Below are 114361 nucleotides of genomic sequence, written 5' to 3'. Positions count from 1 at the left end.
ACGAGATCAACCGCTCCCCGGGGCGCTTACGCATTGCGATCCACACTCAGTCGTGGTCCGGAGACCCGGTGAACATCGAGGTCGCGAATGCCGTGTCCTCTGTCGGCACGGTCCTCGAGGGGCTCGGGCATCACGTCATTCCCGACACGCCGGTCTTCGACTGGGATCATTTCGTCGAAGCCAACCTGCCTGTCTGGAGTGTCTCTCTTGCCGAAGGCGTCGATGCACTTGCCGGAGCTTTCGGCGTGACCCCCGGACCCGAGAACCTCGAGGCGACAACCTTGGCCTGCGTGGAGTACGGACGCCGAGTCACGGCCATTCAACTCGCCGGAGCGCTCGCCGTCTTCAACCAGGTATCCCGTACGGTCGGAACCTTCTTCACGAATTACGATCTGTTGCTCACCCCGACGCTCGGTGAGCCACCCCAACTGTTGGGCGAACTCGATTCCAATGACGCATCACTCTCCCCTAGCGAATGGACTCGCAAGTTGTTCGGCATCTGTTCGTTCACTCCACTTTTCAATGTGACGGGCGGACCCGCAATCAGCCTGCCGCTCGGTTCCACGCGCTCGGGGTTGCCTATCGGCGTTCAACTGGCCGCACCGATGTGTGAGGAGGGCACCCTGATAGCGGTTGCATCCCAATTGGAGAAGGTCGTGCCGTGGGCGCACCGCATACCGAAAGTGAACGCCGGTGAATGCTGACACGGCCGCAACTCCCATCGCCCCCTATACGGCGATTGGTCTCTCGACAGTGGTGCGCAACATCGAACACCGATCGCAGATCAAGGCGAACCTCGACACAATCGAGGAAGCGATTCACGCTGCGGTGTCGACAGTTTCGATCAACATGCCTGTCAAACTGATTGCATTGGCAGAAGGCGCCTTGACCGGATTCGGGGACGAAGCCTTCGACATACCTCACGTGAAGGCCGCGCGCGAGATGTTCATCGACATCCCCGGCCCCGAGACAGACCGACTCGGCGGACTTGCCAAGCAATACGGGGTTTACATCATCGCTCAATGCAAGGCGCGGTGGCCCGAAGTCATGGCCGATCGCTTCTTCAACTCCATGGTGGTGATCTCCCCGGCAGGCGAGGTGATACATCGCGCCACGAAGAATCACGTCTGGTGCCGAGAGCGTTCCTGCACGCCTCACGATGTCTACGACCGCTGGACCGAACTGTTCGGCGACGGCATCGACGCATTCTATCCCGTCCTGCATACTTCGGACATCGGTTCGATCGGTACGATCTGCTGCAGCGACGGAGAGTATCCGGAAGCATTACGCGCCTTGGCTTTTCAAGGTGCCGAGGTCGTTTACCGTCCGAGCGAGGCGGTTCCGATGACGCAATCAGGACCTGACTCCGGGGGAACGTGGCTACTCCAGAACCGTGCGCACGCGCATTTCAACAGCCTGTACATGATCTGCCCGAACACCGGACCGGTCTATCCGACTCAGTCGGCGACACAGTCATTCGACATCGCCGGAGGAAATTCACACGTCGTGGACTACAACGGAGCGGTACTCGGCCACACCGTCTCCGGACACAATTCATTCGTGTCGGGCGTGATCGACATCGAAGCATTGCGCCAGTTCCGCGTCATGAACTTGAACTCCAATTGGCTCAAAGACCTCCGTACCGAACTCTTCCGTCGTATGTACGACGAACCGATTCATCCTGCAAACCTGTGGCTCGAGAGTAATCCCGTTCTCCATGCCGACGCCGACAAGATATACCGGGCCAACATCGCCCGATTGCTCGCCCGCGGGGCGTACCGGGAACCTGCATACGACTTCCGCCGCACCGACAACCGGACACTTTGACCTGCGCTTCGTCGGTGTTTGCTAGCTCTTTCGTGGCATACCCGCGAGCGGCTTGTCGGACGTGCAAGGCGACGGGCGATGTGCCCTCCCCCTCACCCGCCTTCGCGGGTGTATAGAGACTCCTCGGCACATGCAGGGCTGGCGTCTCCTAGCCGATGACATCGACGAGCCATCTGCCGTCGAGCCATGGTGGTGATGGTCTGTGAAAGCTTTGCAGACGGGCACACAGCGACGACCCTGTTCAGTCGATGATTGATCCGCATCGAGACCGCCGACAATCGATCCGAATACACGCGGAGAATGCATTCTGTGACATGACTTTCTGTTCAATCCGCAGGGCTCACCAATCGATATGTACGTTCACTTCACTTAGTGCACAAAACTTTTCGCTCAACCGCATCGTGACAGCCTCGTCGCGGAATGACCGCTCCGGTGTTGGGCTGTCCAGTTAATCCCTCAACGCCATCGTGCGGCTGGCGGTTTCGTCAACAGTAGACACCGCATCCTCGATCACCTGCGCGACCCTCTCCGTGATCTTCATCGGCGTCGGCATCATCGACGCGACCGAGCCCACGCCGTGGCCGTGCACAGCCAACTGTGCGATTGACGCTGGTAGATCCGTGCGCTCTCAATTCCCGCCCAGTTGGTACCTCGACAATCACTACCGGATCGATCTTTCCCGACCAAGGCCTTTCGTGACCACACAAGTCGAAACCCCAACAGGTGGCTGCTGGCCAGACATCGCAATCAGCCAGTCGAATCGATCGACACTACCCGATCTGAACTCCTGCTCCAGACAGCGAAGCAGGTTCGCACCAACTCCGTCGTTGTTCCACCCCTGAGCGCGCCGCACCGCCGTCGAATCGCGTGACATTCATTCGGACAGCTCGGAGGCGTCCGATGCCGTGCCCGTCACAGTGACTACGTCGTTCTTGAACTTTCCCGGAACGATTACGGCATAATTGCCTTTACTCTCATTCGGTGGCACATGTCGTCGACTCACATCGGAGAAGGCGAGCGTGCTTCACCTCAGCGTGCGCCCCTACGACACCAGCCTCACAGCGACTTGGTCACCTACTTCAGCCGGCGTTCACGGGGTTCAGTCATACAATAGGTATGCAACGAGACGTGTCGGCAGCGTGCGCCAGCGCTCTCGTTCGAGGTTGTGGGTCGCGTCTCGTTCATGCCCTCATTATCGACTTCCGGCTCCGATCCGTCAGCTCTTTGTGAGCGGACATCTGCTACGGGTCGTGTTCGTCGACAATTCGACGTCGATGGTGCGCGACGCGAACCCGAGTCGCGCACCGAGTCGAACAGAATCGTTGCGGTGTTCGACGCCCGGCATCGACGAAGAAGCGTTCGCAGTCGGCAGCAGCGCAAGATCCCCACGCAGCCGAACCTCGCTCGCCGAGCCAAAGGCCCAGTGCAAATGCTGCTGTTGCGCAAAGCCATTCGGATCTTTCGAAATGCTCGGGTGTGTCGAGGTGCATGGACCATGCACGCCCCGGAAGTTTCACCAGGCGGGGGCGGGCCGGGTGCAACTCGAGTAGGCCGTTGAGGCGCCCCGCTGCCTCGTCGACATCCTCGGACCTCAGCACGTCGACGACAGCTCGGGTCGCGTCGCGGATCTGTGGGAGGTCCTCGTCGGCGGCGTCGAGGATTCTCTGCGGTGCGCCGTGATCTACAAGAAGTGATCGGAAACGGTCGGCGTCGAAATCCGGTTCTGCGGTCGACAAATTGGCGAGATCGACGACGAAACCCAATCCACGCGGGTTCGTGCCGGCTTCGCGTGGAACCGTCGACATGGCGTCTCTCCTCCAGATTATTCGCTTGCCCTCACTCATTGTAACGTCAATGATCAATCTTTGACGTTACTGATATTTGGGGATGCGTGGATCGGAGAAGTATGACGAAGCTGGAGCACACCGAGGTTCTTGTCGTAGGTGGGGGCCCGGTCGGCCTGACGATGTCGATACTGTTGTCGCGCTACGGTATCGAACACGTACTGGTGGAGCGGAGGAAAGAGACGTCTTCGCACCCCAAAGCGCGTGGTGTGTCGGCGAGGTCGATGGAGATATTTCGGCGATCTGGCGTTGCCGAGGATGTGACCCGCGCAGGTCTGCCGGCGTCGCACGTGAGTTTCTATCGAGGGTCAAGTCTGGTTGATCCTGACTTTGTTCGCTCGAATCCAGGAGGCGACACAGAACTCGATGCAGTAACACCGACACCGGGATTGATCTGCGCGCAGAATGAGTTGGAGCCGGTTCTACTCACTCATGCGAAGGCTCGGCCCCAGGCGCGCGTCGCGTTCGGAGCGCGGCATACCGGCGTCGACGAACGCGCCGGCGTACTGATCTCCATGATCGAGGATGTGGACACCGGTGATGTGAGGCAGGTCAGTTCTCGGTTCGTCGTTGCGTGCGACGGAATCGGAAGCATGACAAGAGCGCGAGCGGGTATCGCCATGAATGGAACCACCGGTCTCGGAAGGTATCTCAGCATCCGATTCAATGCTCCGCTCGGTCGAGTGCTCGCGGACAGGCTCAGCGCGTCGTACTTTCTGACTCCGCCGGCAGTCGGTGGATTCATGGCAATCGACAACGACGTCGAGTGGATCTATCAGTATCCATACACGGAAGGCTCGGATGCCGAGCGTCTCTCGGACGAGGAGTGTGCAGCGCTGATTCGAACCGCCGCAGGTATCGATGACCTCGATGTGGAAGTGATCGACACCATGGGCTGGCGGATGGACGCTTTGCTGGCCGAATCCTACTGCCGGGACGGCATATTCCTGGTCGGGGATGCCGCGCATGCAATTCCGCCCACCGGTGGCCACGGCATGAACACGGGAATCGGCGACGCCGATAATCTGGCATGGAAGCTGGCCGCCGTCATCCGCGGGGATGCAGGGCCAGCTCTATTGGATTCGTACGAGGTGGAGCGTCGACCGATTGCCGAGCAGGTCATCGACATCTCCAGCCGCAATTCGCGGGCTGCGGGTGGCTATCGGATCGACGACCAGTTGCTGTTGGGAACTCGATACTGTTCCGCTGCGGTGCAATCGGACTCGACTGATGGGACTTCGGGGCTCGATCGAAGCGAACCGCCTTTTCGAGTTGATCCCGGAAAGAGACTGCCACACACGTGGCTGCGACCAGAGGAGTCGACCCTGGATCTGGTCGGGTGTGACGCGATGGTCGTAGTCGGGGGAGATTCCACGGAGTGGGCGGTTCTTGCGAATAGTGCTGAGAGAGAGGGGATCGCGATTCGGGTCGAGAAAATTGGGAGTGAGTCCTTCGCGGCGCTGTATCCGAAGGCTGAAGTCGGCGGGATACTGGTCCGTCCGGATGGGCACGTTGCAGCATGCTTCACCGGCATTCCTTCTCTGACCGAGCTCCTGCAATCCGCATCTCGGATGCTTTGTCGTGGCACCCAGAATCAATGATCCTGTGTGCCATCGTTGGCGGGTGAGTTCGAGGCGACCACAATTCTCTCCCACACGATCGATCTGCCCTACAGGTCCGCTTTCATCGACCACCGGCGTACGGGCAGCGGCGGGGCAGACGACCACGGTCCGCCGACGCACTTCCCAGACATCACCGCGCCCCGAGAGAACTCGTCGGCAGACCGACCGCACGCATGACCCACTCGGACTCCGAGCATGTCGGCTCACCCGCATGCTCACGCGGTCGACGCGGGCCGCTCCCCGCCTCCGATCGGGAGCGCCCGTCCGACGCCTGGTGCACTTCTGGACCGTGACCAGTAGTGAGGAGCTCTTATCGCCGGACAAATGTCGAGACCAACGAACGATACGAGTCCACACACTCCGAGGGGCAGTCTGAAACCGTGGCAGACTGGAAAGCTCTGCACCTGCATCTCCGAAGGTTCCGGTCTGGTTAGGGATTCTCGTGTCCTGACGTTGTGGTAGGTGCCATCGCGCGGGCATAGATCGATTCGAGCTCGGTTACTGCTGAACGTCGATCGACGTTGTCGGGATCGAGGCGATGTTGGAGGTTGATCCCGAGAGTGCCGGCCAGAAGGGTGACGGCAACCAACTCCGGATTGGTGACCGGGGTGTCGATCGAACGCAGGTAGTCCGCGTACAGCGTTCGCATTGCGACGTACTGCTCTGCGTAGGTCTCGCGGATGGTGGACCCGGGAATCACGGCTTCGATCAAGATGGTCGAGAAAATTCGTGCCTCGGGGTATGACATCAGTACGAAGTTGGCTTCGATCAATGCTTCGATTCCAGTCGCCGAGGATGATGCCAACTCTGCGCGTAGCTTTTCCATGCCCCACCGGAATGCGTCCTCGACGACGGCTCGTAGAAGCCCGTCCTTCGATCCGAAGTGCCAGGCCACGGACCCTCTGCTGATACCGGATCTTTCTGCCACGGCTTGTACGGACATCGCGGTCGACCCGCCTTCGGCAGCCAGTTCGGCCGCGGCTTTCACCAGTCGCCGTCTGGTTTCCTCGGAAATCTCCTGCTTGCGTGTCGACGCCATTCGGTGTTCCTGCCTTCTTTCGTTCTCGAGTGCAGCCAATTCCGGCACGCGGTGACGTCGACGCGCCCGTCGGGGCCGAGACCTGCGCACCGCACTCATGCTACGAGGCCGGCCATCGGCCGGCCGTATTCCTCTCGCGACACCCTCTTGCCTATGTTGATCGTCCAGTTCTATGCTGAGCGTCCAATAACTTAACGGAATGGGCGGACATGGAACTCATCGATCTGACTAGAACTCTCGATCCGGCCGATCGGGAATTGCTCCCCGAGGGTTTGAAGGCACTGGCTTCCGTCGTTGCCCCCTCGGTGACCTACTCGCACCCCGCAGGTGCCGGACGCGACGAGTTCGCGGCAGCACTGCAGTGCGGAGTTCATGATCTTCCGGACGGTGAGGGGTGGGGATCGGAGATGTTGAGTGAGTTCAACAGCCATCTGGGCACACACGTCGACGCGCCGTTGCACTACGGATCAACCTCGGAGGGTAAGCCTTCTCGCACGATCACAGACATCGCGTTGGATGAATTGTTCTGCGAGACAGTGGTGCTCGACCTGCGCGGCCGGTGCGAGGCGAATCAGCCGATCTCGGTGGACGCGCTGAAAGCTGCCCTGGCGGAAAACGGTGCGTCCGTTCCCCAGGGTGGTGCCGTGTTGCTCCGTACCGGACAAGAGAGCTTCACCTTGGCTGATCCAGGGTTCTTTCAGTATCCAGGGATGAGTCGCGAAGGCACGCTGTTTCTCGCCGAGCAAGGCGCGAAGGTGCTGGGCACCGACGCTGCCGGCTGGGACTTGAGCTTTGCAGTCATGGCGCAGAAATTTCGTGACACCGGGGACAACTCGGTTCTCTGGGACGGGCACCGGGCCGGACGCGAACGTGAAGTATTCATCGTTCAGCAACTGGCGAACCTCGCCGCGCTTCCGCCCTCGGGATTTCACGTGGCGTTTTTCCCGATCAAGCTTGCGCGAGCCAGCGCTGCCCCGGCTCGTGTGGTCGCGTTCGTCTGAGCAAAATTCCTGCCTCACCTAACGAACAATTCAGTGAAAGGTATTGACTCACAGTGAAACTTGCGACCGTCGAATACGAAAAGACTCAGCAGACGGCTCTGGTGACGGGCAGCGGCGAGCAACTGTTGTTACTCGAGCGAGCTCATCATGATGTGACGGGAAAACCGGCTCCAGAACTGGAAACCATGCAAACCATCATCGAAGGTGGTCCGGCGGCACGGGAGACCCTGGATCGGCTCGCAGACGAGCCGCCGGCAAGTGCAATCGTCGACGCAGGTGATGTGCGCTGGATGTCGCCGCTTCCTCAGCCGGTCCAGATCCGAGACTTCGGCTGCTTCATGGATCACTTCCGCAACGCTCGCGCCCGAATTCAAGGGGTCGCACTCGAGGACGTCGAACTGCCGAAGATCCAGTTGGAGCGCCCGCTGTATTACATAGCGAACCGATTGGCGGTGACCGGACACAAATCTGACGTCGTGTGGCCCGAGTACTCGAGCCTGCGCGATTACGAACTCGAATTCGCCTGTGTGCTGGGGCGCGGTGGAACCGACATCTCACGCGCGGATGCCCCTGCGCATATCTTCGGTTACACCATCTTCAACGATTTCAGCGCCCGCGATACTCAGCTCGAGGAGATCTCCACCGGACTCGGTCTCAGTAAGAGCAAGGACTTTTCGAACGCGAATGTCCTCGGGCCCTGGATCGTGACGGCCGACGAAGTCGGTGACCCCTACCAACTCGAGATGACCGCGAGAATCAACGGAGACGAGGTGAGCCGAGGAACCAGCGCCGACATGGACCATCGTTTCGAGGACGTGATTTCGTTCGCTTCGACTTCCACGCGGCTGTACCCGGGTGAAGTCTTCTGTTCCGGCACCGTGCCGAGTGGATGCGGCTTGGAGCACGGGCGGTTCCTGGAACCGGGAGACGTAGTCGAACTCGAGGTCACCGGCCTCGGTGTATTGAGGAATCGAGTGGTGGCGTGAGCGGCGAAGTCATGGTTCTCGGTGTCGGCGCGACTCTCTTCGGGCGGCACGCGGATACCGCGGCCTCGGAATTGGCGGGGCGTGCGGCGATCGATGCCGTCGAAGACGCGGGCCTGACCCGCGGTGACGTCGGTGCGGTCTTCTACGCGACAGTCAGCCAGAAGGCGATCGACCGGCAGCACATGATCCCAGGCCAGATTGCCTTGAGGCCATACGGTTTCGGGGGAGTCCCGGTCGTCAATGTCGAAAATGCCTGCGCCGGCGGCGCGACTGCACTCTGGCTGGCGATCGCCCACGTTCGCGCCGGTCTGTCCGAGGTCGCGTTGGCGGTCGGGGTGGACAAGCTGGTGTGCTCGGATCCGGCTCGAAGTCTGGAGGTGTTCGACGGTGCACTCGACGTTGCGCATCGCGACGAGACGCTCGCGGGCCTTGCTTCGCTGTCCGCTCCGCTGCCGGATGCACTCGGATCGCAGGGTGAGCGGTCGGTGTTCATGGAGATCTACGCTTCTCTTGCCCGGGCGCACATGGAGAGATTCGGAACCACCGAGTTCGAGCTCGCGTCCGTAGCAGCCAAAAATCATGCGCATTCCGTGCACAATCCGCGGTCGCACTTTCGCAAACTCTTCAGCGTCGAAGAGGTGCTTGCCGCAAGGCGAGTCGCGTGGCCTCTGACAGTTCCGATGTGCTCGCCCGTCAGTGACGGTGCAGCGGCGGTCATTGTGACCAGTGCGGACTTTGCTCGAAGGCACGATTCCTCTCGGCGGGCGGCGCAGGTACTCGGTTGCAGCTTGGTGTCAGGCACGGATCGGACCGCAGATGACGTGGAGAGTCACATCGGTCGCCGTGCAGCAATGAGCGCATACGAGGAAGCCGGAGTCGGGCCAGGCGATGTGGATGTGGCAGAGGTCCACGACGCCACGGCCTTCGGTGAAGTGCAGCAGGTCGAGAATCTGGGGTTCTGCCCGATCGGTGAGGGCGGCGCGTGGTCGGCGTCCGGTGCGAGTTCGTTGGGAGGCGTGCGTCCGGTCAATCCGTCAGGTGGGCTCGAGTCCCGTGGTCATCCGGTCTCGGCAACGGGACTGGCGCAGGTCTTCGAACTTGTCACGCAGTTGCGTGGACAAGCAGGGCGGCGACAAGTTCCGGGTGCTCGAATCGCGGTCGCAGAGAACGGCGGAGGTCTCTACGGCATCGAGGAAGCCGTCGCCGCGGTCACGATCTTGGGAGGGCCACGATGAACGCGGACATCATGAACGATGAACCGATGGCGCCAGGCTTGCAGGTGCAAGCGGGATATGCGGATCTGATTCTGTCGGCGCTGCGACGCCGACCAGACCACATCGCGTTTCGATTCACGGATCGGAACGGTGATCGGGCCGAGCTGACATATTGGCAGACTGCGGAACAGATCGAGCGGATTGCAGGTGTCCTCAGTAGCTTCGCTCTGCCGGACGGAGCCGGGGTCGCCCTGCTTGCGGGGCCGTGTCCTGAAGCATTCACGGTCATGGCCGCGGCGTGTCTGGCGGGCGTGCGCTACACGGCACTCCATCCGCTCGCGACCGAAGAGAACGACAGGATGGTGCTGAAAGACAGTGGTACCGATCTCCTGTTGGTTGCCGACGGACAGTTCCAGGTACGCGCCGAAGCGGCACAGACTCGAGTGATGTCACTGTCAGCCCTCGAATCAGCGTGTGAATTGGGTACGGCGGGAATAGGTTCAGGCTTAGGCGGTCAGGGTCGAGCTTTGTATCTCTTCTACACCGGTGGAACCACCGGTGAGCCGAAAGGCGTCATGCTCAGGGACCGATCCTTGGTCGCCAATGCCTGGGCCTGCACCACGTGGGAGTGGCCGGCTGAAACCACCATGCTGCTCACTACGCCGATGTCTCATGCTGCCGGTCTGCTCGTCGCACCCGGTCTGCTGCGAGGTGCAAGCTTCGAGTTGCACAGGTCGTTCGACCCGGACAGAGTTGTCGACGCCATCGAAAATGGCGGAGTCACAGCTACATTCGTGGTTCCCACGATGCTCTATGCCTTACTCGACCATCCACGCCTGTCGGATGCGAATCTGTCTGGGCTGAACTGGATGCTTTACGGTGCTGCACCCATCGACCCCACCAGGCTCGAGCAGGCAGGGGCGGTGTTCGGGCCGATCCTGAGCCAGCATTACGGTCAGGCCGAAGCCCCGAATGCGTTGACGGTACTCGATACACGTGAGCACACGGACGATCCCGCAGTTTTGGGGAGTTGTGGGCGCGCGATGCCAGGTGTCGAAGTGGTGTTGCTTGACGAGCAGGGAAACGAGACGGCGACGGGCGTACCCGGCGAGCTTTGTGTGCGAGGTCCGCTCGTGATGGACGGCTATTGGAACAAACCTGAACAAACCGCTGCAGCGCTCGCGAATGGGTGGTTGCACACCGGCGACGTTGCTCGAATCGACGAAAGTGGGCTCATCTCGATCGTCGACCGCATCAAAGACACGATCATCAGTGGTGGATTCAACGTCTACCCGCGCGAAGTCGAGGACTCACTCGGACATCATCCCGCGGTGGCAGCATGTGCGGTATTCGGTGTCCCCGATTCTCAATGGGGAGAAGCTGTTACCGCCGCAGTCGTACTGAAGACGGGATGGTCGGTCACACCCGATCAACTCATCGCGCACGTGAGATCACACAAGGGTCCGATCTGGGCGCCCAAGGAGATTTCGATTCTGGAAGCGCTGCCGCTCACTGCTTTGGGGAAGATCGACAAGAAGGCACTCCGAGGCGCTTCACAGACCTAGAGACGCGACAACTGCTCGAACGAGGGGTAGCCGGGTGCCGGCCTCCCAATCGCCACATGCCGGCTCCTGCGCCCCGCATGCAATATCAACATCGGGGCCGTACAGCTCTGCGGCGTCGGGGGCGCGGGTGATCCACTGTGCGTACGCCAGGTCATGGGCGGCTCGGCGCTGCGCCGCGACGGCAGCCCACTCGGCTCGTTTCCGCAGACGCGCTGCTGCCCGGTCTCCGGCTGCGCGGAATCTGGAGCGTGCGGGCATGGTGTGCTCGTCGGTCACAGCGTCTGCGGTTTCCCGTCGGCACGACCTGCGTTCTCGTCGAGAACGTGGTCGGCAGGGGTTCGGAACACGTCTTCCTCGCGAAGTGTGAGAACGGTGATGAGAGCTTCTCGCGGTGTGCAGTCGGGACGGGAGATGACGCACCGAGACGTGGAGCACCCACGGCTACTACGGTTCCGTCTCCCACAACGTCAAAGCGATCTACCAGCGCTACATGGGCTGGTTCGACGGCAACCCTGCACGACTGTGGCCTCATCCGCCGCAGGCCGCCGCCGAACGGCACGTCGCCGCCTTCGGGGGAATCGAACGGACTGTCGAACTCGCGCAAGAAGCATATGACAGTGGGGACTTGCGCTGGGCAGCGACACTGCTGGACTATGCAGTCTTCACCGACACCACGCACGCCGGGGCGCGGTCACTGTATGCAGACACGCTCGAACAACTCGGCTACGGCTCGGAGAACGGCACCTGGCGCAACTTCTTCCTCTCCGGAGCAACCGAGCTGCGCGACGGCAACTTCGGCACTCCTCTGGTCGCGAACTCTCCAACGATCATCTCCGAACTATCACCGGAGCAGATATTCGACTCCATCGCGATCACTGTCGACGGGCCACGGGCATGGGATCTCGACCTCGCCTTCGACGTCACTTTCAGCGATCTCGAGCGCAGCTTCCGCGTCATCCTCTCCAACGGTGTACTCATCTATGTCGAACGAGAGCCGGACAGTTCTGCACAGCTCCACCTGACTTTGACCAAGCCGCGTCTGCTCACGCTTCTGGCCGGTGACAACTCTTCTGACGGCCTGGCCGTCGATGGGGACATGGCGATCCTGGAGTCCCTCACCGGTGTACTCGACCCCTGAGACCCCGAGTTCAACATCGTCGTCCCTCAAGGCTGATTGTGCCCGTATCCCGTGCACTCGGACGCCGCGCGGTCCGTGCGCGCTCGCTTTTAGCTGTAACACTTCATCGTCGGCCTGTTCCTTGGTGGACCGAGGCAACAGCATGGGTGCGACGTTCCACTTCGTACAGCCACGCAATATCGTGTTCTGAATCTATCTGTGGCTGTGCGGGTTCGGCCGCGCCAAGGCGTGGTTCTCGGTCTGGGGTTGGGAGTGCAGCAAAGGCGGAGCGCAAACACCGGCCATGATCACCGACCCGAATTGGCCTCCTCGATCGTTCAGAGCACCTCGGCGATACCTCCCACTTTCCCTCATACGGTGCGGTCCGACATCGGATAGTCGTCGACTGCCGCGCGGTTGACCTCGACCGTGAATGGTGTTGCAGGATTACCTGGCCAGCGCAAAGGCCTTCACCTAGGTACACCAAGAGAACCGGCTACCCAGTTGCATCCAATGAATAATGCTCTGTCAGCTTCGATTGGCGTAGCGCCCGCACATGGCCTGACCTCCTCGTAGTCGGTTCCCGTCCCATTGAACAGCGTGGGTCCGACGGCCGCTTCCAACTGCGTGTGATGATCTCTGCGAGTACGTCGTCGACTGTCGCGGAAGGGGAAGTGCGATCACCAGCCCTCGGCCGGCGCCTACCGATGTCGCGTTGGCGATCGTGGCCGCAACGGTCCTCGGTGTCACTGTCGGGGTTCTACTCGCTGACGTGGTGGCTGGCGTCGCAATCGGGGCCGGTACCGCGGTGGTCGTCCGTTTCGTGTTGCGGACGATCATCCCCCGGAAATGACCGCCAGCGCTGGTCAGCGGCTCGGAATAACTCTGCGGCAGTGTTCGTTGTAGGGGCTGTCGGTGTTCGGTTCTTTGCCCCGGGTACCACCCCAGAAATGCCGCTTCGAGCGGCCACTTGCCGAGAGGCGCAAGGCGGGCACCGACTCTGTGAAGCCGCTGGCCACCTTTCGGTGCCGGCGGCTTCGTCATATCTACCAGGGCGTCAGTAACACTGTGTGCCTCCGAGCTCGCATGGAATCGCCCCGGAGAGCGCTATCCGCCATTCCCACGGCAATGGAAGCCACCAAATCCAGCCGCCTGCGATCATCTGAAAGCCTCCTCGAATGCATTGTCACTCTGGATCAGTGTCGTCCGGGGAGGTCGACGTCATCGGCGGTCTTGTCGATGCGCATACCTTTGAATGCTGGGTGTCTGAGTCCGCCGCCGGTGTACTCGCGGTACTCGACGTCGCACACTAAAAGCGGTTCTGACCAGCGGGCTTCGCGGGTGATTGCTCGTGGTGGCACGCTCGCGAACGGGCTGGTGGGTCGTTCGATGTCGATGAGTTGTTCGCGTAGTTCGCGGCGTTGTCTCGAAGAAAGGCCGGTGCCGACGTTTCCGATGTAGATGAGCGATCCGGAGTCGTCGTGGGCGCCGAGGATGAGTGATCCGATTCCGCCGGCGGCGTTGCCGGATCCGGGGACGAATCCGCAGATGATTCCTTCGGTGTTGGCGCGGAGCGGTGTTTTCAGCCATCTCGGGGATCGTTTTCCGGGTTGGTAGGTCGAGGTGATGCTTTTGGCGACGATGCCTTCGAGGTGGTGTTTGCGGGCGACCTCGAGCATGGTCGGTCCGTCGACGTTGAGCCAGTGGAGTGGGACTTTGATGCGCGGGTACTCGAGGCTGAGGTTGGCGAGCGCTTCGCGGCGTTCGCGGTAGGGCAGGTCGGTCGTCGATGTGCCGTCGATATCGAGGACGTCGAAGACGTACTAGCTGGTCAGGGCGTCGTTGCGGAGCTGCGCGGTGGGTTTGAGGACGTGCATCCGGCGTTGCAATCGGGAGAAGGACGGGACACCGTCGGGTCCGAGTGCGACGATCTCACCGTCGAGGACGGTTTCGTGGTGCTCGAGTACGGCGCTGAGTGCGTCGACGATGTCGGGAAACGAGGCACTGAAGTTGTTGCCGTTGCGCGACCACAGTGCCGGCGGTTTGGCGCCGGTGGTGCCGATGGCCCTGACTCCATCCCATTTCGACTCGAAGGCCCAGCGCTCCCCCGTTGGCGGATGCCCGAGTGTGGCGAGCATCGGCGGCACTGGCTTTCCGGTGGCGGCGCTCATGTCTCCACTGTGCGCGGGTTTGTACTGGTTTCGGCCGGTTTTCGGAGGTTGAGACAATAGTGAGATGAGCGAGAGTGCAGAACCCGATGAGGTTCAAGGGTGGAGCCCAGCCCCGTACGAGGGCCAGGCTGGCACGGTGCTGACGAAGGATGGTCAGTGGGCGTATCGGTACAAGGACGGCGCCGATTTGATCATCATGAAGATGCCCGAGCGCGACGCTCCGAAGTAGATCCCGACGTTGCACAGTCTCGGCCAATCGGGCTATCACTCACAGCCACGGAGCTACACACGAAAGAGCACCAGGTCGCCACAGTTGACCGATCTGCAAGGTTTATTGCAGGTCAGGACGTCGGCCTCCGCTTCGGTCTGGTCAGTGTGGCGACCTGGTGCTCGTCGCGATTGCAAGGATAGTTCGGGGGTCCGACACCCTCAGGGAAATTCGTCTCCTGCGGTTATGGGGCCTGGTGCGGCAGGCTGGTGTGGTCGTCGATGGTTGCCGGGAAGTGGGAGGTTTTGTGAGCAGAGAACATTTCAGTGCCTCGAATTTGATTGCACTCGGTTACGCAGCTGACAGGTTGACCTCGGTGTTCGGCGAGCCGGATTCTGTTGACGGGGAATCGCTTTGGGACAGAGAGACTGTCGTTGCGATCGAGCGCGATGTCTTGGCCCCCGCTGTCCGAGTCCTGTGGGATGCATTCGCTCCGGAGTGGAATACCCGCCTCAGAATGCAAGGCGTGTCGTTACCGTTGGGGTGGCCGCAGATGGAGCAGATGTTGGCGCGTGTGACGACGCGGAAGACCGCTGAACGTCAAGGGGCGCAAGCTTCCTGAGGAACTGTTGCTCTAGAGTTCAGGCTCGTGCAGAGATTGTTTCGTTTCACCTTCCAACTTCGGGCTCCGCTCACTATGCAGCAGGTCAATTTGGTACTGCCCGCAGTCCGTGCGCTGATGGAGCGAGAGGGGCTGGAGCCGAATTACGGACAGCTCGACCCCGAGGGCGAGGATCAGTGGATGATGTCCGGCTGGACTGCCGATCTCGACTACGACGTATTCCTAGATCGCTATCCGGGAGGGTCGATCGAGGTTTGGCAAAAGTCGGTAGAGCAAGCCAAAAAGCAGTACGGCTCGACTGCCGATCTTGACTACGACGTATACCTGAAGCGCTATAAGGGAAGGTCGATCGAGGATTGGCAAAAGTCGGTGGAGCAAGCCATAAAGCAGATAGTGGCAGAAGCGAATCCGGCGGCGTGGACGTTCTGTGAGTGGCGTAACTCGGACGACGAGGACTTTGAAGTCCTCGTCTATGAGGACGTTGACGACGAGTGATGCGCTCGGTCTTTGGGTTGCAGTCGTCGTCGGTCGGGACGGGACGGAGCTGATCACGATTGAAGATGCCGGAGCGTCCCGCCCCGGCGTAGGAGTACAGCTGTGCGGCCCGCACCGAATCCGGTGCGGGCCTTACCTGTTGGTTAGCCCAACTGTGTATTCATCTTGTTCGCGAGCCATTCCGCGTCCGACTGGACCATCGGTCCGCGGAGGCAGTAGCGGCCGCGGTTGTCTTGGACGTAGTGGGTGAAGCACTCGTTCTCGTATCCGCCGTGTTCTGCGGTGCGAGGTATCGCGACAAAGCTTGTGGGAGCGGCTGTTTCGGTCATGGTGCTGCCTTCCTGAGAGTCGGTAGAGTCGCTCCCCTGTCACCAGGTCGAGTGCTTCTATCTCTTTCCGCAACCTCGAACAGGTCTATTCGCCTCCAGCTGTTGGCAATGTGAGAGTCGCGGTATCGAGGTAGGAACTATCGGCGGTGATGTCGATCCGGCGAATCTGCCCGTCGAAGTTGAATGAAATGGTCATCAGGGCAAGTAGACGTCCGGACGGTGCGATCACGACGCCAGGTTCGCCGTTGATGAGCACCACTGCTGCCTTTTTCGCGCGCGTGGTGAACTGCCGAGTCTCGTCTGCAACCTCGGCGGCCCCGCGAATGAATGTCGAGGCTCCGGGCGCAACGAGAATTGGATCTACTGTTCGGATCACGTCCGGTGCAAGAAGTTCGAGCAAGGTAGGGATATCGCTTCCGCGTGAGGCAGCGAGGAAGGCTCTCACGATCTTGGTGTGTTCCGGGATCTGCGAAGACGCGGGGGTGGGTTCGGCGTGAATTTTGGTGCGGGCTCGGCTCGCCAGTTTCTTACTTGTCGCCGCAGTGCGATTCAAGATGCTCCCGATTTCGTCGAAGGGCATGGCGAATACGTCGTGCATCACGAATGCGACCCGCTCGGCCGGGGAGAGACGTTCGAGGACGACCAGGAGTGCGCGACTGACAGACTCTGCGAGAAGTACTTCCGCGTCCGGCCCGCTTGCTTCGCCTTCGGGAGGAAGATTGTCGCCCGCCAAGGTCTCGCGGCGCCGGTGACGCGCTTTGAGCGTATCGAGTGCTGTTCGTGTGGTGATCGTGGTAATCCAGCCGGCGAGGTTTGCGATCGTACGCGTATCTGATGAGGCAACCTTCAACCACGCGGCCTGGATTACGTCTTCGGCGTCGGGCATGGAGCCGACGACCTGGAAAGCCACGGACATCAGGTGCGGGCGGAGTTCGTCGAATCGTCGGGCGAGGGTCTCACTGTCCATGAGTCACCTTTCGGGAGCGGCAGTCGTCAAAGGGATGACCAAGTCCCCACGTCTATCGAAAGCGCATATCCCGATATGAGCACACTACAGATCATCCACTTCACTACCCACGACGAATCCATCGGTTCCGCCGAGACGGAAATTCGCCGCGTATTCCACGCCGTCACCGCAGTCGCGCCAGAAAACATGCAGTACCTTGCAGTTCGGTCGGGCAGCGAATTCTTCCTGATGCTCAACCTTGCCGATCCTGCAGCAAATCCACTACTCGGCATCGACTCGGCAGCACACTTCCGCCGAGCACTCCCGAACTGGACATCCGACAACGCCGCCCCGAAACCTTTTACTGTCGTCGGGAACTACAACATGCTCGCCCCAATCCAGGAAACCTCGAAATGACCGCACTTGCCACGGGAATCGTCCTTCTGACTGCGCTCCTGAATGCAGGCTTCGGCATCGCCGACTACGCCCACGCGAAGTTCGTGCTCGCCAACTCCGCTGAGGTCCGCGTACCACCGTCATGGCTCCCGATGCTGGGTACAGCCAAGCTCGCAGGTGGCCTCGGGCTCATGATCGGACTGTTAGGCGGTCGACCGGTGGGGTTGCTCGCTGCGATCGGCCTCGCCCTCTTCTTCCTCGGAGCGGTAGCTCGCCACATCCAGACCCGTGTGTACTACAACATCGCGTTCCCAGGGACGTTCCTCCTGCTCTCGATTGTCTCCGTCCCGGCGCTGCTGTCGATCTAGCGGAAACGGTAGACACGTCGATAAACCCGGTCACGAGCACGCCGCTGCGCGGGCGTAACACGCACGCAGTCCGTTTGACCTGTCAAGCAGCGTCTCGGACTGCGTCGCATGGGTTTGCCGGATCAGAGGGGATCGCTTGCTGGGCGGTCGGGGTGTACTTCGATCCGTTGCTCAACATCGCATACAAAACATTGCTTCGCCGCCGGGCGAGGCAGATCAAGGCAGATCGGTGGTTCTTGCCTTCGGCACGCTTGCGGTCGTAGTACGTACGGGACAGTGGATCACGCAGTGCTGCAAACGCCGAAAGATACATGGCGCGTTTGAGTCTGGAGTTACCGCCGTGCCGGTGGTGTTCGCCTTTGATCGACGTTCCCGATCGATGCGTTCGTGGTGCTACGCCTGCGTAGACGGCGAGATGGCCGGCGTTGGGGAACCGGTCGATGCCCGAAATCTCGACAAGCATGGTGACCGCGGTGCGGCAACCGACGCCGGGCAGAGACATCAGGATCGGCCCGTCAGGGTGCTTGCCCAGTTCGGTTTCGAACTGTTCCGCGAGCTCGGCCCGTGCACGCCGCACCTCGAGCAGGTGTCGTGCCAGCGTACGAATGACGAAGTCAGCCTTGTCCGCACCAGGCACGATCACTGACTGCTGACCGAGCGCATCGACGATCTCGTCGGTGATCTTCTTCCACAACCGAGGTGCGAAAGCTCGGGCGCTCTCGTCCAAGGTTTGCCGTGTTACGGCTGTAAACCCTTCGGGGCCGCCGAACTTGGCGAGTAGTCCAGGGCCGACAGGTCGATGCATTTGCCGGCCGATTGTGCGTTCCAGGGCGGGATGAACGGAGAGAAGGACCGACCGTATGCGGTTGACCAGGCGGTTCTCTTCGCTGGCAAGGTCCGCGTCGAATCCCGCCAGCAGTCGCAGTCCTTCCACCGCATCGTTCTGTTCGTCGATCCGCAGAAGGGTGTCCGTCAATGTCCGTGCCGCGTCGGCGATCACGAACGCATCCCGCGCATCGGTCTTCGATCGGCCCGGGTACAGGTCCGCGATGCGGCGCATCCGTAATCCAGGCAGGTAGGCGATGTCGACTCCGCACTCGCGAGCCCCAGCGACCGGCAAGGCACCGATGTTGCGAGGTTGATCGACAATTACCAACACTCGGCCGTGCCGTGCGAGATCTTCTAGCAGGCAACGGATTCTGCTCTCGTCCTGCGGAAGATCAGTGCCGCAGAGCCGCTGGCCGTCAGGTGCCAGCGCAACGGCGTGATGGGATGTTTTGCCGACGTCGATTCCGCAGAAGACGTCGTAGATCGGTTCGCTCACGTAGACACTCCATTTCGGTTGTCAGCGTTGACGGTCACGGCACCGCTCCCGGTCACCCACGTTATGCAGACCCCTCGGTGTTCGTTTGGCCATGCCTCTATCAGCGGTGAACCGGTGCCATCCGATCCGGCGGCGTCACTCGACGAGACCTGCAATCGGCCAGTGGGCGTGTAAGCCATACCGGAACGGACGACCGGCCCCGGTGAAGGGACCATCAAGAAGATAACGGGTGGGCTGTCAACCCCGTAGAGCGAAGCGTGGGTTGACGGGTCGGGTCCCCGGCATGGTGTTCTGGGGCGACTTGTACGACGACTTTCTTGACCACTCGGGGCTGCGGAGCGGCAACGGCGCCGGAGATGTCGTTCGGTTCTTGGTGTGTGGCCGGCGGTGGGTGCGTGCGGTGGTGGGCACCTCCCACTCGGTGCGCTGGCATGGATCTCAATGCGGAAGCGCAAGGGGGCACGGCGAGCACTTAGGGGAAAGCCCTTGGTGTTGCTGGCCCGCAGATTGTTGACAGCTGATGAGAAGCTCTGGCTAATCAGTCACTAAGGCAACCGGGGGCTTTCAGGCTGACAGGCCAAGTTGCATCAGACGGGTGGAGTCGATGTCCGCAGTGGGGCTGAGCTGAGGCCTGAGGTTCAGGCGGGTGTCGATCCCAGACCGGACGACTCGACCGGCTTGCTTGCGTCGTCACCGCATGCAGCAAGCAAACGCCTGGCCAGAACCCGGACCTGCTCTCGAAGCTCGCCTGGTTCTTCGATGAACAGGTCGCGGCCGAGTCCGGCGAAATACGGGACTACCCAGTCGAGGCGCTCAGCGCCCAGGCGAACGCGGGTCCATGGCTCCATGTTGTCAGACGCGGCCGGCTCCAGCGTCGCCAGGCCCGCGGGGAACTGCGAGCGTAGGTCGTCGATGGTGCCAGCGACGCGGACCGAGACCTGATAGCGCCACGGGGTAGCCGCCAGGCTCGCCAGAACGATCGCGCTCGCGTCGAAGCCATCGGGGACGTTGAACGATCCGGGCAACGCCACGGGGCTGCTGATCCGATCGACACGGAAGGTCCGGACCTCACCGGTACCCGACTCGTGGCCTGTGACGTACCAGCGTCCGGAGCGGGCGACGATGCCGTAAGGCAGGATCGTGCGCTGGCTGGCTCGCCCGTCCTTGCGGGTATAGCCGATCTCGACGGGGTGGCGATCGCGGGCGGCCTCCGCGATGACCATCAGCACCTTCGGATCGGTGCCACCGACGACTTCTGTGCTCGGTCGTCCAGACGGGCCGAGGAGCGACAGGTCCGCGGAGGACAGTAGCGCGTCTAGCCGCGCCGCAGTTCCTCGCGGCAACACGCGTCGCAACTTGCCCACAGCGCTCTCCACGGTCTCGCTATCGATCGGCAACCCGCCGCTACGACGGCCCACGACCAGCCCCAAGAGCAGCGTGAGCGCCTCCTCGTCGGTCAACATCAGCGGCGGCATACGGTAGCCGGGCACCACCCGGTAACCACCGCGCCGCCCGCGAATCGACTCGACCGGCACCTCCATCTCGATCAGCTGCGCGACATAGCGGCGCACGGTCCGCTCGTCGACGCCCAGCCGGGTCGCGAGAGTCGCGACTGACTGGATCCCTCCGGCCTGGAGAAACTCCAGGAGTGTCATCACACGAGCTGTAGAGCGGGCCACGTGAACAGATTCCCACGAATACCGGGCGGATTCAGCCCTGTATCGGTTTTAGCATCACAGCCATGACCAACTCCTCTGCCACCGCCTTCGTCTCGACCCGCATCATCACCGACAACCTCGATGCGATGGTCGAATTCTACGAGCAGCTCACCGGCACCACCGCCGTACGCCCCGCGCCCGTCTTCGCCGAGATCCTCACCCCGACCGCGACCCTCGCGATCGGCAGCACCGCCACGGTGCCGCTGTTCGCACTCGGCTCTGCCCAGGCAGCCGCCAACCGGTCGGCGATCTTCGAGTTCCTCGTCAACGACGTCGACGTCGAGTACACCCGCCTAGCCGCACTGGGCGCGGAGTTCGTCGCCGAGCCAACACTCATGCCATGGGGCAACCGCGTCTTCTTCCTTCGTGACCCCGACCAGAACCTCGTTGGCGTGTTCAGCCCAGTGAGCGAGGAGGCGATCGACCGCTTCTCCGGCCGCTACAGCCGCTGAGAGCGCGGGACGACGAGTAGGAGACAACGCCCTCAGTCGGAAAGGAGCCTTGAAACCTTCGCCGGCGGGTCGCACGGCGTCGTATTCCCATGGACTAGAACCACTCTCGCGCAACCACAGGTTCGAACAGGTCGGGCTCGCGGTGGCTTCGGGATGCCGCGACAGCGGAGTGACGGAACCGCTGTCGGCGGCCCCTTGACTTGGATCTGATGGTCCAACGGCCCGACGTTCGGCTGGTTCGAGAGCGGCCATCTTTCCGGCGGCCGCATCGAGGCTGATCTGTAGACCCTGTATCTCGCCGCGCCAGCCATTGGCGCGGGCTTCGGCAATGCGGTCGCGCAGGTTCTCGATAATCTCGCCCAGCCGTGCTCGTGCACGCGGATCCACGCGCAGCATCGGACAACGGACACAGGCGTGTTCGTGACTGCGGGGAGTGGCGTAAGGGCGGCCACAGTCCCCGAGCTCAAGCTTTCGGGTCTGAAAGTGCTGCTGAAACTCGGTCCACTCTGCGCTGGTGGGTTCCCGGTACTCGTCAGCCGGGCGCACGGCTCGCCGGCCGTCGAGGAAGGCGCGGTACGAGCGAATCAGTTCCTCCTGGAACACAGCGGTGTAGCCCTGTGTCGTCACCAGTCGGTGGTGCCCGTGAATCTTCGCGGCAATGTGGATCGGCAGGCCACCGGTGACCATCTCGGTGGCGAACATGCGCCGAAAGTCGTGCGCGGTCACCTTGATCGGCTCAGCGGCGGCGTTGCACACACCCATCCGCTCCCATGCCTGCGCGAGTAGTTGGTTGACCATCCCGGCGATGATGACCTTGGACTGGTAGTGGCGATGGCGTTGGAACAGATGCGGCAGCGATGGTCCCCAGGATCGCTCATGGGCATCATGACGAGCCACCAGCGAGACCGATCCGCCGCCGATGGCGCGCAGCCGACTGACGACGCTGGCGAGAACTGTCCAACTCGGGCGTGATGATCAGCAGCCTCTCCTGGTTCGTCTTGGACGGCACGATCTGGAGCAGCGGGATGACCTCACCGGTATCCGGCAGGCGGTGACTGACAACAGCGAGTTGGGTGAGCTCGCGCAGCTCTTCGACTCGGACGCAGGTGTGTCGCAGCGTCTCAACGATTGCCCGCGTCCAGAACGCCTCGTCCTCGAGGTGACCCCTGAGAACCTGCAGCCGCAGATCGACTTCTACGTCGGCGGAGCCCTACGCGCCATCGGCGACGTAGTCCCCGACATGGTCGCCGCCGGCACCGGAACCATCCTTGTGACCACCGGTGGAGGTTCGATCAGTCCGATGCCGTTCCTGGGAAACGTGAACATCGCCGCTGCGGGCCTTCGCAACTGGGTGCTGAACCTGCACAACGCTCTCGAATCCAAGGGCGTCTACGTTGCCCATGTCGGCATCACCGCCCTCATCGGGGCAGGTCATCCGGAGGCAGAACCGGACGTCATCGCGAAGGCATACACGGCATTGTACGACGAGCGCCAGGACGCCGATTTGCACTACGTCGCCTACGATGCATAACCCCTCTCGCCTCGTCGAACCGAGTCTTCCGAGGAAGACACCGAAGCAGCAGAGCCGATCTGCATGACGTGAGTGCCGCAAAACGATGCCAGAGCCGCGCGTGAAACACGTTCATGCGGAGTCGATATGGGTCGAAAGCATGCCGATCGGCGCGAGTCCGCCGTCCAGCGCACAATCAAGCTTCATCGGTGTCTCCGCAGGTTCATCGACGTCGTGTGAGGCGAAAAGTGTTGCTGCACAGCAGTTGCAGAGGTCTATTGGTAACCCTGCATATCAGAACTCGCCGTATTGCTTCACGCTCACGCCGGCGTACGGGCGGGGTGCAGCCCTCTCTCAGCGTGCAGAAACTATCCCAACCCGAGATGGGGCCTTCGAATCCGTAAGCGCAGACAATAGACGATCGTGGCTGTCGCTGTCGTGGGCGATTAGCCACCTGCCCCACCCGACACCCACGTCCGTGTCGGTCACCGGGCGGGGTGGGGTGATCAGGGTGTGGGCGGCTACGAGCTGCCGAACAGGTTCCCCATCTCCACGCTGCCGAAGAACCCGCCGCCGGGAGGCGGGGGCGTGACCAGGGTGACCGGCTCGCCGTCACCGAGATTGAATGCGTCGATGGGCGGGGTGTCGGGGGTCATTGTGCGGAAGGTGTCAGAGTCGCTGCAGCCGGCGACGACGAGGTAGTCGCCGTCGGGCAGGGTCGTGGTGTACGTCGCCGACCCTCCAACGACCGGCACGAACTGCGGCTCGATGATGACGACAGTGGCGGGGTTGTCGGTAACGCGGACCGCGCAGCTCAAACTGATCCCGTCCGAGGCGACACCGGCGAATTGGACAGTGATCACGTTGCCGTTGGCGGTCACCTCGGCGTTGCCTGCGAAAACGACGGCTCCAGCCAGGGCGGGGTTGGCAATCAGGGCAAGGGCGGTCGCGCAGGATACGGCAGCGGCGGCAGCCAGGCGGCGGGCGGGGAAATTCATCAGGGGCTCCTTGCTATGGGTGATCAGGACTGATCGGTTTGATGCTGTCACGGCAGTGGTGTCCAAGCGTGTCTTTGCCATAAACCCAATCCCGCGACGAACCGAATCGAGGCGCTCGCCGATGACACCAGAAAGGCGGGAGCATGCCGTCGATGCTCGCTACCGGGTGGTCACGGCAGCAAAAGAATTCGTTCTACGGATGGCTTTCGAGTACTGCATAAACTGGAGCGTGGTTGCGCGGCGACAGCACGAAAGATGCTGCGGCGCAGTATATGCAGGGGTTAGAGTGACAAAATTGCTATCGGCACAAGTTTCGTTATCGATAAGGCGTACCCGGCACATTCACCGGCTGCGTTCAACCCACCGCCTGACTGAGGTTCGGGCTACTCACCCTCCATCACCGGTTCAGGTTGCTGGCCGTGCCGTCGACGCCATAGGTTGCCCATGTCGTCGGCAAACTGGAGATCGACCCGCACCTCGGCTGCTCCAGGGGCCCACTGCCGCGTATCGACGCTCCGGTTACGGTCACAGTTCTCTGCAAACAGGATCTTTCGAGGTAGGTAGACCGCGAAGGGAAGCGAGTGAGATGGCACAGAGTCAGCCGCGGCTGAACTTCCACTCTTCGCGCTGGCGGTCCCGCAACATCTGGCGGCACCACCATCGAGAGCTCCTTGCGGTGCATGAGGTGGCGCCGGCTCGTTACACGCTGCGCAGAGCGCGAGGATCGGGAAATCTCCGAGGACTCACGTCACAAGTCCGGGACTCCTGCAGTGACTTCACGAGAGCAGGTGCGCCGATCACGACAACAGAAAAGGCGAACAACCAACCGACAAGTGTGACCATTACTCCCAACACACCAAATTGTTGTCCCGAGGTTTCGATCAATCTCGGGACCACCAACGGTGTTGCGAGTTGGAGGGTGATCAGACCTATGGACGTGATGCCGCCGCAGGCGAAGAGGGTTGCTCTGCTGAAGTAATAAGGCACCAAAATCGCAGGAACACTGGACCAGACAGACCACCAGATAACGGATTGAAGAATGAGTGCCATGACTCGTGCCGTTGTGTCGTCAACGGACAGCGAGTAGCTCACGACGACGGCGAGCGACCCCCCGACGACGATTAGAATTGTGGCCAGCCATCTCCAGGCTTGTCGGTAAGTCAATGTTGTTACGTGCCATATCTTTGCGTGGCATCGACCGAGAGCTCTGGCATATGACGTCGCGCTGACCATCAGCAGCAGAACACCAACGAACCCCAAAGCAACAGACGGTGTCGGGGAATGCTTGAGCACCGCGGAAATTCCGTTACCGCCCATGCCTGGAACGACATCGGTCAGCCCGAGGGTGGACAGCGCCATCATGACGGGCAGAATCGAGGTAAAGGACTGTGCAGCCAAAGTCATCGCGCGATCGATGATCCCGATATGAATCAAGTCGTGAATCACGTGAAATGTGGCATTCCATGGTTGTGACGCCCGCATCGCGACGAGGTGGTCATCGATTGCGCGCCGAATGATCTCTCGTTTCCGAAGTGATGTGTCCATATGTGATCCGTAACCGTCGGTGGACGTGACGTCCTGTAAGTACCGATAAGTGAACATAGTTGATAGCTGTGTTCGGGTGATCACCCGAACCGGACCTGTGTGGCTGATTGGTGAAGCGGATCGTGACATCGAAAAGTTGAACTCGTTCGCCGGAACAAAGCGCCCCTGCAGAAAAGTTGGACGCGCACGCAGTGTCGTCTGCTTGTTCTGTGTGTGCAAGATGGGTTCACCGTGGACAGAGAGGCCTCGCGGCGGTTTCAACGACCTGGAATTTTCACCCCAGTGGGGTGATGTTCGGAGATCGTCGAAACGGTAAATTCGAGGCGGCCGATGCCATGAAAAGTGCGAAACGAGCGGCTTCGAGAAGCCGAACATCAAGATTGCGTTGTTCACAAACGCTCGCTGGCATCGCACTGCCGTGACGAACATCTAACTCCGATACTCAGGACAGGAGAACCTCGTGCGTCTCCCCGTCGTGGGTTTGACCAGAAGTAACTGGCTGAGAGAGTTCTCTGCTGGGATCACATTGCTCGCAATATCCGTTCCGCTGAACATCGGATACGCGCAAATAGCGGGCTTGCCTGCGACTGCAGGGCTTTATGCATTGATCGTGCCGACGGTAGGTTTCGCGTTGCTCGTTTCTTCACGTCAAGTCGTGGCCTCGCCAGATGCTGCGGCGGCTGCGATGGTCGCATCGTCGTTGATGGGTATGGGTGCGGCAGGGAGTGGAAACTACGCCCAGATGGCTGCTGCACAAGCGATTCTCGGCGGTGTGATGTTTCTGTTGTGCGCTGTGTTCAAGCTCGGTTTCTTGGCCGATTTCTTGTCGAAACCGATCCTTGTCGGATTCGTCGGCGGTTTGGCGTTGGACATCACCGTCAGCCAGGCGGCGAAGGTACTGGGTGTGCCGATCAACAGCGGCGGCGAATTCGGTGAGAAGTTGTTCGACCTCGTAAGCCATCTCGGTGAGGCGAACCTCTGGGCTATGTGCCTGGGAATCAGCTCAATTCTGATACTTCTCTGCGGGCGACGGATCATTGCTTCTGCTCCGTGGGCCTTGATGGTCATGATCGCGGCCACCGCCGCGTCTGTCCTTTTCGATCTTCAAGGCAAAGGGGTGTCGGTACTGGGAAAAGTCCCGGCTGGTCTCCCCACATTTTCGGTGCCAGTGCTCAGTTGGTCGACATGGCTCGCCCTGATCCCCTCGGCCATCGCACTGACCGCTGTTGCCGTTGCAGAAGGGCTACTCGTCTCTCGGCAGTACGGCGAGAAGAACAACTACTCCACAGATCCGAACCGCGACCTCCTGGCGTTCGGGGCGGCGAACATCGCATCGGGTTTTTCGTCCTCGTTCACCCTCGGTTCGTCGACGTCACGGACCGCAGCGATGGACGTCGCAGGTTCACGCACGCAACTGCCGAGCCTTGTCCTGGCCGTGGGAACCTTGCTGCTGCTTCTGTTCGGGACAGACTTGCTGGCAGACATACCGTCTCCGGCGATAGGGGCGATCGTCGCCGTTGCAGTCTTCAAGCTCATCGGATTTCTTGATTTCAGGGAGCTGTGGACACAATCGAGGGCTGAATGCGCGATCGGCGCAGCATGTTTCGTCGGCGTCCTGGTCGTAGGTCCGATCGGCGGGATCACCTTGGCGTTCGTCCTGTCGTTGGTCAACCTTGCGCGCCGAGCAAGCAATCCCGCCGTCGATATTCTCGCCGGATCGGATGACCCGACCGTATCGCTGCTCGACGAGGTTGACGACGTGAGGGAGACGGCGCCGGGAGTGATCATCATGCGCTTCGCTGCGCCCATCTTCTTTGCCAACGGCTCGGTCCTCGCTGATAGAGCGCGCAATGCAGTCGAATCCGCACCGCATCCGGTGACTACATTCGTCCTGGACCTCGAAGCCGTCACCGACATCGACGTGACCGGCGCCGGCGCCCTGATAGCGCTGAGGGAATGGCTGCATTCCCGCTCGGTGACACTCGGGTTCTCCCGAGTGCGGCCACCTCTACAGGAACGCTTCACACGATTCGGGTTGTTGGAATCGGCCCGCCTGTACCGGACGAATCGCGACGTAGTCAGTGCTTTTCGCATGGAATTCACCACGCCCGATGCGGACGTACCGGAAAGATGACGCAACGTACATCGTTCGAGTCGTGCATCGTCACTCCACGAAAGGGTCTCATCTCATGCTCATCATCGGAATACTCCTGTTCGGGATTCTCATCGGAGCGGCAGCCCAGTTGATACTGGGAAAAACGACCGCACGTGTGGACTGGACCTTCGCGTTCATCGCGGGAATCGGTGGTTCTCTAGTCGGCGGTTTGCTCGTGAGTCTGATTTCGGGCGACGGAATAGCGTTGCGCCCCAGCGGAATCCTAGGGTCCCTCGTCGGCGCTGTTGTCATCACCGCAGGCTGGCAGTGGTACCGCCAGAAGAACACATCCACGGCCCCGCATCCTTCTGATCACTGATTGTCCACTTTACCGCCCACCACGCTCGATCGAGAGGAAATCATGACCAATACACCTTCGCCTTCCAAGGTTCATCCCGTGCGAAATGGCATCGCGATCGGCACGAACTTCGCCGCGGCAGTCCTTCTTCTCACCGCCGGCGTCATATCCCTCCTCCAAGGAATATCGGCCGTGGCCAACGACAACCTCTTTGTCGTCGGAGCGGTCTATGTCTACGAATTCGATACCACGACCTGGGGCTGGATCCACATCGCGCTCGGCGCCGTCGGCATCGCTATCGCAATCGGAATGATGATGGCGGCCTCATGGGCTCGCATTGCGGCGATCCTGATCGCAGCTCTGTCGATCATCGCGAACTTCCTATGGCTTCCGCACTACCCACTCTGGTCCATCCTGATCATCGCCCTCGACATCGTCGTCATCTGGGCAGTAGCCACATGGGACTCCGAAGACTGAGCCACAGACACATCGCCTCTCACGGGGCCGACCGAGCAACCAGCTTCGGAAACCCACAAGAGTTCCCGCAGTACCCGGAACTCGGCAGAACTCACCCAGGAGAACTATGAGCACCTTGTCCAGTGACCTACGCACACTGAGCTACGAGGCCTACGTCTACCTCTATCCGCTGGTGACGATGGATATTACCCGGCTGCAAGGGCTTAACGTCGAGGCGAATGCAAAACCAGGTTACGGGCCCGCGAACGAGTTCCATCACATACGTGCATTCCCGTCCGCGGATCTGCGCGTCGTAGTTCGAGTCAATTTCGATACGCTCTACTCGGTAGCCTGGCTCGACCTGACCGCAGGACCGGTCAAAGTTCAGGTACCGGACACCGACGAACGCTTCTACATGCTTCCGATGCTCGATATGTGGACCGACGTGTTCGCTAATCCAGGCAAGCGAACCACCGGAACCGATGCAGCAGAATGGATCGTGGTCGGTCCCCACTATTCCGGTGATCTACCCGCCGATATCGAGGTGATTACCGCTCCGACACCGTACGTGTGGATCATCGGCCGTACCCAGACCAACGGACCAGACGACTACCACGCCGTTAACGCCGTTCAGGACGGGTTCACCGTGACACCTCTGGTATCGACACCACAGCATCCCATTGATCCTGACTGCGACACCACCACCGAACCGTTGACGATCGTCAACGAGTTCACTGCGATCGACTTCTTCACGCGCGCGGCAGAAGCGCTGAAGGTCAATCCGCCACATTCGACCGACTTCTCGGTTCTGGCGCGCATCGCTCAGATCGGCATCGTTCCTGGCGAGGACTTCGATCGGACTCGATTCACCGACGCCGAGGTTCACGAAATCGAGGCCGGTGCTACAGCTGCGCTGGCAGATCTTCGAGCTGCCCTTGCAACATTGGGAAGGCAGGTCAACGGTTGGACCACGTTCACCGAGACCATGGGGGTCTACGGAAACTACTATTTCAAGAGAGCGGCCATCACACTGATCGGACTTGGCGCGAATCCCCCTGAAGATGCCGTCTACCCGTTTCTCGCCACGGATGCCGACGGAGACATCCTCGTAGGGGATCTTCCGTACGTCATCCATTTCGATGCCGATGCGCTGCCTCCGGTTTATGCGTTCTGGTCGGTCACCATGTACGACGCTGAAGGATTTCAGGTCGCCAACGAACTCGACCGCTTCGCGATCGGTGATCGTGACCCGTTGACGTACAACTCGGATGGATCTCTCGATCTCTATCTCCAGCATGCGAATCCGGGATCGGAACGGGAAGCGAACTGGCTGCCGGCACCGCTCGGGCCGCTGGGCGTCACGATGCGCCTCTACGCTCCGCAACCACAGGCGCTGGACGGCCGCTGGAATCCGCCACCCGTGCGTAAAGCAATCCGATAGCTCGCTCTCGGGGGCTCAGGTCCACCTCGACAACGGCGTCGCTACGAGTTGCGATTCGCATGTACCCGGTTACATGCGAATCGCAACCGCAGCCCTTCGAGTGCTGACCCCGAGTTTGCGATAAAGAGAGCGCTTCTGAGATTTGATCGTATTCACCGACACATAGAGCGCTTGCGCAATCTCCGCGATCGTCATGTTGGTGCGAAGATAGTTGAGCACTTCCAACTCTCGACGAGTCAGTTTCTGTCCGGACAGATGGTGGCGAGTCGACAACTCGCTGCTCGAAGCCAGGGCTGCACCGAGGAACTCCGAGTACTTCGAACCCCACTGCGAGTGAGTGGTCAGTAGGTCACGCAAGTCCTGGCCGCCGTCGACATACGGTCGCAGGATTGTCTGTGGCTCAGCGATATCCAAACTCTGCTCGAGCAGTTGATGCGCATGCACCGACTTGCCGCTGCCCACGTGGACGAGCGCCAGTGTGACCATCGCGGCGACCCTGACGAATGACGGCGCAGCATCATCGGTCAGTGGTGAAACCAACTCCACTGCGAGATCACTTTCACCCCGACGGCGATACAGCTCTCCGAGTATCACCGAGACCACCGGGACGAATCGGGCGTCGGATATTCGCGCGGCGATGTCCACCGCAATATCACCGTGCCCGCGTGCTTCGGCGATCTTCGCCAGAGCAAGTTGCTTGTAAACCCCCCATGGAACACCGTGCGCTTCCACTTCACTGACAGATCGCAAATCTCTTTCGGCAACATCGAGCGTGTCGGAACGACCTGCAGCACAAGCAATAAGGGCACGAAATATGCGAGCCAAGTCCGCATACGGTGCCTGCCTGTTGTCCGAGACGATCACCTGCTGAAATTTCTTGTCGGACTGCGCGATGTCGTTTCTCCAATAATCGACGAAACCCTCGGCAAACAGATCGATGCCACCGTCGTAGTTATCCCAATGATCTCGATCGGTGGCGTCGGTGAGCTCAGAAACAGCTGCCATCGCGTCGTTGAAATCACCGCTGAAGGCCAACGCGAAACGAAGATTGGCCGCGGCACGGTGCGCAATGGTGTGTTGCCCTGCTATCTGACATTCGCGAACGGCAGTTCTCAATAACTGAATTGTTCTTCCGGTATCTCGGCGTAGGCGAAGCTCCGTCCATCCCAGCAGGAACACTGCGCAGCTGTACACGGGCGGAGTGAGGGTGTGCGTGCCTCGGAGTAAACGGTCGACGGTGTCGCACGCCGCGGCAAGTTGAGTGTGGTCATCCGCCAGGACCAGTTCGCTGATGGCGACAGCAAGCACCAGCGACATTTTCTCTGCGGGTTGACCGGTCATCGCCGCCCGAGCTTGGTCGAAGAGCATCGATGCCCCCGCCCGGTCGCCGAGAAGATCTCGACAGCACGCGCGTACGACGCGGATCATGGCGCTCTCTCGCCACGGGGACGGAAGTGAGATGCACTGAAGTTCGAGCGCGTCGGCTTGTGAGGAGATGACGAGATCGAGCCAGTGGTTTTCGATGATCTTCGTGGCGAAGTGCGGATCGTGTCCGCGCAGAGCAAGCGTGACCGCTTCCATCGGAAATTGACTCTGGATATAGTCAGCGGCGATGAGGCACAGTCTATCTGCGTGAGCGGTGTCGTTGCGGCGGAGAATGATACGGCAGTGGCCGGCGAAAACGGAATGCCAGCGGTAGATCGATCGGTTGTGCGAGTCCGTGTACCGGTCGAGAAATAGACCTGACGTGATGCATTCCTGAAGAAGCAGTCTTGCATCTGATCGTCCACTGAGCCGGTCAGCTAGCGCCTCATCGAATCGAGAAGACGCCGTGGTCGCCAGGATGAAATCGGCGAGCTCAGGGCGCACGCTACCCAAAACGTGCTCGGCGACGTAGTCGGTCAACTCGAATGTTCCGTCCGGCGACGGCACGAAGGCTGCATCAGGAATTGCGCTCGGTGCGCGATTCAGTACGAGGCGAACAGCTAAAGGCCAACCGCCGGTAGCATCCAGAATTTTCGCCGCGGCCATAGCCTGGCGACCGGTGGGCGTCGCCGCACGGAGCGCTGCGATCTCGGTCTCTCTGAAGTTCAAATCGGCAGAACCGACGATCGACGGCACACCCTGCGGATGAGGAGGCGCGAGAGGGGGCAGAAGCGGGCCGCGACCGGCCAACACGAGACGCAACGATCGAGGAGGACATGCCAGGAGATCCGCCACGACGCTGTCAGCGAGGGCAGGACCTGCGATATGCGCATCATCGATGATCACGACGACCGGCTCGTCGAGCGTGTCGAAGAATCTCCACAAAGTCTCGAATGCGACCGCTGGATCCGCCAGGTCGGGATTCAACGTCGCCAGTTCTTGCACCGAACTCCGGTCCCACATAAGAGTGCGGTACTGCAGCGTAGAAATGAGCCCGCGAAGTATCCGACTCGGGGTGGTGTCGTATCGGGTGAGCGTCAACCAGGCAAAGGTAGTACCGCTACTTCGAACCCACTGCGCCAGCGCATGACTTTTTCCTGAACCGGCGGGTGCGGTCACCAATGTTACTGCTGATCGAAGAACTGCCTCATCGAGAAGAGCATCGATCTGCGGTCGCGGAATCGACTCGTCAGGACACTCGGGTGGAGTGAGGAGGAACCACGGGGAACGAACCCATTCGGGTGCGGAAGCGGTATGCACCTCATAACCGTAGGCGACCGCGCTACAGACGAATCGGATGCCACGAATCACCCCGTCAGGGTGATTTCTGCTCGCGGACGCGACTTCAGGCCCATTGAGGTGTTTCCATGGACTCGCCCGACAGTCTTTGGGAGGTCGGAGTCTTTCACATGGAGGTTCGATGACCGACGACAAACTTCTCTCACTTGCCGTAGACGCATACACGTACGCATTCCCGCTTGTGATCATGGATGCCAGTCGACGCCAAGCGACGAATGTCGCCGACGACCGGGCTGTCGCGGGTCGCGCACCCGCCAATCAGTTCGCACACTTTCGCGAATATCCGCTCGCTGACGCGAAAGACGTCGTCCGGTTCAACTTCGACACCTTGTACTCGATGGCCTGGCTGGACCTACGGGACGAACCGATAGTCCTCACAGCGCCCGACGCACCTAACCGATACCATCTCGTCCCCATCCTGGATATGTGGACTGACGTAATCGCAGTCCCCGGCACACGAACCACCGGCGGTGAAGGTGGAAGTTTCGTCATCGCACACAGTTCCTGGGATGGAGTCGTTCCCGACGGAACCCGGCTGATCCGATCCGGCACACCGCACGTCTGGGTCCTCGGACGCACCCAGGCGAACGGCGCCGCGGACTATCCAACAGTCCACGCAATTCAGAACCAATTCCGAGTTACGCCATTGAGCGCGTGGGGGACCGACTACGTGCCACCTAGTGCGGTCCGCACAGATCCATCCGTTGACGACATCACACCACCGCAAACCCAGGTCTGGAATCTCGACGGACGGGAGTTCTTCGCTCGCTTCGCAGATCTACTCGCCGAGAACACGCCCCACGGCAACGACTATCCGATGCTGTTCAGGATGGAGCAACTCGGTATCCGGCCGGGAGAACCGTTCACCCCCGACGACACTCTCGTGAAATTGCTGGACGAAGCCACGAAACTTGCTCAGGCAAACATTGTTTCGGCGATCACCGACGGACTTCTGGCCACCGAGCGCAACGGTTGGCAGTGGATGCAGACCGGATCGGGCGCCTACGGCACCAGCTACCGGCTACGAGCGATGGTCGCCTTGGCCGGACTAGGAGCAAACCTTCCCGAGGACGCTCTCTATCCCAACCGGGACACCGACGACGTAGGCGACAAACTCCTCGGAACGAACGACTACGTGTTGCACTTCGAGAACGACGAACTGCCTCCCGCGGACGCGTTCTGGTCACTGACCCTCTACGACAACAACGGATTCCAGGTCGCAAACCCGATTGAGCGTTTCGCCTTGGGTGACCGTGACGATCTGGTCTTCAACACCGACGGATCACTCGATCTACTCATCCAACACACTTCGCCCAGCCCGGACCGAGCGCCGAATTGGCTCCCCTCACCCGAAGGCGAGTTCCAGCTGACGCTCCGGATCTACTCTCCACGAGCCGAGGTCTTCCGAGAAGGACTCTCCCTCCCCGCGCCGACGAGAGCACATTCGTAACGCAGTGGGCACGTTCGGTTCCACCAAGCTGAATGACATCGAACCTCCAAGTGAGCCGAACAGCATGAGAAATACGTGTTCGATGGATGCGACATGACGTGCCTGATGTGCCTTAGTGTGTCCAGGCTTGAAGAGGTACTCCTCCGGTGCAGCTCAGAGATCGAAATCTTGTGGCCGCGTTCGGTGATCCGTGTGCTGCTGTCGGTGAAGGGTGGGAATCCGCCAGCGCGGTTGCTCTGGGGCTGCTCGTTGCGGATCTGGCGACTTCCGCCGACGGTGATGATGGTGCGCCGCTCACCGGGCCCGTTGCACTGGGGTGGGCGGCAACCAGTAACGGTGGCTCGGACTCCATTGCCTGTATTGCCGGCGCGGTTATCGGGGCGGCCCACATCGTGCCGGACTACTGGAAGCGTGCCGGTTTGGTGCCTGAATTCGAGCTGAGATATCCGCCGAGTTGGAGGCCGCCGCACTGCGACTGCCCGGAGAGAACACGAAAAACTGACCGATGCCGCAGAAGAGTTCCGTCAGGTACCTGACGGAATGAACTCTCTCCAGTTGGGTTGAGCTAAGCGAGTACCGGCTGGACTGAGCCGTACCGTTGTCGCGTTCAGCCCTGGCGGACTTCCGGTGTGAGTGCGCGACTGACGTAGGATCGGCCGACGCCGAGTGTCGAGGCGATGGCGTCGAGACTTCTACCCTGCTCGCGGAGCGTGCGGGCAAGTTCGGTGCGTTCGGGTGTCATGACGGTGGGCCGGCCGCCGTGTCGGCTTTGTCTTCGGGCGGCTTCGAGGCCGGCGTGGGTGCGTTCGACGATCATGCGGCGTTCCATTTGGGCAAGCGCTGCCATGATGTGGAAGAGGAATTCGCCGCCTGCGGTGGTGGTGTCGAATCCTTCTGTGAGGGAAAGGAATGCGATACCGCGTTCGCCGAGGTTGTGGACGGTGTCGATGACGTGGCGGACGGATCGTCCGAGGCGATCGAGTTTCCAGACGCCGAGGACATCGCCGTCGTTCTCGCGTAGGTAGTTCAGGCATTCGGCGAGTTGGGGGCGCTGCGCTGTGGAGCCGGATTCGTAGACAGTGAAGATGCGGATCGCGCCGGCTTGTCGGAGTGCGTGCTGCTGCAGTTCGGGGTTTTGTTCGAGAGTGGAGACGCGGGCGTATCCAATGATGCTCACAGTCTCGGTCCTTCTGGTCTGCTGCTGTGTTGTGGGATGGTGCGGCTGTTCATAAGTTGGTAGTCGATTTCTGGTCTCCAGTGGGTGTGGAACTTGGTGGTATCGAGGTCGGCTAGTTCTCATTCCGGAGCGGCTGGCTTCGGTGTGGAGCGAATCTCGGTCGCCGGTGGTTCATGTTGCGGTGCTTCCGATTTGATCTGGCTCACCCAGGTGTAGGCCTGCTCGGACATGGTGCCGTAGTGCTCGATCATCGCCTGCCAGTGCTCGGGGAAGGTCATGGCGCTGCCACGGGGTGCGGTGGCGATGGAGTCCGCAGGTAATTCGGTGACCGGCTTGATTGCGGGTCGTAGGACGTCGGCGAGGATGGTTCCGCCGTCGACGTAGGCGAAGTTACGGGCAGCCTGGACGGCGTCGACGCTGAGTTTGCGCCACTCGATTGCTCATCCGACGTCGCGTGCGAGTTGGTCGAAGAAAACCCTTTGGGTACGGGAGTTTCCGTCGACGAACGAATGGACGCTGGTGAGGTCTCCCCAGTGGCCGGCGCGATCCTGGACGAACGCTTCGTGACTGTGGTGGTTAACGTCGACGCCGCTGTTGATGTCGGTGAACACTCGATCGAGTTCGCCGGGGATGGCGGCGGGTGGGTCGTGAAGGATGCCGAGATCGCCTGGCGCGGTGTCGATTGTGAGGATTTCACCGGCCCATTTGTAGAGGTCACCGAGTAGGTGTCGGTGGATTGCTTGCAGGTGCGCGAAGTCGAAGTGTCCGTCGATCGGGTTCGCTGCCAGCTCCGCCATTCGTGTTGCGGCGATGAGGGCTTCTGCCTGCGCGAGCGTGTGAGGGTCGGTGTATCCGAGTCGGTTTCGTAGGACCGTGGTGCCGGGATAGTGGTAGTCGTTGCTCACTGAGCGGTGCGGGCGTTCAGTTCGGTGAGTCCGCGGGCGATCGCTTCGTCTCCGGTGATCTCGCCGTTGAGGACTGCTCGGGCTGCTGCTTCTGCTTCCGCGGTGAAGGGGACGCCGCCCATTTCGAACTTTGGGCAATCCCGGCCACACCACATCCGCACGTATTGATCAGCTGGTGGACGAGACCGCCGACCATCGCGGCGAGGTCACCTTCACAGTTGACAATCCTGCGATCCGAACGAGCACCGTCGACATCATCAAGGAGTGGTGACCCAGGACGATCTTCCCTCACAGGGCCGGTGAGCAAAGTGCTCGCCTGCCCTTTTTCCGTGCATTCAGTAGTTGCCAGGCCTAGGTCGCTGGTGTTTCGGTGACAGCGCTCCGCGACTGCGCTAGCGAGGTGGCAGAAGTTGGTCCAGAAGAACCTTGGCACCGGTCAGCGACAACGCTCGATTAGCCCGGCGCAACTCACGTAATGCGGCCAACGGTTGCTCTGAAGCAGAAATTCCCTCTGCCGCCAGTACGTCTACAGCCCAACGCGTTCCGGCTTGGACCGCTTCATGCTCGGTGCCGCCGAACACGTCGGCCAGATTCTTCCTGCCGCCCACAGGACGGCGCGCCGCGACAGCAACACCCACCACTAAAGCCAATGCCGTATAGAGCGCGATCACACCAGGAAGGCTACCGCCGATCTTCCGGCCGCGCCCGACGCAAACTCCGCTCTTGCAGGGCTCGGCACTGAACAAGTCTCAGCCGACCGGCGGCACTTCGGTGATGGCGTCGGCGGTCACGAGCACGTCGATCTCGACGAGGCTGGTTCCGCCAGCATCGGTGACGCGCACAGTAACCCCAGAGCCATTGGTCGTCGTGCATTTCCGCCCAGAATTTCAATTCAGATAGCGACTTCCATCGAAACTGGTTGTTACACAGTCACTTAAGAAAGAGAACTGACACACCTTGAAAGTTACCGGTGAGATATTTCCACTGTTACCGATCGCCATCCGAGCAAAAAACCACGGGCCATCGGATCCCCGTCGCATGACGAAAGACGTGCGGGCCGATCCACATGATCAACTGTCTGCGCCGCCTCGGATGTCGCCGCGGTGCAGGGACACGAGTCCCGCGAGGTGAGTTCCGACCCGATCAAGCGGGACACCGACCGTGACGAGATCGCGAGAACCTCATCCTGCGCCCATCCCACCGTATAGGTCGGCAGATGCACACAATGGCCTAACGTCGACCACGTCCAGCGCCGTCGTCTCGACAGCAGGACCCACACCACCATCGAACGCCGAGAGCTGCGTGCATGGTGCGATATTGAGCGCCCCTTTCGCCCTTCCGGACTTACCCGTGGACGTGCAGACTCATACAGTTACTGTGGACGCGTAGTCACACTTAGTTTACTGTGGGCACGTCTGAGATAGATGCCACAAAGGAGCCCGAAATGCAGTTCCTAACACCTCGTCGCACGCGGCGTAACGCGCCATCTGTCCGGTTAACTCCGGGGCGCAATACCGTCAACGAACATCGCGATTACCACGACACTCTGCGCACACTGTCCGAGGCATCCTCGACAGGGCTCCACTTCGAGGCGTTCAAAGACATCGCCTGGAATTCGCCCGAGTTCGCCGCCCCCGCGGACGACCCAAGATGGACACTCCCCCCGGTCGACCCCTTGTCCCACACCGACTGGTACCGCGCGCTCTCACCCCAGGAACAACGGCGGGTTGCCCGGATTCGGCTCGCATCTATAACAAAGACCGGCTCCCAGTTCGAGCAACTGCTCCTTCTCGGCGGTACCCAGTTCTTGATGGGCCTGGCGAACGAGAACCCCGAATTCCGCTACTTCATGCACGAACTCACCGAAGAGACACACCACATCCAGATGTTTCAGGAGTTCACCAACCGGGTGGCTCCGGAGGTCCACGGTGCCCCAACGTGGCTTGTCAAGGCCTTCCCCCTGGTCGGTTCGCTGGGATCGCTGTGGCCCAGTTTCTTCTTTCAGATCATCCTCGCTGGAGAGGAGCCGATCGACCACATCCAGAAGAGCATCATGCGCGGCGGTGGCATTCACCCGCTCACCGACCGCATCATGCAGATCCATCTCGCCGAGGAAGCACGTCACATCGGGTTCGCCCATGCATGGTTGCGCCATCACGCTCCGCGCATGAGCCGATTCAACCGCCTCGCACTCGGCCTCACCACGCCTGTAGTCATGCGCATAGGGTTTTGGTCCATCGTCGTCCCGAGCCGGCAGGACGCGACGTTGCTGGGTATCCCCCGCAATGTTCTGCGCGAGACCTATTCGATGCGCAACCCCGATTTCCGGCGACTCCTTGCAGAGTCCTGCGCAGACGTCCGGAGCCTCGCCGACGCCAACGGAATGCGCACCCGGCTCACCCTCTGGTCCTGGCGGCTTACCGGAACCGACGGCCGACTGTCGCGTTACCGCAACGAGCCGTCGAGGGCCGCGGCTTGACGATCTGCAACCCGCGACGCAGCTGCCCCTCTCCCACTTCGACAGACAGCTGCGTTACCCACTCACCGCGGTCGAGGCAATGGCGCACAGATATCAGCGCGCCAACCACAGGCCCACACCCGAATCGCCCCATCGAAGTTTAGGAAGCACATCCACCAAGGTCGAACCGGCGACATCAGTGCCGGCGAAGACGCAACATTTCCAATGACATAGCGAATTCACTTTTGCTACTACAGGTTTCGGCACAACGTACTGCGAGCGACGTTCAGCACTTCCGCGATTCGGTCATGGATACGCCGTCGCCCTTCATCTTGGTCCGGCAATAGAGTCACAGGCCGACCACGCCGAGCAGAGCTTCTCCTGGATCGACGACGGCAACAACGGCCGCAACGAACAGCAGCGCCATCGCAATGGTCATCACAGCACCGAGCGATCCGAGGGCGACGAACATCCGACGGTGGGCACCGTTTGTCGTGTCCGACGATCTGTAGCGTCGGAAGACGATGACGGTTCCGGTTGCGACTACAGCGATCACCACGGTGGTAGCGACAATCGCGGCCCAGTTGTAGTGCTCGACCTGTGTGAGCAGCTCGAGCAGTGGCGGCCTGGAGTCTCCGCTCTGCACACCGTTGTCGATCAGAGACTGCGCTGTCTGCCCGTCCGCGTTGTCAGCGGAGAGCATCGGAAGCAGCGCGATTACGGGTGCGACCGTCGACTGGATGTTGAGCACGGCCACCAAGACCGAAAACAATGACAGCACAGTCGTAGTGGCCGCCGCGACCACGCAACCTACGCCGGACGTCAGAGATCGCCGCCACAGAGTCGCCGCGAGTAGACCCAGAACCGCGGTCAGCAGCACCGAGATGATGATCTTGATCGCGTGCCACTCGAACCAGTAGTCCACCATCTCCGCCAAGCCGGGAGGATAGGTGCGGAGTCCGCTACCCCAGTAGTCGACCAAGCCGCGGCCGAGCAGCTCACTCATGACGGATTGATCTTGAAACTGCGGATAGCGTCCGCGTAACAACGCGGCCGGGCCCAAAACGAACGCGGCCACCAATGCCGCTCCGGCGCATGACAACGCAACGATCGACCAGCGGCTTCGGTTGACGGACGTGCTCATTGACGACTCCCTTCCGGGAGAGAGTCAATCAGCAGGTACTCGACTGCACATCCATCTGCAGTACTACATCTGACGAACGAGGTGCCAGCTCAGGATTCGATACTCGATCGCCGGCCGCGCCGGACTCTGGCAATCGTCACCGCGGCCAGGATCAACCCTGCAACCGTGATGGAGTCGGATTCGGTCACCCCGCGCGAAGGCCACGCTTTCGGTCGCCGCCATCGAGGGTAGGACCGCCTCGGTGCTGGCCGTGCTTAGTGGACAATGCGAACATGACGACCGGCGCTCCTGCTCAAACCGTGCACTTTGATCAGAAGCATTACACGGCAGTGGTTTCTGGCGCGAAAGGTTCCACCGTCCGCTGGCGCGAAGACATACACGAAGGGCTGGCAATTTTCATCTTCGACAATCACCCGACCGCCCGCCCCCTTGCAGGACTGGTCACCGCTGTAGAAACGTACGATCTCGCTCATCTGTCGCCGCTAGCAGCTCGCCAGCCACACGGCACCGACATGACGAATTTCGCAAAACAACTCCGGGTCAACTACTACCCCGAGATGCCCGAAGACGCTGTTCTTCAGGTGGTCGTCATAGCCACTGGCCACCACGGGGATTCGTCACTGCCCACGACGTAGTGCGACCGACCTCAGCCGTCAAAAACGTCTGTTTTATGTCCGTGTGCGTCGAGGTCTGCGCTACCGGCGCGAATCCACCGACCGGAGCGAAGATAAATGACGGTGCTGGTCTCGTAGCTGGTGTAACCGATGATCGGGTAACCGAAGGGCATCATCGTGTTGATCTCCGACTGCCGATCAGGTTCCGGAACTTCGTCCAGCGGCGAAAAGGTCGCGCGGTAGTCACGCCCGGGCATGCTGATCCGTCCCGGTGTGTGAAATAGCCAGGTCAGCAAATGCTAGTTGGACGCGAACCACAGATAGCCACCCCGATCGACGCCACCAACACACCGAACACGATCATCACAACCCGCTTCAGAGGATCTGCCCAGTACAGTTGCACGGCGCCCACGAACCGCACCGAACGCGGAAGGTGAGCTTCCTCGCTGTCGCCCAACATCAATCGAGTACCCCGCACCGATCGCTGCAGGTAAACCAACGAGCCCGCTCGGAGTCTGGATCAGCTAGCGGTCGTTGCCCATTCTCCTGGTCGTGGCGACCTTGCCAATCGCATTCGCGAGCCAAACGAACAACGCCGTCCCCACAGCCACGATCCACGCGGAAACAATGATAATTCCCGCGATGAAGCTGTAACGCTGGAACCACGGCTGCCCTACCGCGGTGTGAGCATAATCCCAGCTCAAACCACCCACGCTGCTCGCGAATACGCCCAGCAACCCGATCGCCAGCCCTACACCCGCGAATACCGCAACTTTCAATTTGAAGCGCTGGCCGCTGTCGAGTCGAATGCCGTGAACCGTCATCGTGCAGCCTCCCGAACCGAGTCGGACCGTGCAAACGTCGTGTCCACTACCAGGCAATGCCCTCCGACAGGCACTCATGACTGTCCTGAGCTGAATGAATTGCCCAGCGTGAATGCCACGCCCCGATTCGCAACACAGCCCTGACAACTTGCTCCTGCCTACACTGTGCATGGCGCTCAGAACCAAGACCCACCAGAGACCGAAAATTGCAGCGCGGCCGTGCCTTTCGCTACCCGCCGCGACGTCGCCTCCGAACCCGAACTCCCACGTCCGCAGGTCGACACACCGCCTCGGGGTCGCGGGCGGATCATGCTCGCCTACTACGCCGCGATCGCCGTCGCTGCGGAAGCACTGCTCGTGCGGGCCTCCGCGCAGCCGCACGAGGCCCTCGCGAGCGAAGAGGAAACCGGCACGGCCGCCGTGAGCGCGACGCTCACACCGGGCATGCCAGTGTCAGTTTCCCGTCCACTGACATCGCCAACTTCTGCACCATCACACAGCACACGCTGACGGGCCGCACCCGTGCCGCCGCCGCCATCCGTGCCGGGATCGAACAGATCGCAGGAAGCGGCGTCATCGAAGAACGTATCTCCGCGGCCGAGGCTGCAGGACGTCCACTCTCACTCCGGTAGCGAAGCTGCCACTCGACACACTTATGAATGCATATTCACTGTGAACATATTTCATTGCAGCGCAACATATTTCATGGACAGAATATACAATACGTTGCTGCACAATTACTTTGCGCCCACAATCCGGTAGACGCCGACCTTTACGGACGGTCGCCGGATCCGTCACTGCCGCCGGGCTTCCTCTTCGACGCATCGAGCCAGGCGGATCCAACGATATGCCTCGACGGTCAACGGCTCCCGCAGGTTCCCGCAGCCAAGCCCGTCACGGAGAAGTTCGTCAGAGCGCATCACGACCCCTGTGACACATGCGGCTTTCCTTCGCGGCCCCAGTGCTGGAGCGCGACGATCGCCTCTCGCAACGCACGCCCGCGATCGGTCAACGCGTAGGCACGAGAGTTGTGCCGCAATGGCAGACGGGCCAGAACGCCGGCCGATTCCAATTCACGCAGGCGGGTCGCGAGCATATTGGTTGGTACTCCGAGGTCGCGCTGCAAATCGCCATAGCGCTGCGGCCCGTCGAGCAACCGCTCCACGATGAGCAGGGCCCACCGCGCTCCGACGATGTCGAGGGCCGCAGCAAGGTCACTCACGCGGCCGGGGTGGGTTCCGGCTTCATCCAGAACGGCGAGTAGTGGTAACCGTCAGGGTCGTCGAACTGGCGCTGGTACATGAAGGGATAGTCGTCAGTGTCACCGATGCGCCCGCCTGCGTCGCCGGCGCGCTCGACGAGTTCGTCGACCGCCTCGCGACTGCCGAGGTCGAATGAGACCGTGACCTTCGACGGGGTATCAGGTCCGCCGACCAACTCCTCGGCGCCGCCGACACTCGCGTACATTTCGCGGCTGCCGAGCATGACGTACTGCTCGGGAGCGATCGCGAAGCAGGAGACGTTGCGATCGGACATCTCGGCATTGAGGGTCCAGCCGAGAGCGGTGTAGAAGGCAGTCGCACGTTCGACGTTCTCGACCGGGCAGGTGATGAACAGGCTCATACGACAACACTTGCAAAATGCAAGTACGCTGTCAAGATCCCCGCCACCCCACCGGCCGGTCACATGTTGTGAACGACCAGCCACTGCTCAAGGGATTGGATAATCTGAGCGACCGCTTACGTTGGCAAACCTGACGTGGAAGAGAACCGATACCGAGATGAACCAGAAATACTGGGACGATCTGACCGCCGAAGGCCGGGAACTCACGCGGGTTGCAGAGGGCGAAGCCCGAGATTTGAAGGTGCCACTACATGTCGACGATCGGGCGGCAGTCCGAAAGCTGGCCGATACCTACCGTTCATCGGTCCGCGATACGCACTATCGCAACCCGGATCTGTGTTATTCGGGTCGGACTCAAATCCACTCTCACACCACATTAGAAATCGATAGCCTTCGCGACGCCCAATCCGGCAATATCTTCCCTACACGTCTTACGAGAGATTACGGTGAGCCATGAGGCAGGACTTTTGACCCTATAATGCAATGCCAAAATGCCCATTTTGGCACTTAGGCAAGTCCGGCTACTTCAGTCCACATCACGAGTATTCATAAACACAGCAGCATGAGGTATGGATATTGGAGATGCGGCGCCGCGCGGACCAAACGCAGTCATACAGCACGTTGCTATCTATTCACCAGGAAAGAGATATGACACCACCGAGTCCGACAGACGCAACAGGTTCCGATAATGCAGGCGACGATGCCACAGGTCTACGGAAGAAGGCGATCTCAGATCCTGCCGAACGCGTCACTCTCGACCCGTTCGCTGCGATCGACGAGACGTACACCGACCCCGCACTCGTGGCCATCTTCGAGGGACTGCGTGCGACCATCGCCGACGGACAGTCGCACGCATGGTCGGCGCTCAACGACAGCGCACGGTTACGCGCCCTCTACGAAACAGGACTACTCCGGCCTGGACCACATCCTGAAGTCGATCAGATAGTCGAGTTGACCATCGACGCAGTCGGGATCCCAAACGCTGCACTGAACATGATCACCGACGTCGAACAAATCAACGTCGGTATCGCCTCCCGCTCAAACGACATCGGGGACCAACGGACCCACCCTCTCTCCGACTCGCTCTGCGTATACACAGTCGCGAGTGGCTCTCCACTCGTAATCGACGACATCGCCGACCACCCGATACTCAGGGATCACTCGGCGGCAAAGAGCGGCGTAGTGGGCGCTTACATCGGCATACCGATCATCAGCAACGCAGGTCACCCCGTAGGGACACTGTGCGCGTGGGACACACAACCGCATCATTGGTCGAGTGGCGAGGTCCAGATCATGACGGACCTTGCCGACGTGATCCAAAACGCAATATTCGACAAATAGAAGACAATTGCCGCGCAACTTTCGATTGTTGACTGTGACACCGAGTCGCATTAAAACCATGTGCGAGTTGCTACGGCGAATATTGTTAGATTCCCTATAGAATGCGGTTAATGGTGAATGTACGAATTGTCTGATTAATTCGGGATTGTCGTGGATGGAGTGGGAATTGCCGCAATTGTTGGAGGTCGAGACTTCCACCGCCCCTGGAGGCCTCCCACCTACCTCCTCGAATTCTCGTAAAACATTCGGGCAGCGCATCCGGACCGATCCGCTGAGCACCATCATCAGTGTTTCCATCGATGCATTGTCGGCGACAATCGCGGCGGCGCTCGCATGGTGGTGGGCGCTCACATCAGTTTTGCTTCATCCACCCTTGTGGTGCTTCGCGCTCTTTGTTCCCCTGGTCGTCATCGTCATGGGCGCGCGGTCGTTGTATCGCCGCTCGCTCAACCGCCGATTCCTCGACGAGTTCTACGGGATCCTGTCCTCCGGCTCGATCGCGGCAATGCTGCTGCTGTGTGCGCTGGTCCTGTTCGGAATCACCGACCGCCCCGGTGCCGCCGTGACCAAACTATGGGTGTGCGCGAGCATCCTCATTCCATTCGGCCGTCTGGTTCGCGTGGTGGTCCAACGACGCCTGCAACGGAACTCCCATCTCGTGTCCCCCACGTTGGTCATCGGATCCGGACAGGTCACTCAACACGTGATTGCTCGCATGATCGCGGCTCCTGAACACGGCATGAACCCAGTCGGAGTGCTGTCGGACGAATCCCCCATACACATCGACCAGGAGACGGAGACCGATCAGGCGCCCTACCTGGGCACTGTCGATCGCCTAGAGTCCGTCATCGCCGAAACCCAGGCCGAACGCCTGGTCATCGCATTCACAAAAGTTCACGGTGAACTACTGACCGGAGCAGTCCGCATCGCCCACCGCCACGGACTTCGCGTCTGGGTAGTGCCACGCATGTATGAGGTGATCGGCTCGAAGAGCCTCATCGACCACATCGGCGGCATGCCCTTGTTGTCAGTGCCTCACACCAATCCCCGAGGCTGGCAGTTCCGAGTCAAACACATCAGCGACAGAATCGTCGCCGGCTGCATCCTTCTCGTGCTGTCCCCCCTCTTCCTCACCCTCATGCTCTTGGTGCGCTGGAGCTCGCCCGGACCGATATTCTTTGCCCAAGAGCGAGTGGGGCGTAACGGCCAGATCTTCGGCTGCCTGAAGTTTCGTTCGATGCGGCTACCCGATCCCGACCACGTGACGTTTGTTCCGAAAACCGGTAGCGCACCGGGGGGTGTCGAGGGAACCGATCGACGGACCCGGATCGGAAAACTCATGCGGTCGACGTCGATGGACGAACTCCCCCAACTGCTCAACGTCCTCCGGGGTGACATGAGTCTGGTCGGACCTCGACCCGAGCGTCCAGAGTTCGTAACCCTTTTCGAGGCGCAGATCCGCCGCTACGGCGAGCGACACCGAGTCAAGGCGGGCGTCACGGGTTGGGCTCAAGTCAACGGCTTGCGCGGACAGACTTCCATCGCGGACCGCGCCGAATGGGACAACTACTACATCGAGAACTGGTCTCTGTGGCTGGACATCAAGATTTTGATGCTGACCGTGCTGGCAGTTTTCAAACAGGCCGAATGACACACGGCGCAGTCTTCATGCTTTCTCGGACGCGAGTCTGCTCGCTCGCTTCCCGCTGAGGAAGACCGAGTTGTATTCCGGCGCAAACCTCGAGGCTGCCACGTGATAGGGCACGAACATGAGCACCTCGGTGATGACAAAGGACAGAAATACTGCAGTGCTGGAATGGAAACCGAACAAGAAAGTCAGTCCGAGCACCACATAGAGCGCGGTGTTCGCGGCCCTGAGCCAGAACACCATTTGCGTGCGGCCTGCCCGTCGTAGCGCGGCAAAGGGGATGGTTGTCACCAGCATGCACAGCTTCCACACACAGGCAACCGCCAGAGCAACATACAGTGAACTGTTCCAGGCGGGACCGAAAATCAGGCTCCACACACCCAGGTAGGCACTAGCGAAGATCACCGCTGTTCCGACCACGATAATCATCGCAACATTGGCGACCTCACCTCTGTGTCCGTGGGCGAGTTGACGTACTCGGCCGTAGGCGAGAATCGGTTCGAGGATCCCTGAAATGGTTGATACAACCCGGAATCCGACAGCAGCTGACGGTCCGAGGACAGCCAGGATGAAAGATGCCAATGCCGGCTGGACCATACCGACTGTCGCAGTTTCGCCGGTGACCCACGCAGCCTTGGTCAGGTCAGGCGGCAGGCCCAGATCACGGCGAGAAGGCAGCGGCCAACATCTGATGAGGATGGCTACGAGAGCTCCCGCTGCAAGAACCCTGACACAATTGGCGTTGTCGTACACAGCAAGGATCAATGCGCACAGGCAGCCAACCATAAGGATCGAAGCGGCAACCGATTCCAGCTTCCATCTACCCCGCACCACACCGATCGTCCGGGCCATCAGCAAGCCCGACGACAGTCCCAGCACTCCGATCAGCGTGATGGGCGTCGGAGGTACCGCTGGACTCACGATGAGGAGGGTCCCGGATATCAAGCTCAGCAATGCAATCCACCAGGGCATAGATACCTTGTGATCGGCTTCTGGAGTGGCAAGGCGGGACTCGACCACGAACGCGGACAGCAACTGCGCCCCGTATGTTCCGATCGCCAGCGAAACAGCAAGGAGGCCTTGCTGTTCGATGGGTGCAACGCGTGCGAATACAGCGATGAAAATTGCCGGGAACGCATTAAGCGCCAACCCCGCGACGATTTGCACCAGTGGCTCAACGCGCTTCACGTTCAGCACTGACTGAACGCGCGTCACTCCCCTGCCTCTAAAGGCACGGCACACATCGTCGATTCTTCGAAATTGATGGCGATAGCTGCTCCGTAGCGTGGCACCCCAACATCAATCACGTTGGCATCCAATTGGATCAGGTCGATTCCTGGTGGCCAGTGCGCATCCGCACTTCCGTCCCGTAACGCACACTCCACCTGTAGTAGTGTATGCCACGGATCGGCTGCCGTGCTCGCTGAGATCGAGCCACTTACGAAGAGGGAGCTCAGCGATGTGTGATTCGAGATCCTTTCCCCCTCGTCAAAGTTTTATTCCCGTCGGGCGGCGGAATAACTGCGCTACGAAGCACCAAGACACACATGCATCCTGATTTCTCGCCAAGAGCGGCCGGCGAGGATCCGCCACAACGCAATACACCGACATGGTGGCTGGCCCCGGCCGTCATTATTCTTCTACCAGTCCTGGGATCGTTCACCGCGTGGGTATCCCTGATCGGTTGGTGTGCGGCTGGTAAGTGTCCGGCCGGCTCACTGCTGAATTTGCGCGGATTTCTTGAACCTGCCCCTTTCACCATTGCCGGCGTGACGTTGCTTGCGGTTTGGTACGGCAGCGTTGTGGTGCTCGCAACGATCGGTTGGCGGTTGGGACTGGGTACAACGCCGGCACGAGAGTTCGTCGAGCGAACCACCAGCACGAACTTCGAGCGGCGCTACTTTTTCCTCGTCCTTGCAGCGTCCACGATCGGCGTGGCGTATGCGTACTACCGAATCACCGCGGCGACATCCATTGTGGACGCTTTGACCACGCAGACCGGGAATGCCTTCACCGAGGCACTACCCGACTCGGCCGGAATCGCGACGCTTCGATACGCGACCATCCTCGCTGCACCCATCAGCGTTTACCTCTGGCGAAAAAAGGTGCTCCATCCTGGATTCGTACTGTGGGCTGTCCTTCTCCTGGTGGCGAACTCGATGGTCGCCTCCCGCCTCTCGCTACTGATGGCGGTCGTGGTGTACGTCGTCTTACAGACAGCGGTGCCCCGCAAATCCACAAGCGTGGACCGTAAATCTCTGCGGCCTTGGCATATCGTCACTGCTGTAGCGATCATGTTCCTGATGCTCACCGCGCTCAACTACGTCCGGAACGGCAACTATTATCGCGATGCGGGAGTCTCGAACCCGGTCGCGATGAACCTCTATCAGTCCGGCGCCTATCTCGCTGTGCCAGCTCAGGTATCCATCGGCGTGTCGGATGCGATCATGCGCGGCACCTTCGACAAGCCAGGGAGTGTCGCCGCTTCCGTGTCCGCCGCGCTGCCCAGCTTTCTGGTCCCGGCGCATGAGGTCAGAGCAAAGGAGTCGCTCGGTGCAGACTCCTACGATTTTTCGGTCTCGTTTGCACCGAATTTCACAACCAACTCTGAATTCGCTGACATCTATACGGATTTCGGAGCGTGGGGATGGCTCTACACGCTCCTGCTGTTTCCACTGGCCGGTTACGTTTTCGGCCGGTTCCTGACATACGGTCCGGTGATCGCCGGATCGGCAGGAGTTATCGCCTACTGTTTTGCCGAGGTATGGCGGATTCAGCTACTTACGCAAGGAATTACCGTTTTCCTGGTCCTCCTGACGCTCGTCTGCGTGTTCGTTGCGGCGCGAGGACAGTCTCCCGGCAAACTGGAAGACATGGTTTCGAGAGGAAATGTGAAGTCAAGTGACTGACAAGTTTGCGGGGACTACCTACAGACCGGGCAATGTGGGCAACGAATGGCTCCGCTCAGCGGTTGGCGCAGTTCGCAATCGATGGATCATCCTGCTCGTGTGCGCACTGTTCGGGGGCTTCCTGGGAGCGGTCCTGACTAGCATGCAGTCGCCGAGCTACGAATCTTCCGCGGTGATCTACCAGACGCCTCACTTCGGCGACACCGACGGTACAAGTCGTCAGCGAACTGAGGCGTACACGAAGTTGCTGAGCTCCGACTTCCTCATCGAAACCGCTCTGGCGAACACCGGATTGGAGATGTCGAACTCTGACGTGCGCGAAATGACCACGGCCAGTGCCAATGTCGGAAGCGCGATCCTGACGGTGACCGTGCGCGCGGAGGACGCCGATACCTCGGCGAAGCTCGCTAATGCTCTAGCGCAAGCACTTCCCGGTGCCGTTGCCGTTTTGGACGGGAGCACACCTGCACAACCGGCACCAGATCAGTCGGAAACCCTCGTTCCGGACCCAGTGCGGTTGTCGGTCATCAGCCCGGCGGTAACCGACGACGCTGAGGGCGGACCGCAGTATATGCGCAATACCGCACTCGGTGTGATCGCCGGGCTTTTGGTGGGGTTGCTATACGCATATCTGCGCAATCAGATGAGCCGGAAAGTTCAAGATGTTGCCGCACTCGGCAAGTTTCTGTCCGGGCCAGTCCTGGCCGGCATTCCTGCGGACACAGCGTTGGAAACCGGTGTTGTCGACTTCTCGCGAGAGAGCCCTGCCGCGGAGGCATTCCGCCGTCTCCGCACCGTGATCGCCGACCACGAACCCGGTCGGGGCGAATGCCGAACCATCATCGTTTCGAGTGCAGTCACCGGCGACGGTAAGACAGCGGTCGCGCTGAACCTCGCAATCGCTCTCGCTGAGAGCGGCAATGAGGTCGTATTCGTCGATGCCGCAGGAACAGACGAAGCGAATGTGCGCTCCGGACGCCACGGTTCTGATAATGAAAAGAACGCTTCACCAGCCGGTCTGATCGATTACCTACTCAATGGTGACGACATCGACCGATACATCACTGCGAGTTGGCATCCAAAGCTCTCGTTCATCGCGGCGGGACGCACTGCTTCCGGCAAGTCCGAACTACTCGGGAGCACTCGGATGCGCAACGGACTCGCGAATCTTGCTGCTCGCGCAAACTACGTCATCGTCGATACCGCACCGATGACTGACCGATCGGACGCCCTTGTGCTGGGACGCTGGGCCGACGGTGTCCTGCTCGTGGCGCGATCTGACCATACGAGGTACGCCGAACTGGGTGCCGTCATCGAACGTTTGTCGTTGGCCGAATTACGAGTCTGGGGCGTTGTACTCAACGACTCCCCGAGGCCACTGGCACGCAGCGCACGCAAACGCAGCAAACGATTGTCAGCGGCAAAGCTGCTCACGCGCGACTCCCGCCCGATCAAAACAAACGTCTGACAGAAAACCGATCGGCATCGAGTTCGTCATCGGCAGGCGACGAAGACCGGCTCTCCCTTGGGCGGGGTGGTTGTCACGGTACCCACCCTCACTTCCGGGTTCGTAGACGTGGCATCGACACAGTTGTCACTGAAGATCAGAATAGGTAGCCACGACGAGGGTGCTTGCTCCCAAACCAAATCCGCAGCAACCACTGTCCCGGATGAGCCCTGGAACACGGCGAATGGTCCGCCGGCTTCGGAACCGAGCGGCGGACCAGTCACGGTCACGTTGAGCTGATCGATCGTGAACTGTGCCGAGTTGTCGGCTGAGAACGCCACCGCAGACTTCGCCGTCGTGATGGAGACGGTTCCCAGTGAAACATCTTGGGTCCTCTGCAGCCCGACAGCTCCGGTACCTGGACCTATTTCGGTGTCGATCACCGTGCAATCGATCAGGGAAATGCCGGTAACAGGCGGGGCTGCAATAGATTCCACGAGAACCGACCAGTAACGACAGTTGTTAACGGCAACGCCCGCTACCTCTAGGTCGAACCGGCTGAAGGCGTCGCCAGTCGACCCGTTCGGTCTTGCCAGTACGTGCAGCCCTGTATGAGAATCCTCAACGGTGAGCCCATCCAGCCGCACGCCGCGCGATGCCACATAGTGCCACCCGGCGCCCGAGTCCGGCGATGCCGAGTCAACCAAGACACCTGCGCCGTTCGATATCCCATCGACCACTACTGCAGCTACCGTTGATCGATTGACCCCCGCCAAACGCACTCCGTTTGCCGCACCGCCCGACACGTGGACATCGGTGACATCGAAGTCTGTGTTCGACCACTCAGTCAACGTAGGGAAGGAAAAGGTCTCGGAAGCGCTGTCGAACTGGGCTTCTGGAGAATAGTAGGTGACCAGTGCCAAACCGTCGTCACCAGTGTTCGTTGCTGAATACCGTTCGACGGTTCCGCGTCGGCACGCGTTGAAATGGAGTCCGTCGGCCATGGTGTTCTCGACGTGAAGTCCGTCAACAGTGATGTCGGAAACGCCCATCATGATCACACCTGCCTGCGGGCTCGACTCGACTCTGCAGTCGCTCAACGTCACCCAACTAACAGGCCTGCCCGAGCCGGTCCAACCATCGGGGACTGCCGACGTGTCCGATGCATAACCCACGACCCTGATACCGTCGCCCATCGACCGCAGCGCCGGCTGGCTTGCCCACCGCACTGCGACGTTGCGAAGAGATACGCGCTCCAGCGGACCACGCAGCACGATGCCGTGACTCGTGCCGGCACCGTTGTCGTCCAGGTTGTCCATCAGAAGTTCGGCACCGGTGTCGAAGTCGATCGAAACATCGGAGATCCCCACTATCGAGATCGCCGCCCCGCTTGCTGGATGACGCTGGGCAAAGCGGTACTGACCTGGAGGAAAAAGTAAGACGTCTCCAGATTTCAGTTCGGCGACGGCATTGCGAATGGCAGTCGAGTCATCTTGTGTGCCGTCACCTACGGCACCGAAGTCGCGGACATCGATGATGTCACCACCATTCACTGCGCGGCGAACGGCGTTGAAGGGTTCTGGCAGAGCGGCAGGGAGTGCCAGCGCTGCCGGAACCATTCCGAGAAATTTGCGACGCGACAGCGCCGACGACCGATTAGCCAATGGGTGCCTCACTCAGGAAGGAACAAATCTTCTCGGCAGTAGCTGTTGACACGATCTCGGACTGGCGCTGCTTGACGTGCAACTCTCCACGATGACTCAACGATGCCCTGGCGTCTTCGTTGTCACAGTACGTTTTCACGAGTTCAGCCAAGGCTGCGGAATCATGCGGATCGAAATACTCTGCTCCGTCGCCGCATGTTTCCCTCAACACTGCGATGTCGGACGCCAGAACAGCGGTACGCGACGCCATTGCCTCCAGCGGCGGAAGACCAGCGCCTTCGAAAAGTGAAGGCATCACCAACAAATCCGCCTGAGCCACCAGAGCACGCAAACTGTCGAACGGAAGTCGGCCAGTCAACTGCACACGTTCACCCAGGCTTGCCACAAGCTGGTTGATTCGGTCGTCGAGTGTCCTGAGTGACTCATCGCCACCGGCTATCACCAGTGTATGTGGGATGGAATCTGAGATTTTCGCAAATGCGTCCAGAAGTACCGGTAAGTTCTTGTGCCGCTTGATATTGCCGACATACAAAATGTATGGCCGCTGAATTGGAGACGATGCCGAGTCAGCTTCAGAGAACCACACGTCGTCTACCGGTATCGGTGTCACCAGTACCTCAGTTGAGGGTGCGATGGCAGCCATAGAACGAGCGGTGGCCTGAGACGGGGTGAAAATCGTTGCAGCCCTCCGCGCACTGAGTTTCAGCATCGTCCACGCGTACGCGTTCTTTGCGCGATTCTGGTCGCTCAGCTTCTTGTCTTCGATATGGAGCGTGTCATGCACCGTAGAGAAGTATCGAAGGTCCCGATTGCGAGGAGACGTTAGTGCAAAAGGAAAGGGGTAGTGCGGAACCCACAGTGCCCGTGGGTGGGTTGCCGACAATGCGCGACGCCACACGCGCTGTTCACCCATTGAGTACATTCGGACACCCGCGGGATCCGCGAAAATAACACGAGTTCCTTTGCTGGTGTGCGGTTCCGCGTTTCGGTCGGCAAGGATGGCCAGCTTGAATCCGCGCTCGTTCAGTACCTGCTCGAGTATAGGAATTTGGGTCCTGATGTAGGTGCCGATACCACTCTGACGGATATGTCGGGCATCGAACAACAGATCAACCAACTCGCCATCGCGGCTCGCCTGACCTGTACTGGGAGTGTCCATAGGTGAATTGTTGCAGGTCCGTCAATTTGATGGAGACAATGATGCCGTGTCAAATGTCCGATTTCGCCGATGAAATGGTACCTTCGGCACGAACGTACTGGTCTTGCCGGACCATCGGTCGTTTCAGTTGCATCCACGGCACCGAAGCTGAATCTGGCTGGTTATCAACAACGCTCAATCGGCCGATCCAAAGAGCACGTATCGAAAAACTGTCACACGCCGAGGGAGTCTCGAAGCAAACATGAACGAACCCAAATTAGCGATAGTGCACGAGCGATTCACCGAGATCGCAGGTTCTGAACATGTAGTCGAGCAATTATCCCTGACTTGGCCGCAAGCCACTGTCCATGTGCCTCTTGCACGACCTGCAGGCATACCTTCAGGACTTTCGTCCCCTCCTGTGACCACCTGGGTCGACGGCGCCTACCGGATGCTGGGAAGGTCTTCTTACGCACCGCTGATGCCGCTGCTACCCAGCGCTTTTCGCGGCATGAAACTGGGAGAGGTCGATGCGGTAGTGGTGAGCCACCATGCATTCGCCACACAAGCGGCCTTCGCCACCGACGCCCCGGTGATCGCATACGTACACAGTCCGGCGCGCTGGGCCTGGGATCCCGCCTTTCGCGCGCAAGAGTCGGGAGGCGTAGCTGGCGCTGCCGTGCTCGCAGCATTGGCACAAGTCGCGCGACGCGGCGAGCTGAAAGCTGTGCGCCGACTCGACCAGGTAGTCGCGAACTCGACCGAAGTTGCCGACCGGATTGAACGCTGGTGGGGCAGAAAAGCAGTGGTGGTGCATCCCCCTGTAGACACCCATGGATTCACCCCTGATTTCTCGATCGAACGGGAAGATTTCTTCCTACTTGCCGGCCGCTTGGTGCCCTACAAACGTCCAGACCTTGCGATTAGAGCCGCACGGCAGGCGGGCAAGAAACTCGTCGTTGTGGGCGATGGCCGATGGATGGACGTATGCAAGGAGTTGGCCGCCGAAGACACGGTCTTTGTCGGGCGAGTCCCCCACGATCAGCTTCTGGATCTTTACCGACGAGCCCGAGCCCTGCTGATGCCCGGCGTTGAGGACTTCGGCATCGTCCCGGTCGAGGCGATGGCCACCGGGACCCCAGTGATCGCTTTGGGCGAAGGCGGTGCCCTCGACACAGTTATCCCAGGCAAGTCCGGTCTTCTCGTGGCCCCTGGCGACGACGCGAAGGTAGTTGGAGGTCTCGCAGAAGCAATGGAGACATTCGATCCAAACGATTTCGATGCGAAGGCAATCCGCGCATGGGCCGAAGGCTTCTCACGGAAGGCCTTTGGAGAGAACATGATGAGAACGGTCGACGCCGTTCTGAGCAGCCGGTGACTGTCAGGCAATCGAAATACCCAGCGCCGAAAATGCGCGACAGGCACCACCATATGTGGATGCCGAGAGGGAAGATGCAGTCGAGGAGATTTGTTCTACGACACCCCGCGGAGTCGTCGTCTGGCCTTTTCGCCGAACGCCATCCTCACCTCGCGCTGGTCATCGGAAGGCGTATAAGTACACGAGGATCCGACAACCGGCCGCCACACCCGCGAAGCACTCTCCAACGCCACAGCCGAATCGACTGCGCACAGCTCATTCGAAGACCGCCCTACCACTTACCCCTCACCCACCAACACCCACCGACGCCACCACATTCCTCCCCCGCATCTCGCCGCCCAAGCACCCCAAGCCGGTCGACGCGGGACGTTCACACCGTCGTTCTCGGCATTCCACTACCGCGCGCAACCAACAGCCTTCCGGGCCGCACGGCGTTTGGACTGGTCGCAGCCTTCCGGAGCTGTGACCTTCACGATCCTGGCCGGCCGCTTTCACGATAAGTGAATCGAAAGCCGGAGTCGGGCAGGAGAAGGGCGACCCGACCTGGTATGTCGAAGTTCCCGCGGTCGTTCACTCGGAGCGTCCAAAGAAACGCCACAGCCGCTCCGGAAAAAGTTCCGGGGCGGCTGCAGAGTGGGTGCGAGCGGTCGATCACCCGAATGCCAACGCGCTCAAGGCAGTCTGCCCGCACGCGGATCTGATCGTCGAGATCGAGCTTTCAGCCCCATCGGTGCGACCGAGCGTAAGCCGCCTACGATCCGCCGCCGGTCCCGAGAAATGTCGCGAGCCCGGCAACACCGGCAACTCCGCCGAATATTGCTGCCAACGCACCTGCGACGCTGATGACACTGTCGAGTAGTTTGAGATCGGTGTCGGATGAACCCATGGCAGTCTCCTGGAGAGTGTTAGGTGAATGTGCGCCGAAGTGCGCGATGTTGCACACGTCACACTACGGGAAAATGTGATCTCGATCAATCAATTTCTGGAGTAAATCTGTTGTACAGCAACATATTCGAACCTTCGGATCGGCAGTGTTCGAAGCACACGGAATGCCGCCGGTCCGCAGTGCGAACCGGTGGCACACCGTTCCCAATAGCCGACACTCAGGCGTTCGTCACTTGCATGACGCACTTGTCCTCGTGCACTCTGCCGGCGCGAACTCGGACAGGTCCTCGCAGTCGCCAGAAACTACCGAACCCGCCGTGAGGACATCAATAACTCGACGTCGCGAACGAGAGAGTGAACCGATGGTAGAGCCACACAGTGTGTGATGATCTCGCGCGGGAATCGGAACCCTATACGTCGACGACATCACCGGATCATCTCAGATTAGCGGATCGCAACAACTTGGCAGTGCCACACCCAATACAGAGTGTTCATTTGACACCGCACCACTGAAGTGCAGTGAGCGCCAAACTCCTGGTCGCCGCGAATATTTCGTCGACATCGCAATACTCGTTCGGCTTGTGCGCATTTGCTAAATGACCGGGGCCGTAATTCACGACCGGGATATCAGTTTTCGCAATCCATGTCGCATCGCAGGCGGCTGGAAACGCCTCGACGATTGCCGAGATTCCGTTTGCGCGCTCGTGACTTTTCCCGAGAGTACGCACAATCTCGTGATCAGCCGGGGTGCTGAAGCCCGGGAACTCAACCGGCCATTCATAGGTGGGCAGTTTTTCTGCTAGCCATGGATCCAAAGAGACTGACCGGTTGACGAAGTTTTCTATTTCGAGCTTTACCGAATCTGAGTCCTCCTCCGGTGGATACCAGACAATGAAATCTATCTCGCAATATTCAGCGAATACGAACGGGATATCGATGTCTTTCCCCCGACCGTGAATCGTACCCGGCATGACGACGAATTGCCCTGGCTTGAAAAGTGGTCGCTGTTTGCTCATTCCCCACTGTTCTTCCATTCGGTAGAGCGCTTGCAAAACCAGGTATCCCTTGTCGATTGCGTTCACGCCTGCGCGGGTTCCCGCTCCACCTGCGCGCACCAACTCGCGTCGAAGCCCTGGGTGCCCGGCTAATCCCTCAACCCGGACTCTGCCCCACAACAGGCTGGCAGCAGTCGGATTAATGGTCAGCGGCGAGTCGAAGCTAGCTGAAGGCTCGACAACGATGGCTGCGTCCGCCGTGTAGCCGTTCTGAAGCACGCATCCCGTGCCGACTTCGTGCTCGCCCAGTTCCTCGCCTGCAACTGAATGGACAACCAAGTCGCCAGTAAGCTGGATACCTGACCTACGAATCGCTTCGATCGCACTGAATGCCGCTATCACGCCACTTTTCATGTCACTTGCGCCTCGGCCGTGGATTCTCCCGGAGACCTCGCTGGCGATGAAGGGGTCAGTTTCCCACTTATCGGGATTCCCTGCTGGCACGACGTCAATGTGTCCGTTGAGTAGGAGCGATCGACCCTTACCACTTCCATTCACGACCCCGGCGAAGTTTTCCCGTCGCTCTTGACTCTTGACGAGTTGGGAGCGGTCGAAAAGATATCCAAACCGATCCCGAAGCAAGAGATTCGCCTCAGACTCTTGGCCGAGGTATTCCTCGGACCGGACTCCTGGATAATTCGGATTCACGCTGGGTACCTCAACTAGACATTTTACGTCTTGGATGATTCTTTCACATGATTCCTCGATTTCGGCGAGTACCCGGCGAGCTGCGTCTTCTGTCATGTCCGCGTCCTTTCGAGATTAATGCAATTCTCATACAGTCAGCCAAAAGTGAGCCTATTCAAATCGGCCGACCACCTTAACTCAGCGCGAGGATGTGTGATTTTTCGTCTATATGCACTCACCCGCGGATTCGCTCGCGCTTTCCATTCCATTCGCTATCTCGCAGCTCGTTCTTGCGTGTCTTTCCAGTTGATGTCTTCGGCAGTTCGGTGAGAAATACGATCTCGCGCGGCGCCTTGAAAGCCGCGATGCGCTCTCGTACGAACCGTGTCAAATCAAAATCGGAAGTTTTGGAGCCCGATTCGACAACCACAAATGCCTTCGGCCGCTCTCCCCATTTCGAGTCCGGAACGCCGATCACCGCGACGTCCGATACTGACGGGTGACTCATAAGCACTTGCTCGATTTCGACCGTCGAGATGTTCTCTCCTCCGGATATGACAATGTCTTTAGCACGATCCACGAGCTGAACGTAACCATCGGGGTGCATGACCCCCAGATCTCCGGAATGGAACCAGCCGCCGGAGAAAGCCTCTGCGGTGGCCTGTTCGTCCTCGAAGTAGCCCTTCATGACAATGTTTCCGCGCATGACGATCTCGCCTATCTCGGTGCCGTCTCTCACGACATCGACGAGTTCGCCACCAGGCTGCTGTTGGGTGCGCACGACCCGCACCGGACCGGATGCGAGCATCCCAACTCCTTGACGCGCCAGCAAGTTTGCGAGTGTTTCTTCGTCGAGAGCGGACCACGCTGCCTGAGGTTCGCAGACCGCACACGGCCCGTAAGTTTCGGTCAGTCCATAGACGTGCACTAGGTCGGCTCCGAGTGCCCTGACCGCCTGGATTGTGGTCGGGCTTGGCGGGGCTCCCGCGGTAGTGATGATCAGATTGTGCTTGAGTGGATGCGCCGATTCGGCTGCGGCCAGCGTGGTGAGCACCGTCGGAGCACCGCTCATATGGTCGATCTTCTCGTTGTCGATCAGTGACCACATCGCGTCACCGCGAACTGCACGGATACACACGTGAGTTCCGGATGCCGCAGTTATCGCCCAGGGACCACACCACCCGTTGCAGTGAAACATGGGCAATGTCCACAGGTATCGGGTATTTGCGTCGAAACCTTGGTGATGTATTTGACTCAGGGAGTTGAGGTAAGCACCCCTGTGGGTATACATCACACCCTTCGGGCGTCCCGTCGTACCGGAGGTGTAATTGATTGAGATAGTTCGGGTCTCGTCGTCGATCTCCCATGGCAACGGCTCGTCCGATCCGCGAGCCATGAGCGTTTCATAGTTGATCAGTGATGACCCGACGTCTGGATAGGTACCGTCCTGCTGCGGTAGTTGGACCGTCTCGCGCACCGTCCGCAACGGTGAGTTGTGCAGCTGTCCAAGCAGATTGGGATCGCCAAGCAAAATGACGGCTTGGGAGTGATTACAGATGTATTCGATTTCCGCTGGTGAAAGTCGCGTATTGATCGCAACTAGAACTGCGCCGACCAGCGGAACTGCGTAGTGGGCGGCAAGTAGTTCAGCTGAGTTGGTTGCCAGGTAGGCGACTCGGTCTCCGGGCCGGACCCCGAACTGACGAAGACCGTGGGCGAGGCGTGTGACGACTGAGACGAAGCCGGAATACGAAATCCTCCGATCTCCGTCTATCACCGCAATCCTATTCGGATGAACCTCAGCTGTGCGCTCGAGAAATTTTAGGGGTGTTACCGGGGTATCCAGTCCCGCCATGAAGGCTCCTTGTTGATAATCGCGCATAAGCCTGGCCGAGAAAGCAATTTAAAAGTTTGCTACGACCCTTGTGCTGATGTGTGCACCCATAAAAGAATTATGTCATGAGAATTGATAAACACGGATCGAGAGAGTCAGACGGTGAATTGCACACAAGTACGTCGACCTACGTACGGCTCTCGGTGAGCTTTCGTTGGAACGCGCGCCACGTCGTAGCCCGGGTACGCGGATCGTCGGTGACGCCAGGCTTCAATCGGTGAATGGCCTGATTGTGAGGCGCAGTCTTGACGATATCGGGGTTTGAGTACGCCTCATCCGAAATGCGCGCGAGTACCGCGACCCAGCGATCCAAAGCCTCCTTGCCGTACATTTCGCCGGCCTCAGGCGTAAAGGGTTCAGGAATCAGCCACGGTTCATGGCTGGTCCACATTGCGTCGATACCGAAATCAGTCATGCGGTTTTGTACGTCGTGCACATCGACGCCGGTCTCATCTTTGAGAGTCTGCATGCTGTACCGCGTCATTTCGAGGCGAGGGCTCTTACTCTCCGGGTGCGAGCGAGTCACGCCTCGAATTGCGAGGAGCCCCTTCTCCATATAGTTGTTCCCGAGCACGGAGATGTCCGACGCTTGCGCAATTCCGTCGGCCCCCATGGCGCGCACCCACGCGTAAGCCTTGAGAATCACAGGCACATTACCCCAGAATTCGCGTATCTTTCCGACGCTTTGCGGGCGGTCGTGATCAAGACTGTAATGATCGCCATCAACCGTGACGATTGGCGCCGGTAGGAACGGTGCGAGCGCTGCCGAGCATCCGTAGGCTCCAGTGGCAGGACCGCCGACGCCACTCTTGGGTGCTCCAAAGGTCTTGTGAAGCATGAACATACACGCATCGAATCCGATTTCGCGCGGACGAATCTTCGACATCGTTCCGTTGAAGTTCGCACTGTCGTAGAAGCAGAGGCCGCCTGCTTCGTGAACAATTCGTACCCACTCTTTCATGTCGGGGTTGTAGACACCCATATCGTCGGGGTTTCCGACCATCAAGGCTGCCGTTCGGTCGGAAACCGCGGCCTTGAGCGCGTCGAGCGACGGGTAACCGTTCTCGTCGAGCATGAGCGTGATGACTTTGAACCCGGCGGCGGCAGCTGTCGCCGCGTTGCAGGGGTGGGTTTGAATAGTTGTGATGATTTCGTTGCGCTGCTCCAACTCGCCACGGGACGCGTGATAGGCGCGTGTCACGGCGGCGTGAACGAAGGCAGCCTCGGCGCCTCCGCCAGCTTGGAAGACGAACTGGTCCATTCCTGAGAGCTCACGCAGAATGCGATCCATACCGTGCACAATTTCCAAGGTCCCTTGCAGCGTGTCTTCGTGCTGAAGTGGATGTACCTCAGTGACTTCCGGGCGCCAGGCAATTGCCTCGTTGATCTGCGGGTTGTATTTCATCGTGCAGGTGCCGAATAGGCTAGTACCCATCATCCCCAATGTTTGCTGGGACAACCGCAAGTAGTGGTACAGCACCTCCGGCTCAGACAGTTCTGGCAACGCGGGGCGGTCGCGACGGCGCATAGCGGCGGGAACCAGGTCGACTGCAGCACCAACGCGCGCCTCGATCGCTTCCTCGGTTGGCGAAAACAACGCGCCACGACGGCCGGCGTAACCCATTTCCATGATCACCGGCTCGTTCCAGACCGGCGCCTGGATCTCTTCTATCTTGACGCTCATTTCGCGGTCACCTTCCTGACAGCGCCAACGAGGCGCTCTATGTCGGCCATTGTGTGAACTTCTGTGACGCAGTACAGCGCGCTGGCACCCAGTTCAGGAAAATCCCGAGATAGGTCCTTGCCCCCAAAAATCTGAAGATCCCGCAGTGCTGCGTTGATCTCGTCGACGCTCTTGTCGGTGTCGTCGAAGTTGACGACGAATTCCTTGAAGAAACCGGACGGAAAGGTGACGTGGATACCGTCGAGGTCGGACAATAGTTGTGCGGCGTAGTGCGCACGCTGCAGAATGAGTCCGCCGACATCTTCGAACCCTTGCGGCCCCATCATTGCCATGTACGTGGTGGCGGCGATCGCCCACATATATACCGAATGGCCAGTCCAGTCATTTCCCTTGTCTCGCAGACCATAAGAGGACTGCTCGAACAGGCTGAGACCAAAACCGTACTCGCCGGCCTTGATTGTCTCGGCGATGCTGATGAACAACGTGGGGTACTGATGGGCGTAACGGTCCTCGTCGCGCGAGGCAATGAAACCTCCGACCCCGCCACCGGTATGCATGTGGATACCGAGCGGCTGAACCGTGCCAACGACGATGTCCGCGCCGAAATCTACTGGTGACGAAAGAACGCCAAGCGAGATCGGATCGACGCCCACAATGGTTTCCGCGCCCGCAGCACGCGCGATGGCTGCGATCTCCGCTCCCTGCTGCTCGATCACGCCGAGATAAGACGGCGTTTCGAAGTACACCGCCGCAGTCTGCTCGCCCACTACGGCGCGGAGGTCATCCAAATTCATCAGCCCGGTGGCCGGATCGTAGTCAACTAGACGGACTGCGATATGGCTTTCCATTTCGACCGGCTCGCAATAGTTGCGAATGACGGACAACCGTTCGGGATCGATCGCGCGAACAATCGCTACTTCAGTTCGTTGGGTAATACGAGCCGCCATCCTTATGGCATGTCCTGCAGCGGAACCCCAACTGCGAACGGGCAATCCGACCAGATCAAGTTTGAGCAGCTCGCCAAGTTGGCTGCAGAACTCGAACCAGGCCTGATTGCGGCCGTGATCCGAGCTGGGCTCTCCGAAGACAGATGTTAGCCACTCGTTCCGGCGGACCACCTCGTCGCACGCTGCGGGAACATGATGCTGCCACAGACCGGCGCCGAGAAAGTTCAAGTTCTGTTCGCACGTACGGTTCTTCGCGAGAGTGCTCAGAAGGTGACGCCGGAGTTCGCCTTCGCTGAGTGCTGGTGGCAAGTCGAGCGGCCGGGTGGTGCGATGGTCGAGAGGAATCTGTTCGAACAGTTCCGCAATGTCCGTGACGCCTATCGCTTCGAGCATCTCCGTTTGAACGGCGGGCACCGAATTGGCCATGTACGGATGGGCTGTGGGTCTACTCATGAAGTTTCCTCAGTTTCATTGTTTGGTACAAAGATTGGTGGCAACTAGGCGATTCTGAGAATCGTGCTGCGGTCAGCTCCTGTGCGAACACGGATATAGCCGGCGAGACGGGTGTCGAGTTCGGAATCACCGGTGTCGACCCGTAGCGGTGAATTGTGGAGGGCGATCAACTTGTCCAGGGATGCGAGCACCAAGATGTTGTCGAGTCCGGCCTTCTCGATAACTTTCGAACTGATTTGCTGATTTCCGCGGCCGAAGAGGCTGCCCTGCCCACCCAGAATACTGACGACAATGCGTGCTTCGTGATTTCCCACGAGATGAAGCAGCGCATGTTCGTCGACATCGGCCCCTATCAGTTGCCCATCCAGGATGACGTCAACACCCAATAGCGTCGAAGGCAAACCCAAGGCGTCAGCGACGCGTCGGGTGGTTGTGCCCGGTCCCAGAATATAGAGACAGCCTGCCTGCATGGTGTTTGCCAGTTGCCGGGCGGCCGCGTCAAGGTCCCTCTCGCTTCCCGCTCGCGATCCAGACTTCGCGTTTTGAACGAGGTGGCGTTCGAAGGGGCTGACCGCGTAGCCGTAGAGTCGCGCCGACAACCTGTCCTCACGAATTGCCCCCTCGTCGAGATCCATCACCTCGGCTTCACGGATTTTGGCCGCCGGGCTTCGAGCCAGGAACAGCCCTGCCAGATAGCCGGCGTTCTCCGGACTGGTGCCGAACACCGCAGATTGCATTTTCACGCCGGCGGGTACACCGAGTAAGGGAACGCGGTCTCCGACCGCGGCGAGTACATCTCGTGCAGTACCGTCACCGCCGACGAACAAAATCAGGTCAACATTCCGTTCGGCCATGGCGCGTGCCGTCGTTTGTGTATCCGCTGCGGTTGAGTCGCCAGAGTTCAACCGGCCCAATGTTTCCGGTTTCAAGCCCGCGACGCGCGCGGCGGTCGCCCCCATTTCCTCCGGGCCAGCGAGCACTCGAAAGGACGACGTCGTCGTCGACAGTCGCTTCAATGCGCGAACGGCGCGTGTCTCAGCGCCAGGCATGGCGCCGCGGAGTTTCGCTTCGCGGAGTATGCCGGGCCCGTCGGTACCTTTCAGTCCGACGCTACCGCCCATCCCGGCGACAGGGTTGACGAGGAATCCGAGCGTCGGTGTCGTGATACCACCATCGGCGGTGAGGGACCTGCGCACGACTGGCTCCTCTCTGGAACTGAAGTCCAAGTAGATTCGGTGAACGTTTAGGAGGTAAGGACGGCGGAGAGGCGAATGACTATCTCTTCCGCCTCTGCTACAGGTCTGCCTGCTACAGAACGAGTTCGCCGGGGCCCTTGTACTCCTGAATCATGTTTCCTCCGTCGATGGTGATCAGCTGACCTGTGACGTACGAAGACTCCTCTGCGGCAAGAAATCCGACGAGCGCGCCGATCTCGTATGGCTCACCACTTCGCCGGAGCGGGGTGTTCTCTCCCCCAATATGCATGCCGGGCGTGAGTGCGGCGGTGTTGATGTACCCAGGCGCAATCGCGTTTGCAGTGATACCGAACTGACCGTTCTCGAGTGCGATCGACTTGGTGAGACCCACTACACCTGCCTTGGCCGCTGCGTAGGCGCCGAGTCCCGCGATAGCGCCGACCGGTCCGGTGACGGAGGAGAAATTGACGATGCGGCCGTACCTTCTCTCAATCATGTGCGGCAGAACAGCACGCACACAGTTGAATTGAGTCGTGAGGTTGATCGCGATCGTGCGCTCCCACGAGTCGATCGATGTCGTGGCAAGGAGTGGCACATCGAAGTCGACATCGTCGCCCTTCTTGGCGCGTGCTGCAATACCCGCGAGGTTCACCAAGCCGTCGATAGCACCGGCGTCCCTTTGGGTTTGCTCGATCATCTCGGAAACATCTGAATGCACCGTCAAATCGACAGTGGCAGCGCGGACATCGAATCCTTCATGCAGCAGGTCGTCGCGTCGGTCGTGCACCTGCTCAGAGATATCCACGAGGGTCAGCCGCGCCCCTTTCTGCGCGAGCACTCGCGCCGTCCCGAAGCCGATTCCCTGGGGATCGGCGACGCCTGTGATGACGATACTTCTGTTCTCCAACTGGCCAGTCATGATGCTTCGCTTTCTGTGAACGACCGCAATCCGCCGTTCGGCGTGCGGGAGGTAGGGGTGACGCGCATTCTCATAGTGCGGCGATTTCGACTCAAATTTTGACGGATCATTCTGTCGGAGAGATACATTCAATGGTCGGCACCATGCAAATTCTGCACGCGCGATGGACGATGAAAATGGAGCGAACGTCTGCAAACGGATCCGGTCGGTTAGATGCTCGCCGCCGATGATTTGCCGAGCACGGAGCTACCGGCTCCCCCAACCAGCGCAATAGTCAGTAGTGAAATCAAGGCGACCGCGACACCGTTGCCACCGACCAATAGCGGGAAATTCTTCACCACCAGGAAGATCAGTCCTGCGAACGCCATCAACGAAACTGCTGGCGCTATGAACGTGGTCAGCCAGGATCCGCGTTCGTGTCCGCGGAAGTATGCCATCACCGCCAACGAGGTAAAGGCCATCAGCACAATAATTCCCAGGGTGGCTGCGCCGGAGAACCACGTGTACACGTCGAGCACTGGGTCCAAGCCGAGCATGACGGACCCGGCGATTGCAAGCATCCCGAACACCGTTACCACCACCGACGCACGAGAGGGTGCGCGGTGACGTGGATGCGCTCGACCTAGTCCTACGGGAAGCAAACCCGCCGCACCGAAGTTGAATGTGAAGCGGGCGAGCACGTTGTGGAATGTTAGAAAACAGCCGAATAGGCTTACTAATACGAGAATTTGAATGGCATTCCGACCGAAGACCCCTAGGAACGTCAACGCGAGATCCGTGATCAGGCTCTGAGGGCTTTCGGTCGCCTTAGCGACGAGACTGTCGGGGCCTGCGCCGACGGCGATGGCGAACAAACTGAACGCATAGAACAACCCGATTGAGACGATCGATATGTAGGTCGCTCGCGGGATGGTTCGCTGCGCATCGCGTGCTTCACTTCGAAAGATGACGGTGGCCTCAAATCCCACAAACCCGAAAAATGCGAACATCAGGCCAAGCGAGGGTGTGCCCTCCGTGAAATGCAGCGGATTCAGGGACGACGCATCGGTTCCTTCGGGTCCACCGCGGAACACCATGACGACATCGAGCGCGAGCATGATCGCGACTTCGAATATCAACGAAACACCGAGAATTTTCGTGCTCAGAGCAATGTCGCGGTATGCCAATACGCCGGTAATTGTCAGCCACCCGGTGCTCCACACCCACCATGGGATGACGACGCCGGCGAAGAACTCGACAGCAGCTCCGGTCGAAGCCCCCAGATATGCGACGAGCGCGACAAACAGCAACGCATACGACACCAACGCCAACGTGGCTGCTCCACGCCCGAACGCCTGACCCAATCCGGCACGAACGAAGTCGTAGAAGGCGCCGGCGTCCCTGACTTCGTGAGCCATGCGAGTGAATCCGACGGCAAACACTGCGAGCGCAAGTGCAGCAACGACAAAAAACAGGGGCGAAACCGGACTTTCGCTGGAACTGACCACAACGGGAAACACCGCTACCGCAGCGGCGAGCGGGGCGGCGCCGGCAGCTACCAGGAATACGACACCTCGCACGCCGATGCCCTTTCCCACAGGGGCAGGCGTCGGACTGGTTTCGGTTCCGGCGACGGAACCGGAGGGCGCCGTGGAGGATTGATGAGACATGGCATGCCTACCTGACTGAGATGGGGGGATCTCGCCGATGGTTTCGAACGAGGTGGTTTAAGGAACGCCTACTCGATCCTCTGAGAGCTGACAATCGCTGCTTCAGCCAGAGCTGGAGTGAAACCGCTCGTAAGTCCGCCTTCGATCGGGATGACGGCGCCGGTAATCGAGCCACACTCGTTCGAGGCCAGGAAGTGGACCAGGGCTGCGACCTCTTCGGGCGTCACAATGCGACCCGTCGCCGACGCCACGGTCACCAAACAGATTTCGTCGGCGGCGTTGTCCTGCGAAGCGAGCATCGGCGTCTCGACCGACCCGGGACAAATGCAATTGACCCGGATGCCGCGGGAGCCGTATTCGAGTGCCGCGACCTTCGTCAGAGCAACGACGCCCGACTTGGAGGTCGAGTAACCGCCGTACCCGGGAAAGCCCATGAGCGCGGCGACAGAGGACGTATTGATGATCGATCCGCCTGCGGGCATGTGCCGGGCCGCGTGTTTTATTCCGTGAAGCGGACCAAGGGTGTTTATGCGGTATTGCCGAGTCCAATCGTCGTCGGACGAGGATTCAATGGTTGCGGTGTTAAAGACTCCGGCATTGTTGACCATCACGTCTATGCGCCCGTGCAACTCAGCTACGGCATCGCATGCAGCACCAACGGAAGCGTCGTCTGCGACGTCAACCAAGTGAAACGTCCCGCCGATTTGCTCGGCGATGGTCGACGCATCCGAGCGGTCGAACATCGCTACCTGTGCACCTGCTGCGATGAACCGGCGGATGATGGCCAAGCCCACTCCAGACGCCGCCCCTGTGACTACGGCAACTCGATTTTCCAGAGAAAACACGATCTTTCCTCCATTCGTAACATTGGATCCGCCTACTAGGAGCGGTTGAGTGATTCAGCTATTGATTGATCCGGATAGTGACGCCCCACTCGACTTCCGACAGCGTTAGGAGTCGGCGATATGTGCCTTCCCGCCGGGCCAGGGCATGCCAGGTCTCCAGATGTTGTCCGGCACAGCAGGTGAAATCAGGCCCCTCGCGCGGGACAGGCAACTTCGAAACCAGTCGAGATGCACGTCACATTTCGTCCTGTGAGTGTGCCTGATGCGCTTCCGACGAGGGAAACAACAGTTTTGAACCGATTAACTCTGCCCTGTTGTGAATCGGGGTCCGATAGCCCAAGATGGGTCTGCGTCACAACTCAAATACCGAGAGCGAGTCAGATGGATGTTCACACGCGTCGACTTCGACACTTCATCGCTCTCGCCGAAACCCTTCACTTCACGCGTGCGGCCGAGAAACTGTACGTGTCCCAACAGGGCTTGAGTCGCAGCATCACCGAACTCGAACACGACGTAGGTGTGCCGCTCTTCACGAGGACAACGAGAGCAGTCGAACTGACCGACGCCGGAACGGCCTTTCTCCGAGCAGCACGTCAAGCACTGGCAGCCCTCGACTCGGGCGTAGAGGACGCGCGCCGCGCTCACTCCAAAATGTCCGGTGTTTTGCGGATCGGCTTTTTTGCGGCGTCAGCACTGGAATTGACCCCCTTGATCATCTCGGAGTTCAGGGCTCACCACCCCTCCGTCAGTCCTCGAATCGAAAGCTACGACCTCACAGATCCATCCTGCGGTCTGCGGTCCGGGGAGACAGATGTGGCATTTTTGCGGCTGCCTATCGAGCTGACCGATTTGAACACTGAAGTCTTGTTCACAGAACCACTCGTAGTAGGAATGACGACTTCCCATCCTCTCGCCGCACAGAGTTCCGTGTGTTTGTCCGATCTGCAAGATCAGGTGATTTCTGCACCAAACACCGACGACGCACGTTGGCGCGCGTTCTGGACACTGCGCGACCTCGGGGTCGACGAGGATAGCCTGCCCAGAATCGGTCGGGAAACCGCAACCATGGACGAAGAACTGGACAATGTCGCGGCCGGACTCACCTTGTCGGTATCTGTGTCCAGCATGAACCGGTTCGCACGCCGGGCATCACTGGTGTACCGAAGGCTCGAACAGGTACCGGGTTCGGAGCTGTGCATCGGATGGCGCGGGCGCCCCACCCCGCTGGTCGAGGCATTCGTAGCCGTGGCAAAAGAAGTTCGTGACGAGCATGTCAACCTCGTGGCCCGGATAGAGTCCGGCGATTTGGACTGACAAGGACTTCATCCTGGCAGACCGGATCCGAGATGCTTGCCACCAAAGATCCGTCAAGCCAGGGAACTATCGAAGGGATTGTCACATTAACGAGAATGTTCTGTGACGCAGGATGTTCGGATGCATGGTGATACAACGGCCCTGTCGCCGAAGCCTTTTCAGGCGGCGACGGCGCTACCGGTAGCCTCGCGCCATACGGCAAACTGATCAGCCATCACCCGCCGGCACTCACCGGCCGACAGCAGATGCTGTCTCGGACGGAAGTGCGATCCGATCACCCCGAACGCGGTCAGGAACCACTGCGCGCGGCCAGGTGATTTGAACCGTCGCATCACCCGCTCCCACCGCCGGGCCGGCTGATGACTGTTTTCGGCGCGCTTGTTCAAATACCGCGAACGGCGATGCTCCACCGAGGGCATCGACTCACGGTGCGCGCCCTGGTAGCTGCGAGTTTGTCTGTCACAATCACTCGCGGCACGTACTCCAGTCGCTTGAGCAGTTTTCGGAAGAACTATCTGGCCGCCTTGGCTTTCGACGGGACTGAACTAGCACGTCGAGGACTGTGCCGTCCTGGTCGACGGCACGCCACAGGTAGTGCTGAACTCCGTTGATCCGGACGAAACTTCGTCGAGGAACCACGTGTCGCCGGGCGAGCACGGCGGCGACGCAGCCACCTGCGATTCGACCGCGTCACCCAACCCTGGTTGCGGGAACTCGGAAATCGATGGGTGCGATGGCGGTTAGTCTCGGGCCAGCCGGTAGAGACCGCCTCCACCGACGTCCAAGCCCTGACCCGCTTCAGCGAATTCCTCACCGCCGCCGTCCCCGACGTCGAGGCGCTGGCGGATGTCGATCGCCCCCTGCTCGAGCGTTGCCTGGCCTGGCTGCAGGGGCACCCCGGCAGCGCCCGCGGGATCGGAAGCCGCGTTGGCAGCCTGCAAATGTTCTTCCAGGCCATCCGACAGCACGGTTGGGACGACAGCCGCAGCGATTGCGGCGATGGTTGGGATGATTTCTGATTCGTTCATGCTGCCAGCGTCCTGGGTTTGGCGAACGGGAACCAGGGGAGCATTACCCCCCCACTCGCCTACCGCACTTGACGCATAATTAGATTCATGAATCCGCCGGAGTTGGGTGGCTTCGTGCGCTCGCGTCGGAATCGGCTGAGGCCGGTCGATATCGGGATTGTTACAGATACTCGTAGCGGGGTTGCGCCGCGAGGAGGTTGTTGACCTCGCGCCTGTGTCGACCACTCCATCGGTAGACCCCGCTGACCGATCCCAGCGTCGGATGAGCAGGTGTTTCCACCTTTCTGGCCAGGTGACGACGCGAGAGACAAGGTCAACCGGCCGGATTCGATCTGCCCAGATGCTTTCTTTCGGGAATGGTCTCTGGAAGTCATTGCCACGCAATGCAAAAGAGGTACGGTGAGGACACCACCGATCACAGCTGCGCATGCGGCGCGTTGTCGATCTGGGAACTGGCAGCTTCGAGAGCAAGTCGACGAACCTCGACGATGGCTCGCTCAAGTATTACGGTTCCGATGAGCATCGTCTCAACTGCGGAGGTGCGATCCGGCATCGCCCGGGCATGCTCCACTTCGATCTGCACAGTCCGCTCGACCAGGTTATCGGCAATGAATTTTCGCACTTGGATCGCAAACTCGAAGAACTATCTGGCATTTTGAACGCGGAAATTGGATATCATTTCATTGCTGCGGCGATTCTGAGTGGTTAGTTCGGCCGCGCAAGGCCTGCCCTCCGGCTGTGTACTCGCCGGGGGTGGGTCTCTTCAAACGCTCACGCCGCCACGTTGAACCGCAGGCACAATGGACGCGCTGGCGACGCGCCTGCCTGATACTTAAGTACCGTGTGCAACCGCCAAGCGCGGTTCGGCCCCATACTCGAGAAGTAGTATCCTCGTGCACGTTCGCCTTTGCCGGCTCGGCGTGCGCGGCCCGCCTAGGTGTAACTGACGAACACTGTGGGCGGGCCATCCGGCGAATGGAGAACTCCGTCCACCCGCACAGGAATCGGCGGCCCTCCCAAGTCTCCGGCAGTCCGGCGCCGAATCTCGTCGAGAATCTGCTTGTTCGACAATTGCTGCAGCGACTTCCGTGTGGGCGACCACGGCCGGTTCTCCTCTTCCGTCATGAACCCGGCGGCGATCAACACTTCCTGCACAGGCGCATCGAACAACGCTGCCACGCGCCGCAGCACCTGCGGGGTCGGGGACCGCGAGATCCTTGTCCACTGACGCATCTGGGATGGATACACACCGAGCACCCGAGCTGCTTCCTCTGGACTTTCATAGCCGCGGGCCACGATCTGGTCTCGAACCCAAGCTGCGAATCCTGAAGCCATGGGCGTTATTTTCCCACGGAAGCTCTGAACATTCGTGCAGCGAAACAGTTCGAGAGTTTCGCGCTCGGATCAGTTATCCCCATGCGCTGTCCATGAATTGGGGATAGTTCAACACTCAAGTATCTGTGACTCCGCGAAGACTGGTATCGGAACCCTCGGATCCGTAGATTTTCGTCGGCGGCATCGCTCGAACCCTCAACTTCGGGTATGGCGTATGCCCTGCCGACGCGATCTCCCCCCAGATAGTCGGCAGGGCACCACAAAACGGTGCACCGCTTCCGCCTCGGTTCTCGGCGCACCCCGGGCCGCCAGCGTGCTGATCACACACTCGCTGGTGGCCCTTCTTGGTAACCCCTGGATCTTGAAAATGCCCGACGCGATTGAGGTTTGGCATTCCCCACATGCGGTATACAGCTGCCGCGGCAGTTCGACGCCGGTAACACGGTCAGCCACGCTGCCCAGTCCCGAACTGGCGCTCTCGCCTCGACTGCGCCGACTAAGATCTTTCACGGGTCGGGACCCGGACGCCGAGAGTCGTATTAGCTGATGAAGAACGGTGCGTACTGCACGCAATGCCGACGCTGCAGCAGCGTGGTTTACGACGGCCCATGAATCTCGTCTGCCGAACGGCTGAGACTGCAGCAAGATCACCGAAGCTCCTGTCCTGCGGATGTCATTCCGATCCGAGAGTCGCTCTCGAGGTCGTCTCGGGTTGCCACTGCGAACTCACACATCACGCGCCCCGCCTAATTACGGCAGAGGGTGAAGTCGGAGATCAAAAGACCCGGAGGTTACGATATGGCTACCGTTGCAGGTGTGGTCGGATTGTAAACGCATAACGCTACAGTTATCCGTGTACCAGCCCTGACGGTCCCCTACCTTGTGTGGCCGTCAGGGCTGCCCAGTTACGGAATGAAAAAGCCCGGATCTAGTTACTCTCGGCAACTATCTGCGACCGGAAAACTGCAGAATCTAACGGGCCTCGAAACGGAGATGTCGTGAAACGAAAAGCACTGCTCCTCATAACCGGAGCTCTCGTCATCGCCTTCGTGAACCGATCACTCGGTTCACTGGCCACGACTCAGGCCTTCGGCGTACCTCTCGGGCACCGCCTCGTCCGCTGAAGACCTGACAGAGCCCACCCACCGCTGCTGCGGGGCCAACCAACTCGGCCCAGTTTATTCGGCCCATCACGCCGTATGAAACAGCAAAAGACCCCCCCGAATGCCGGTAGGGGCGCCCTTTTTTACAGAACGGCAAAGCCGCTTCGTGTGAAGATAGTGGCGCCGAACTGGCTGATTCCGTTGTACTGAACCTTCATCCTGTCCCCGGCGGTCAACGGGTAGCCGACTGCAGTTCCGCCGCGAACGTCATAACCCCCGATATCGGAACTGTTATTCACCCCATTGCCATTCACGAGGATCCGGATTGCAGACCTACCGTCCGAGCGGACGCAACGATCGTGTTCTACGATGCGGCAAATAACCTATCAGTCATCGTTAACGAGTTCGGTAGAGTTGTGACGACCTCATTTGGACGGCTAAGAGGAAGGTGAAATTAACATGACAGATAATGGAAGATATCGCACTGAAGGCGAGCAGGTTAGTCGCGATTACAGGGAAGGTAAAATATCTTTACAAACGCTCGTCGACATATTCGAGAGTTATGTGGACGCCCGCGAATCCGAAAATGCGCCCGATTTCGAGGAATTGAGGGGCGCATGGTTGCAAATTGAGATAATAAATGCGGTGCGGTGGGACGATCCCACGAAGGCATCCAAAAATGAGACGGCAGTCCGGGGATATATCCAAGAATTCTTGGACTTGCTTCCGTAGTTCCTGTCGGGCCCTTCGCCACCGATCCGAGCACCATTCCCAGCCCTGGCGTCATCGAGGATCCGACGCAGCGACCCGCGGTCACGATGCCTCCCACACAGCCTGACAACCCGGAGGGACCAGGGGTTGAACAGGATCCGTTGTGGTGGATGCCGTTCGCACGAGAAAAACCACCGCAACTCGCACCCGGCGAAACACCGCCGGACATCGTGGAGGTCGAAGGAGTTGGCCCGTTGGATCTGCGTACGTTGCAGTCCCGGATCATCGGTGATCAGGATAGCACCGATGTCGGGGTATGGGGTGATGCAGGCGAAGGTCTCCGGTACGACGCCGCTCTGAGGCTGAGGCCTTCTCGGGTATTTCAGGAACTCGTCACGCTGGTGGACGGGCAGTTCGCGTTCATCTTGCCATTCGATGCCGGGAAGAACGGTGAGCTCAAGTTCGACGGCTGGTTCCCGGACCTGAACGTCATCGTCGACGCGAAACACATCTACGAGTTCATCTTCGACCGCCGGACCGGTGAACCGGTCACGGAAGGATTCGGGCGCCGTGTTTGGCGGGAAGATTGGCCCAAGACCGCTCAGGCGCAGCTCGCTGCCCTCGCGCAAGCCGGCATGAACGCGGAGCTCGTCTGGGTGATGCTCAACGAGCAATACGCTGAACTCGCCAGAGCAGGCTTCAGGTTGGCGAATGTCGTCGGTGTGACGGTGGAGACTATTACACAATGGTTGGAAAGGACGGGGCGATGAGCATAGTCGGGCGATGGCCGACAGTGGCCGGGTATTGGGGCACGCGGGTGCAGTCGAGTCAGGAGGTGGCGCAGACGATGCGGGCTTTCCTCGACGATCTGGAAGCGATCGACCTGGAGTTGGCGTTGCCGTGGGTCTCGACTGCCGAGTTCGACAAGGTGCCAGCAGATCTCAGTGTGGACGGGTTGGTGCGAATTTTCGAGCATTCCCGCTCGAAGGAGATGGGATATTCGGATACCCCGGGGCCGGGCTACGATGTCGATTTGTCGGCGGAGGACGGGAGCCTCCGGGCGATCAGCGCCTGGGTCGGTGGGCTGGAAACCAGTGCCCCGAACAGTGTCCGGGTGTCGTTGCCGACGGAGAAGCAGCCCGCAGACAGTATCCGGCGGTTGCTCGACCCGGACATCGGAGACGCGATCATGAAAGTGATCGTCAAGCATTGGGAACCGGATCGAGCTCGGTGGAGCATCGGCGACTACTACGACCTGCAGAACCCCGCGAAAGGCGAGGTCGAGGTGGGATGGGAGACGTACTTCCATTCCGGAATCACACTCGATCGCAGCATGCTGCCCCAATCTGCGGTGGTAGAGGAACTGCCCACTGGCACGTTGATCCGGTTGGGAGACAAGCCCATGCACGTCGATGCCGCCGACATCGTGGCAGTACGCGCAGCATTCGGGTACTCAGTGTAAGGCGCCGCTTGTCCGCCGATAACTCATGTCGCGACACACAGTCGGACGGAGATGATTACGCAATGGCTGGAAAGGACGGGCGATGAGCTTTTTCGGGCGGCGGCCGACGGTAGCCGGATACTGGGGCACGCGGGTGCAGTCGAGTCAGGAGGTGGCGCAGACGATGCGGGCTTTCCTCGACGATCTGGAAGCGATCGACCCGGAGTTGGCGTTGCCGTGGGTCTCGACTGCCGAGTTCGACAAGGTGCCAGCAGATCTCAGTGTGGGCGGGTTGGTGCGTATCTTCGAGCATTCCCGCTCGAAGGAGATGGGATATTCGGACACCCCGGGGCCGGGCTACGACGTCGACTTGTCGCCCGAGGACGGGACCGCGCGCCGGGTCGGTGCCTGGGTCGGCGGGCTGGAAACCAGTGCTCCCAACAGTGTCCGGGTGTCGTTGCCGACGGAGAAGGATGTTCCCCCCGAATTGCGGCGGTTGCTCGAACCGGATGTCGGGGACGCGATCATGAAAGTGATCGTCAAGCATTGGGAACCGGATCGGGCTCGGTGGAGCATCGGCGACTACCTTGATCTGCAACCGCGAGTTAGAGGTCAGATCCAGGTGGGATGGGAAACGTACTTCCATTCCCAGATCGCAGTCGACCGCAGCAAACTCCCCCAATCTGCGGTGGTAGAAGAACTGCCCACTGGCACGTTGATTCGGTTGGGGGACAAGCCAATGGAGGTCGCTGCCGCCGACATCGTGGCGGTGCGGGCGGCGTTGGGTTGCCCGGTGTAGCGCCAGAGCCTGTTCCAACTGGTCGATCGTCTTCGAGTAGGAGTGACGTTGTCAGTCTCATCTCTACGTCTCGATCCGACGTCCGGATTGACCTTGAAATTCATGGCGCGAAAGGGGCCGCCGGAAGCCGAATCGGTCACCGCAGTGCTGGCAGCGCGGTCACTGCAGTTCCTTCGAGAGCTTGACCTGGTCTTCGACGTCGACATGTATCGAAAGCCTCTCCTTCGCCTCGAACCTCTTCCAGCCGTGGACAGGTCGAGCCTCAGCGCGGTACCAGGTCCATCAGGGCTGCAACGAGAACGCGTTGCACATCTTCGACCGAAAACTCCCTCGAACTGGCTGACTCGGTCAGCGACCAGTGATTGGACATTGCCAAGCCGTGCAACAAAACCCAGAACAGAGGACCGATGACCCGAACTATGCCGGTCATCAGGGTGCCGCACTGCTGCGCCTAACCGACGCGTACCGATGCACTCCAGGAGCCAGCGACAGGACATTGGCTACGGGCACTTGTGATGAAATGCTGAAACCTGGATCCGAAACTCGGTGGCTGCGCGAACACAATTTCGTATTACACTAATAACTATGACTGACGAAACAATCAGCGATCAGCCCGTCACCGACAACATGATCGAAGAATGGGCAGACGAAGCCGAAACCGGCTACGACGTCGAAAAGTTACGCAAACGCGGCCGGCCCACCCTCGGCACCGGCCCCGGCGCAGTAGTGCCCGTACGGATGGACGCCGCATTGCTCGAAGCGTTGAACGCCCGCGCAGAACAAGAACACGTCTCCCGATCCGAAGCGATCCGAGAAGCAGTGCGTGCCTGGACCCAGGTCGCGTGAAAGCGCATAAATCCGCACTCAAACACGGAATCAGCGAAAACGCCGGCATCTACGCCGCAGAGCACCACGTGTACGTCGCCGACTTGGACGACGACAACCCCGCCCGCCAATTCCGGCTGGGCTTCGACCCGAACGGGCGCCTCCTGGAATTAGTCGTGCTGCGCTTCGACAGCGGAAACGAGCTACTCATACACGCCATGAAGGCCCGACCGCAGTACGTTGATCTCCTGTAATCGATCTCGTTCGCGAGCGATGCAGGGGAAGTCGACCTGTTCGCCGGTACAACGAGGACATCGCCATCAACGCTCGCCGATTTAGTGTCACAGGACCAATAGGTTGGGCTCGTGTACGACCATGACAATTACGAGTGTTCCGACGGCCTCGGAGGCTATCGCAGGCAACGAGGCGAAGACATGCGTCCCGCCGCGGAATGGAGACTCCCAGAAGGCGGGATTCTGCCCGAGGTTGCAGCTACGGACACTTACGGTCAGTTCCTGGCCCAATACTGCGAGGGTGACGTTGTCGACGCAAACTTGTCTCCGATCCGCACAATGTGTTCGACAACCATGCACTCTGCCTGGACAGCTGCGGACTCAAGGTGGGCTATGTACAAAGGATTTTCGTGGAGTTCTGGCATCCGTTCGTGAGTGCGATGAACCGCCGCAGATACAGCGTTGTCGCCGCCGCCGCCACCTGAGGGTGCTGCCGGAGGACTCTGTCAACTTAACCGGGCCATGAGTCAGGGATGATGGTCGGATGAGTCGTGGAGACGAAACGCGGGTGGATTCGACGCGGTCGCTGTACGAACGGCGCCGCTATCCCGCGGAGATCATCGCGCATGGCGTGTGGCTGTACTACAGGTTCACCTTGGGCTTGCGCGATGTCGAGGAGTTGACGCTCGCCCGCGGTATCGTCGTCTCGCACGAGACGATCCGTACATGGTGCGCGAAGTTCGGGCCCGAATACGCGCGTGGCTTGCGCCGTGCCCCCCAAGCCCGGCGACACATGGTTCCTGGACGAGATGTTTGTCAAGATCGGCGGCATCCGGAAATACCTGTGGCGACCGGTCGATCAGGACGGCAACGTCCTTGACGTCCTGGTCCAGTCACGACGCAACGCGAGGGCAGCGAAACGCTTCTTCGCCAAGCTGATGCGGAAGCAGGGACGAGTCCCGAGGGTGCTGGTGACCGACAAGCTTTCCAGTTACGTTGTGGCGCGTCGAGAGTGGATGTCATCGACCGAACACCGGTGCTCGAAGTACCTCAACAACCGGGCCGAGAACTCGCACCAGCCCACCAGGCAGCGAGAACGGGCAATGAAGTTTTTCCGCTCACCGGCCGCAGCACAACAGTTCCTGGCGGTGTTCAGCGCGATCTCGCCACATTTCCGGCCGGGCAGACACCGACTGACGTCCGCCGACTAACGCTCCGAAATGACCGACCAATTCGCCACCTGGAACGACGTCACAGGCGTACCCGCCGCCTGAACTGTTTTCCATTTACAGAATCCGCCCGGGTGCGCCCTAATGCTATTGATCCCCAGTTACGTTCAGTTAAGTTGACAGAGCCGGCAGGGCTCCGATGAGGTCACTGGGAGCGCCTGGCCATCCTCAGACTTAAGGAACGAGAGTTTTGGGAGACCACTACCGGCAAGCTACCTCGCGAGGACCCGCGGTACCCGGCCCGCTGCGGCCCATGATCTCCGCGAACAGCCAGGTACCGAAGATCGCGAACACGATCGCGGCGCCGGCCCCGACCAACGCGGATCCGTCGAGATTGAACGTCTGACGCAGATAGACGTTCAGCAAACCCATCATCGCCACCAGGTATACCTGGAAACGAGCAGCATCATCCGCCGATTCCGGGCCTTGTTGTAGTCGCAGTCGATGAGGTGTTCCCTGGAACCCTCGCCGATCTTGCGCGTGACCTGATCACGGATGGTGTCGTGCGCGGAAACCCCATGTCGCCCCTCAAGATATCCCCGGCAAGTCCGTCAATCTGCGGCCATGCGGTGAGAGACGTTCCGGCAGGGCAGCTCCCGCTTCAGCGCTACGAAGATCTATCACACCAGTCGTGAACCTTTCGGTAGCCTGATCTCCCGTCGTTCGGTGGGCAGGCTTGCCGCGGCACGGATGCCGCGGATGTCATCGGCAGTCAACGGCGCGGACAGATCGCGCTGTATGACCACGGTGCCGTCCCGATACCGAAATGCCTCCACGGTGGGCGGGAGCTGGGTTTCGTCGACGGGGAACTCTTCACCCAAATAGGTGCAGCTGCCGATCGTCGCACCGCCGGGCACGTACCTCTGAACCCGCGACTCAGCTCGCCGGTAGAGGACCGCTGTGGGGGCATCCCAGATATCAGTGAGCCCTTGAACGAGGTTCAATGCCAGTGTGATCCGAGATTCGTCGGCGAAAGTGCAGATGAAACTTCCCGTCCCCAAAGTGCCCCCGAAACCAGCCACCACTCGAATATCGCCGGCATGCGAGTACAGGCTTAGGTGTTGTGGGAGCGAGAGTGGATACATCCCACCGGTGGCGTGCCGTGATCGCCGCTTCTCGATCAATGAGGCTTCGATCGATTCTTCCGTCGGCGGCACCAGGATCTGCCGAACGTTCGAGGCGAGTATCTGCTCGACCGTCGCCTCGGGGGGGGAGGGGGGAGATCGTCGCCTACCGACTGATAGAGGTCGACACCGAAGACCGGGTCGATGTCACGAAGTAACTGCAGCGAACGAACAACGAGAGCGGCGGTGACACTTTCGGATGCTGGCGGCCCCTCAGGCGAGATGGCTCTCAAGGTCAGTCCGTCCGTCATGGTTCGGAGCAGTGATGTCGACGGCATTTTCACTCCTTTTCCGTCGTGGCTCAGGCGAATCGATCGCTGATTTGCAGGTCGCAGAGTCGGTAGCCGGGTGGCGCGCAGTGCGTGTCACAATTCGATCCCCAACCCGACTACAGGAAATCTGACCGCTACCGCACCGTGGTGACGAGCTCCTCTCCCATTGCCGCCAACACCAAACTACGATCGCCCAGATCGAAGACTGCAGTGACCGGTTTGCCGCCTGCAACAGTGTCGACGGTGAGCGCTTCGACGCTGTGCCCGATGAGGGCGGACACAGCAGATCCCTCGTCTGCGTCGAACACCGTCCATTTCCGTATTCGGCGATGTACCGGGCATTCTCGGCTTCACCCTCAGGAACTGCACCAGCACCGACATCAGCAAACGGGTCGAGCCACGGCCCCCACGGCACACCAATTCTTCTCCGTCAGGGCCCGCGTCGAACACGAAAGCCTCCCGACCAGCAACCGTCACCTCAACCGGACCGTTCCACGACTGGATCACATTTCCGAGAACGTAGTAGACGCGCCTGGACCCCGGTAATCCGCTCACCGACAACACACCGCCGAACATCGGTGAGCGAAAGCTGTTCTGACACCCTAATTTCTCCCTCGAATCCAGCCGTCGAAGCGTGGGCGCGTCCAGTCGATCGTGGCGTACCGGTGGGTATTTTCATCCGAGTGTTTCGGTGCTTCGGCGTTGCGCCTCGTACTGCGCGGCGTCGGCAGCGAAATGTTCAGCATCGGCACGAGAGAGGGCGGTGGTCTGCCCGCAATGTGCGCACGCCATGAAATCTTGTCCGTGCCCGAACGGGAAAATCGGGAGGAAGAACAGGGCGAACCACGTACGCCGGCGATGCAGCCGCTGCGCCGCAGTGACCCGGCACAGGTGACAGGTAAAGAACAGTGCCGCGATGAAGGTCGTCTTCGTGCGTGTTCCGAAGATCAGCATCCGATTTCTCCTCTGGTCAGCAGCGAACATGCTCCGCCCCAGCACTTTTCAAGACCACCAAGCATTGGTTACTACGCGTGCGTGTCCCCGGCGTCAGCGTCATCGGTGGTATCGACGACGTCGATGTCGAGGGCACCGTCGGGACGGCGGCGAATGAGATCGACGGCAACCGAGGCGACGTCGTAGTCCACCAGCGCCCCGTCCTCGGTGCGGCAATGCAGCGAGAAGTACACGATCCCGTCCACCACACGGTGTGTCTGGGCTTGGACGCGGAAATCGCCGCCCAACACCAGCCCAGCGCGATACAACGTCATCGGCCCGTCCGGAAGCCCCGGCAGGAGCGGGATTTCCTCGATACCGCCGTCTGGGAGCATCCCGTCGACGCCATAGACGATCGGATGCCCGTCCGATTCCTTCGACACCACTGCCAGCGGCATCGACGCAACGCTGTACAGAATTCCGGGTGTGCCTTTCAGAAGCACATTGAGCAGAAGGGAATCGTCCTTCGAGCTGAAGGAAATTCCGATGACACGAATCTCCTGCCCCGTGACCAACCGCGGCGCCCACACCATGACCTCGCCCCATGGCATGCTCGGCCACGGCGTGCTCTGGACCAGCATCAGTTCACTCCTAAGTAGAACGCGCCATTTTTCAACGCGTTCTGGTACGCGTTGTCTCCCTGGATCTTTTTGATCAAAGACTTGGGCGCGCCTTCGAATTCTTGGGTGTTGAAGTTGTAGTAGTACTTCCCACCGCGATCGTCCTGCAAATGCAGTTGCCCAGCACGCTCCCCGGGGGCGGGATTTTCGATATCGATCCGATAGTACGGGCCGTTCGGCGGAATCCTAGGAGTCAAATTCTGACTTTCGCCGAGCTGCGTTCCACCCGTACCGAGCATGTCCCCGTTCGGTGCTCGTTGCGCTTCGGGGCTCGGTTTCGGGGTGCTGCCTGAATTTCCGGAAGTGCCGTTTCCGTATCGGCGGGCCTCGAAGTTGGTTGCAATGTCGGGGGCGACCTCGGCCATCCCGGCGCCCGCGAGAGTGGCACCTCCGGCGATCGCCGCGGCACCAACAGCGTTGAGCGCCAACCCGGCCGGTAGTCCGATACCGGTGGCATCGAGCAAGGCGCCCCCGCCCTCCACCGTGCCGCCCAGACCAGCGAGGAGCATTCCTCCGACAATCGATGCGGCGGCGGCCGGATTGTCGAGCATCGCCTGCGCAAAGGCCCCGGCAGCGTCGCCGGTGACGTCGAGGGCTTCGTCACCGAAATCCCAGACGTTGTCCCATACCCGCCGCGCCAGACCCGGTTCGTCCTCCTGTTCACGCGCCTCGCGTTCTGCTTCGAGTATTTCGCGGTCGATGGCCGCCTGCTCGGCCGCGGCCGCGGCTTCCTGGTTCGCGTGCTCCTGCTCGGCGGCCATCGTGTCCAGAGCCTGCGTGGTGGGCACCGCGCTGACCTCCAACCCTCCATCGGCCGAATCACCAGGTTTGGTGTAGTTGTTGGTGGTGCCGTCACCTTGATCGACGGTCATCGGGACATCCGGCTTCATCGTCTCCGGGTTCGGCACGTACGCCGAGTGCCCGTCATCGGGGGTGCCCACCACCGCGATACCGCCGGGCTGTCCCGTGATCGCTTCCTGCCCGTTCGACAGTTCGACCGCAGAGATCTGATGCCCGGTGGCCTCGTTGGTGCCGCCGTCGAGGCCGTCCGCGAAGATCGGATACAGCACATCCGGTCCGGGTTCGATGTGCTGAATCAGGGTGGTTCCGTCGTCGCCGACTTCGTACCATGTCGGCACCGGACGGCCCAGAGCGTCGTACGCCCACGGCGGAGCCTCGTGCGAGACCACCGTGCCGTTCACGTCGAGGATGTCAGCGGAGCCGTCTGCGTTGACACGCATATGACCGCCTGGGGGAACCTTCTTCGGGAAGTAGTACTCACGAGGTGATTCCGGCCCGTTGAGAAGGTCGAACGTCTGCTCCGCACCACCAGGCCACACCACCGTCAATTCCTCGTACCCCGGACGGAAGATCCCACCCGATCCGAGACCGCTCATCGACGTCTGCGGTAGCGGAGTGACCTTCCCGCCCTCACGCGCACTGAACGGCCCGGGCCTCCCCCGCACTCCGATACCGGCGGCAGTGAAACCTGCGGCGCCGACCAACGCGAGTTCGAGGTAACGGTCACGTCCGTTATCGTCGTCGAGCCCCGAGGTCGCCACCGTCGGAGTCGATTCAGGCTGCCCGGAAACACTATTCGGTGTCGCTGCTGGGACGGGTTCGGGGCCGCGGCCGGGGGTGGTTCCCTCACCCGGGGTGGGGTTGAGTGTGGATGTGGGTGAGGGAACCTGTGGCGTCGACGCATTAGGGGGTGCGCCGGCACCGTTTTCCGAGGTCGGGGACTCGGAAGCAATGGGCGGAACCTCGATCGTCGGCACCGGAACGATCGGGGTGCCGTTGTAGGTGGGGAAATTCGTCGGAGCATTGGCCCCGACATTCGGGCCACCGCCCGGAGCTTGCGCACCCGGAAGCCCGACATTGGTCGTCGGCGCGGCCGTCGCTGTCGTGGACGGTGCTGTCAAGCACGGGTTGATGTACTCCGGCGGGATGGGGGCACCGGGTGGTAGTGAGGCGATCAGGTTCAGGTAGATCTGATGATCACGTGCCCGCACCGCCGCGCAATCCTCCGCCGGCCCCGCAGTCGCGGGACCAGCAGTCAACGCGATACCCGCACCGATCACACCAGCAGTGCCGGTCAACACGGCCCCCGCAGCAAGTACCCCCGCCAGCGACCTGCGCAGCGTCATTCTCGCAGTGCGTGTCTGTGTGGGCGTCACCGGCGATCACCCGAGTTCGACGTCTTCCCCACCTCGGCGATGAGCTTGTCCGCGCCCCACCAGAACACCCGCCCCGCGATCGACATCCACAAAAAGAACGCCAGATACACCAGAATCGTCCCGTAATCGGCCGCCCACCCTCCGAGCCGTCCGATCACCGCGAACGCCGCGATAAGTAGTGCGAGCCCGCACACGGTCGCGATCACAGCCTTCGACATCAGGCTCAATTCGCTGTCGCGATCCCATTCTTGTTGCGGGGATTCGGTGCGAGAGCGGCCGGGGTCGGTAGACGAAGTTCGCCCAGATCCAGGCGGAACATAGGGCAAGGCGTTCTCTGCCGTGAGGTCGCGGCGGGTGGGTGAGGTCATCGGGGCGTTCGGTGAAGTGGTCATCGGAGGTGAATGCCTTTCCCCGCCAATAAGAAACGCGGGACTCGAGATACCCGTCACTGACCAAGGAACGGGCAGTCATGGGAAGGAGATGCAGCAGTGCACAGGAAGCTGTAGCTGATTACCAGGGGCAGTTGACGTACGAAGTTGCTTGAGCAGCCCACGTTCCGCCCGGCGGAAGATAGAACTGGAACGAGGTGCACCCGTTCGGATACTGGGCAGCACGGGCCGTCTGGCTTGCCAGGACATCCGCCGACGCATCGATGACACGCTCCCACCCCGGTACCGGGATCGTCGCGTTCGCGGCCGCGAGTGCGGCCGGGATGCCACTGTCGCGAGCGGCGACCGTCACAGCGTGGCCCAGGGGAACCTTCACCACCGGGGCACCCAACTCAGCCGGCGCCGCGCTCGCGGCCGGGGAGAACGCGAGCAGCATTCCCGCCGTCGCCACTACCGCTCCTGCGGTGGTTACCGCAATCGTCTTCGCGCGTGCACTAGACATGAATGGTCTCCTATCGGAATGTGAAAAGTGCTGCACACCAGACGATGAGCAGAGACAGACGCGGACGGGTCAGAGCCAGGTTGGATCGGAGTACACGAACACACTGTTATCCGACGTCGCCGTCGAGACAGCGAACTGTGCGTACGAGCGGATCGTGACCGGGCCCATGCACGCATCGACCTTGACGTGCACGTTCTCCGCCGTGATCGACGCCTTCGCAGCCTCCAGGTCTTTCTTGCCGAGCGGGATGGTGGTGATCGTTCCCGGTGCGATCGTGGTCTGGATGCTCGGGTTCACCGACGCATTCACCCCCACGTTCGCACTCGGGCCGGTACCGGCAATGGACACACCCACCGACGGACCGAGCGAAAAACCAAGCCCCACAACGAGTCCGGAGGAGACGTCGATTTGGCAACCGATCTGCAGGCCCTGCTTGATATAGCCCGTCTTCACCGCAGAATCGCCGGCGCCGGTGATGGTTCCGGTGACCTTCGCCGACACGAACCCCTCACGGGTGAACGCTGTTGTCGCCAGGTTCGAGACCGGGTTCGCCGAAAGTTTGGCAGCCGCCAGATCCAACGTCCACCCGTCGTCGGTGACCGTGCTCGCATACTTGTCCGACAGTGGTGTCGGGGTCGCCGACGCACTCCCGGCGAACGCGAGAGAACCCGCCATCAACACGGCCGACACCGCAGCACAAGAGCCCACAGCCTTACCGATACGGTGCTTTCCTACTCGGGCCTGAGCGCTCTCGGCGGTGGTGGTGGCCATGGTCGGTCTCCCTGTGGGTGAGTAAAAAGTCCAGCAACCCGATCGATTGCCGAAACTTAGCTGAATGCCTGACCGGGACGCTACAACACGACACGGATGCCCGACCAGCCCCCGATATTCGACCCAGCCCACCAAAAGTCGTATCCGGCGTTACAGCAACATTTCCGGAACACTCGGACCAGGCGGTTTGTTCACCTGCGCCGCGTGACGGGACTCACGATCACGAATTGGTGACGACTCACACGAATTCAGCGACGTTCCGGCAACCGGTCCGCGAAAAAGGCTTACGAGTGCCTGATCTGCGGCTGCGAAGATCGACTACCGCGACGAAGCGCTGCTTCGACCAGGCGCACGTAGGACGGTGAATCCGCAGGAACCTCCAGGCGGCCCTCGGAGATGCGGAGCTTGGTAGCCATATCCAAAAGCAAGTCCAGCGAGGGCGTGGAGAGGCCGTTCGCTGCCAGCAGCAGAGCCTTGTGCGCCGCGTCGTCCAAACCCTCTAGTATCTGGGCGTCCTCGACGTGAACGTCACCGCCCTCGGCAGGGGTGGTGAAGAAGTAGCCACGGGAGACCCCGAAGTAGTCCGCGAGCGCGGTCACGACCTCGTCGGAGGGGCTCGCGCGGTGCCCGTGACGTAGCTGGGAGAGGTACGGCTTCGAGATCCGGCAACCGTGGTCGAGCAGGCCGCGCACAACGCCGGCGTTGGTCAGATTCGGGCCCGCTTCGGCGAACAGTTCGTTCAGGCGAGTACGGAAAACACTCCCACTCGCCATCTGCCCCACGGTCACCGAAACCTTCTCTTCATCGTCGGGCGCCATGCCCGCACACTATTGCAACACATACCCGAAACCTCGGAGGGTGGACGATCGCCGAGTTGCTCCGCATTATCTGCCCACCCCAGAGCCGCCGGGTCGGCGTGGTCGGGAGCGACCGCCGTATCCTTCTGAGGTGAACGCGATGAATCTTCCAGGTGCCGGACAGCGGGTTGTCCGCACCGAGGTCGGTCACGCCCTACAATTCGAAACCGACGCGCACGTTCGGTACTTCGTCGAGGAGAACCCCGTCCTCACCCGACCCGACAACACCGAAGTCACCATCAGCCTCCCGGCACCTGCATCCGGAACAGACATCGCAGCGGAACTGAACGGCGCGACAATCGAACTCAGCACCTGCACAACAGACGGATCACTCGTCGTACTGTTCGACACCGGGACCGTACTGTCGGAGCCACCGTCGCCGGATTTCGAAAGTTGGAACGTCTCCGCGCCAGGGAACGTGCTCGTCGTCTCGACACCTGGTGACACGATCGCAGCGTGGAACTGGCCCAGCACCGACGGACATGGCTATCGATGAATACCGGCACCGAGGCATGAGCACTACTTCCAGGACAACCGTTTCGCCGCACCGTTTAACCCCGCCGGAACCTTCCTGACCTGTCAATCGAGAGGACAAGACTCATGACTTCCGATCACCCGCATGATCCTTCACCCGAATCGCCAGATCTTCGCACTCTGATCCTCGAGATAGCCGACGACTACGTTCACGGCCGAACCTCCCTGCACTCCTTGGTAACCGTCTACGAATCGATCGTCGACAAGTACGAGCACGAACAACGCGATCGCCACGAAGACCTACGCTGGGCATGGCTGCAGATCGAAATCATGAACGCTCTACGACACGATGACCCGAGCCGCGCACCGCAAGACGAGAAAAGGGTGCGCGAAACCATCGATGAGTTCGTGACTACATTCCAGTCGCTCCATTCCGCCTGAGCCGTCGCCGATAGTGGTGGCAAGCGGCAGGCATCGATCGACCGCAGGTCCCTCGATGATCCGCAGGATCCAAGCCACAGACGGTGTCTGGCTCAACGAGGAGTCAGCTATGAACCTCCGCCGATGATGCGTCCGTTGCCGGGCCTACTCGCCTGCAAGGGAACTGGGGAATGATCTGCACTGACAGTTGCGGGTGCAGCCTGCAGAATGAGCGCAAGACGTCGACGGTGGACCGACTGGATTTGCATGCGCGCACTCCACAGGCTGCTGGCGGAACTGTACCCGGAGATGACTGCGTCTAATCGCGGGTGCTCGTGGTAGGCAGTCGGAGTCAACCTATGGCCTCAGATGTGTCGGCGTCACGCCTGCACCGAGCGCAAACGGCGGCACGCTTCGGCTGCGAAAGGTGCGTGATGCGCGGGTGTTTTCTGTTGGAAACACCTGCAGTTCGCGCCAGCGATGACAGCGGTGGCAGAATCCACGCCGGGTTAGGCAGATACGGGTGTGCGGGAAACGCTTCCCCTCACACCCGCTTTCGTATCAGTGTTGAATGTCGTGTCGTCTCAAACGGATCGAATTCAGTGAGCGGCGTCGAAGGCGTCGAGGATCTCCGCTTTGACCCGCCCCCGCGGTGCCACGTCGTAGCCGTTCTTGACTGCCCAGTCCCGCACTGCCTGCAACTGCTCTTTCGAGCGACCTGAACCGGTATCCTTCGCCGTCACATCAGATTTACTGCCGCGGCGTGCCTTTCCGACTTTCTCGGCGACCTTCACGAAAGGCTCGAGGGCGGCGTTGAACTTGTCGACGTTCGTCGGCCGCAAATCGATCAGGTAGTCCGACCCCTGATACGAGAATTGGATGCGTTCGCCGAACCCGTCGTCGATAGGCTTACCGTCGAGATCGTCGATAAGTTGGCGAATCACTCTCTCAGCCATGCAACATCGTCTCCAATTCGATAGGAATCTCTCCAATGACCGGGTAACCCTAGCAACCCTTGTGTCGACACCGAGACGACCTCGAGACACCGAGAGTGACCCACCCGCCCCGACAGCACCGCCTGGTCAGGCCGGGAGGCAATGGTGCTTTACTCGACTGATGGGCTGGTCGGTGCGGAGATGGTTTCAACGGAGACAGCGGCCGGCAGAACCACAAGGGTCGGGGCAGGTGCAGATCGAGACGCCTGAGGTTCCCACCGCGCACACACAGTTCTACGAGCGTCAAGCCGTAGCGTGGGAGCAGGCGGAAGCCGAGTTCAGTTCCCGCACATGGCCATTCCTGATCGTGGGCGATGTGTCGCAGTGGGCGCGTACCTGGCTCCCAGCCGGCCTTGTAGACGCCTCGCCGGCGGAACTGGATGCCGCGTACGTGCGCGGCGAGCTCCCATATATTCCGTACGCCCCATACGCGCGTTTCACTGAGGCAGTGATCGCTAAAGCAGCCGAAGACGGCATCGTGGTTCTTCCCGTGCCGGGACGACTGACGAGCACGTATGTGCATCGAGACGATGTCACCGAGCGCCAGATCGCCAAAGGTTACGGACTGCATGTCGCGGACAGTGCAGTGCTGGAGATCCGCTCTGCCGCCGGCGTGATCTGGGAAGGGGAACTGGGTAGTTCGGAGGGTTCCCGGCTGCACGGCGCGGCCGCGATCGAGCGAATAGTCCACCAAGTCATCGACACCTTCGCCCACGTGCGGCCCTTCCTCCACTACGCCTGGGACAAGGACCACCAACCCAACACCCGGCCACGACAGCAATGAGTGGCCGAGAAGCGCGCCGGTCAATGCCGAACAGCGACAGGTAACTCGACGTCGCAGATGGAGGAAAAGTGGATCTGGAGCATGTTGCGAGATTTGTCGCCGCACCCGAGTTGGTCGAGATCGACGACCTCACATTGCCGGACCGCCGACAGCTACCGGAGCACTGGCTGCACGCACTCGCCGGGGATCGTGCGTGGCGCGTGGCGGAAGTGTTGAAGCGGTGGAACCACTTCGGGCGACCGATCATGTCCGACACCTACACGACGATCACTGCCAGGCTCGTCGACGTCGCCTTGCTCACATCGCGGGGTGAGTGGTTTCTCCTGTACCGGATGACTGCGGCGGGCGGGGGTGACATGTACTACCTCGGCGGGCGGCCGGTCACCGAGAACGGCGACGTCCCGGCAGTGTGGCACCACTTTCCGGCAAGCCTCACTCGGTTCTACACCCACCTCCACAACGGCTGGTACGACATCGCGGGAAGAACGGTCGGGCCACTACCACTGCGCGAGATGTTTCGCATCGACGCCTCCGAATGAGGAATTCTGGGCGGTCTCTCCCCCGACGAGTACCCCGACCCGGCCCGCTGCGTCGCCACCTTCAGCTCCGGCGGCGGCGGATACCTCTTGCCTGTACGTCGACGGGGACGCCGTCAGAGGGGTGGTGTGGTCGTCAGACGAGCCCCCGTACTTCGTCGACTACTCCACCTACCTCGACATCTGGACCAACGTCGGACTCGGCGCATGAAACCACATCTTTCCCGGCCAAATCAGAGGTAGTAGTCGAGGATGAGGAGGTCAGGCCATGTGCGGGCGCTACGCCAACCGAAGCTCAGATAAGGAATTGCAGTCGTTTTTCGACACGATGCAGACTGTCGGCGACGAACTCCCACCGTCCTACAACGTCGCACCTACACAACCGGTCCGCGTGATCCTCGAACGAACCCCACGCGAGGAACCCGACGGCGAGCCCCAACCCCAGCTCAGGACGGTCAAATGGGGCTTGCTCCCTGCCTGGGCGAAAGATCGGAAGATGGCGTCCAAGCTCATCAACGCCCGCAGTGAAAGCGTCACGGAGAAGCCCTCATTCAGAAGTAGCGCCTCCAAAAGGCGCGCCATCATCCCGGCCGCCGGATACTACGAGTGGATGAAAAGTGAAGCAGGGTCGAAGATTCCCTATTTCCTTCGCGGCGAGGACGATATTCTCGCGATGGCCGGACTCTACGAATTGTGGCCCGATCCTGAACTGCCCGAAGATGATCCGAACAAGTGGGTATGGACCTCCACAGTCTTGACCCGGCCAGCCTCAGATTCCTTGGGGCACATACACGACAGATCCCCGCTGATCCTGCCCGAATCGTTCTGGGAACACTGGCTCGACCCGAACCTCACCGACAAAGGCGAGGTCCAGGCCATGATCAACTCAGTTCCGGAGCCGCATCTCGAACCCTACGAAGTCTCGACTGCGGTAAACAGCCCTCGCAACAACAACCCGTCACTATTGGAGCCGGTCTGACCACACATCCATTGGCGCACAACGCTAACGGCAACATTCGTCTGACCGCGTTGAGTTGACGGTCACCGCGGAGCGTCGCGGAGCCGAAACAGAGCCGCCGCTTCGAGCCCATCCTGCAGGTACTGGTACTCCCCCACCAGCGCTGCGCGCAGAGTCAGCTCGTCGAGGTCCGATCCAGCATTCAACAGCGCGCGAAGGGCCGTGTCATCTCCGCGTACCGATTCCCCGAGAAGGTCTTCCGAAGCCTGCTCGAGGAAATCCGCGAGAGATGAGAGCGCTGAATTCGGCTCCCCCGACGAACCCGGTGCAAGGACGAAAGGCACAACGCGTGTCGGATCATGGCCAACAGCTCTCCACCTCCCGGACTCGTATCCGTAAGCGAAGTTAAGGATTTCGTCGTTGCTTGCGGTGTCGAGCCACCAGGGTTCGGCACCGTGATCGCACAAGACGGCGCGGCCGCCCTCCAAAGCAGGATCAGGGCTGTGCCGGTCGAAACCGAAGATCACAGCACGACCGCTCGGAAGCGAAATGAATTCGAAGTGTGATCCGCCGCCGTCGCGGTAGGTGACTCGATTGTTTTCGATGGTGAAGGTCGAATGGAGGTCGGAGAAGGAGAAAACTGCCGCGTACGCTGCCGCCCATCCCGCGAGCATCCGATGTGCTGCAGCCGGATCCGGAAGGTCGATTTCAATCGGAGTCATCGTCAGACCGTAACTCTCCCCCAAGTGCGCTCAGCCCGACGTGCGCCGCACCACAGGATCACCTGCCAGCGGAAGCGCGCGGTCACTGGAAGCATGAGCACATGCTCACTATCCGGATCACCGACAACGCCGCAGCAATCCTCGGTCTCGGCGTCGGGTTCTCGACGATCGACCCCACCGACGGCCTCACGCCGCAGCTCAGGGCGAAGTTGAATCGCGGAATAGAACGCCGCGGAAAGCTCCTGGTCTGGGCGGACTCACGTGCCGACGACGAGAGTCCGCCGGCGAACTTCTTCGACTACACCGGGTGGGAATGCAACGACAGTGCATTCCACCTCGAAGACTATGTGCCACTGCGCACCCCGAATGCCGTTGCTGAAGACTTCCTTCCCTCCGGCCTTCCGGTCGAGTCGATGGGACCGTTCATCACCAGATCCGATCAACGCGCGTTGCTCGAGCAAGGCATCGCGTTCGCCCGCGAATTCGCCCAGCTTGTCTACGATCTGCCCGAACCCACTCCCGTTCGCTGCATGATCTTCGTCAGCAGCAATTGCGGCACCTTCCGGTTTCACCAGATCGAGCCCGGGGTGGAGTGGACCGCTCTCGACCGCCTCGAGGACGACTACCCCACCAAGTTCAGCAGCAAGGGTGTCGTCGTCGACATCGTCCCCTCGACCACCAGGACTTTTCGGTGCCAAGTCTGTGGATACCCTGGATTACGCGAGCGGCCTTACGCCCGAGATGGTTCGGGTTCCGGCGAGAGGTGTCCAGCGTGCGCGTTCACGTTCGACGCGGCCCCCGGCGCCGACCAGCACCGCCACAGCAGGCAATCGCGCACGCATGAACAGTGGCGTGAACGCTGGATCTCCGGCGGAATGCGGTGGCAGAGCGCCCCGGACGTGCCCCAACCAGTGATCTGGGAGCCGGTCAACGAACTCGCCGAACTTCTCACCATGCGCCGGCGATCCCTACAGTGATACCTCGCATGAGGATTCGTTCGGCCGCATATCAGTTACACGGGTTTCGCCACCAGCATTGCCGACACGGTGACCGCGCCGGCATCGATCACGGACGTCGTGAAAACCTGGTGACGTGAACCGTTCGACACCGACACCATTCACGCGCAGGCGTACCCGCGGAGGTCACAGCAGGATCCCACGCTCGGCGTCCGCAATGACCATCGCAGCTGTCCGTGATACCCATCTGTCGTGGTCGAGCAGACTCCACGTCGGGTCGCGGTTGTCCAAGGGCGTCGCCGCTAAATGCACCCGCTGCACAAACTGGCCGACGGTGGCAAAGGACAAAGCGATCCACCGCCACGATCGATCATCTGCCCGCGATACCTAGTCGACCCATCACGGTCGTCGTTATCGCCGACACATCACTGCCCGCTCCTGCGAACGGTGCCGCTCCGACGTTGAGGACAGCAGTCCACGACTCCACCAGCGACTTCGGACCCCGCGGCGACGCTTTGAGGCCCGAACGGGTCCGCTGAGGCTTCTCCATGAATGAAGCCACGGACTTCGCCCAGACGGCGTCACCGTCGCGCATTCCGGGCAGCGGATATGACTGGACGTGGCGGCGTACCGCCTTGCAGCGGTCGACGACCTGCACTGCGCCGACAGGTTGGGTTGCCAGCAGAAACTGCATCAACGACCCCACGTCACCTGTTCGGCGCACATCCGAAATCGCGGCGCCATCGAGATTACGCCAGTTGCTGGTCCTCGTCATGACACCTGACCTTGATCGAAAGTGCCGTGAGCTAGGGGATTCGGCGTATGGAGCGGATCCGGTCTCCCCATCAATGGGTGATCGGGCATCGGATTGCCGACAACTTCACGCCAACCACCGCGAGTAGAGCCAATAGACCCATTCACCTGTAAAGATGCGCGGAAGGTGCGCGTGATAGTTCCACGCAGTGTTGCCAGAGGGCACCTCCACCCACCATGCAGCCTCACTGTCAACAGTGCCGTGACCAACCCTCATGGTCCCCACGTCGGGGCGGTAGACCAGAATTCCGTCGATCAGGTCCCAATCGTCCATGACCTCTTCGACAACTGCGCGCCGATTCACTGCGACGCACAGCTTCTGAGCGCCCGGTCCCCTTCCCGAAGAGGAACTGTGCCACCACGGGCCGCGTCCGGGCGACTGACTGTCCGAGTACCGCCGAGTTGTCACATGCTCGTCCGGTTTGCTCCGCTGCACTGTGCACCCACGCCTATGCCGCGACCGTCGCCACGCTGGGCACTCGGTCTAGTGACTCTGCGCCGACCGGGGCACTCCTCGCCCGAGCAGAGCTCTGAAAGGAAGCGTCTCATCAATGTTCGAAGGCGAATGTGTTCCCGCTGACTCAGCCAGCAGAATGAACCGGTTTTCACTCCTCGGGAACTTTCTGGGGTTGTGGTGCATCTGATTGTCGACACCAGCGAACGGTCGCTGTGTCACCACGGCGAAAGGGACTTCTGCGATGGCTACTCCGAATGACATCTCCATCAACCCTCAGGTCACCGGCAACCCGGAAGATGCCCAGTTCACCGGCGCCGATACGGCCGCCCCCTCCTCTGTTCCGACTTCGGATTCCGGCGTCGATAGCGGATACGGGTCAGCGCGCGACCTCGACGGTGACGGCATCGTCGATACCATCGAGATCGATCTTGACGGTGACGGTGACGTCGATCAGATCACGCACGACCTCGACGGTGATGGTGTGGCGGATGTGGTGGAAACATCCACTGCGGGTGATGGACGTTTCGATGTGATCGATATCGACAGCAATGGCGACGGTTACGCCGACATCACCCAGATCGACGTCGACAACGACGGCCGCATCGACGGGGTCGTCCTCGATACCAACTTCGACGGTCTCGCAGACGAAGCGGACTTCGATTCCGATGGCGACGGCCGAGTAGACACCGTCATCGTGGACACCAACGGCGACGGAATTCTCGACTTCGCGGGCATCGACGTGGACGGCGACGGCTTCGCCGACGAGTTCGTCACTGATCCAGGTCAGACCGGTGAGTGGAATCCGGTCCCCGATTTCACTGATCCCGCCGAGACCCCTGACACGGCGCCACCAGCTCCCGACGCGATAGATCTCTGACTGAAGTCTGATTTCGGTTTCGCTGTTCTGCAATGCAATTCGTTATTCGCACTTCGGTGCCGACATCTGATGGGATAGACATGGACGAGAATTTCGGCACCGACCTAGCCGACACCGATTACGCTGGCGATCCGACGCCGACGGATGACGGGGCCGATTTCCTCGGGGATAGTGCAGGGATCGACATGCCGGCGATGCCGACAATGTGGGACGACACTCCCGACTCGGTGACGAGTCCGAATGCGATGCCGTCCATGCCCGCTATGACCGTCCCCGACAACGACATCGAACCAGACGCTGCCCCGCCCGCTCCGATCCCGACCAATGACGATGCCTCACTTCCCGACCCGTCCGAGGCACCGACACCAGCGACCGACGGAACCCCAGGCCCTGACGACGGAACATACGGAACGCCCACCGCATGGACGGCGGATTGGTTTTACCAGGAGGTCGACGGATACTGCGGCCCGTCCTCTGTTGCTCAGATCGTTTCCGAATACACGGGCCTCGACATCAGCGACCCGCAGCAGCTCGTCGATCGTGCACTCGAGCTCGGTTTGTTCCCGAACGGTGATCCGTCGCAAGGGATGACGTCGAAGAGCATGGAAATCCTCATGGAGGACCAAGGGGTGCCGTGCCATCTCGAAAGCAGTTCGATCAGCGATCTGGAGGAGAAACTGTCCGACGGGTACGGGGTGGTCACGATGGTCGATTCCGGTGAGATCTGGTATCCCGGTGAGGAAACCGTCGAAGACGACACCCCGGATCATGCTCTCGTGGTCGCCGGCATCGACACCGAACGTGGCGTGGTCATCCTCTCCGACCCTGGCCATCCCGACGGCAACCAACTCGAGGTGCCCATCGACAGGTTCGAGGATGCGTGGTCCGACTCCGGGCACGAGATGCTCGTTGCCGATGCTCCGGATGCTGACCTCGCCGATTCCACCGTAGATCCGACCGTCGCTGCGTTGGCTCCGAGGCCGTGGGCGATCATTACCCTGACGCATCGATGACTCACCGCACGCACGCCGCGGCCGAATGATCAGAGAAAGTGAGATCCGCAATGTCCGGTGACGAAGGCAGTCTGTTCGACGAACTCGGCATTCCACGCGAGTCGTTGCTGCCGGAACCGCCCGAAGACGTGTGGTCCGCGGCCCTCGTGTATGCGCTCGACCCCGACAGCGCCCCTACCGACGACACACTCGCCCCACCGATGGACGACACCGTGCGCCCCGGAAACGATGTTGACGACATCGGGACGTTCGACGACGACACCGAGAGCAGCGACAGCGGCGATGCTCACCCGGACCTCGAGCACTTCGGAGACGTCGATGTCCCCGACGACAGCGACGACGAGGACATCAACGATGACATCGATCTCGGAGACGGCGTGTGACATCAGCGCCGCCCGCGGCGTCAGCCACCCAGGACGTCTCTCGCGCCGACTGAATCCTCACAAAAAGGACAGGTGATCGGCCGTGTCATGCCTCGGCAACCTGTGGCATATATTCTGACCGCTGACCAACCGAGGGGACCGATGGACGACACCGCGCTACTGCAGCTGTGCCGCGAAGGCGACAGCCGCGCCTTCGGCGAATTGGTCGGCAGACATCGCACCCACGCGTGGGCTGTATGCCTGCAGATCACCGGGAACCATCACGACGCGGAGGACGCATTCCAGGACGCCATCACCGCGGCCTGGCAGAACCTGCACCGCTTCCGCGGAGATGCCAGATTCAGCACCTGGCTGCACCGCATCGCCGCGAACGCAGCCTTGGCAACAATTCGACGGCGTACCCCAGACCCGACTGCACCGGACGATCTCGTCGAACTGCACGATCCCGCCTCGCTGACTGCAGACCGCGTCGCCGACGTCGACGCGGTCCGTACAGCCCTTGCTGAGCTTCCGGAAGATTTCAGGGTCGCGATCGTGCTCCGCGAATTCGCAGAACTCTCCTACGCGGACATCGCCGAACACCAAGGCGTCGGCGTCCAGACAGTGAAAAGCCGCATCAACCGCGCCCGGAAACAACTCGTCACCGCACTCGCCCCATCCACCGGCTGACAATTCTCAAATCCAGGTACTTGTGAGGGCGGTGGATCGTCAGCGGAGGGCGGTCCGACCAGGGACGGCCTGGCCTACCCTTGACGCGCGAAGTGGGAGACGCGGGATGGTCACATTTGTTACCTGAGCGTTCACCTCTCTACCCAACCGACGTCGCATTTTATCCGGAACCCCTGAGAGGGTGGTCTGCGAACTGCTTCCGGTACGACGAAGGTGTGATCGCAAACGCGGATGCGAAGTTCTGCCGAAAGGTGATTACGCTTCCGAACCCACACGCGACAGAAATAGCGTCGATACTCCAATCGGTCGTCTCCAAAAGCACTCGAGCCTCGCTCAGACGTTGTTGGAGAACCCATCGTGCAGGAGTGGTGCCAGTAACGAGGCGGAATTGCCGAATGAAGCTTCGACGACTCATTCGAGCCTGACCCGCGAGACGGTCAACGGAAAGTGGTTCGCCCAGTCGTCGTAGCGCCCATTCCAGTACATCCGCAACAGCTGTATCGCCCGCAGGCTCCGCGAGTGGTCTCTCGATGTACTGAGCCTGGCCACCCTCTCGATGCGGCGCAACGACCAGGTTTCGCGCCACACGGGTGGCAACTGCGGATCCGAGGTGCTTACGCACCAGATGCAGACAAGCGTCGACCGACGACACCGTCCCCGCGGACGTCATGACATCCCCGTGGTCGACATAAAGCACCGACTCGTCCAAGCGGATGCTGGGATGGCGTTCGGCGAGGGCGGGCATCATGTCCCAGTGCGTAACGGCCGCTCGGCCGTCGAGGATCCCGGCGTCGGCGACGGCAAAAGCGCCGAGACACAGCCCCACGATCGGTGTACCGCGAGCGTGTGACTGGCGAAGCTTCGCTCGCAACGTCTCGCTGATCGGTGAAAGTGGTAGCGGCCAACTGGGAATGATCACGATGTCCGCCCAATCGAGCGTCCGCGGTCCCGCCACATCTGCGATCGAGTATCCCTCTGCGGTCCGCACCGGACCCGAGCGATCGGACCACAACCTGGTTTCCCAATCACGTGCAATTCCGAGTCGGCCTAGCTCACCGAACACCATCAGCGGTGCCGCGAGGTGAAACATCGTGATGCTGTCGAACGCGTACACGGCAATTCGCATCTCGGTCTCCCCCGCTGCTTGGCGCAAAGTCATCGAAAGTATGCACCCGTGCCACTCACCGATTCATAGAGACCACCGAACAATGGAAGATGAGCGTCAGGGACACCGACGCGAAACTGAATCCGGCCGATCTTCCAGGAGTGATGAAAGTGCCTACACCTCGCCGTGCCCTTATCGTCGTCGACGTCCAGCAGGAGTACTTCGACGGCCCTCTGGAGATTCAATATCCGCCGCGTGAGGAATCGCTGGCAAACATACTCAACACCGTCAAGGTTGCCGGCGCGAATGACCTTCCCGTCGTCATCGTGCAACATCGAATGCCCGACGGCGCCCCGGTCTTTGTCGAAGGCACCCCCGGATGGTCGCTTCACCCGGCACTCGAGGGTCACATCGATTCGGCAACCAAGCGCGTTCACAAGCAGTACGCGAGTATCTTCGCCGGCACAGATGTCGCCGAATGGCTGCGCACGAAGGACGTCGACACCATCACGATCGTCGGGTACATGACGAACAACTGCGACCTCGGCACCGCCGTGGAAGCAGAGGCGCTCGGGTTCGCCGCCGAAATCATCTCCGATGCCAGCGGTGCGATCCATCTGGCCAACGAAGCAGGTCAGGTATCAGCGCAGTCGCTACACGAGACCCTCATGATTCTTCTGCAATCGAACTTCGCCGCCGTCGCAACAACAAGCGAATGGGTCGAGGCCGTAAATTCCGGAACGAATTTACCCAAGAGCAATCTTGTCGTCTCAGCCATCCAGGGACGCGAGTCAGCCTCCAACTGACTTACCAATGCCGCACCGGGACAACAGTTTAAGACATTTCGACTCCCCGCCGATACCGGCGACTTATCTTAGCCCCTCGGATGCCGCGACACTTCAAGGCTGATCAGTCCAATGAACGCGGACGGCGACGCCGGCAGGCAACGCGAAGCTGCGACCGCTTAGTCTGTTCTCAGCACTCCCGCGCCTCCGCGGGAAACGGAAGCCTCCCCCCGAGGGGCTTTGACGCTACGTGGAGGCTGAACCCGGCCCACACGAGTCAACCCAGCGGCCTCCGTCACCTCAGCAACAATATCCGGTGTACACCCCCAAGGTGTACACCGGATATTGTTGCAGTAGATACTATTTCGCGGATTCGAGGATCTTGTACTGCGCGGTGGTCATCTGGTGGACCTTCGTCTCGTCGTCGAGAGCACTGATTTCACCGAGGTACCGCCCTTGGTGGACGATGCAGTAGTTGTACGTTCCTTGCGGACTGTCCTTGGTGAAGCAGGCCACGTTCGGGACACCGGGCGGGTTGGCGGATGGAGTGAATCCTTCGGAGTCGACGATGTCCCCTTTGAACAAATCGAACAGCGTCGCTGCGCCGTCAGCGCTTTCAGATCGATAGACATTGCTTCCCGAACGTGCCATCAACGTCGTCTCGGATTTGTCCATGAAGTCCAGCGTCAGTGTCGGATTGGTCGAGAAGTGCGCCGACCCACGAGGCCCGTAGACGGCGTCGGAGCTGGTAGTGCGGTTGCCGTCGTCCTCCGGGATCGTCAGCACCAACACGTTGTCGATGTCCATCGGCAGTTCGGCAAACTTATCGGCTGCGGTCGCAGGGAACTTGTCGATCATCGGGCCCTGTTGTTCGAGGGCTTTCGCGGTGATCTGCGCCGTCCAGTCCTTCTCTGCGATCGGAGCGCTGGCCCATGTGTAGATGATGTACTGCCCGTGCGGGGTGAACGAATTCGAGCTGAACGTACCGTCGGAGCTCTCACGAGTGGTGGTCAGTGTGTCCGGCAGGATGTCGATGCTCGTAGGTACCCCGCCACGCAAGTACTCGCTGGGAAGCGCGTCATCGGCGGACATATCTGCCGCTGCCCGTTGCGCTGATTCTGCGTCCGGGAACCGCAATACAGCGTGCACGATGGACTTGTCCGCTTTCTTGTCTTCGTAGGAGCGGGAGGTGGAGAACCCGGTCAACATGCCTTCGCGTTCGGCGATGTCCGGCGACTTACCTGTCAGCAGGACGCTCAGTGCGGTGCCGGATTTGATGACGTACGTCGACATCCCCACTGGGCCCGTCAGCAGCGGGTCGAGTTCGGTGGGGAGGACGACGAATTCGGCCATCCGCTGCCCTTCGACGTAGCGGCCGGAGTTGACGCTGGTCACGGTCCCGAAGTCGGCTTGAGGAGTGGTGCGGTACGTTCCGGGATCCATCTCCCCAGGTGCTGCGCCCTGGGCAGCGACGGTCGCGCTGCTTCCGCTCTCACTTTCGGCGTTCGCCTGGCCTTCGCTGGTGCGCGAGCATCCAGTCACCAACACGATTGCCGCTACCGTTGCTGCCAACGGCGCAAAGGTTTTCGCGCGCATCTTTCCCTCTCTCAGAACTGTCATGTCCCCACTCATTACCGCGTGATCGACCTGAACCGGCCGAACCGACCAGGTAAGGAACCTCGACAATCAGATGAGACGGCGGCGGGTTTTGTTCCCACTGCCCCGAAATTTGTTCATCTGCTTCAGTGATGTCTCTCGTGGAGAGCACTCATCCTTGCTGCTCGTCGACTGGCAGGCCGATATCGGATTCCGCAGATCGTCCGAGGCGGGCGCTGTTGCGTTCGTCGAGCACTCGGTCGATCACAGATGTCGAGATGGGGAAATCCGGGCCTTCCGCGGTGCGGAGATACGCTCGGATGTCAGCCAACATCATCAGCTCTTCATCGAAGCGATCAGTCATCCAGGCAGTATGCAGCAGAAATCTCCCATCGGCACCGTCGCGGAGGATCCATCCGAACACAGGCCTTCTCAGCCCCTTCCGAATCGAAGATGGGGATCCGCTGCGCGGCGGGTGTGATCCGCGTTCGTCAGTGTGCGATCACCCGCCTGGATGTGGCTGCTGAATTTCGTTCGGGTTTCGGGGGAACTTTCCGCTCGTTGTGCGCATCTGACTTTGTGAATGCACCGCACAAACTGTGCGCTCACCTCGGATAAGGTTTTGTCCGCGAGGCGGACGGCTCGCTTCCCTGGGTGGGCGGTTGGGCGACGACACGTCGTGCACCGGGTCGGACGAGCGATGAAGGGGGCAGAAGGTGGCGGAGTCCGACGAATCTGCGGTTGTCGCAGCGGACGCTGGCAGCGACATGCGCAGCCAGACGGAATCCACCTTGGCCGGTGCGACGAAAATCCTGCGCACGTACGGCTTCACGGCGACAGCCGATGCCGCGGCTGCAAAAACGTCCGGCGGGCACGATCAGCGGACCGTGGTGGTCGTCGGTGAGGTCAATCGAGGTAAGAGCTCACTGGTCAACGCCCTCGTCGGGGTTCGGGGTGTCTCACCTGTCGATGTCGATGTCACCACGTCTGCAACGATCTCACTGGTGCCCGCCGGTGCTCCACATCCGCCAGGTTCGGCGGATCTGGTGTTCCCCGGCGCGCTACGCCGCATCGGATTCGACGAGGTCGCGGACTGGATCAGCGCCGCGGGCCGTCATGTCGCCGACACACAAGGCGAGGTGCTCCCGACCCGGGCGATCGTGCCCGTTTCCTCCCCTCATCTGCAAGGTCTCGTCGTCGTCGACACCCCCGGATCCGGTGGACTCGACGCAGTCCGTGCGCAACTGTCGGTGCAGTCGGCGCAACAGGCCGGCGTCATCGTGGTCGTCTGCGATGCCACCTCCCCGCTGACCGCACCGGAGATGGAGTTCATTCGAACCTGCACTGCGACCGTGGAAGCGGTGATCGTGGTGGTGACGAAAACGGACAAGAATCTGCGCCGGTGGAAACCGATCGTGGAAGAAAACCGCCGCCTGCTTCGTACTCATCTACGCCGCACCATCCCCGTGCTCGGGGTCTCGAGTGTCCGCGCTCTCGCGGCCGCCGATATTGCAGATCCGACACGCCGAGGCGCCGCCGAGGACGCCTCCGGGATCACCGCTCTCCGCACCCTCATTCAAAGCTCACTAAATTCGGACCACCGCGCCCAGGTCGACGGCCTGCGGACCGCGCTCGAAGGGCTGCGGAAAGTGCACGCGAAGATCACCGCGGACATCGCCGTCACCGAAGAAGGCGCCGGCGCGCTACCGGAATTGGAGGCGCAACGGGACCGGCTCACCGAACTGAAAGCGCAGTCGACGCAGTGGGAGCAGTACCTCGGCCGAGACCTCGTCTTCGCCCGCCAAGCTGCCTTGACGAGCCTCGAGGAACAACTCGACAGCGTGAAATCGAAGTGGACAGACCGGATCAACTCCTCCGGCATGGAAGTACTGCGCAAGAACCCGCAGGTCTTCACCAGTGAGATCGAAGCGGATCTCCTCGCCGCGATGACCGCGGCGGTGCAGGTGTTCCTCGATCAGCTGCGGGGCATCGTGATGCCGCTCTTCGATTCCGAAACCGTGTGGCAGAGCATCGAAGCCGATGTCATCGCCTCCATGCAATCCGACCCCCTCACGACCGGTCAGGTCGGTAGCAAGAAGCAAGGCCTACTCGACCCGAGTGTGCTGACAATGGGCATGATCGGTACCTCGATGCTCGGCGCCCTGATCGGAGTCGGGGCGATCGCCGGCGTCGTGTGGGTCGGGGTGAACCTCGGTTACAAAGCGATGCGAGCAGGAAAGACGAACCTGCTGACATGGCTTCGAGAGACCGTAGCGACCGCGAAAGTCAGTACTTCGCGGATGCTCGAGGGGGCGTTGGCGCTCTCGCGGCCAGAAATTGTGATCCGCTACCGCGAACACCTGCGCACCAGCATCGACGAGGTGCAGCAACAGATGACCGACGCGAAGGAAGCTGCACGTCTGGACGGCGCGACCCGTGATGCGACGCTCAAGCGCCTCAACAACAACTTGCGGGTAGTGACGGCGCGGTCCTCGGAAGTGGAAAACCTCATCACCCGACTATCCACGCCCACATCAACATCCGCACCGGCCACAGCGGTGTCAGACTCGGAGAAGGCGACGATCTCATGAACTCAACGCTCACACTCGTCTTGATTGTGCTGGTGGGTGCCGGAGGCATCGCCGCCGGCTGGATACTGCGCACCACCCGAACACCCGCCACCGCCGACCATGACACCAGTGCCGGGTACAGCCCACTTGTCGTCACCGCGCCCGCACCTACTGCGGTCCCACACGGGCTGCCGATAGACGCGGATCGGCGCCTGGTCACCTCTCTGATCGGTATCCACGACCTCGACGGCGGCACCTCCGCCCGTGAACGGATCCGCGAAGACCTCGCGCAGGTCAACGTCCACATGCTCGACGCCGCCCCTGGTGCCCTCTTCGACTCTGCGCACCACAAGGCAGTCTCCGGCGCGGTCGCGGCCACTCCGGCCCAGATCGGCACCATCGCTGCCCTGATCCGGCCCGGCTGGGTCGGCCCAGCTGGGATCATCCGGTTCGCCGAAGTCACTGTCTACATCGCGCCGACGGACCCGATACCCGTATGAGCACGTCGTACCCGCCGAATGCCGCGCAGTTCGACCGGCAACAAGCGGTCCGCACTGCTCTTGACCGCGGTCTGCACTCCCTCGCCGCACTCGGTGGGGATCTCGTCGATCACGCCAACCGCATCGGTGCGATCTTGTGGTCGCCGCCACGGGTGGTGGTCGTCGGCCGCCTCAAGGCAGGTAAATCGACACTGGTCAACGCCCTGATCGGGGCGCCGGTAGCTGAAACCGCAGCCTTGGAAGCAACCAACGCCGTCACCATCTACCAAGCGGGGGCACCCTCACGTGCCGAACTCGTCGGCCTCGACGGTGAGCGCCACCCGATCCCACTCGCCGCCGGTACCTCCGTGAGCATCGATGCCGATGCTGCGGACATCGCCTACGTGCACCGGTACCTGCCCACGCAGTCACTGGCGAATCTGACCCTCGTCGATACTCCCGGGCTCGCGACACTGACCGTGGAGAACGAACACCGCACCAGGGCGGCCTTGATCGACGGGTTCGCCCAAACCCGCGCCGCGTCCGTCGACGCAGACGGTGCCGTGTTCCTCTTCGACAGCGCCCCGCGAGCCGACGAGATCGAATTCCTGCGCCAACTCGGGTTCACCCCACTCAACACCCTCGGTGTGCTCTCCCGAGCAGACAGTTTCGGCGAAGGCGCACTGGGGCAACGTAACCCGATCGAACACGCACACAATCACGCTCAGAAGCTCGCGCAGCGACTGGCGCAGTCCGTGGCCACCGTGGTGCCGGTCGCGGGTCTTCTGGCAGAGAGCAGCCACACCGGGCAGGTCACCGAAGCCGACGCCATCGCCCTGCACACCCTCGCATCGATGAACACCTTGGAGTTGATGGACCTCCTCGAATCGGAAAGCCCCGAACAGCTCGGGCCAGTGATGCGCGATCGCCTACTCGATCTCCTCGGCGAATACGGCGTCCTCGGCGCCCGCACCGTCGCAGGGCAGGGCGCGCACGCGGTGAACCGATGGCTCACCGAACATTCCGGGATCACGCAAGTGAAGTACTTAGTCGAGAGTGCACTACACGATTTCGCGGCGCTGCACCGCGCCGATCGGATCCTCACCGAACTCGACCTCCTCGCCGTCAATCACCCTGCCCGCGAGCACATCCGCACCATCACCGACTGGGTGCGCAACGATCCGGCGATGCACACTGTGCTGTTGTATCGGGCACTGCGCGGGATGCTGCTCGCGGACCCGCACGCGCCCGTCGTCACCGAACTGACGCGACTACTCTCCGGACGGACCGACGCCGAACGCCTAGGCGTGCACCCCGAGACCAGCCCCGGGCAGCTCGCCCACTATGCCGGGGAACGACTGGTTCACGTTCAGCGGCAAGCGATTTCCACGCGCACCGCCGCAGAGGACGCAGCTTTGGCGGAACTGGTGCGCACGTACACGAGCATGCGGAGGCAGGCATGAACACACCACACCACACCACACCCGCGGCGCCCCCGACGCCAGGGTGGGTCCTGGCAGTCGACTTCGGAACCTCCAATACTGCTGCCGCGCACACCGGAATCCGCTCCGGATCACCAGAAACACTGCCCCTGACGCACCAGGGCAACCTGATGAGCTCAGCCGTATTCGTGGAATCGCCGACCGCAATCGACGTCGGCGACGTCGCCTTGAACAGAGCCGAAACGAACCCAGCAGCGTTCATCCCCTCCCCCAAACGCGTCGTCGGACAAGGCATGGTGCACGTCAACGGCTACGACATCCCCGCCTCGTTGCCCGTCGCGGCAGTGCTGCGGTTCGCCCTCGATCGGGCGACCGGAGTACACCGCGGCCAACCACCGGCCAGGCTGGTCTTGACTCACCCGGAGGGATGGTCGCCGCGCGAAATCGAGGTTCTCCGCGAAGCGGCCGCAGCCCTGGGATACCAGAACGACTCGGTGGTAACAGTGTCCGAGCCTCGTGCGGCCGCCCACTTCTACACCCGCACCGAACACCTCGCGCCGGGCGCGAAGATCGCGGTGTTCGACTTCGGCGGTGGAACTTTGGATGTCGCTGTCCTCACCGCCACCAGCGGCGCCAGGTTCGAGGTCATTGCTGCGCGCGGTGACAACAGCCTCGGCGGTAAGAATCTCGATGCGCTCGTGCGCCGTTGGGTCGATATTCAACTGCAGGACGAAAACCCCGAGCTGCTGCACTTTCTGCGGACCGTCGCACCGGCCCACACCCTGCGGACCCTCGACGACTCCATCCGCCGCGCCAAAGAGCTCCTCTCCTCTACCGAGTCCGCGACGATCTCCGTGGTGGACAGCCGGCACGATCGCCGCGAATCCCTCACCCTGACCCGCGGCGAGTTCGAAACGATCATCGCTTCGGAAATCGAGCGCGCCGCGACCTTGACCCATGCCGCTCTGGTGGACGCAGGGTTGAGCGGACCACAAGGGTTGACGGCGCTGTACCTGACCGGCGGCTCGTCCCGGATCCCGTTGGTGCAGAGCCGGATCGCCGCGCTCGGTCCGATCGCTACTCTCGACGATCCGAAAACAGTGGTCGTTCAAGGCGCACTGATCGCCACCACACCATCGTCTGATGCAACGACCGGCCCTTTTCCATCGAGCACTTCCGCTGGTGCAGGTGTGCAATCGCCCACACGAGCGCCGTTGTTCGGGGAATCCGCCCGTACCGGCAGCGTTCCCACTCGCGGCCATTCGCACAGCTCGCAGTCCTCAGCATTCGAGGCTGCAGTGGCCCCCGCGTCGCGCTCCCGCTCGCGCGGTGTCCTCATCGGTGCCGGAATGCTCGTCGTACTCTGCGCCGTCGGGCTAGCGGTATGGCTGTCAGCCTGGTCGAACGACGACACCCCCACGCACAACGCCTCGCCCATCCGGACGGTGAACAGCGCGCCGGGCACCGCTGACGACATCACCGCGGTCCAGGACCGGACCACCGAATACCTCGCCGCCGTCAGTGCAGGTGACAAAGCCACAATCGAATCCATGCGTTGCGACGGCTATGTCTCTGCCACAACAGAACCCGATGAAGCCCCGCCCGCCAGCGTGACGATCACGGTCAAGGAATTCATCTCCTCGAACGTCGTCGGCGACAACGCCTCCGTCCGTCTGCGGATCGTCACAGATAAAGATGGCACGACCGACGAAGGTGTGGTCCTGGTCGAATACGTCCGCGAAGAAGGCCAGTGGATGTTCTGTTCCGTCACCGACCAATAGACATCCGCTTCAGGAAACTGACCGACACAGCGCGGTCGACAAGCAATCACAGGAAAGAGATACATCATGTCGGGTTGGATGCTGAGCGTCGACTTCGGAACATCGAATACCGCCGCCGCGCACACCGGTGTTGTCACCGGAGCAGTGGAAACTCTGTCTCTGACCCACCAGGGCAATCTGATGAGTTCGGCCGTATTCGTGGAATCACCAGCGACTATCGATGTCGGCGACGTCGCCCTGAATCGGGCCGAGACGAATCCAGCGGCCTTCATCCCGTCCCCCAAACGCGTCGTAGGCCAAGGCATGGTGCACGTCAACGGCTACGACATCCCCGCCTCGTTGCCGGTCGCTGCTGTCCTGCACACGGTGATCGGGCGTGCCACCGCCGCCCACCGTGACCAAGCGCCCTCCCATCTGGTCCTGACCCATCCCGAGGGTTGGTCACCACGCGAGGTCGGGGTGTTGCTCGACGCTGCGGCCAGAGTCGGCTACGGATCGGGACGCGTCAGTACCGTCTCCGAACCCCGGGCCGCCGCGCACTACTACTCACGCACCGAAACCATGCCCGCCGGCACGAAGATCGCAGTGTTCGACTTCGGCGGCGGCACCCTCGACATTGCCGTCCTGACTGCCACCGATGCCAATTCGTTCGACATCATCGCCGCGCGCGGCGACAACAGCCTCGGTGGAAAGAACCTCGACGCGGTACTACGAGGGTGGGTCGATCACATGCTCAATGACCGCAATCCCGATCTACTGCACTTCATCCGCACCTCCGCGTCCTTGCACGTCACCCGAAGTCTCGACGACTCCATCCAGCGAGCCAAGGAACTGCTCTCCTCGAGCCCGTCAGCGACGATCACGGTCAACGGAAATGGACATCAGGAAACACTGTCCATCACCCGCCCGGAATTCGAATCCCTCATCGCCGCAGCCGTCGACCGTGCAGTCGCCTTGACGCGACAAACACTCACCGATGCGGGCATCACTCATCCGAGTCAGCTCTCGGCCCTGTACCTGACGGGTGGTTCGTCACGGATCCCACTGGTCCATCAACGACTCGCTGCCCTCGGGCCGATCGCGACGCTCGACGACCCGAAAACAGTTGTCGCCCAGGGCGCACTCATCGGTGCTGGGGTTCGACGTGATTACCCCAACCCGCGGCTCGCTGCGCCTGGCAGCGGAGCAAGCCCGAACGCCCAACCCGCCCCTGGGCAGATGCAACCCGCCTTCACTCTCAACGCCACCACCCAAAGACCTCACACGTCGAACCCGTCCAGCTCCAAGAAACTCAAGTACCTTGCCGCCGGCGGCGCTCTCGTCGTCATCGGCGCAATCGTGGCAGCCGTGATCGTTCTGCGCCCGTCACCGGGCAACTCGAACGTGGACAATCCAGCCGCCGCTGGCAGCACATCCTCAACGACCACGACTGCCGGACCGGTCACCGACGCCGACACCGTCAAAGCGGCCCTCCCCACAGCTTTGAGCAGTGCCTCCGAAAACTGCCGGCAATCCACCTTTACCACCGACGGTGCTCTCGTGATCAGCTGCGATATCAAGAAATCCAACCAACTCGCTGAAAGCTTCTCCGAGTACGGCAATCGCTTCACAGCCAGCCTCGACCTGAAACAAGCGAAAAAGACACTTCTCGGATACCGCGAATACGACTACGGGAACTACACCCTGGTCGAAAACGACGCCCGCACAGCAGGAGTCAACATCAGTGACGGCGCCACCGGACAAGTATCGGGAAGTTACGTCAACATGGAAACCGGCCTCACAATCGATGTCTACAGCATGACCGACAGCGCTGCTGTCACTAGCTTCTTCAAAAAGACAGGCCTCCTCTGATTGTCCGGTCCACCAAAAGCCGAGCCACACAGGACGAATGTTTGACCACCACGGCCCCGCGATTCCCACATCCCGAAAGACTCTTCCCACCCGCGCCTCACCTCGCACGATCACGCTCGCCCAGCCGGCCGGCACTCCACCACATCGTGAACAGAACAAGCCATCGCCACGGACGAAGAACCAACCGGCGCTCGAAGCAAAGAGACGAGACATGAGAAGGCCGCCAGCTTTCGTCTCGACTGTGCCCGCCGCGCATCACGAAGCGCATTGGCAGATGATCCGTTGGCGGTCATACCAAGTTCCTCACTCTCCGACGAGGGCCGGGTCTGTACCGTCGCCACGCACCCGACGTATTCGGATCGTGTGACAATCGGGGCGAGGTAGAAGCCCGCCGCCCGGCGAGTGAACAACCGGAGGGCAGGCCCTGCGCGGACGAACTGACCACTCAGAATCACCGCAGCAACAAGATGTTAGCCAAATTCGAACCCAAGAGGCCAGTTTTCCTGCAGTGCTCAATGTTTGGGATCTTCGTCCACTGTTCCGACGACAGACGTGGAGGTCAGGAGTGCACACTGGATGAGAGGTGCATCCGCGAATCCGTCGATGACGGCACTCAGAGGTCCGCGAGGAGCGATTACAGGACAGGCGGGCAGTACGGCGGTGGTAGTGCACCCCGATACCGGACACGCGGCGTACGTGCCGAACCAAGGGACGATGAAACCCGAATCCGAGATGACCGTCGCTCACGGTGGCAACCACACCAACGAAATCCCTGGTGATTCAGCCGATACCCAGTCAGAAGCCATTGCCGTACCCGCGGACGCAATGGCCGCTGAGTGTCCTTCTCGACATCGGTGTAGGAGCAACACCCTGAGTCGGTGTCGGAACGACTCGACTAGCCACCGAGCTTTTCGCACCATCACGACAGAAGTACGGTCGTCAAAACTCACGAACCCCTAGAGAATTCAGTAAGCAGCGCCACACCGACATCGAGTCCACGGATCCATGAAAAAATACAGGCCATGCGGACAGGATTCGGAGCGTGGATTCGTGATCAGATCGATGCTCGGGGCTACCAGAGTACCGAGGAGGCTGCGCGGGCGCTAGGGGTGTATCCGTCGTTGTTGCGTCATTGGGCAACGATCGTGCGATCACCGTCCCCGCAAGTTCTTCGGCAAGTCGCAGTGTTGTTCGATGCGCCCATACAAGACGTGCTGATCGCCGCCGGCTATATGACCGAAGAAGAGAACCGCCCTCTCTCTCCAACCAGGATGTCGCTGCAACAAATGTCGAACAAGCAAATCCTCGACGAGATACGCCGCCGAACAGTAGGGGACGCCGGAGGACCCCCTATTCCAGTGCGAGTGAACGGAGTACTTCACACCCCGGACGGCTGGACCAGCACACCTTAGGCGTTCCGCCCCTCGGTTCGTTCGCTGCATAGAGACCAATTACTATCGAGCCGCGTCGCCCTCCCACCTGTCAGACGCACTCTCACTGCCGCGCTGGCACGGGAAACAGATAGCGAGCGGGCAGATTACATAGGGCCTTCGGCAACCGCCGCCCGACGATCGAGGCGATCACCCGGTCCCATACCACTCAGTTACTGCAGATCGAGGTGCAGCCGCAGCGCGTCCTCGAGTGCGGCGAAAGTCGCCATCCCGACCTTGCCGACAGGTGCAGGATCCAGACGCCGAACCGATACCGAACGCACTTGCTCCGCTTGTGCTTTCGACGCTCGCGCCAAACCTGATTCGTCGGGCTCGACCATCACCTGAAACGGAAGTACGTGCGCAGTATTGGTAGTCAACGGAACCACGGTGATCACGCCCCTGCCGAGATTTTCCGCAGTGGCGTTGGCCCGGTCGTTGCTCACGACCACCGCCGGTCGTCGTTTCGCCGCTTCACTGCCCTGCGCGGGATCGAGATTCACCCAGTGGATGTGTGCGCGCCGAATCATTCGGTGTCTGCCGAGACAGCGTCCCACACTTCATCTACTTCATCTTCAGCAAAGGCGATGGCGTAGTCACGTTCGAGTCCGGACGTCGAGAGAAGGCGGAGCGCAGCTCGAATTCCTGCCGACCGACCACGAAGTCCGTGATCACGCACATACTCGTCGAGTAGGTGCGCATCCTCGTCAGGGAGACTTATGGTAAATTTCGTGGTCATACTTTAAGCGTACCAAAGTATGACCTGGCGGTAACCCGATAACCCCGACACAGCTCAGCCAGTAAGACGAACCCGGTTCGAAGGAAGCAGCCAAATTGGCTCAAAGGCGTCCGTACCGAACTCTTCGGTCGTATGTACGACGAACCGATTCATCCTGCAACCCTGTGGCTCGAGAGTGATCCCGTTCTCCATGCCGAAGCCGACGAGATTTACCGGGCCGACATCGCCCGATTGCTCACCCGCGGGGCGTACCGGGGACCTGCATACGATTTCCGCCGCACCGACCACAGCACACTTCGACCTGCGCTTCCTGGGTGTTTGCTAGGCGACCACCAAACAGCCTCGGGCAGCAGAGTCTGACGCTGCTCTTGCCGAATGGACTCGCAAAGCGTTCCAGGCTTCCGATGCGCCCTATTCTGCCGGCGTCAGGTCGTCGTCGTTCGCGAAGATCAGGCGCCCGTCATCGAGTGCGATCGCCCACCGATGCACCGGAGCCCAGTCCCGCCCCACCGAACCGCGGTCAATAACCATGTCCTCGTAGTCCTCGATCACCACACCCGTGCATGCCACGGTGCCACTGGCATCGGAGCCTGACACCGTGATTCGCACACGGGAACCTACTGCAGTCGCATCTTTGCTTTTGCCGTTTTTGTCGGTCATCTTCCTAATTCTGGCAGAGCAACTTCGCGGCAACCACGTTCGGGGCCCAGCGACACGTTCTGGCAGAGCAGGAGGTTGAGTGTGCTCGATACCGCCATCACTCGCTGGAGCTGTCCCCCATGATGTCCGTCCGAGGCCGGCGTGGAGCATCGTCCTGCCGGTTCACGCTCCTGCAGTCAGCTCTGATAACAGTCCGGATCGAGCGCCAGGAACAAACGATGACGTTCGTCGACAATGCCTCATAGGTACATCGCGCGGACGATCTGGCGAAGCGCAAGCTCAACCTGATCGCACCAGAGATGTTGTCTCAGGCTCATTCGGTCAGTGCAGCCAGTTTCTATGGTTACTGTCGTCCAAACTTTGAGGACCTCCAACTGGTGCCCGAATCACATCTGAACCAGTAACCGATCGAAAATGCTCAGTGGCCGCGGAGGAACGGCCACTACCTGACTCGATTGACAGATCGTCGGTGGTCAGCTCACACCGTGTACCGCATCAACGATAAACGATCTGATTTTGTGCGCGTAGGAAGGCGTCGACATCGCAACCTTCAGGTGGCGCCGCTCGTGAGCGAGCGCCGATTCAAGGTCATGAACTCCGACGAGCATGCTCTTCGTAGCGCGAAGCGCGGACTGCTCAAGATCGAGAATCCGGAATATCCTCTCGGACAAATGCTTCGAGAATCCTTCCTGAGGTTGGACGTCGTCGACGAGACCCCATTCGTGCGCTGACCGTGCGTCGAGGCTCGAGTGCAGTAGGAGAAGTTGCAATGCTCGGCGGTAACCGAGACGGTGTGGGAGGGTCACCGAACCTCCGAGGTCCGGTGGAACGCCGAGCCGCGCGTACGCCGGATAGAACGTGCTTCGGTCGGAGCAGATACTGATGTCGGCGGCCGCAGCCAGTGACAGTCCGGCACCCGCAGCAACACCATCAACGGCAGAGACGGTGACCTGTGGCATGGTGAGGAGCGAGGTGATCAGGGCGTCGCTTTGGTCGAGGAACTGGTCCACGGCTGAGCTGAGGTCGTTGAGGTGCTCGGCCACGAACCCGAGATCGCCGCCCGCGCAAAATCCGGGGTCTTCCGCGCCAAGAACGACGACGTCGATGTCGGCCCGAGTCGCGATGCTCTCGAATGTACGGGCGAGATCATGAACTGTGTGCAGGTCGAGTGCGTTGAGCGATCCACTGTTCGAGAATGTGACGGTGGCGGTTCGCTCCCCGTAGGTTACGTCAACTGTCACGGAGTTCTCCTCCGGAGCCCGCGAGACCGTAGCTGTGGACGATCTCGAAAGTGTCGTTGTAACTCTTGAATTCGACGACCCTACCGACGTCGTCGAAACGCCAGAGGTGGAGCATGTGAACCACTGCCCGTGTACCCGTCGCCTTGTTGACGAATGTTTCGGGCATGTGGACGGCGCATCGATTACCTTCGGCTATGGTCTCGAGTTGCGGCGGTACTCCCTCGTACTCCAAGTCCGAAAACAGTGTCAGCGCGAAGTCGGAGAGTCCTTGGTGTCCGTGGTAGGTCCCACAGAGTTCGACCTCGGTCTCCCCACCCTTGATCATGTGAATTAGGCCGGGTGAGTAATACGGACGAAGCGCCGCCGACTGCCGTGAAAGATCCCACACGTTGAAATTTCTCACCAATTGCCACCAAAATGATGGCGGCTTGGTGACGTTGTGCCGAGCGAATTCGGCCGTCGAGCGAGCCAAGTCACCGAAGCCTACTTTGGTGCCCTTGGGAACTCCCTCGAAGATGAGCTTGTAGATTTCGGGCACGATCTGTTTCGGGTCGTACGAAACCGCGTGCGAGACCTCGCTGATTCCACTTCCCTTCTCGTCTCGTAACACGATGTCAGATTTCTCTTCGAAGGCGCGGCGGGTGATGTCGGTGTCGTAGAACACCCGCGCCGACTCCACTGCGCCCATACCGTTCACCATCACCATTGCCGATATTTCGAGGTCGAACTGCGTTCCAGTCGATCGCACCGTACCGACCAGGTTGAGACAGCAGACAATCTTCGTACCCACCTCGTCAGAGGCATCACGCAGCGTGAATTGTGGACGTAGGTCGTGGATCTCGACGGCTTCGAAGATACGTGTAAGAAGCTGCCCGACTGCATCGGTGCCTTCGTAAGTCCCGGCAAACGGGATCCGATCCTGTTTGCGTCCGTTGACGACGAGGGACGCCTCCGGAGAGAACCGGCTGACGATTCCCGAGGCATCCTGGGCTCGGATCAACGCAAGAAAGGACTCGGCCGATCGTTCCGTATCATTTTGCGCTGTAGACTTTTCCATCGTCCTACCTCTCGTTCGCGCCGTTTGGCGCACGGCATTCATCGAATTCGAACGGATCGTGCGCAGAGAACACCTCGAACGTCCGGTCCGTGCGGGCGACGAGTTCGGCAAGTCGTTCGTGGTTCGCGGCAACCTTGCGGCGATCGACGGCCATAACTGTCTCGAAAAGCTCAGCTCCCCAACGGACGTCGTTGCGGTCGCGTCCGACCGAACTGCCGTGAAAGTAACAGTCACCCGCATGCACCAGCCAGTTCTCCCCAGAGCGCACGGCTACTGCGACGTGACCTTGCGTATGCCCTGGCAAGGGGATCGCCACCACCTCGTCGGTAAGACCCTCCAGGACCTGAGCCCCGTCGAATCCGTTCCACGAGTCTCCGCCGTCGCTGAACGAGCGGAATCGAGGTCCGTGCCCCCACAGGGCTGTCCTGTAGCGCATTCGAGCGTTCCACCCTCGCACAGAGCTTCCTGCCGCCAATTCCCGCGTATGCACATGCACGGTCGCGCGGGGAAAATCCGAGAGCCCACCGGCGTGGTCCACATCCAGGTGCGTGAGCACGATGTGTCGCACGTGGTCGGCTAGCCCGAGGTTGACCAACTGCGCGAACACCGATCCCGACTCGCTCAGGTCGGGCCGAAACCCGTGAACGAATGCAGCACCGAGCATTCGTCGGGGTTCGCGCCGCGCGGCTCGTCCGATCCCGGAATCGACGAGAACTACGTCACCGCTCCGCAACCCCACTGCGAGGACGTGCCCGACCAAGATGCCGCGCCCGTTCACTGGCAATCCTCGCGGACGCATTGTGCAGCCGTCGAGATGGTGGATGCGGTTTATCGTCATTCCTCGGCGTCCTTTGCTCGCATCGGGGTCCGGCCGCAGGCGAGAGCCTTGAGATCCTCGGTCCAGTCGGTGTAGAGCCGCAAGGGAGTCCAGGTGTGCTGGACCTGCGGCCACAGGCCGTTCTTGAACAGCGGCAGGCTGTGGATCACATCGTCGATGCGTTCCGGTGAGTCGAGGTCGGCGATAACGACCACCCGGTGTTCGCCGGGAACCTTGTACGCAGATTTGATGACACCTGCCTCCACAAGGCTCGCGGCGTACTCGGCTTCGCTCAGCCAGCGGGAATAGAATTCCTCGTTGGACAATTGCCCCTGACTCAGTCGTGCTTCGAACATGTACAGCACAGTCGTACTCACCTTTCGTCGTATGGCGTACCGGAACCCTCGACAGGCTCGACTTTTGTCAGGACGAGAACGAATAGCCACCGTTGACCGGATACGTCTGCCCCGTAATCCAACTGGAGGCGCCGGACGCCAGGAACAGGATCATGTTCGCGGCGTCGGCAGGCTCACCCAGGCGACGGATGACGTACTGCTTGAGCATCGACTCGACAGCCTGCGGGTCGGCGATCATGGCCTCGACGCCCGGCGTTCGCACGCTTCCGAGCGAGACGGCATTGACCCGTACCCCGAGCCTGCCGGTCCCTTTTGCCAGCGCGCGGGTGAAGCCGGCGACCCCAGCTTTCGCCGCGGAGTACACCGCCATATGGGGTTCTCCGACGCGGCCCGCGTCGGAGATGACGTTGACGATGCTGCCCGCCTCGGATTCGAGAAGTGCTGGCAGCGCTGCGCGACTCACGTTCAGGGTCCCGAACAGATTTGTCCCCAGCCAGGCGTTCCAGTCGTCCGGCGAGGTTTTCCAAAAGGGGTCGAAACTTGCGTCAGCGGTACGCGGTCCGGCATTACCGGCGTTGTTGACCAGGATGTCCAGCCCGCCGAGTTCACCAACCGCCGCCCCGAGTTCCGAGGTGACCGCGTCGTAGTCGGTGATGTCGGTGGCCATGACGACGGCACGCGCCCCGGCAGACTCCACCTCCTGGGCAACTAAGGCGGCGCGTGCTTCGTCGAAGTCGTTGACGATGACGGCTCTAGCGCCGTTGCGCGCAAACGTCAGCGCGACTTCGCGGCCCACCCCCTGACCCGCGCCCGTGACGAGGGCAACGCGGTCGGTCAAGGACAGAATCGACTCATGTGTTGTGGGAATCATGCGGGTGACCTCTCGGCATCGTTGACCGATGCGTTGTTTCCGAAGGCGGGGGTTCGTCCTTCGAGGAAAGCTGCGAGCCCTTCGTCTCGATCAGCTGAGCGGGCGTACTCGACGGCTACGTCGAGTTCGGCCCGGATGTGATCTTCGAGTGGAACGACTGTCGGTTCGAGTTGTTCCTTCATTCTCTGCAGTCCGAGCGGACTCGCGGCGGAGAAGGATTCGACGAGACGGTCGATTGTGGCAGCGAGGTCGCCATCGTCGGTGACGAGCTCTGCCAGACCACGGCGCTCGGCCTCACGGCCGTCCAACACCGCCCCACTGAACATCATGTATTTGGCAAACGCATGCCCGACCCGCAGGGGAAGGCGGGCTGTAGCACCGCCCGCCGGAAACTGGCCGTACTTGGCATGTCCGTCACCGAGTTTGGCACCCTCCGCGGCCACGATGATGTCACAGGAGAGGGCGAGTTCGAGTCCGCCTGCGAGGGCATAACCATGCACGGCGGCGATGGTTGGTCGTCGGCATGAGGCCAACCGGGCGAAAGCCTTGCCCGCCTCCGTCAGGTAGCTGCGGAAGTCGTCAGCGCCGCCCTCAGCGGAGGTCACGTCGGGCACTCCCGTAAGGTCTGCGCCTGCGCTGAAGGCACGGCCACTTCCTGCGATCACGAGTGCACGCAGATCGGGAGACTCCTCGACGGCGTCGACGGCTTCCTCGATCCCGCGAAGTACACCGAGTGTCAGGCTGTTCATCGCGTGAGGCCGTTCGATGGTCGCCCACAGCGCCGAACCTCGTCGAATCAGCGATATTTCCCTCGAAGCACTTTCAGATTCTTGCTCAGATATCACGGTCTCGGCCTTCCCAGAATGGAGCGCGGACTTCGCGCTTGAGAATCTTGCCGGTCGCATTTCGTGGCAACGTCTCTACGAAGGCAACGGATTTGGGTGTCTTGACTCCGCCGAGCAGCGGACGGCAGTACTCGATCAGGTCAGCTTCGGTGATGGAGCCACATTCTTTCGGTTCGACGGCTGCGTGAACGGCTTCGCCCCATTTCGGGTCAGGTACCCCGACGACCGCAACATCACGTACCTTGGGGTGACTCAACAGAATTCGCTCGATCTCACCTGGAAAGACGTTGAGTCCGCCCGTGATGATCATGTCCTTCTTGCGGTCGACCACGAACAGGAAGCCGTCCGCGTCGAGATACCCGAGATCCCCCGTGTGATGCCAGCCGAACGCCTTGGCCTCTGCGGTCGCTTCCGGCTGATCGAGATACTCGGACATGACAATGTCGCCGAGGACGACGATCTCGCCCTTCTCCCCCGTCTTCACCAGCGAGCCGCTCTCGTCCATGATCGCGACGGCAGTACTCGGACCGTGTCGGCCTGCGCTCGCCAAACGATGCGCGAGGGCCGGATCGGCAAGCGCCTCTGCGTGGTCGGAAACGGAGAGCACCGAAGCGATCATGAGTGCTTCGCTCTGCCCATAGCCCTGGAACATGACGGGGCCGAACACATCCCAGGCTTCACGGACTTTGTCGGCGGACATCGGCGAGGCAC

113 protein-coding genes and 6 pseudogenes (2 of these 119 only partly in view) are annotated in these 114361 nt (G+C 60.7%); 54 read left to right on the top strand and 65 right to left on the bottom strand.

Annotated elements, in window-relative coordinates; genetic code table 11:
- Together G9U53_RS25725 and G9U53_RS25720 are read left to right on the top strand one after the other, a co-directional pair.
- Positions 1 to 704, top strand: the end of a protein-coding gene (locus tag G9U53_RS25725; protein ID WP_165639468.1) for an amidase family protein. Its footprint begins 733 nt before the window's first position; 704 of the gene's 1437 nt are visible here — the last part of the coding sequence; its start codon lies off the left edge, out of view; the stop codon is at positions 702 to 704.
- Positions 694 to 1827 carry a nitrilase-related carbon-nitrogen hydrolase gene (locus G9U53_RS25720; RefSeq protein WP_165639467.1) on the top strand — a complete coding sequence of 378 codons (1134 nt, stop codon included), beginning with the start codon at positions 694 to 696 and terminating at the stop codon, positions 1825 to 1827. The genes G9U53_RS25725 and G9U53_RS25720 overlap by 11 nt, the downstream gene beginning before the upstream one ends.
- Before the next feature lie 1241 nt (positions 1828 to 3068).
- On the opposite strand, the gene G9U53_RS33660 is transcribed toward G9U53_RS25720, so the two are convergent.
- Positions 3069 to 3632, bottom strand: a complete 564-nt coding sequence (locus tag G9U53_RS33660) for a CGNR zinc finger domain-containing protein (protein ID WP_165639466.1) — start codon at positions 3630 to 3632, stop codon at positions 3069 to 3071.
- 101 nt (positions 3633 to 3733) lie between these two features.
- Between G9U53_RS33660 and G9U53_RS25710 the strand changes: the two genes are divergently transcribed.
- On the top strand, positions 3734 to 5272 hold the full coding sequence (locus G9U53_RS25710; protein ID WP_165639465.1) for an FAD-dependent monooxygenase: 1539 nt from the start codon (positions 3734 to 3736) through the stop codon (positions 5270 to 5272).
- 451 nt (positions 5273 to 5723) lie between these two features.
- Here the strand turns inward: G9U53_RS25710 and G9U53_RS25705 are convergent, their stop codons facing one another.
- Complete coding sequence (locus tag G9U53_RS25705) at positions 5724 to 6332, bottom strand: TetR/AcrR family transcriptional regulator (RefSeq protein WP_158170230.1); 609 nt, start codon at positions 6330 to 6332, stop codon at positions 5724 to 5726.
- 209 nt (positions 6333 to 6541) lie between these two features.
- On the opposite strand from G9U53_RS25705, the gene G9U53_RS25700 reads away from it, so the two are divergent.
- The 4 genes from G9U53_RS25700 to G9U53_RS25685 are packed head-to-tail and all read left to right on the top strand — an operon-like array spanning position 6542 to position 11098.
- Positions 6542 to 7333, top strand: a complete 792-nt coding sequence (locus tag G9U53_RS25700) for a cyclase family protein (protein WP_051649531.1) — start codon at positions 6542 to 6544, stop codon at positions 7331 to 7333.
- Positions 7334 to 7386: 53 nt separating this feature from the next.
- A complete protein-coding gene (locus tag G9U53_RS25695; protein ID WP_030535808.1) occupies positions 7387 to 8319 on the top strand; it encodes a fumarylacetoacetate hydrolase family protein in 933 nt (310 codons plus the stop codon).
- Positions 8316 to 9554, top strand: coding sequence for a thiolase family protein (locus tag G9U53_RS25690; RefSeq protein WP_030535807.1), 1239 nt, complete (start codon positions 8316 to 8318; stop codon positions 9552 to 9554). The genes G9U53_RS25695 and G9U53_RS25690 overlap by 4 nt, the downstream gene beginning before the upstream one ends.
- A complete protein-coding gene (locus tag G9U53_RS25685) occupies positions 9551 to 11098 on the top strand; it encodes an AMP-binding protein (protein WP_165639464.1) in 1548 nt (515 codons plus the stop codon). Before G9U53_RS25690 ends, G9U53_RS25685 begins: the two co-directional genes overlap by 4 nt.
- Here the strand turns inward: G9U53_RS25685 and G9U53_RS25680 are convergent.
- The gene (locus G9U53_RS25680) at positions 11087 to 11356 is read right to left on the bottom strand and encodes a hypothetical protein (protein ID WP_165639463.1); all 270 of its coding nucleotides are present in this window, start codon (positions 11354 to 11356) and stop codon (positions 11087 to 11089) included. The two genes, G9U53_RS25685 and G9U53_RS25680, sit on opposite strands and share 12 nt — an antisense overlap.
- Before the next feature lie 175 nt (positions 11357 to 11531).
- On the opposite strand from G9U53_RS25680, the pseudogene G9U53_RS25675 reads away from it, so the two are divergent.
- Together G9U53_RS25675 and G9U53_RS34070 are read left to right on the top strand one after the other, a co-directional pair.
- Positions 11532 to 12236: pseudogene (locus G9U53_RS25675) on the top strand (alkyl sulfatase dimerization domain-containing protein); the annotation flags it as partial.
- A gap of 703 nt (positions 12237 to 12939) precedes the next feature.
- Positions 12940 to 13068, top strand: coding sequence for a hypothetical protein (locus tag G9U53_RS34070; RefSeq protein WP_278251755.1), 129 nt, complete (start codon positions 12940 to 12942; stop codon positions 13066 to 13068).
- A 343-nt stretch (positions 13069 to 13411) separates the two neighbouring features.
- Here G9U53_RS34070 and ligD read toward each other — a convergent pair.
- Positions 13412 to 14386: pseudogene (ligD, locus tag G9U53_RS25670) on the bottom strand (non-homologous end-joining DNA ligase).
- Between the two features lie 64 nt (positions 14387 to 14450).
- Here ligD and G9U53_RS25665 point away from each other — a divergent pair.
- On the top strand, positions 14451 to 14615 hold the full coding sequence (locus tag G9U53_RS25665) for a hypothetical protein (protein ID WP_165639462.1): 165 nt from the start codon (positions 14451 to 14453) through the stop codon (positions 14613 to 14615).
- Between the two features lie 628 nt (positions 14616 to 15243).
- The gene (locus G9U53_RS25660) at positions 15244 to 15711 is read left to right on the top strand and encodes a hypothetical protein (protein ID WP_128638043.1); all 468 of its coding nucleotides are present in this window, start codon (positions 15244 to 15246) and stop codon (positions 15709 to 15711) included.
- Positions 15712 to 15854: 143 nt separating this feature from the next.
- On the opposite strand, the gene G9U53_RS25655 is transcribed toward G9U53_RS25660, so the two are convergent.
- Positions 15855 to 16040 carry a hypothetical protein gene (locus G9U53_RS25655; protein WP_207624589.1) on the bottom strand — a complete coding sequence of 62 codons (186 nt, stop codon included), beginning with the start codon at positions 16038 to 16040 and terminating at the stop codon, positions 15855 to 15857.
- Between the two features lie 85 nt (positions 16041 to 16125).
- Complete coding sequence (locus G9U53_RS25650) at positions 16126 to 17007, bottom strand: sigma-70 family RNA polymerase sigma factor (protein WP_165639461.1); 882 nt, start codon at positions 17005 to 17007, stop codon at positions 16126 to 16128.
- 75 nt (positions 17008 to 17082) lie between these two features.
- Here G9U53_RS25650 and G9U53_RS25645 point away from each other — a divergent pair, with 75 nt between their 5' ends.
- Together G9U53_RS25645 and G9U53_RS25640 are read left to right on the top strand one after the other, a co-directional pair.
- Positions 17083 to 17403: a hypothetical protein gene (locus tag G9U53_RS25645; RefSeq protein ID WP_165639460.1), complete on the top strand. Its 321-nt coding sequence runs from the start codon at positions 17083 to 17085 to the stop codon at positions 17401 to 17403.
- Positions 17400 to 17750 (top strand): DoxX family protein, encoded by a 351-nt coding sequence (locus G9U53_RS25640; RefSeq protein ID WP_165639459.1) that lies wholly within the window; start codon positions 17400 to 17402, stop codon positions 17748 to 17750. The genes G9U53_RS25645 and G9U53_RS25640 overlap by 4 nt, the downstream gene beginning before the upstream one ends.
- A gap of 82 nt (positions 17751 to 17832) precedes the next feature.
- Here G9U53_RS25640 and G9U53_RS25635 read toward each other — a convergent pair whose 3' ends face one another.
- Together G9U53_RS25635 and G9U53_RS25630 are read right to left on the bottom strand one after the other, a co-directional pair.
- Positions 17833 to 19074, bottom strand: coding sequence for an IS110 family transposase (locus G9U53_RS25635; protein WP_347570831.1), 1242 nt, complete (start codon positions 19072 to 19074; stop codon positions 17833 to 17835).
- Positions 19075 to 19712: 638 nt separating this feature from the next.
- On the bottom strand, positions 19713 to 20729 hold the full coding sequence (locus G9U53_RS25630) for a YafY family protein (RefSeq protein ID WP_207624588.1): 1017 nt from the start codon (positions 20727 to 20729) through the stop codon (positions 19713 to 19715).
- 86 nt (positions 20730 to 20815) lie between these two features.
- Here G9U53_RS25630 and G9U53_RS25625 point away from each other — a divergent pair, with 86 nt between their 5' ends.
- Positions 20816 to 21244, top strand: coding sequence for a VOC family protein (locus G9U53_RS25625; RefSeq protein ID WP_165639457.1), 429 nt, complete (start codon positions 20816 to 20818; stop codon positions 21242 to 21244).
- A 651-nt stretch (positions 21245 to 21895) separates the two neighbouring features.
- On the opposite strand, the pseudogene G9U53_RS34255 reads toward G9U53_RS25625, so the two are convergent.
- A pseudogene (locus tag G9U53_RS34255) lies at positions 21896 to 21946 on the bottom strand (hypothetical protein); the annotation flags it as partial.
- Between the two features lie 349 nt (positions 21947 to 22295).
- Between G9U53_RS34255 and G9U53_RS33650 the strand changes: the two are divergent.
- The gene (locus tag G9U53_RS33650; RefSeq protein WP_242692730.1) at positions 22296 to 22775 is read left to right on the top strand and encodes a hypothetical protein; all 480 of its coding nucleotides are present in this window, start codon (positions 22296 to 22298) and stop codon (positions 22773 to 22775) included.
- Between the two features lie 500 nt (positions 22776 to 23275).
- Here G9U53_RS33650 and G9U53_RS25615 read toward each other — a convergent pair whose 3' ends face one another.
- Complete coding sequence (locus tag G9U53_RS25615) at positions 23276 to 23752, bottom strand: hypothetical protein (protein WP_165639456.1); 477 nt, start codon at positions 23750 to 23752, stop codon at positions 23276 to 23278.
- A gap of 699 nt (positions 23753 to 24451) precedes the next feature.
- Positions 24452 to 25297, bottom strand: coding sequence for a hypothetical protein (locus tag G9U53_RS25610; RefSeq protein ID WP_165639455.1), 846 nt, complete (start codon positions 25295 to 25297; stop codon positions 24452 to 24454).
- Positions 25298 to 25757: 460 nt separating this feature from the next.
- On the opposite strand from G9U53_RS25610, the gene G9U53_RS25605 reads away from it, so the two are divergent.
- The 4 genes from G9U53_RS25605 to G9U53_RS25590 all read left to right on the top strand — a co-directional run bounded on the left by G9U53_RS25605 (position 25758) and on the right by G9U53_RS25590 (position 29647).
- Entirely contained in the window at positions 25758 to 27431 is a 1674-nt protein-coding gene (locus G9U53_RS25605) for a SulP family inorganic anion transporter (protein WP_165639454.1), read from the top strand.
- Positions 27432 to 27486: 55 nt separating this feature from the next.
- Positions 27487 to 27771: a hypothetical protein gene (locus G9U53_RS25600; RefSeq protein WP_076948908.1), complete on the top strand. Its 285-nt coding sequence runs from the start codon at positions 27487 to 27489 to the stop codon at positions 27769 to 27771.
- Positions 27772 to 27813: 42 nt separating this feature from the next.
- A complete protein-coding gene (locus G9U53_RS25595) occupies positions 27814 to 28227 on the top strand; it encodes a hypothetical protein (protein WP_165639453.1) in 414 nt (137 codons plus the stop codon).
- A gap of 106 nt (positions 28228 to 28333) precedes the next feature.
- On the top strand, positions 28334 to 29647 hold the full coding sequence (locus G9U53_RS25590; protein WP_081559469.1) for a DUF1254 domain-containing protein: 1314 nt from the start codon (positions 28334 to 28336) through the stop codon (positions 29645 to 29647).
- A 69-nt stretch (positions 29648 to 29716) separates the two neighbouring features.
- Here the strand turns inward: G9U53_RS25590 and G9U53_RS34250 are convergent, their stop codons facing one another.
- Complete coding sequence (locus G9U53_RS34250) at positions 29717 to 32332, bottom strand: LuxR C-terminal-related transcriptional regulator (RefSeq protein ID WP_165639452.1); 2616 nt, start codon at positions 32330 to 32332, stop codon at positions 29717 to 29719.
- Positions 32333 to 32492: 160 nt separating this feature from the next.
- Between G9U53_RS34250 and G9U53_RS25580 the strand changes: the two genes are divergently transcribed.
- A complete protein-coding gene (locus G9U53_RS25580) occupies positions 32493 to 33821 on the top strand; it encodes a DUF1254 domain-containing protein (RefSeq protein WP_165639451.1) in 1329 nt (442 codons plus the stop codon).
- A 173-nt stretch (positions 33822 to 33994) separates the two neighbouring features.
- Positions 33995 to 34323 (top strand): annotated as a pseudogene (locus G9U53_RS25575) (glycohydrolase); the annotation flags it as partial.
- A 105-nt stretch (positions 34324 to 34428) separates the two neighbouring features.
- Here G9U53_RS25575 and G9U53_RS25570 read toward each other — a convergent pair.
- The 5 genes from G9U53_RS25570 to G9U53_RS25555 all read right to left on the bottom strand — a co-directional run bounded on the left by G9U53_RS25570 (position 34429) and on the right by G9U53_RS25555 (position 36574).
- Positions 34429 to 34998 (bottom strand): recombinase family protein, encoded by a 570-nt coding sequence (locus tag G9U53_RS25570; RefSeq protein ID WP_165639449.1) that lies wholly within the window; start codon positions 34996 to 34998, stop codon positions 34429 to 34431.
- Positions 34999 to 35117: 119 nt separating this feature from the next.
- On the bottom strand, positions 35118 to 35276 hold the full coding sequence (locus G9U53_RS25565; RefSeq protein ID WP_165639448.1) for a hypothetical protein: 159 nt from the start codon (positions 35274 to 35276) through the stop codon (positions 35118 to 35120).
- A gap of 162 nt (positions 35277 to 35438) precedes the next feature.
- On the bottom strand, positions 35439 to 35903 hold the full coding sequence (locus G9U53_RS25560) for a Fic family protein (RefSeq protein ID WP_165639447.1): 465 nt from the start codon (positions 35901 to 35903) through the stop codon (positions 35439 to 35441).
- Positions 35900 to 36025, bottom strand: coding sequence for a hypothetical protein (locus G9U53_RS34060; RefSeq protein WP_278251749.1), 126 nt, complete (start codon positions 36023 to 36025; stop codon positions 35900 to 35902). The genes G9U53_RS25560 and G9U53_RS34060 overlap by 4 nt, the downstream gene beginning before the upstream one ends.
- A gap of 270 nt (positions 36026 to 36295) precedes the next feature.
- Positions 36296 to 36574: a hypothetical protein gene (locus G9U53_RS25555; protein WP_165639446.1), complete on the bottom strand. Its 279-nt coding sequence runs from the start codon at positions 36572 to 36574 to the stop codon at positions 36296 to 36298.
- A gap of 773 nt (positions 36575 to 37347) precedes the next feature.
- On the opposite strand from G9U53_RS25555, the gene G9U53_RS25545 reads away from it, so the two are divergent.
- Positions 37348 to 38382 carry a diiron oxygenase gene (locus tag G9U53_RS25545; protein WP_165639445.1) on the top strand — a complete coding sequence of 345 codons (1035 nt, stop codon included), beginning with the start codon at positions 37348 to 37350 and terminating at the stop codon, positions 38380 to 38382.
- Between the two features lie 328 nt (positions 38383 to 38710).
- Here G9U53_RS25545 and G9U53_RS25540 read toward each other — a convergent pair whose 3' ends face one another.
- Positions 38711 to 39505 carry a hypothetical protein gene (locus G9U53_RS25540; protein WP_165639444.1) on the bottom strand — a complete coding sequence of 265 codons (795 nt, stop codon included), beginning with the start codon at positions 39503 to 39505 and terminating at the stop codon, positions 38711 to 38713.
- Positions 39506 to 39777: 272 nt separating this feature from the next.
- On the opposite strand from G9U53_RS25540, the gene G9U53_RS25535 reads away from it, so the two are divergent.
- The gene (locus G9U53_RS25535) at positions 39778 to 40140 is read left to right on the top strand and encodes an ASCH domain-containing protein (RefSeq protein ID WP_165639443.1); all 363 of its coding nucleotides are present in this window, start codon (positions 39778 to 39780) and stop codon (positions 40138 to 40140) included.
- A gap of 11 nt (positions 40141 to 40151) precedes the next feature.
- On the opposite strand, the gene G9U53_RS25530 is transcribed toward G9U53_RS25535, so the two are convergent.
- The gene (locus G9U53_RS25530) at positions 40152 to 40376 is read right to left on the bottom strand and encodes a hypothetical protein (RefSeq protein ID WP_165639442.1); all 225 of its coding nucleotides are present in this window, start codon (positions 40374 to 40376) and stop codon (positions 40152 to 40154) included.
- A gap of 267 nt (positions 40377 to 40643) precedes the next feature.
- Positions 40644 to 40943, bottom strand: coding sequence for a hypothetical protein (locus G9U53_RS25525; protein ID WP_165639441.1), 300 nt, complete (start codon positions 40941 to 40943; stop codon positions 40644 to 40646).
- Positions 40944 to 41162: 219 nt separating this feature from the next.
- On the opposite strand from G9U53_RS25525, the gene G9U53_RS25520 reads away from it, so the two are divergent.
- Positions 41163 to 41453: a hypothetical protein gene (locus tag G9U53_RS25520; protein ID WP_165639440.1), complete on the top strand. Its 291-nt coding sequence runs from the start codon at positions 41163 to 41165 to the stop codon at positions 41451 to 41453.
- A 409-nt stretch (positions 41454 to 41862) separates the two neighbouring features.
- Here G9U53_RS25520 and G9U53_RS25515 read toward each other — a convergent pair whose 3' ends face one another.
- Together G9U53_RS25515 and G9U53_RS25510 are read right to left on the bottom strand one after the other, a co-directional pair.
- Positions 41863 to 42165 carry a helix-turn-helix domain-containing protein gene (locus G9U53_RS25515; RefSeq protein WP_165639439.1) on the bottom strand — a complete coding sequence of 101 codons (303 nt, stop codon included), beginning with the start codon at positions 42163 to 42165 and terminating at the stop codon, positions 41863 to 41865.
- Positions 42162 to 42566 carry a VOC family protein gene (locus tag G9U53_RS25510; protein WP_165639438.1) on the bottom strand — a complete coding sequence of 135 codons (405 nt, stop codon included), beginning with the start codon at positions 42564 to 42566 and terminating at the stop codon, positions 42162 to 42164. The genes G9U53_RS25515 and G9U53_RS25510 overlap by 4 nt, the downstream gene beginning before the upstream one ends.
- A 648-nt stretch (positions 42567 to 43214) precedes the next feature.
- On the opposite strand from G9U53_RS25510, the gene G9U53_RS25505 reads away from it, so the two are divergent.
- Positions 43215 to 43907: a GAF domain-containing protein gene (locus G9U53_RS25505; RefSeq protein WP_165639437.1), complete on the top strand. Its 693-nt coding sequence runs from the start codon at positions 43215 to 43217 to the stop codon at positions 43905 to 43907.
- Positions 43908 to 44061: 154 nt separating this feature from the next.
- Positions 44062 to 45558, top strand: a complete 1497-nt coding sequence (locus G9U53_RS25500; RefSeq protein ID WP_242692728.1) for a sugar transferase — start codon at positions 44062 to 44064, stop codon at positions 45556 to 45558.
- Between the two features lie 15 nt (positions 45559 to 45573).
- On the opposite strand, the gene G9U53_RS25495 is transcribed toward G9U53_RS25500, so the two are convergent.
- Positions 45574 to 46770, bottom strand: a complete 1197-nt coding sequence (locus tag G9U53_RS25495) for a hypothetical protein (protein WP_347570830.1) — start codon at positions 46768 to 46770, stop codon at positions 45574 to 45576.
- 554 nt (positions 46771 to 47324) lie between these two features.
- Between G9U53_RS25495 and G9U53_RS25490 the strand changes: the two genes are divergently transcribed.
- On the top strand, positions 47325 to 48464 hold the full coding sequence (locus tag G9U53_RS25490; RefSeq protein ID WP_165639436.1) for a hypothetical protein: 1140 nt from the start codon (positions 47325 to 47327) through the stop codon (positions 48462 to 48464).
- Positions 48457 to 49932, top strand: a complete 1476-nt coding sequence (locus G9U53_RS34245) for a polysaccharide biosynthesis tyrosine autokinase (protein ID WP_165639435.1) — start codon at positions 48457 to 48459, stop codon at positions 49930 to 49932. The genes G9U53_RS25490 and G9U53_RS34245 overlap by 8 nt, the downstream gene beginning before the upstream one ends.
- Before the next feature lie 26 nt (positions 49933 to 49958).
- Here G9U53_RS34245 and G9U53_RS25480 read toward each other — a convergent pair whose 3' ends face one another.
- Together G9U53_RS25480 and G9U53_RS25475 are read right to left on the bottom strand one after the other, a co-directional pair.
- The gene (locus tag G9U53_RS25480; RefSeq protein ID WP_165639434.1) at positions 49959 to 51575 is read right to left on the bottom strand and encodes a glycosyl hydrolase family 28-related protein; all 1617 of its coding nucleotides are present in this window, start codon (positions 51573 to 51575) and stop codon (positions 49959 to 49961) included.
- Positions 51568 to 52734: a glycosyltransferase family 1 protein gene (locus G9U53_RS25475; RefSeq protein WP_165639433.1), complete on the bottom strand. Its 1167-nt coding sequence runs from the start codon at positions 52732 to 52734 to the stop codon at positions 51568 to 51570. The genes G9U53_RS25480 and G9U53_RS25475 overlap by 8 nt, the downstream gene beginning before the upstream one ends.
- Positions 52735 to 52975: 241 nt before the next feature.
- Here G9U53_RS25475 and G9U53_RS25470 point away from each other — a divergent pair, with 241 nt between their 5' ends.
- On the top strand, positions 52976 to 54091 hold the full coding sequence (locus tag G9U53_RS25470) for a glycosyltransferase (protein WP_165639432.1): 1116 nt from the start codon (positions 52976 to 52978) through the stop codon (positions 54089 to 54091).
- Positions 54092 to 54842: 751 nt separating this feature from the next.
- Here the strand turns inward: G9U53_RS25470 and G9U53_RS34055 are convergent.
- The 9 genes from G9U53_RS34055 to G9U53_RS25430 all read right to left on the bottom strand — a co-directional run bounded on the left by G9U53_RS34055 (position 54843) and on the right by G9U53_RS25430 (position 66245).
- Complete coding sequence (locus tag G9U53_RS34055) at positions 54843 to 54977, bottom strand: hypothetical protein (RefSeq protein WP_257217608.1); 135 nt, start codon at positions 54975 to 54977, stop codon at positions 54843 to 54845.
- 490 nt (positions 54978 to 55467) lie between these two features.
- The gene (locus G9U53_RS25465) at positions 55468 to 56775 is read right to left on the bottom strand and encodes an ArgE/DapE family deacylase (protein WP_165639431.1); all 1308 of its coding nucleotides are present in this window, start codon (positions 56773 to 56775) and stop codon (positions 55468 to 55470) included.
- A gap of 118 nt (positions 56776 to 56893) precedes the next feature.
- On the bottom strand, positions 56894 to 58513 hold the full coding sequence (locus tag G9U53_RS25460; protein ID WP_165639430.1) for an AMP-binding protein: 1620 nt from the start codon (positions 58511 to 58513) through the stop codon (positions 56894 to 56896).
- Between the two features lie 166 nt (positions 58514 to 58679).
- Positions 58680 to 60236, bottom strand: coding sequence for an aminomethyl-transferring glycine dehydrogenase subunit GcvPB (gcvPB, locus tag G9U53_RS25455; protein WP_165639429.1), 1557 nt, complete (start codon positions 60234 to 60236; stop codon positions 58680 to 58682).
- The gene (gcvPA, locus tag G9U53_RS25450) at positions 60233 to 61609 is read right to left on the bottom strand and encodes an aminomethyl-transferring glycine dehydrogenase subunit GcvPA (RefSeq protein WP_242692726.1); all 1377 of its coding nucleotides are present in this window, start codon (positions 61607 to 61609) and stop codon (positions 60233 to 60235) included. Before gcvPA ends, gcvPB begins: the two co-directional genes overlap by 4 nt.
- Positions 61610 to 61680: 71 nt before the next feature.
- Positions 61681 to 62832 carry an ATP-NAD kinase family protein gene (locus G9U53_RS25445; protein ID WP_165639427.1) on the bottom strand — a complete coding sequence of 384 codons (1152 nt, stop codon included), beginning with the start codon at positions 62830 to 62832 and terminating at the stop codon, positions 61681 to 61683.
- Between the two features lie 112 nt (positions 62833 to 62944).
- Complete coding sequence (locus G9U53_RS25440; protein WP_165639426.1) at positions 62945 to 63751, bottom strand: SDR family NAD(P)-dependent oxidoreductase; 807 nt, start codon at positions 63749 to 63751, stop codon at positions 62945 to 62947.
- Between the two features lie 209 nt (positions 63752 to 63960).
- Entirely contained in the window at positions 63961 to 65400 is a 1440-nt protein-coding gene (locus G9U53_RS25435; RefSeq protein ID WP_064689707.1) for an APC family permease, read from the bottom strand.
- Positions 65401 to 65468: 68 nt separating this feature from the next.
- A complete protein-coding gene (locus tag G9U53_RS25430) occupies positions 65469 to 66245 on the bottom strand; it encodes an SDR family NAD(P)-dependent oxidoreductase (protein WP_165639425.1) in 777 nt (258 codons plus the stop codon).
- A gap of 381 nt (positions 66246 to 66626) precedes the next feature.
- Here G9U53_RS25430 and G9U53_RS25425 point away from each other — a divergent pair, with 381 nt between their 5' ends.
- The gene (locus G9U53_RS25425; RefSeq protein WP_064689708.1) at positions 66627 to 67559 is read left to right on the top strand and encodes a LysR substrate-binding domain-containing protein; all 933 of its coding nucleotides are present in this window, start codon (positions 66627 to 66629) and stop codon (positions 67557 to 67559) included.
- 158 nt (positions 67560 to 67717) lie between these two features.
- Here the strand turns inward: G9U53_RS25425 and G9U53_RS25420 are convergent.
- A pseudogene (locus tag G9U53_RS25420) lies at positions 67718 to 68209 on the bottom strand (IS6 family transposase); the annotation flags it as partial.
- A 90-nt stretch (positions 68210 to 68299) separates the two neighbouring features.
- Complete coding sequence (locus G9U53_RS25415) at positions 68300 to 68587, bottom strand: hypothetical protein (protein WP_064689709.1); 288 nt, start codon at positions 68585 to 68587, stop codon at positions 68300 to 68302.
- Between the two features lie 427 nt (positions 68588 to 69014).
- On the opposite strand from G9U53_RS25415, the gene G9U53_RS25410 reads away from it, so the two are divergent.
- Entirely contained in the window at positions 69015 to 69296 is a 282-nt protein-coding gene (locus tag G9U53_RS25410; protein ID WP_064689710.1) for a hypothetical protein, read from the top strand.
- Positions 69297 to 69520: 224 nt separating this feature from the next.
- Here the strand turns inward: G9U53_RS25410 and G9U53_RS25405 are convergent, their stop codons facing one another.
- Positions 69521 to 69922, bottom strand: a complete 402-nt coding sequence (locus G9U53_RS25405) for a helix-turn-helix transcriptional regulator (protein WP_165639424.1) — start codon at positions 69920 to 69922, stop codon at positions 69521 to 69523.
- A 998-nt stretch (positions 69923 to 70920) separates the two neighbouring features.
- Here G9U53_RS25405 and G9U53_RS34050 point away from each other — a divergent pair.
- Positions 70921 to 71046 carry a hypothetical protein gene (locus G9U53_RS34050; RefSeq protein ID WP_278251747.1) on the top strand — a complete coding sequence of 42 codons (126 nt, stop codon included), beginning with the start codon at positions 70921 to 70923 and terminating at the stop codon, positions 71044 to 71046.
- Between the two features lie 122 nt (positions 71047 to 71168).
- Here G9U53_RS34050 and G9U53_RS25400 read toward each other — a convergent pair whose 3' ends face one another.
- The gene (locus G9U53_RS25400; RefSeq protein ID WP_165639423.1) at positions 71169 to 71324 is read right to left on the bottom strand and encodes a hypothetical protein; all 156 of its coding nucleotides are present in this window, start codon (positions 71322 to 71324) and stop codon (positions 71169 to 71171) included.
- A gap of 582 nt (positions 71325 to 71906) precedes the next feature.
- Here G9U53_RS25400 and G9U53_RS25390 point away from each other — a divergent pair.
- The 6 genes and pseudogenes from G9U53_RS25390 (at position 71907) to G9U53_RS25365 (ending at position 76308) form a co-directional block, all read left to right on the top strand.
- Entirely contained in the window at positions 71907 to 72506 is a 600-nt protein-coding gene (locus tag G9U53_RS25390; RefSeq protein WP_242692724.1) for a hypothetical protein, read from the top strand.
- Positions 72503 to 73198: an Imm52 family immunity protein gene (locus tag G9U53_RS25385; RefSeq protein ID WP_207624587.1), complete on the top strand. Its 696-nt coding sequence runs from the start codon at positions 72503 to 72505 to the stop codon at positions 73196 to 73198. Before G9U53_RS25390 ends, G9U53_RS25385 begins: the two co-directional genes overlap by 4 nt.
- An 82-nt stretch (positions 73199 to 73280) precedes the next feature.
- Complete coding sequence (locus G9U53_RS25380) at positions 73281 to 73976, top strand: Imm52 family immunity protein (protein ID WP_207624586.1); 696 nt, start codon at positions 73281 to 73283, stop codon at positions 73974 to 73976.
- A 585-nt stretch (positions 73977 to 74561) separates the two neighbouring features.
- On the top strand, positions 74562 to 74822 hold the full coding sequence (locus G9U53_RS25375; protein ID WP_165639421.1) for a ribbon-helix-helix domain-containing protein: 261 nt from the start codon (positions 74562 to 74564) through the stop codon (positions 74820 to 74822).
- Positions 74819 to 75055, top strand: a complete 237-nt coding sequence (locus tag G9U53_RS25370) for a toxin (protein WP_165639420.1) — start codon at positions 74819 to 74821, stop codon at positions 75053 to 75055. Before G9U53_RS25375 ends, G9U53_RS25370 begins: the two co-directional genes overlap by 4 nt.
- A gap of 523 nt (positions 75056 to 75578) precedes the next feature.
- Positions 75579 to 76308 (top strand): annotated as a pseudogene (locus tag G9U53_RS25365) (IS6 family transposase).
- 156 nt (positions 76309 to 76464) lie between these two features.
- Here G9U53_RS25365 and G9U53_RS25360 read toward each other — a convergent pair.
- The 10 genes from G9U53_RS25360 to G9U53_RS25315 form a co-directional block, all read right to left on the bottom strand.
- Entirely contained in the window at positions 76465 to 76638 is a 174-nt protein-coding gene (locus G9U53_RS25360; RefSeq protein WP_207624585.1) for a hypothetical protein, read from the bottom strand.
- A gap of 245 nt (positions 76639 to 76883) precedes the next feature.
- A complete protein-coding gene (locus G9U53_RS25355) occupies positions 76884 to 77420 on the bottom strand; it encodes a hypothetical protein (RefSeq protein WP_242692723.1) in 537 nt (178 codons plus the stop codon).
- A 373-nt stretch (positions 77421 to 77793) separates the two neighbouring features.
- A complete protein-coding gene (locus G9U53_RS25350; protein ID WP_165639418.1) occupies positions 77794 to 77967 on the bottom strand; it encodes a hypothetical protein in 174 nt (57 codons plus the stop codon).
- A gap of 367 nt (positions 77968 to 78334) precedes the next feature.
- On the bottom strand, positions 78335 to 78613 hold the full coding sequence (locus tag G9U53_RS25345; protein ID WP_165639417.1) for a zinc-ribbon domain-containing protein: 279 nt from the start codon (positions 78611 to 78613) through the stop codon (positions 78335 to 78337).
- 71 nt (positions 78614 to 78684) lie between these two features.
- Positions 78685 to 79233 (bottom strand): hypothetical protein, encoded by a 549-nt coding sequence (locus G9U53_RS25340; protein WP_165639416.1) that lies wholly within the window; start codon positions 79231 to 79233, stop codon positions 78685 to 78687.
- Entirely contained in the window at positions 79233 to 81419 is a 2187-nt protein-coding gene (locus G9U53_RS25335; RefSeq protein WP_207624584.1) for a hypothetical protein, read from the bottom strand. Before G9U53_RS25335 ends, G9U53_RS25340 begins: the two co-directional genes overlap by 1 nt.
- A 26-nt stretch (positions 81420 to 81445) precedes the next feature.
- On the bottom strand, positions 81446 to 81841 hold the full coding sequence (locus tag G9U53_RS33635) for a hypothetical protein (protein ID WP_242692721.1): 396 nt from the start codon (positions 81839 to 81841) through the stop codon (positions 81446 to 81448).
- Positions 81842 to 81959: 118 nt separating this feature from the next.
- On the bottom strand, positions 81960 to 82340 hold the full coding sequence (locus tag G9U53_RS25325; protein ID WP_165639414.1) for a hypothetical protein: 381 nt from the start codon (positions 82338 to 82340) through the stop codon (positions 81960 to 81962).
- 69 nt (positions 82341 to 82409) lie between these two features.
- A complete protein-coding gene (locus G9U53_RS25320) occupies positions 82410 to 83111 on the bottom strand; it encodes an MspA family porin (protein ID WP_165639413.1) in 702 nt (233 codons plus the stop codon).
- Positions 83112 to 83395: 284 nt separating this feature from the next.
- Positions 83396 to 83929 carry a helix-turn-helix domain-containing protein gene (locus G9U53_RS25315; RefSeq protein ID WP_242692719.1) on the bottom strand — a complete coding sequence of 178 codons (534 nt, stop codon included), beginning with the start codon at positions 83927 to 83929 and terminating at the stop codon, positions 83396 to 83398.
- A gap of 139 nt (positions 83930 to 84068) precedes the next feature.
- Between G9U53_RS25315 and G9U53_RS25310 the strand changes: the two genes are divergently transcribed.
- Together G9U53_RS25310 and G9U53_RS25305 are read left to right on the top strand one after the other, a co-directional pair.
- Positions 84069 to 84464 carry a DUF6188 family protein gene (locus tag G9U53_RS25310; protein WP_207624583.1) on the top strand — a complete coding sequence of 132 codons (396 nt, stop codon included), beginning with the start codon at positions 84069 to 84071 and terminating at the stop codon, positions 84462 to 84464.
- A gap of 104 nt (positions 84465 to 84568) precedes the next feature.
- Complete coding sequence (locus tag G9U53_RS25305; RefSeq protein WP_165639411.1) at positions 84569 to 84883, top strand: hypothetical protein; 315 nt, start codon at positions 84569 to 84571, stop codon at positions 84881 to 84883.
- A 578-nt stretch (positions 84884 to 85461) separates the two neighbouring features.
- Here the strand turns inward: G9U53_RS25305 and G9U53_RS25300 are convergent.
- Entirely contained in the window at positions 85462 to 85818 is a 357-nt protein-coding gene (locus G9U53_RS25300) for an Lsr2 family protein (protein WP_165639410.1), read from the bottom strand.
- Positions 85819 to 86047: 229 nt separating this feature from the next.
- Here G9U53_RS25300 and G9U53_RS25295 point away from each other — a divergent pair, with 229 nt between their 5' ends.
- The 3 genes from G9U53_RS25295 to G9U53_RS25285 all read left to right on the top strand — a co-directional run bounded on the left by G9U53_RS25295 (position 86048) and on the right by G9U53_RS25285 (position 88156).
- Positions 86048 to 86641, top strand: a complete 594-nt coding sequence (locus tag G9U53_RS25295) for a hypothetical protein (protein ID WP_165639409.1) — start codon at positions 86048 to 86050, stop codon at positions 86639 to 86641.
- A gap of 68 nt (positions 86642 to 86709) precedes the next feature.
- Positions 86710 to 87180, top strand: a complete 471-nt coding sequence (locus G9U53_RS25290) for a hypothetical protein (protein ID WP_242692717.1) — start codon at positions 86710 to 86712, stop codon at positions 87178 to 87180.
- Positions 87181 to 87445: 265 nt separating this feature from the next.
- Positions 87446 to 88156: an SOS response-associated peptidase gene (locus G9U53_RS25285; protein WP_165639408.1), complete on the top strand. Its 711-nt coding sequence runs from the start codon at positions 87446 to 87448 to the stop codon at positions 88154 to 88156.
- A gap of 62 nt (positions 88157 to 88218) precedes the next feature.
- Here the strand turns inward: G9U53_RS25285 and G9U53_RS25280 are convergent, their stop codons facing one another.
- Complete coding sequence (locus G9U53_RS25280) at positions 88219 to 88857, bottom strand: hypothetical protein (RefSeq protein WP_165639407.1); 639 nt, start codon at positions 88855 to 88857, stop codon at positions 88219 to 88221.
- A gap of 101 nt (positions 88858 to 88958) precedes the next feature.
- Between G9U53_RS25280 and G9U53_RS25275 the strand changes: the two genes are divergently transcribed.
- A complete protein-coding gene (locus G9U53_RS25275) occupies positions 88959 to 89834 on the top strand; it encodes a hypothetical protein (RefSeq protein WP_165639406.1) in 876 nt (291 codons plus the stop codon).
- A gap of 349 nt (positions 89835 to 90183) precedes the next feature.
- Here G9U53_RS25275 and G9U53_RS25270 read toward each other — a convergent pair whose 3' ends face one another.
- A complete protein-coding gene (locus tag G9U53_RS25270; RefSeq protein ID WP_165639405.1) occupies positions 90184 to 90588 on the bottom strand; it encodes a hypothetical protein in 405 nt (134 codons plus the stop codon).
- Positions 90589 to 90693: 105 nt separating this feature from the next.
- Positions 90694 to 91035 (bottom strand): hypothetical protein, encoded by a 342-nt coding sequence (locus G9U53_RS25265; RefSeq protein WP_165639404.1) that lies wholly within the window; start codon positions 91033 to 91035, stop codon positions 90694 to 90696.
- Between the two features lie 289 nt (positions 91036 to 91324).
- On the opposite strand from G9U53_RS25265, the gene G9U53_RS25260 reads away from it, so the two are divergent.
- From G9U53_RS25260 to G9U53_RS25245, 4 genes are all read left to right on the top strand, one after another.
- Positions 91325 to 91960, top strand: coding sequence for a YdgA family protein (locus tag G9U53_RS25260; RefSeq protein WP_165639403.1), 636 nt, complete (start codon positions 91325 to 91327; stop codon positions 91958 to 91960).
- Positions 91961 to 92040: 80 nt separating this feature from the next.
- Positions 92041 to 92973 (top strand): C39 family peptidase, encoded by a 933-nt coding sequence (locus tag G9U53_RS25255; protein ID WP_242692716.1) that lies wholly within the window; start codon positions 92041 to 92043, stop codon positions 92971 to 92973.
- A 50-nt stretch (positions 92974 to 93023) separates the two neighbouring features.
- Entirely contained in the window at positions 93024 to 93356 is a 333-nt protein-coding gene (locus G9U53_RS25250) for a hypothetical protein (protein ID WP_165639402.1), read from the top strand.
- A gap of 141 nt (positions 93357 to 93497) precedes the next feature.
- Positions 93498 to 94025 carry a sigma-70 family RNA polymerase sigma factor gene (locus G9U53_RS25245; protein WP_165639401.1) on the top strand — a complete coding sequence of 176 codons (528 nt, stop codon included), beginning with the start codon at positions 93498 to 93500 and terminating at the stop codon, positions 94023 to 94025.
- Between the two features lie 160 nt (positions 94026 to 94185).
- On the opposite strand, the gene G9U53_RS25240 is transcribed toward G9U53_RS25245, so the two are convergent.
- Entirely contained in the window at positions 94186 to 95151 is a 966-nt protein-coding gene (locus G9U53_RS25240) for a helix-turn-helix domain-containing protein (protein ID WP_165639578.1), read from the bottom strand.
- Positions 95152 to 95300: 149 nt separating this feature from the next.
- On the opposite strand from G9U53_RS25240, the gene G9U53_RS25235 reads away from it, so the two are divergent.
- Positions 95301 to 95936 (top strand): isochorismatase family protein, encoded by a 636-nt coding sequence (locus G9U53_RS25235; RefSeq protein ID WP_347570834.1) that lies wholly within the window; start codon positions 95301 to 95303, stop codon positions 95934 to 95936.
- Between the two features lie 339 nt (positions 95937 to 96275).
- On the opposite strand, the gene G9U53_RS25230 is transcribed toward G9U53_RS25235, so the two are convergent.
- Both G9U53_RS25230 and G9U53_RS25225 read right to left on the bottom strand, forming a co-directional pair.
- Positions 96276 to 97535, bottom strand: a complete 1260-nt coding sequence (locus G9U53_RS25230) for a hypothetical protein (RefSeq protein ID WP_165639400.1) — start codon at positions 97533 to 97535, stop codon at positions 96276 to 96278.
- Between the two features lie 148 nt (positions 97536 to 97683).
- On the bottom strand, positions 97684 to 97875 hold the full coding sequence (locus tag G9U53_RS25225; protein WP_165639311.1) for a hypothetical protein: 192 nt from the start codon (positions 97873 to 97875) through the stop codon (positions 97684 to 97686).
- A 352-nt stretch (positions 97876 to 98227) separates the two neighbouring features.
- On the opposite strand from G9U53_RS25225, the gene G9U53_RS25220 reads away from it, so the two are divergent.
- The 5 genes from G9U53_RS25220 (at position 98228) to G9U53_RS25200 (ending at position 105634) form a co-directional block, all read left to right on the top strand.
- The gene (locus tag G9U53_RS25220; protein WP_347570829.1) at positions 98228 to 100102 is read left to right on the top strand and encodes a dynamin family protein; all 1875 of its coding nucleotides are present in this window, start codon (positions 98228 to 98230) and stop codon (positions 100100 to 100102) included.
- Complete coding sequence (locus G9U53_RS25215; protein ID WP_165639399.1) at positions 100099 to 100581, top strand: hypothetical protein; 483 nt, start codon at positions 100099 to 100101, stop codon at positions 100579 to 100581. The genes G9U53_RS25220 and G9U53_RS25215 overlap by 4 nt, the downstream gene beginning before the upstream one ends.
- Positions 100578 to 102023: a dynamin family protein gene (locus G9U53_RS25210; protein WP_165639398.1), complete on the top strand. Its 1446-nt coding sequence runs from the start codon at positions 100578 to 100580 to the stop codon at positions 102021 to 102023. Before G9U53_RS25215 ends, G9U53_RS25210 begins: the two co-directional genes overlap by 4 nt.
- Positions 102020 to 103783 carry an Hsp70 family protein gene (locus tag G9U53_RS25205; protein ID WP_165639397.1) on the top strand — a complete coding sequence of 588 codons (1764 nt, stop codon included), beginning with the start codon at positions 102020 to 102022 and terminating at the stop codon, positions 103781 to 103783. The genes G9U53_RS25210 and G9U53_RS25205 overlap by 4 nt, the downstream gene beginning before the upstream one ends.
- Before the next feature lie 66 nt (positions 103784 to 103849).
- Positions 103850 to 105634, top strand: coding sequence for an Hsp70 family protein (locus G9U53_RS25200; RefSeq protein WP_165639396.1), 1785 nt, complete (start codon positions 103850 to 103852; stop codon positions 105632 to 105634).
- Positions 105635 to 107237: 1603 nt separating this feature from the next.
- Here G9U53_RS25200 and G9U53_RS25195 read toward each other — a convergent pair.
- The 10 genes from G9U53_RS25195 to G9U53_RS25150 all read right to left on the bottom strand — a co-directional run.
- Positions 107238 to 107594, bottom strand: coding sequence for a type II toxin-antitoxin system PemK/MazF family toxin (locus tag G9U53_RS25195; protein WP_165639395.1), 357 nt, complete (start codon positions 107592 to 107594; stop codon positions 107238 to 107240).
- A complete protein-coding gene (locus tag G9U53_RS25190) occupies positions 107591 to 107803 on the bottom strand; it encodes a ribbon-helix-helix domain-containing protein (protein WP_165639394.1) in 213 nt (70 codons plus the stop codon). The genes G9U53_RS25195 and G9U53_RS25190 overlap by 4 nt, the downstream gene beginning before the upstream one ends.
- A 411-nt stretch (positions 107804 to 108214) precedes the next feature.
- Positions 108215 to 108463 (bottom strand): hypothetical protein, encoded by a 249-nt coding sequence (locus tag G9U53_RS25185; RefSeq protein ID WP_165639393.1) that lies wholly within the window; start codon positions 108461 to 108463, stop codon positions 108215 to 108217.
- Between the two features lie 473 nt (positions 108464 to 108936).
- Positions 108937 to 109704 carry an enoyl-CoA hydratase/isomerase family protein gene (locus G9U53_RS25180; RefSeq protein ID WP_165639392.1) on the bottom strand — a complete coding sequence of 256 codons (768 nt, stop codon included), beginning with the start codon at positions 109702 to 109704 and terminating at the stop codon, positions 108937 to 108939.
- Entirely contained in the window at positions 109694 to 110761 is a 1068-nt protein-coding gene (locus tag G9U53_RS25175) for a nuclear transport factor 2 family protein (protein WP_165639391.1), read from the bottom strand. The genes G9U53_RS25180 and G9U53_RS25175 overlap by 11 nt, the downstream gene beginning before the upstream one ends.
- A gap of 4 nt (positions 110762 to 110765) precedes the next feature.
- Entirely contained in the window at positions 110766 to 111539 is a 774-nt protein-coding gene (locus tag G9U53_RS25170) for an MBL fold metallo-hydrolase (RefSeq protein WP_165639390.1), read from the bottom strand.
- Positions 111540 to 111595: 56 nt separating this feature from the next.
- Positions 111596 to 111934, bottom strand: a complete 339-nt coding sequence (locus G9U53_RS25165) for a muconolactone Delta-isomerase family protein (protein WP_165639389.1) — start codon at positions 111932 to 111934, stop codon at positions 111596 to 111598.
- Positions 111935 to 112001: 67 nt separating this feature from the next.
- Positions 112002 to 112805, bottom strand: coding sequence for an SDR family NAD(P)-dependent oxidoreductase (locus G9U53_RS25160; protein ID WP_165639388.1), 804 nt, complete (start codon positions 112803 to 112805; stop codon positions 112002 to 112004).
- Positions 112802 to 113710 (bottom strand): enoyl-CoA hydratase/isomerase family protein, encoded by a 909-nt coding sequence (locus G9U53_RS25155; RefSeq protein ID WP_278251746.1) that lies wholly within the window; start codon positions 113708 to 113710, stop codon positions 112802 to 112804. Before G9U53_RS25155 ends, G9U53_RS25160 begins: the two co-directional genes overlap by 4 nt.
- Positions 113640 to 114361 carry the 3' portion of an AMP-binding protein gene (locus tag G9U53_RS25150; protein WP_165639386.1) on the bottom strand. Its footprint extends 826 nt past the window's final position, so only the last 722 of its 1548 coding nucleotides appear in the window; its start codon lies off the right edge, out of view — the gene reads right to left on this strand; it ends in the stop codon at positions 113640 to 113642. Before G9U53_RS25150 ends, G9U53_RS25155 begins: the two co-directional genes overlap by 71 nt.

This window comes from Rhodococcus sp. D-46 (assembly GCF_011290655.1).
Classification (GTDB): Bacteria; Actinomycetota; Actinomycetes; order Mycobacteriales; family Mycobacteriaceae; genus Rhodococcus_F; species Rhodococcus_F qingshengii.
Note: the sequence above shows the minus strand (reverse complement) of the source record. Positions and strands in the feature narration are given on the sequence as shown.

Excerpts from the sequence above, each read along its gene's own strand:
- G9U53_RS33660 (WP_165639466.1), bottom strand. The coding sequence starts at position 3,632 with ATGTCGACGGTTCCACGCGAAGCCGGCACGAACCCGCGTGGATTGGGT.
- G9U53_RS25710 (WP_165639465.1), top strand. The coding sequence starts at position 3,734 with ATGACGAAGCTGGAGCACACCGAGGTTCTTGTCGTAGGTGGGGGCCCG.
- G9U53_RS25705 (WP_158170230.1), bottom strand. The coding sequence starts at position 6,332 with ATGGCGTCGACACGCAAGCAGGAGATTTCCGAGGAAACCAGACGGCGA.
- G9U53_RS25700 (WP_051649531.1), top strand. The coding sequence starts at position 6,542 with ATGGAACTCATCGATCTGACTAGAACTCTCGATCCGGCCGATCGGGAA.
- G9U53_RS25685 (WP_165639464.1), top strand. The coding sequence starts at position 9,551 with ATGAACGCGGACATCATGAACGATGAACCGATGGCGCCAGGCTTGCAG.
- G9U53_RS25680 (WP_165639463.1), bottom strand. The coding sequence starts at position 11,356 with ATGCCCGCACGCTCCAGATTCCGCGCAGCCGGAGACCGGGCAGCAGCG.
- G9U53_RS25665 (WP_165639462.1), top strand. The coding sequence starts at position 14,451 with ATGAGCGAGAGTGCAGAACCCGATGAGGTTCAAGGGTGGAGCCCAGCC.
- G9U53_RS25655 (WP_207624589.1), bottom strand. The coding sequence starts at position 16,040 with ATGACCGAAACAGCCGCTCCCACAAGCTTTGTCGCGATACCTCGCACC.
- G9U53_RS25650 (WP_165639461.1), bottom strand. The coding sequence starts at position 17,007 with ATGGACAGTGAGACCCTCGCCCGACGATTCGACGAACTCCGCCCGCAC.
- G9U53_RS25645 (WP_165639460.1), top strand. The coding sequence starts at position 17,083 with ATGAGCACACTACAGATCATCCACTTCACTACCCACGACGAATCCATC.
- G9U53_RS25640 (WP_165639459.1), top strand. The coding sequence starts at position 17,400 with ATGACCGCACTTGCCACGGGAATCGTCCTTCTGACTGCGCTCCTGAAT.
- G9U53_RS25630 (WP_207624588.1), bottom strand. The coding sequence starts at position 20,729 with ATGACACTCCTGGAGTTTCTCCAGGCCGGAGGGATCCAGTCAGTCGCG.
- G9U53_RS25625 (WP_165639457.1), top strand. The coding sequence starts at position 20,816 with ATGACCAACTCCTCTGCCACCGCCTTCGTCTCGACCCGCATCATCACC.
- G9U53_RS25615 (WP_165639456.1), bottom strand. The coding sequence starts at position 23,752 with ATGAATTTCCCCGCCCGCCGCCTGGCTGCCGCCGCTGCCGTATCCTGC.
- G9U53_RS25610 (WP_165639455.1), bottom strand. The coding sequence starts at position 25,297 with ATGGACACATCACTTCGGAAACGAGAGATCATTCGGCGCGCAATCGAT.
- G9U53_RS25600 (WP_076948908.1), top strand. The coding sequence starts at position 27,487 with ATGCTCATCATCGGAATACTCCTGTTCGGGATTCTCATCGGAGCGGCA.
- G9U53_RS25595 (WP_165639453.1), top strand. The coding sequence starts at position 27,814 with ATGACCAATACACCTTCGCCTTCCAAGGTTCATCCCGTGCGAAATGGC.
- G9U53_RS25590 (WP_081559469.1), top strand. The coding sequence starts at position 28,334 with ATGAGCACCTTGTCCAGTGACCTACGCACACTGAGCTACGAGGCCTAC.
- G9U53_RS25580 (WP_165639451.1), top strand. The coding sequence starts at position 32,493 with ATGACCGACGACAAACTTCTCTCACTTGCCGTAGACGCATACACGTAC.
- G9U53_RS25565 (WP_165639448.1), bottom strand. The coding sequence starts at position 35,276 with ATGACCTTCCCCGAGCACTGGCAGGCGATGATCGAGCACTACGGCACC.
- G9U53_RS34060 (WP_278251749.1), bottom strand. The coding sequence starts at position 36,025 with ATGGGCGGCGTCCCCTTCACCGCGGAAGCAGAAGCAGCAGCCCGAGCA.
- G9U53_RS25545 (WP_165639445.1), top strand. The coding sequence starts at position 37,348 with ATGCAGTTCCTAACACCTCGTCGCACGCGGCGTAACGCGCCATCTGTC.
- G9U53_RS25540 (WP_165639444.1), bottom strand. The coding sequence starts at position 39,505 with ATGAGCACGTCCGTCAACCGAAGCCGCTGGTCGATCGTTGCGTTGTCA.
- G9U53_RS25535 (WP_165639443.1), top strand. The coding sequence starts at position 39,778 with ATGACGACCGGCGCTCCTGCTCAAACCGTGCACTTTGATCAGAAGCAT.
- G9U53_RS25530 (WP_165639442.1), bottom strand. The coding sequence starts at position 40,376 with ATGCCCGGGCGTGACTACCGCGCGACCTTTTCGCCGCTGGACGAAGTT.
- G9U53_RS25525 (WP_165639441.1), bottom strand. The coding sequence starts at position 40,943 with ATGACGGTTCACGGCATTCGACTCGACAGCGGCCAGCGCTTCAAATTG.
- G9U53_RS25510 (WP_165639438.1), bottom strand. The coding sequence starts at position 42,566 with ATGAGCCTGTTCATCACCTGCCCGGTCGAGAACGTCGAACGTGCGACT.
- G9U53_RS25505 (WP_165639437.1), top strand. The coding sequence starts at position 43,215 with ATGACACCACCGAGTCCGACAGACGCAACAGGTTCCGATAATGCAGGC.
- G9U53_RS25500 (WP_242692728.1), top strand. The coding sequence starts at position 44,062 with ATGGAGTGGGAATTGCCGCAATTGTTGGAGGTCGAGACTTCCACCGCC.
- G9U53_RS25475 (WP_165639433.1), bottom strand. The coding sequence starts at position 52,734 with ATGGACACTCCCAGTACAGGTCAGGCGAGCCGCGATGGCGAGTTGGTT.
- G9U53_RS25470 (WP_165639432.1), top strand. The coding sequence starts at position 52,976 with ATGAACGAACCCAAATTAGCGATAGTGCACGAGCGATTCACCGAGATC.
- G9U53_RS34055 (WP_257217608.1), bottom strand. The coding sequence starts at position 54,977 with ATGGGTTCATCCGACACCGATCTCAAACTACTCGACAGTGTCATCAGC.
- G9U53_RS25465 (WP_165639431.1), bottom strand. The coding sequence starts at position 56,775 with ATGACAGAAGACGCAGCTCGCCGGGTACTCGCCGAAATCGAGGAATCA.
- G9U53_RS25460 (WP_165639430.1), bottom strand. The coding sequence starts at position 58,513 with ATGGCGGGACTGGATACCCCGGTAACACCCCTAAAATTTCTCGAGCGC.
- gcvPB (WP_165639429.1), bottom strand. The coding sequence starts at position 60,236 with ATGAGCGTCAAGATAGAAGAGATCCAGGCGCCGGTCTGGAACGAGCCG.
- gcvPA (WP_242692726.1), bottom strand. The coding sequence starts at position 61,609 with ATGGCCAATTCGGTGCCCGCCGTTCAAACGGAGATGCTCGAAGCGATA.
- G9U53_RS25440 (WP_165639426.1), bottom strand. The coding sequence starts at position 63,751 with ATGACTGGCCAGTTGGAGAACAGAAGTATCGTCATCACAGGCGTCGCC.
- G9U53_RS25435 (WP_064689707.1), bottom strand. The coding sequence starts at position 65,400 with ATGTCTCATCAATCCTCCACGGCGCCCTCCGGTTCCGTCGCCGGAACC.
- G9U53_RS25425 (WP_064689708.1), top strand. The coding sequence starts at position 66,627 with ATGGATGTTCACACGCGTCGACTTCGACACTTCATCGCTCTCGCCGAA.
- G9U53_RS25415 (WP_064689709.1), bottom strand. The coding sequence starts at position 68,587 with ATGAACGAATCAGAAATCATCCCAACCATCGCCGCAATCGCTGCGGCT.
- G9U53_RS25410 (WP_064689710.1), top strand. The coding sequence starts at position 69,015 with ATGCGGCGCGTTGTCGATCTGGGAACTGGCAGCTTCGAGAGCAAGTCG.
- G9U53_RS25405 (WP_165639424.1), bottom strand. The coding sequence starts at position 69,922 with ATGGCTTCAGGATTCGCAGCTTGGGTTCGAGACCAGATCGTGGCCCGC.
- G9U53_RS25390 (WP_242692724.1), top strand. The coding sequence starts at position 71,907 with ATGCCGTTCGCACGAGAAAAACCACCGCAACTCGCACCCGGCGAAACA.
- G9U53_RS25385 (WP_207624587.1), top strand. The coding sequence starts at position 72,503 with ATGAGCATAGTCGGGCGATGGCCGACAGTGGCCGGGTATTGGGGCACG.
- G9U53_RS25380 (WP_207624586.1), top strand. The coding sequence starts at position 73,281 with ATGAGCTTTTTCGGGCGGCGGCCGACGGTAGCCGGATACTGGGGCACG.
- G9U53_RS25375 (WP_165639421.1), top strand. The coding sequence starts at position 74,562 with ATGACTGACGAAACAATCAGCGATCAGCCCGTCACCGACAACATGATC.
- G9U53_RS25360 (WP_207624585.1), bottom strand. The coding sequence starts at position 76,638 with ATGATGGGTTTGCTGAACGTCTATCTGCGTCAGACGTTCAATCTCGAC.
- G9U53_RS25345 (WP_165639417.1), bottom strand. The coding sequence starts at position 78,613 with ATGCTGATCTTCGGAACACGCACGAAGACGACCTTCATCGCGGCACTG.
- G9U53_RS25340 (WP_165639416.1), bottom strand. The coding sequence starts at position 79,233 with ATGCTGGTCCAGAGCACGCCGTGGCCGAGCATGCCATGGGGCGAGGTC.
- G9U53_RS25335 (WP_207624584.1), bottom strand. The coding sequence starts at position 81,419 with ATGACGCTGCGCAGGTCGCTGGCGGGGGTACTTGCTGCGGGGGCCGTG.
- G9U53_RS33635 (WP_242692721.1), bottom strand. The coding sequence starts at position 81,841 with ATGACCACTTCACCGAACGCCCCGATGACCTCACCCACCCGCCGCGAC.
- G9U53_RS25325 (WP_165639414.1), bottom strand. The coding sequence starts at position 82,340 with ATGTCTAGTGCACGCGCGAAGACGATTGCGGTAACCACCGCAGGAGCG.
- G9U53_RS25320 (WP_165639413.1), bottom strand. The coding sequence starts at position 83,111 with ATGGCCACCACCACCGCCGAGAGCGCTCAGGCCCGAGTAGGAAAGCAC.
- G9U53_RS25315 (WP_242692719.1), bottom strand. The coding sequence starts at position 83,929 with ATGGCGCCCGACGATGAAGAGAAGGTTTCGGTGACCGTGGGGCAGATG.
- G9U53_RS25310 (WP_207624583.1), top strand. The coding sequence starts at position 84,069 with ATGAATCTTCCAGGTGCCGGACAGCGGGTTGTCCGCACCGAGGTCGGT.
- G9U53_RS25305 (WP_165639411.1), top strand. The coding sequence starts at position 84,569 with ATGACTTCCGATCACCCGCATGATCCTTCACCCGAATCGCCAGATCTT.
- G9U53_RS25300 (WP_165639410.1), bottom strand. The coding sequence starts at position 85,818 with ATGGCTGAGAGAGTGATTCGCCAACTTATCGACGATCTCGACGGTAAG.
- G9U53_RS25285 (WP_165639408.1), top strand. The coding sequence starts at position 87,446 with ATGTGCGGGCGCTACGCCAACCGAAGCTCAGATAAGGAATTGCAGTCG.
- G9U53_RS25280 (WP_165639407.1), bottom strand. The coding sequence starts at position 88,857 with ATGACTCCGATTGAAATCGACCTTCCGGATCCGGCTGCAGCACATCGG.
- G9U53_RS25275 (WP_165639406.1), top strand. The coding sequence starts at position 88,959 with ATGCTCACTATCCGGATCACCGACAACGCCGCAGCAATCCTCGGTCTC.
- G9U53_RS25270 (WP_165639405.1), bottom strand. The coding sequence starts at position 90,588 with ATGACGAGGACCAGCAACTGGCGTAATCTCGATGGCGCCGCGATTTCG.
- G9U53_RS25260 (WP_165639403.1), top strand. The coding sequence starts at position 91,325 with ATGGCTACTCCGAATGACATCTCCATCAACCCTCAGGTCACCGGCAAC.
- G9U53_RS25255 (WP_242692716.1), top strand. The coding sequence starts at position 92,041 with ATGGACGAGAATTTCGGCACCGACCTAGCCGACACCGATTACGCTGGC.
- G9U53_RS25250 (WP_165639402.1), top strand. The coding sequence starts at position 93,024 with ATGTCCGGTGACGAAGGCAGTCTGTTCGACGAACTCGGCATTCCACGC.
- G9U53_RS25245 (WP_165639401.1), top strand. The coding sequence starts at position 93,498 with ATGGACGACACCGCGCTACTGCAGCTGTGCCGCGAAGGCGACAGCCGC.
- G9U53_RS25240 (WP_165639578.1), bottom strand. The coding sequence starts at position 95,151 with ATGCGAATTGCCGTGTACGCGTTCGACAGCATCACGATGTTTCACCTC.
- G9U53_RS25230 (WP_165639400.1), bottom strand. The coding sequence starts at position 97,535 with ATGACAGTTCTGAGAGAGGGAAAGATGCGCGCGAAAACCTTTGCGCCG.
- G9U53_RS25225 (WP_165639311.1), bottom strand. The coding sequence starts at position 97,875 with ATGACTGATCGCTTCGATGAAGAGCTGATGATGTTGGCTGACATCCGA.
- G9U53_RS25215 (WP_165639399.1), top strand. The coding sequence starts at position 100,099 with ATGAACTCAACGCTCACACTCGTCTTGATTGTGCTGGTGGGTGCCGGA.
- G9U53_RS25210 (WP_165639398.1), top strand. The coding sequence starts at position 100,578 with ATGAGCACGTCGTACCCGCCGAATGCCGCGCAGTTCGACCGGCAACAA.
- G9U53_RS25205 (WP_165639397.1), top strand. The coding sequence starts at position 102,020 with ATGAACACACCACACCACACCACACCCGCGGCGCCCCCGACGCCAGGG.
- G9U53_RS25200 (WP_165639396.1), top strand. The coding sequence starts at position 103,850 with ATGTCGGGTTGGATGCTGAGCGTCGACTTCGGAACATCGAATACCGCC.
- G9U53_RS25195 (WP_165639395.1), bottom strand. The coding sequence starts at position 107,594 with ATGATTCGGCGCGCACACATCCACTGGGTGAATCTCGATCCCGCGCAG.
- G9U53_RS25190 (WP_165639394.1), bottom strand. The coding sequence starts at position 107,803 with ATGACCACGAAATTTACCATAAGTCTCCCTGACGAGGATGCGCACCTA.
- G9U53_RS25185 (WP_165639393.1), bottom strand. The coding sequence starts at position 108,463 with ATGACCGACAAAAACGGCAAAAGCAAAGATGCGACTGCAGTAGGTTCC.
- G9U53_RS25175 (WP_165639391.1), bottom strand. The coding sequence starts at position 110,761 with ATGGAAAAGTCTACAGCGCAAAATGATACGGAACGATCGGCCGAGTCC.
- G9U53_RS25165 (WP_165639389.1), bottom strand. The coding sequence starts at position 111,934 with ATGTTCGAAGCACGACTGAGTCAGGGGCAATTGTCCAACGAGGAATTC.
- G9U53_RS25160 (WP_165639388.1), bottom strand. The coding sequence starts at position 112,805 with ATGATTCCCACAACACATGAGTCGATTCTGTCCTTGACCGACCGCGTT.
- G9U53_RS25155 (WP_278251746.1), bottom strand. The coding sequence starts at position 113,710 with ATGCGACCGGCAAGATTCTCAAGCGCGAAGTCCGCGCTCCATTCTGGG.